Origin of the sequence: Pantoea ananatis PA13, from assembly GCF_000233595.1 — a bacterium.
In the GTDB taxonomy this organism is placed as follows: Bacteria; Pseudomonadota; Gammaproteobacteria; order Enterobacterales; family Enterobacteriaceae; genus Pantoea; species Pantoea ananatis.
On the sequence record NC_017554.1, the window covers coordinates 1 to 115,343 of the forward strand.

Below are 115,343 nucleotides of genomic sequence, written 5' to 3' on the forward strand. Positions count from 1 at the left end.
GATAGCGGTCGCAGGCGCTTTCTTTCGTCTGTGTCAAAATGAACGTTTCTTAGATTAGCACCTACTTTTCTTATCGAATTTGTACGAGTGGAGTCCGCCGTGTCACTTACGCTTTGGCAACAGTGTCTTGCCCGTTTGCAGGATGAGCTTCCTGCCACCGAATTCAGCATGTGGATCCGTCCACTTCAGGCTGAATTAAACGACAATACGCTTGCCTTATATGCTCCTAACCGCTTCGTACTCGACTGGGTTCGGGATAAATACCTCAACAGCATCAATGCACTACTGAATGAGTTCTGCGGTGCGAATGTACCTCTGTTGCGTTTTGAGGTGGGCACGCGCCCGGTTCAACAAGCCGCAGCGGTCAGTCAGCCAGCGATGGCCAGCGTCAGCGCGCCGGCTGCACCGGTTCAAAACCGTCCGGCACCGGCACAAATTGTCCGCCCAAGCTGGGACAACGTCCCTGCGCCTGCGGATGTCACTTATCGCTCTAACGTTAATAATCGTCATAACTTCGATAACTTTGTTGAAGGTAAATCGAACCAGCTGGCACGCGCGGCGGCACGTCAGGTGGCTGATAACCCTGGCGGCGCCTACAACCCACTGTTTCTTTATGGCGGTACGGGCCTGGGGAAAACCCACCTGTTGCATGCAGTCGGCAACGGCATTATTGCGCGTAAACCCAATGCCAAAGTGGTTTATATGCACTCTGAGCGCTTTGTGCAGGACATGGTTAAAGCGCTGCAAAATAATGCTATCGAAGAGTTTAAGCGCTATTACCGTTCGGTTGACGCCCTGCTGATCGATGACATTCAGTTCTTTGCCAACAAAGAGCGTTCTCAGGAAGAGTTTTTCCACACCTTTAATGCGCTGTTAGAAGGCAATCAGCAGATCATCCTGACCTCGGATCGTTATCCAAAAGAGATCAACGGTGTTGAAGATCGTCTGAAGTCGCGATTTGGCTGGGGCTTAACGGTGGCGATCGAGCCGCCGGAACTGGAAACACGCGTTGCGATCCTGATGAAAAAGGCGGATGAAAACGATATCCGCCTGCCGGGCGAAGTGGCTTTCTTTATTGCCAAGCGTTTACGCTCTAACGTCCGTGAGCTGGAAGGGGCATTGAACAGGGTTATCGCCAACGCCAACTTTACCGGCCGGGCGATTACCATCGACTTCGTTCGTGAAGCACTGCGGGATCTGCTGGCCCTGCAGGAGAAGCTGGTCACTATTGATAATATTCAGAAGACCGTTGCTGAGTACTACAAAATTAAAGTCGCTGACCTGCTTTCTAAGCGCCGCTCGCGCTCGGTAGCGCGTCCGCGTCAAATGGCGATGGCGATGGCTAAAGAGCTGACTAACCACAGTTTGCCGGAGATCGGCGACGCTTTTGGTGGTCGCGACCATACCACGGTACTTCACGCTTGCCGTAAGATTGAGCAACTGCGTGAAGAAAGCCACGACATCAAAGAAGATTTCTCAAATCTCATCAGAACATTATCTTCGTGACGCTATGAAATTTATTGTTGAACGTGAACAGTTGCTAAAGCCGCTGCAGCAAGTCAGCGGTCCGCTAGGCGGTCGCCCGACGTTGCCTATCCTCGGCAATCTGCTGATGCAGGTTAATGAAGGATCGTTGTTACTGACCGGCACCGATTTGGAAATGGAAATGGTTGCACGGGTTGCCTTAACCCAGCCGCACGAGACGGGTGCGACGACCGTTCCGGCACGCAAATTCCTGGATATTTGCCGTGGCCTGCCGGAAGGGGCGGAGATAAACGTGACGCTGGAAGGCGAGCGCATGTTAGTGCGTTCCGGCCGTAGCCGTTTTTCGCTCTCTACCCTGCCCGCCAGCGACTTCCCAAATCTGGATGACTGGCAGAACGAGGTGGAATTCACGCTGCCTCAGGCCACGCTAAAACGCCTGATCGAAGCCACGCAGTTCTCTATGGCCCATCAGGACGTACGCTACTACCTGAACGGCATGATGTTTGAGACGGAAGGCGAAGAGCTGCGTACGGTCGCCACCGACGGTCACCGTCTGGCGGTCTGCTCCATGCCCATTGGCCAGGCGCTTCCCAGCCATTCAGTCATTGTGCCGCGTAAAGGGGTTATCGAGCTGTTACGCCTGCTGGACGGCGGTGATACACCGCTTCAGGTGCAGATTGGCAGCAGCAACATCCGCGCGCACGTTGGCGACTATATTTTTACCTCTAAGCTGGTGGATGGTCGCTTCCCGGATTATCGTCGGGTGCTGCCAAAAAATCCGGATAAAGCGCTGGAAGCAGGCTGCGATCTGCTCAAGCAGGCTTTTGCCCGTGCGGCGATCCTCTCTAATGAGAAATTCCGCGGCGTTCGTCTCCATATCACCGAAAATCAGCTAAAAATTACCGCTAATAATCCTGAGCAGGAAGAAGCGGAAGAGATGCTGGATGTCAGCTATACCGGCAGCGAGCTGGAAATCGGCTTCAACGTCAGTTACGTACTGGATGTGCTGAATGCACTTAAGTGCGAGAATGTCCGCCTGCTGCTGACGGATTCCGTTTCGAGCGTGCAGATTGAAGATGTGGTGAGTCCGGCAGCGGCCTATGTCGTCATGCCGATGCGTCTGTAGCACACGGGCTTTATTCGGGCAGTGCGCCTGGCACGTACGCTGTATGCGTCAGGCTCACTGCCCGTGCGAAAAGGTGCGGTGCCGTTGACGTCCTTACTCACTGAGATTCGATAAACCTCATTTGCCCTTCACGCTGGATTTATTCATGGCTTTAACCCGCCTGCTGATAAAAGATTTTCGTAATATTGAACAGGCCGACTTAGCGTTAGCGCCAGGATTTAACTTTCTGGTAGGGGCGAATGGTAGCGGTAAAACCAGCGTGCTGGAGGCGATTTACACGCTGGGTCACGGCCGTGCTTTCCGCAGTTTGCAGGCCGGCCGGGTAATTCGTCACGATCAGGCAGCATTTGTGCTGCACGGCAGGCTAGAAGGCCAGGAACGTGAGTTTTCGGTCGGGCTCAGTAAAAATCGCGCTGGCGAAAGCAAAGTGCGTATTGATGGCAGCGATGGCCACAAAGTCGCTGAGCTGGCACAGTTGCTGCCAATGCAGTTGATCACGCCGGAAGGTTTTACCTTACTCAACGGCGGTCCCAAATATCGTAGAGCCTATGTCGACTGGGGCTGCTTTCATAACACACCCGGTTTTTTTAATGCCTGGAGCAATCTGCGACGCCTGCTTAAGCAACGCAATGCGGCGCTGCGCCAGGTAACGCGCTACAGCCAGATTCGTCCCTGGGATCAGGAGCTGGTGCCGCTGGCGGAGCAAATCAGCCAGTGGCGCGCCGACTACAGCGCAGCCATCTCGGCCGAAATTGTCACTACCTGTGCACAGTTCCTGCCCGAATGTGATCTGCGTTTTTCGTTCCAGCGCGGCTGGGACAAAGAAAGCGATTATGCCGAGTTGCTTGAGCGCAACTTCGAACGCGATCGCGCCCTGACTTATACCGCCAGCGGCCCGCACAAAGCGGATTTTCGTATTCGTGCCGAGGGCACGCCGGTGGAAGATTTACTCTCACGCGGTCAGCTTAAACTGCTGATGTGCGCATTGCGTCTGGCACAGGGCGAGTTCCTGACCCGCCAGAGCGGACGCCGCTGTGTTTACCTCATTGATGACTTTGCTTCTGAACTGGATGACAGCCGTCGCCGCCTGCTGGCGGAACGACTTAAAGCAACCCAGGCACAGGTTTTTGTCAGCGCCATCTCGTCAGAGCATGTAATCGACATGACTGACGAAAAGGGCAAGATGTTCCGCGTGGAACAGGGTAAAATAGCGGTTCAACCTAAAGATTAAATGAGCGAGAAACGTTGATGTCGAATTCTTATGACTCTTCAAGTATCAAAGTCCTGAAAGGGCTTGATGCGGTACGCAAACGCCCGGGCATGTACATCGGCGATACCGATGACGGAACCGGTCTGCATCACATGGTATTCGAGGTCGTGGATAACGCAATCGACGAAGCGCTCGCCGGTCACTGTAAAGATATTGTCGTGACAATCCATGCCGATAATTCGGTTTCCGTTCAGGATGACGGACGCGGAATTCCTACCGGTATCCACGAAGAAGAAGGTGTGTCGGCGGCTGAAGTTATCATGACCGTGCTGCACGCTGGCGGTAAGTTTGACGACAACTCCTATAAAGTGTCTGGCGGCCTGCACGGCGTAGGTGTTTCCGTTGTGAACGCCCTGTCCCAGAAACTGGAACTGACCATTCGTCGTGAAGGCAAAGTGCACCAGCAGATTTATCTGCATGGCGTACCTGAAGCGCCGCTGGCGGTTACGGGAGATACCGATGCAACCGGTACCCGCATTCGTTTCTGGCCAAGCCATGACACCTTCACCAACGTTACCGATTTCGAATACGACATTCTGGCCAAACGCCTGCGCGAACTGTCCTTCCTGAACTCTGGCGTATCGATTCGTCTGGAAGACAAGCGTGATGCAAGAAACGACCACTTTCACTACGAAGGTGGTATCCGCGCCTTTGTTGAGTACCTGAATAAAAACAAAACGCCTATTCACCCAACCGTATTCTATTTCTCAACCGAGAAAGACGGCATTGGCGTGGAAGTCGCACTGCAGTGGAATGACGGCTTCCAGGAGAACATCTACTGCTTCACGAACAATATTCCACAGCGCGACGGCGGTACACACCTTGCGGGTTTCCGCGCCGCGATGACGCGTACGCTGAATGCCTACATGGATAAAGAAGGCTACAGCAAAAAAGCCAAAGTCAGCGCGACCGGTGACGATGCCCGTGAAGGTCTGATTGCGGTCGTGTCGGTCAAAGTGCCGGACCCGAAATTCTCTTCACAGACCAAAGACAAACTGGTTTCTTCAGAAGTGAAATCGGCCGTTGAGCAGCAAATGAATGAACTGCTGGCTGAATATCTGCTGGAAAATCCGGGCGATGCAAAAATCGTTGTGGGCAAAATTATTGACGCCGCACGCGCTCGTGAAGCCGCACGCCGTGCCCGTGAGATGACCCGCCGTAAAGGCGCGCTGGATCTTGCTGGCCTGCCAGGCAAACTGGCGGACTGCCAGGAACGCGACCCGGCGCTGTCAGAAATTTACCTGGTGGAGGGTGACTCTGCGGGCGGTTCTGCCAAGCAAGGCCGGAACCGTAAGAATCAGGCCATTCTGCCGCTGAAAGGTAAGATCCTGAACGTTGAGAAGGCGCGTTTCGATAAGATGCTGGCTTCTCAGGAAGTCGCCACGTTGATTACCGCGCTGGGCTGTGGCATCGGCCGCGATGAATACAATCCGGATAAACTGCGTTACCACAGCATCATCATCATGACCGATGCGGACGTCGACGGCTCCCACATTCGTACACTGCTGTTGACCTTCTTCTATCGTCAGATGCCAGAGATTATCGAGCGTGGTCACGTGTATATCGCGCAGCCGCCGCTGTATAAGGTGAAAAAAGGTAAGCAGGAGCAATACATCAAGGATGACGAGGCCATGCTGCAGTACCAGATTGCTATCGCCCTTGACGGTACCTCGCTGCATACCACCGCCAGCGCACCCGCGCTAGGCGGCGAACCGCTGGAAACACTGGTCGCTGAATTCAACAGCACTCAGAAGATGATCAAACGCATGGAGCGTCGTTATCCGATGGCCATGCTGCGTGCGCTGATTTATCACGACACACTGAGCGATATCAGCAACGAAGCGCAGGTGACCAGTTGGATCAACGGTCTGGTTAGCTACCTGACAGCACGCGAGGCGCACGGCAGTACCTATCTGGCCCAGGTGCGTGAGAACCGTGAGCAGAATGTCTTTGAGCCGGTTTTACGCGTTCGTACACATGGAGTGGACACGGATTATCCTCTGGATGCCGAGTTCCTGCAGGGTGGCGAATACCGCAAGATCTGTGCACTGGGCGGCAAGCTTCGCGGTCTGCTTGAAGAAGATGCCTATATCGAACGTGGCGAACGTCGTCAGCCTGTCAGCAGTTTTGAACAGGCGATTGACTGGCTGGAGAAAGAGTCGCGTCGCGGTCTGTCAGTGCAGCGATATAAAGGTCTGGGCGAAATGAACCCAGAGCAGCTGTGGGAAACCACCATGGATCCGGACAGCCGCCGTATGTTACGCGTGACCATCAAAGATGCGATTGCCGCCGATCAGCTGTTCACCACGTTGATGGGTGACGCGGTTGAACCGCGCCGCGCGTTCATTGAAGAGAATGCGCTGAAAGCCGCAAATATTGATATCTAATCGCCCTGCGACAGACAAAACCCTTCCCACCGGAAGGGTTTTTTTTTGCCCGATACGTCTGCCTGCCCTGCGCGGGCAGAACCCGCTGCAACACGATAATGGTTTACGCGTGCTGTAAAGCGTCGACAAACTGGTCAATGTGAGCTGAATCGCGCTAGCATTGCAGTAAACCCGACACAACGAGGATGCTATGGCTATAAAACTGATCGCAATTGATATGGACGGCACGCTGCTTAATCCGCAGCATGAGATCACACCTGCGGTAAAAACCGCCCTGAACCGCGCCCGGGAAAAAGGGGTGTCCATTGTGTTAGCGACCGGCAGGCCTTTCGTTGGCATTGAGCGTTATCTGAAGGAGCTTGATCTGCAGGCTCACGGACAGTACTGCATCAGCAATAATGGCGCACTGGTTCACCAGGCCGAAGATGGCGAGGTCGTGGCGGATGTGACGCTGGGCTTTGACGATTATTTGTATGTCGAGAAGCTGGCGCGAGAACTGGGCGTACATTTTCAGGCCTTTGATAAATCCCACCTCTATACGCCAAACAAAGACATCAGCGAATTCACTATTCACGAAGCCAGCCTGACCGGTATTCCGGTACGTTATCGCGCAGTAGAAGAGATGGATCCCGCCACGCGTTTCCCGAAACTGATGATGATTGATAAACCCGGCCTGCTTGATGCGGCGATTGCAAAACTGCCTGAGCAGGCGCATCAGACTTACACCATCCTGAAAAGTGCGCCTTACTACCTGGAGATTCTCGATCGCCGGGTGAACAAAGGCTATGGCGTAAAAATGCTGGCAGAAAAACTGGGCCTGAAAGCGGAAGACGTCATGGCGATAGGCGATCAGGAAAACGATCTGGCCATGATTGACTACGCGGGCACTGGCGTGGCGATGGGCAATGCAATTGAGTCGGTGAAGAAAATTGCCCAGTTTATTACCAAAACCAACAGGGAAGATGGCGTCGCGCACGCGATTGAAAAATGGGTACTTTAATTCTTTCCTGACGCAGGATGAAACGGCGAGTGAAAGCACCTGACGCGGCCGTTTCATCGGTAAATACGCGCGTAACTTGTCTGAATATTACCGCTCACTGGATTTTGTCATGTCTGAAAAACAGATCACATTTGCATCACGCCATCATCAGTTGACTAACATCAACGTCTGGACAGCCGACAGCCAGTGGCTGGCATTTGATGTGCGTCCCTCCGGTGCCTCTTTTACCAGCCAGACCATTGAGCGGGTCAATGTCAACACCGGCGACGTGGAGGTGTTATATCAGGCAAGGGATGGCGCGCACGTTGGGGTTGTCACCGTGAGTCCGACATTGCCCCCACGTTACGTTTGTATTCATGGGCCTGAACATCCCGATGACAACTGGCAGTACGATTTTCATCATCGCCGTGGCGTGATCGTTGAAAAGGGTCAGGCAGAAAATCTGGATGCATGTGACATTACTCCGCCCTTTACTGCCGGAGCCTTGCGGGGCGGCTCCCACGTACATGTTTTTAGCCCGGATGGGACACGTCTCAGTTTCACCTATAACGATCATGTGATGCACGAACGGGATCGGCGCCTCGACCTGCGTAACGTTGGCGTCGCCGTTCCCCTGCGGGCGGTTACGCCAGAAAAGCAGCACCCACGAGAATATGACGGTAGCCATTTTTGTGTGTTGGTCAGTGAAACCCACGTCAATCCGCAGCCGGGCAGCGATCAGATCAGTCGGGCATATGAAGAGGGATGGATTGGTAACCAAGGCTATCAAAAACCTGACGGTAGCTGGCAGCGCTGGGCCATCGCCTTTACAGGCGATACCCTTTCCGCTTCAGGCGAAAAGTGTCCTGAGGTGTTCGTGGTCGATCTGCCAGAAAAGCTGGAAGACTTCGCAAAACCCGGCTTTTTCCCACTGGAAGGTAGCAGCGATCGTTTACCGGCTCCACCCGCTGGCGTCCGGCAACGTCGAATAACGACTACCCGGGGCCTGGCATCACAGCCTCGTCACTGGTTGCGCAGCTCGCCAGACGGCAGCAAAATTGCGTTTTTGATGGCGGATAACCACCAGGTCATCCAGCTCTGGGTCGTGTCGCCCAATGGCGGCGAACCACATCAGGTGACCCGGCTTACCCACAGTATTCAGTCGGCGTTTAGCTGGCAGCCTCGCGGCGAAGCCATTGCCTTTATCAGCGACAACAGCGTTATGCGCTGCCATGTGGTAACGGGCGAGTGTGAGCGTTTAACGGTGCGAAGCAGTGAAGCACCGTCTGGTGATGCGGTCGTCTGGTCACCAGACGGGAAGCAGATTGCCTTCATGCGTGAGATTGAGGGCTGGCGACAGTTGTTTACCGTTGCGGTTGCATAGTGGGCATGGGCTGGGCATGCGCCAGATTTTCTTCAGTGTGCGCCAGCTTTTCGCTCTGCAGCACCCGAGCGCGCGGAGAATCCAGGCTTTGGTCGCTGTCACTGCGATAGTAGTCCCATGGCAATAACAGCGTATCCATGACCGCAGAAAACGGCAGGTCAACCAGGGCCAGCGGCTTAAGCGCCCAACTGGTGTTACTGTCGGTCAGAATATCCGCGCTGGCGCGCGTGCCCGGATAATAGCCCTGGCTTGCTCCGGTATGCGACATCACGCTCGAACAGCCGCTTGAAACGACTGCGCAGCACATAACGCCAGCCAGCGGTAACCTTTTCATCATTTTCATATCGTCATCCCTTCAGTCCTGGTCACACCTGGCTGAGTTGGCTCGCCAGCGTACCTTCCCACCTGATAGTGAAGTCCGTTCTGGTCCGGCAATCTACCCCTGAGTGTATGTCATTTCACCGATTTGGCGAAAAAATTACGCACAGGCCCTTGAAAGGATGTTGTCCGCACCCATTTTTATAGCAGGCCGTTAAGGTTGCCGCCGTAAGGGGCAATGCGGTACGACACAACCTGTCCAATGGTGGAAGGTTGCCAAAACTTGCTGACATTCAGGAGTATTTTTATGCGTAACTTTGATCTGTCTCCACTTTATCGCTCTGCTATCGGTTTTGATCGCCTGTTCAACCTGCTTGAGTCCAATCAAAATCAGAGCAATGGCGGTTATCCTCCTTATAATGTCGAACTGGTTGATGAAAACCATTATCGCATTACCATTGCGGTGGCTGGCTTTGCCCAGAGTGAACTTGATATTACTGCCCACGACAACGTGCTGATCGTGCGCGGTGCCCACCCAGAAGAGCAGACTGAACGTAAGTATCTCTACCAGGGCATCGCCGAGCGTAATTTCGAGCGCAAGTTCCAGCTGGCTGACCATATCGTCGTACGCGATGCGCGTCTGGAAAATGGTCTGTTAAGCATCGATCTCGAGCGCCTGGTGCCTGAAGAAGCGAAACCTCGCCGGATTGAAATTCTGAAATAAAGCGGCCGTAATGGCTACGTCATTTTGAAAACGGCCACAGCATACGTGCTGTGGCCGTTTTTTTTGGATACGATGGCGATAACGCGTCACTTAGAAGCGCTGCGGTCAGGGAAACTGACTGAAAAAAGGAGAACGCGCTAAATAAGGCAGGAATACAACCGCCCTGAACGACCAACTGCACAGAAATCAGTGTTGAATCTGCGCCAGTTCTTCCTCGCTCAGGCCTGTCATTTTCATTATGGTGTAAAGATCGAGACCATTCTGTAGCATGGTTCGCGCGACTTCACGTTTCCCTTCATCGCGGCCTCTCTGAATACCTTGCTCAAGGCCTTTCTGAATCCCTTTTTGTTCAAGCTGCTGTGCAATGGTCATTAGCGCGTCTCCATGTTGCGGCACCCGCAGGGCGAGTTCCTGAATGAAAGCCTCGACGGCCGGGGTTTCCCCCGCCTGCATGATATAATGTACCAATGATACGACCTGTGATGATGAAAGATAACCTGACAGCAGCACAGGAACAAGCCTGTCCATCAGATCGGCGAGATCGCGCTGATGGATATGCTTTTGTAACAGCGTCAGCGCAGCCATACTGCGATGGCCCGCTATTTCGTCATCCGATATTACCGTGACATCAACCAGCGGAAAGCGGGTGCTGTACAATTTACCGGCCAGCGCGGGATGGGTAAATTCATCCAGCCAACAGGTGGAATAAGGATATGGCCTGCGTCTCCCCATATAAAACAGTACGGGTATCACCAGCGGCAAGGCTTTATGGCCAGCTTCGAGATGGCGCTGCATTGCCGCTACCGCGTAGCGCAGGAGCCTGAACGCCATATGTTTATCGGGTGAAGACTGATGCTCGATCAACACATGAACATAACCCTCACCGCCTGCGGTTTTCAGGCTGTAAAGCACATCGCTAAAATATTGACGAAGATCCGCTTCGACAAAAGAACCTGACTCCAGCTTTAACGTATTGAGATCACAAACAGCGCGCAGCTCTTCAGGGAGATGAATATCCATAAAATCGCGGGCAATTTCGGGCTGGGTTAAAAATTGCCGGAAAGTCGCATCGTGCGGTGTTGGCGTAGTGTTTTTTTTCATCACATCCGGCCTGTGAATGATAATAAGCACAGCTCCCCGGCCCGGAAGTAACGTTTGAGGCTGAGGAAATCGTGCAATTTTTTTGGTCTTTCATTGCCTTGGTGGATTGATACTTTCATCTCCCCGGCGGGCTGTCCAGGCTAATTATTTTTTCTGAGGAGTGCGTTCCATATTTATGCCTGCTGACCCGTCGTTAATAAATATAATGCCGCGCCGACTTCTATATTTAAACGCCCTACCAATGAAAATAATGACCACTCATGTGTGATAACCAATCGTTTTATATGCATCACGTAAAAACATGCATGCAATAACATCCCCTTCAACCCTGGCCATTCTCATCACTTATTTTCCTTAAAAATTTTTCTATAACATTTCATCACCTATACACTCACACAGGATTAAATTTATTTTTATAAATCATGCTGACCAAAAACGCTTAGCGATAAACTTAACCGTAACGACAGATTAGAATATAACGTTACACGACGATACATTAAATACTCTTTCCAACATGTAAGGAGTCTCTTAATGGCTATAACCCGACGCTTTATATTACAGGCCGGCGGTGCGCTGAGTGCGCTAACGGTTTTTAACGCCCTCAGCAGCACACCTTTTAGCTCAGGAGAAAAACAACCTGTATTGGACGTTCCCGAAGGCAGCGTGGACTGCCATATGCACCTTTATAACGATAAATACCCTGCTGCGCCCGGTGCCAGCTTACGGCCCGCCAATGCCTCTCTTGCCGACTACCACCAGTTACAAACCCGGCTGGGACTTCGCCGCATGGTCATTGTCACACCTTCGACCTACGGCACAGATAACCGGCTTTTAATTGACGGTCTCAGGCAGAGTGGTGGACAGGCAAGGGGCGTGGCCGTTGTCGACGATTCGGTGAGTGATGCAGAGCTACAAGAAATGGACCGGCAGGGCGTGCGTGGTATCCGTTTTAATTTGAGCAGAGGGGGAACCTCTCTGGACAGTCTGGAGCCTCTTGCTTCTCGAATCGCACCACTGGGATGGCATATTCAGGTTGTTGCGCCCGGTGAAAAACTGGCTGAGCTGGCATCGCGCCTGAGAGCATTGCCGACAAAGCTGGTTATCGATCACATGGGACATGTTCCGCAACCCGAGGGAACAAAAGCGCCGTGTTTCCAGACATTAACCCGTCTTCTTGACGCGGGTAATACCTGGATAAAACTGTCTGGACCCTATATCAAGTCGCGCATCGGACCACCGGGTTATGAGGATGTCGGCCAGGTCGCTGCGGAACTGGTAAGGCGCCGGCCAGACCGCCTGTTATGGGGAAGTGACTGGCCCCATCCGACAAAAGCAGAAAATGATAAGCCCGATGATGCCGCTATGCTCGATTTACTGGCGCACTGGGCACCTTCGTCTGCGGACAGGTTGTTGATTTTGCGCGATAATCCATCAGAGCTCTATGGCTTTGATCATCACGCCCACGGATAAACAATCAGAAAATGAGGTTGTATGCTCGTCAGAGGCCTGCAACCTCAGCCTGATACTTTAGATCTGCGGGCGCATAAACCACCGCTGCCTGATCATGCCACCAAACATATTCACCAGCAGGCCGACAATAATGATCGCAGCGCCGACAACCTGCTGGAGTGACAGCGTTTCGTTCAACAACAAGGCTGCACTGACGATTCCAACAACCGGAACCAGCAGAGAAAGCGGTGCCACGCGCCAGGTTTCATAACGGCTAAGCAGCGTACTCCAGATGCCATAGCCCAAAATAGTCGCGATAAAGGCCAGATAAACGAGCGCCAGTACCGTCTGCAGGTTAATCTGCGCCAGGCTACTGACTATCGCGGCTTTACCGTCGAACAGCAGCGAACAGCCAATAAAGGGGATAACCGGGACCAGTGCGCTCCAGACCACCAGCGACATCACCGGCACCGGATAGTGACGCGTAATGATCTTATTCGTGATGTTCCCCAGCCCCCAGGAGAATGCCGCTGCCAGCATAAGCATCATCGTGGTGAGCGTAATACCAGCCGCACTCTGGCCCACCATTCCTGAGGTCGCTAACAAAAAAATGCCCAGCGTGGCGATAATAATGCCCGCGATATGGTTCCAGCGGAGTTTCTCTGCCAGGAACAGCGCGCCGAGTAGCAACGTAAAGAACGCCTGGGCCTGTAGCACCAGCGAGGCCAGACCTGCGGGCATGCCCAGCTTGATCGCCAAAAACAGAAACGCAAACTGTCCAAAGCTGATGGTCATCCCGTAGAGTAAAATCCAGCGCAGTGGCACGGCAGGACGACGCACCAGCAAAATGGCAGGAAAGGCGACCAGGGCAAAACGCAGCCCGGCCAGCAGGAAGGGCGGCATATTCTGCAGGCCCAGTTTGATCACCACAAAGTTCACGCCCCAGGCAACCACCACGCAAAGGGCCAACAGCATATCTTTTCCCGACACAGCACACTCCTTTTGCCCGTCTCAGGCCACAATAGCGCTGAGCTCAATCGCATCTATCGATAATGCAAAAACAGGCCTCGGCAGCCCCTCAATATCAGGTTGAGGCAGCGTGGCGTATAACCAGGTAACCTCACATAGGGCTGTCCGTGTTCAGACCGGGAGCAGGTCTAACTGTCCCGCCAGGCGTGCTCCACTTCCTCTGCAAGAATCTGTACGGCTCGTTCAATATTTTCCGCATCCGGCACGTAGTTCATACGCATGCACTGATGCGTGTGCGGCCAGTCATGTTCCAGCCCCGGGAAGAAAAAGTGCCCGGGCACCATCAGTACGCCTCGCGCCTTAAGCCGTTGATACAGCAGCTCCGTGCTGATCGGCAAATCGCGGAACCATAACCACAGGAAAATCGCCCCTTCGGGTTTATGTATCAGACAACGTTCTGCGGGCAAATAACGACGAATAATGTTAATCGTCTCCATGACCTTGCGCTGGTAGAAGGGTTTGATCACCCCTTCAGACAGCCGCAACAGATCGCCACGCTGGATCATTTCACAGGCGATAGCGGGCCCAATACTGCCCGGTGCCAGGCTGATAATGCCGTTCATGTTACTAATCGCCGTGATGGTACTTTCATCAGCGATGATAATTCCGCAGCGCGCGCCAGGCAGGCCGAGTTTGGACAGGCTCATGCAGAGAATGATATTGGGGTTCCACAAAGGCCGGACATCGCTGAAAATAATGCCCGGAAAGGGGACGCCATAGGCATTGTCGATCAGCAGCGGAACCTCATGCTGCTGCGCCAGCACATCCAGCTTCAGCAGTTCGTCATCGGTAATCACGTTACCGGTTGGATTCGTCGGGCGTGATACACAAATCAGGCCGACGTCATCATTCATGGGCAAATGTTCAAAATCGACGTGGTACTTAAACTGCCCTTCCGGCAGTAACTCAATATTCGGCTTGGCCGAAATAAACAGATCGTCATCCAGACCCGCATCGGCATAGCCCAGATATTCGGGGGCCAGAGGGAACAGCACGCGTTTTTTGCTGCCGTCACTGCGGCGCCCTGCAAACAGGTTAAACAGATAGAAAAACGCGCTCTGGCTGCCGTTGGTCAGGGCAATATTCTGTGCAGTAATAGACCAGCCCAGTTGCTCTCGCAACATCGTCGCCAGCGCATCCAACAGCACCGCCTTGCCGCGAGGGCCATCGTAATTACACAAGGCCTCACTCAGTTTGCCTTCATCGTGCATATGCTGCAGCAACTGCTGAAAATAGTCGTTCATCTCCGGAATCTGCGCGGGATTGCCACCGCCAAGCATGATAGTGCCTGGCGTGCGTAAGCCTGCACCCATGTCTTCCATCAGACGTGAGATGCCGGAATGCTGAGTAAATTTGTCGCCGAACTGAGAAAAGGCCATAGCGGTTAAAAATTTGTAATGAATAATGGGAGAACCACCATAACGCCCGCTCCCGGCGGGCGCAATGGAAAGCCGTGGGGATTACGTCAGGACATGCGGATTAACGCAGTTTTTCTCTACATTGCCGTTAAGGGCTGCAATCAGGTTTTCAACCGCATCCTGCATCATTCCGTATCGGGTTTCGTGGGTCGCTGAACCAATGTGCGGCAGCGTCACGACATTCGGTAACGACAGCAGCGGCGAGTCAGTGGGTAAAGGCTCTTTTTCGAAGACATCCAGCCCGGCGGCGTGAATAGTGCCCTCCTGCAGGGCGGCAATCAGGGCGTTTTCATCCACCACTGGCCCACGGCCGGCATTGATCAGTACCGCACTGGACTTCATCAGTTTCAGCTGTTCCGCGCCGATCAAATGGTAAGTCTCTTCAGTCAGCGGCAGGCTGATGCATACAAAGTCGCTCTGTTTCAATAGCGTTTCCAGTTCACACCGTTCTGCGGCGAACTGTGACTCGGCCTGCGCGTGCTGGCGGCGAGCCTGATAAATAATTTTCATGCCAAAACCGAAATGCGCCCGCTGGGCCAGCGCCATGCCTATGCGGCCCATCCCCAGAATGCCCAACGTTTTGTGGTGTACATCAATACCAAAATGCGCCGGTCCGATGCTTTTTTGCCAGTTGCCAGCCTTGACCCAGGCATCCAGCTCCGGAATGCGGCGCGCGCTGCTGAGCACCAGCGCCATGATGGTGTCGGCGACCGTTTCAGTCAGCACCGTCGGCGTGTGCATCAGCACCACGCCTCGTTGATTTAACGCATCCACATCAAAGTTGTCATAGCCCACAGACACGCTTGAGCAGGCCCGCAGTCTGGGCATTTTTGCCAACAGATCGCGATTAACTTTGCCGCCCGAGCCCAGTAATCCTTCTGCCTCCTGCAGCGCTTTTTCATGCTGCTGCTGGCTTTCTGGCGACAGATCCTTGATTTCAGTCACCGTGGCATGTTCAGCAAGACGCGCACGCAGATCGTCAGGCAATTTTTTGTATAGAATGACGGCGGGTTTCATCAGATAGCTTCCTGTAAATAGATGACGGGCAACGCTAAGGTCGCCCGGAGAAGAGGCTAACGCTTACGCTTTCAGGCCGGTTTCGCCCCATGAAGCGACGGCGCCTTATTTTGTGCAGGTTTGACGATAAGCGTCAGTACCACTGACAGCAGTAACGCCCCTCCCATAAAGATATAGGAGGCAGAAGGACTCCCGGTCGCGCCATTCAGATAACCCACAATCCATGAGCCGATAAAGGAACCCAGCGCACCCATACTGTTGATCAGGGCCATTGCGCCACCTGAAACATTACGTGGCAACATTTCCGGGATAATGGCAAAGAAGGGGCCATATGGCGCGTACATCGCAGCCCCGGCGATCACTAACAACGTATAGGATAGCCAGAAATTGCCCGATCCTACCAGGTAGGAGCCGAGGAAGGCCAGCGCCCCAATCAGCAATAAAGGCCAGACGAATAACTTACGGTTTTGGGTTTTGTCTGACGCCCAGGACACCAGCACCATTGCAATGGTCGCCGCCAGATAAGGCACTGCCGATAACCAGCCCGCCTCCACCATGCCCATTTGCGTACCGTTACGCAAAATTGAAGGTAGCCACAGCACGAAACCGTAAACGCCAATGCTCCAGGCAAAATATTGCATACACAGAATGATCACATTGCGGTTACGGAAGGCTTCCCCATAGTTACGCACGGCCTTGATACTTTCCTGCTCTTTTTGCAACTCGGCCTGCAGCGCGGCTTTTTCGACCTCACTCATCCAGCGTGCCTGTGAGGGTTTGTCCTGCACCACAAACCACCAGGCTACGGCCCAGATAACCGCAGGAATGCCTTCAAAAATAAACATTTCCCGCCAGCCAAAGGCCTCAATCAGATAACCGGAGACCACTGACATCCACAATACCGTGACCGGATTGCCCAGGATCAGAAAGGTATTAGCCCGCGAGCGTTCAGATTTAGTAAACCAGTTACTGATATAAATCAGCATCGCAGGCATTACGGCCGCTTCAACCACGCCGAGGATAAAGCGAATGGCCGCCAGCATGGGAATATTACTGACTACGCCGGTCAGTGAGGCGCAGCCGCCCCACAGAATCAGGCACCAGAAGATCAGTTTTTTTACGCTGCGGCGTTCGGCATAAATCGCGCCGGGTATCTGAAAAAAGAAATATCCCAGAAAGAACAAGGCGCCCAGTAATGACGACATGCCTTTCGTGATGCCCAAATCGTCGTTAATGCCCGCTGCTGAGGCAAAACTAAAATTGGCACGGTCAAGGTAGGCAAGGCTGTAAGTAATAAACACGATGGGCATGATGAACCACCAGCGTTTTGGCGCGATCGTCTGCGTTTTCATCGGGAACTCCTCTGTCTGTGTTTGAGGGCTGGGCTATGCATCGCCTAACTGCTGACGCGTCGGCAACCCTTCGCTGTCGCCAATAACCTGAATCGCCAGTGAACCTATTTTGTTACCCCGGCGGATCGCCTGCACCAGTGGCTTCCCTTCCAGCAACGCACTAATCACACCCACGGCAAAGCCATCCCCTGCCCCTACAGTATCGACGACGTTATCCACTCTCATCGCCTCAACCTGGCCCTGTTCACCGCTGGCCGTCTTGTACCAGGCACCCTCACAGCCGGTTTTAATGATCACCGCCTTTACGCCCTTATCAAGATAAAAGTCAGCGATATCCTGCGGCTGGCGATAGCCAGTTAAGATATAGCCCTCTTTTTCGCCAGGCAGTACCCAGTCTGCGTATTCTGCTAACAGATTGAGCTGCTTGCGCATTTCGCCTTCGCTGCGCCACAGTACTGGACGCAGATTGGGGTCAAACGAAAGCGTTTTGCCTCGCGCCCGCATCTCTTTCGCAGCATGCTTTGTCAGCTCAAGTGAGCTGTCTGAAATCGCTGCTGCAACCCCGCTGAGGTGCAGATGACGTGCAGCGCCAAAATAGTCGTGATCAAAATCTGTTGGCGACAGATGACTGGCGGCGGAGCCCTTACGAAAGTACTCCACCAGCGGATCTGAACCGTCGTCGACTTTGGATTTCAGCTGGAAGCCGGTCGGATAGCGCGGGTCAACGGTCACCTGACGATGATCGATGTTTTCCTTATCCAGCACCTGACAGATGAAGCGACCAAAGGCGTCCTGCCCCACGCGGCTCACCCAGCCCACTTTCAGCCCCAGTCGCGCCAGACCAATAGCGACGTTCAGCTCTGCGCCAGCGGCGCGCTTCACAAAGGTGTCTACTGCGGCCAAATCGCCCGTTTCACGGGCGACAAACATGGCCATGGCCTCACCGATGGTGATTACATCAAGCGTGCCGTTTGGATGGGTAGTCATATGTACTCCTCAGACGTTACGCAGCAGCGTCACATAATGGCGCGTCACCGCAATCAAATCGTCGCCTTCCAGCGGAAACTCAATGCCGCGAGGCACTGCTGCTGGCAACCGGTGTAACAGGCTTTGCCAGCCAGGGCCGGCATCATCCAGCGCGATGGCGCGGTAGCTTGTCCCCTGCGGCACCGCCGCTTTGACATGCACGTAACCCACATGCTCAGCCAGCAGACCAGCCGCCTGGATCGGGTCTTCACCTGTCCAGCACCAGTTACCCATGTCAAATGTCATGGTAATCGGCAGCGCCGCCTCACCGGCGGCCTTAAAGAACCCTACCATCGGTTGCTGTTTGCCGAAGCGGGTTTGATCGTTTTCCACAGTCAGGGGCACGCCATATTCTGTCATCAAGCCACGTAGCTTTTCGCTGTACAGCGCGCCCGTAAAGTTACCCAGCGCCACTTTCAGCCGCTGTGCATTCAACTGACGTGCTTCGGAAAAGTAACCGTCCAGTAAGGGGTTAAGTTTGCCGTCCTCACAGAACAAGGTGTCGGGTACCGAATAACTGATGCGCAGCTGGTGCACCTGCGCTGCCTGCGCCAGCGCGGGTAAATGGGCTAACGTGGTCTCATCAAACAGTTCACGGCGGATTTCCACACCGTCGGCGCCCGCCTGCTGGATAAGGGGCAATAGCGCGGCCTGCCCGCCCAGCTCAGCAATCTGTTGATGACCATACGCGGCGGCCACGACGATGATTTCGGGCTTCATTACGACTCCTGATGTGAAAATCTGCATTAACGTTATAAAAACGTTAAATGGAACCGGTTCCAAAGCAAAGTAGCAAAATGCGGAAGTATGATCGTGCTCACGAAGCGAGCACGTAATCGAAGGGAAGAGTCTGAAAATCAGCCGAGGCGTTGGCTGGAACCGCGCACGATGAGTTCGCCTGAAAAAACCTGTTCACAAGGTGGATGGTCGTGCCCCTCAATACGGGATATAAGACGTTCGAGCGCGCGATAACCGATTTGCCAGGTGGGCTGCTTTAAGGTGGTAATACCGACGCCAGCCAACGCAGCCCATTCGAGCTCGTCAAACCCTAACAGGCCAATATCTCTACCCCAGCGTAGGGCAAGACGCTGCAGAGAATGAGCCACCTGCAAGGTCAGCGCGCCATTGGCTACCATTACCGCACAGCGTTTTCCCGCGTGCCGCTGATGAAAGTCGCGCAGAATCTTATCCATTATCCCGGGCTGGTGCAGCGCGACTTCCGCATTCTCATGGGCGATTGCGGGATGTGCAGCAAGACGTTGCCGAAACGCCTGCAGTCGCTCCCGGCGCGTATTCACGCTGCCTAAGGGTTCGCTGAGAAACAGCAGCGACTCATAACCGTTGTCAATAAGATGGGCGGTGGCCGTTTCTGCCGCTTCGGCATTATTCAACCCGACCACATCGCAGGGGAAATCAGGGATTTTTCGGTCGATCAGCACCATGGGCAGTAAAGACTGTTGTAGTCGGCTCAGTACCGCTTCATGCATGCCAACGGCGTTAACGACAATGCCCTCAACCTGATAGCTGCTCAGCAATTGCAGGTAATGTTGCTCCAGATCGACTTCGTTATTGGTATTACACATCAGTAACGTAAAGCCACATTCACGGCAGGCCGCTTCAATGCCACACATGACGTCTACAGAATAGGGATTGGTGATATCGGCGATGATCAGGCCAATGAGTCGGGTACGCCCCCGTTTCAGGCCACGTGCCATCTGGCTTGGCCGATAGTTAAGATCGCTAATCGCCTGCTCGATGCGCATTTTTAAATCGGCAGAAAGCAGATGTTGCTCGCCGTTTAAATAGCGCGAGACGCTGGTTTTACCGGTTTTTGCCGCATGAGCAACATCGCTGATAGTGGCGCGAGGCGGCCTGATTTTCATAAAGTATTCCGCAAATTAAGCATCCCGCGAGACTACCACAGCCATACAACATGGCAAAAACGTTCGCGTTACTGAGGAAATTGCAGCCAGGGTTGCCACAGTACTTGTAACTCCGCCAGCGGTGCTCCTTCCAGCAGCCGCATCACCATCATCGCAACCTGCTCGCCTCTCTGCTGCTCGCTGGCCTGCCGAATGGCGATAACCGGATGATCGATAATGGCGTCGACCGGTAGCCCATCCCATGCCACTAAGGCAACAGCAGTATCACCCTCCAGGCGGCCCGCCTGCTGTAAGGCCACGAGCGCGCCTTCCGCCAGGGCGCTGCAATCGGTGATAATGGCCTGAGGTTGCAGCCCCTGTGCCAGCCAGTCTGTGGTTTGCTGATAGCCCGCCCGGCGCGACGGCGCAACCACCGCCGTGGCATAGGGCGGTACGGAATCCATTGCGTTGAGGTAGCCCTGGCGACGATCGCGCACAAAGGTGCAGGTTGTATTGCCTCCGAGCCAGGCGATGCGTTGCATACCCAGCGCCAGGCAGTGTTTTACCGCCAGTGCCGAACCTGCGGCGTTATCAACGTCGAACCAGGCATGATTCTGCTCTGAATCACTGCGTCCCAGCGTAAGAAAACTCACGCCTTTCTGCTGCAGGCTGAGCAGGCGCGCGTCATGAGGTGACGTGTGCGTAACAACAATGGCATCCACTGCCCGGCTGCGCAGCATGCGAATCAGTGAACGCTGCCCGTCATGCGGTTTATCTGTTAACAACACGAGATCGATATCGTGTTTGGAAAGACGCTGATCGAGCGCCAGTAATATCTTGTTAAAGTGCGTATCGTTGAAAGCGGGTGTGGTCATTGGATAAACCAGGCCAACCGCATTGGCACGGCCGGTTTTCAACCGTCGCGCTGCAACGTTGGGACGGTAGCCGCGCCGCTGCGCTTCTTCTTTCACGCGCTGCCGCGTTTGCTTTGCCACATCATCATAGCCGTTGAGTGCCCGGCTCACTGTGGTAACGGAGAGACCCAGTACTGACGCAATGGCTTTAAGTGACATGATGCGTTATCCATTGTTCAATTTGAACCATTCTGGCATAAAGCGTTGACAGGCACCGTGCGCAGGTTCCCAACTGGAAACCTTACCCATTTTATTACCAAAAGCCGTCGAAAAAAGGACAGCGAGTCTGACTTTGCCCCCGACAACGGGGGCGAGATGATCAATTTAACGGACTGAGCGTGATTTCAACGCGGCGGTTCTGCGCCTTACCGGCTTCAGTGCTGTTGGTAGCAATTGGACTGTCTGGACCTGCCCCCTGGGTATGCAAGCGGCTGCCGGCTACACCCTGAACGATCAGCGCGCTGGCCACACTCTCTGCACGCTGCTGCGACAGACGCATATTTAAAGCACGCGAGCCGGTGCTGTCCGTGTGTCCCACGACATTCACGGCGGTTTTAGGATACTCTTTTAGCACCATAGCGACGCCGGTCAGCGTGTTAGCGCCCGCCGGTTTCAGGCTGCTGCTACTGGAATCAAAGGTTACATTGTTCGGCATATTCAGCACGATGTTATCGCCCTGACGCGTAACGCTAACGCCGGTTCCCTTCATTTTGTCACGCAGCTTCGCTTCCTGAACATCCATGTAATAGCCCACGCCGCCGCCTAACGCCGCGCCGCTTGCTGCACCGATTAACGCACCTTTGCCCCGATCTTTCTTCGAAGAGGAAAGCACGCCAACGCCAGCACCCACTAATGCACCCAAACCTGCGCCTACACCGGATTTTCCCGCCTGAGACTCACCGGTATAAGGATTAGTTGTACAACCTGATACCACCAAACTACCGCTCAACAGCAGGGTGAGAGCAATTAACTTTTTCTGCATTATTTGTCCCTTAGATTCATCACAACGAGGCACCTTGTCCCCGGTTGGCATTGATTATGCCGCGCAAAAGTGAGGAAAATCCTTAGACAATGTCTTATTTTGTAAAGGATCGACGTTAAATGTTGTCAGGATGACAAAAGCAGTTGGTTTGATGATCGTTTATCAGGCCGCAGGCCTGCATAAATGAATAACAAATTGTCGGGCCGATGAATTTAAAACCACGCGTCTTTAGCGCTTTTGAAAGCGCGATAGCCTGCGCAGAGGTGGTGGGACTTTGTTTGTAATCGGCAACATGATTGACGACAGGCTGATTATCAACGAACTGCCATACAAAGTGGGCAAAATCCTCCCCTTTTGCTTCCATTGCCAGCATCGCCCGGGCATTAGCAATAATGGCCGCAATTTTTCCGGGATGACGAATAATGCCGCTGTTTTGCATCAGTTGGGCGATATCCTGATCGTCCATCTGCGCAATGGCTTGCGGTTCAAACTGGTGAAACGCGGCGCGGTAATTTTGGCGTTTTTTCAGTACGGTAATCCAGGATAGCCCAGCCTGCTGGCCTTCCAGACAAAGCATTTCAAACAGCGCCTGCTTATCCCTCTGCGGTCTGCCCCACTCGTCGTCGTGATACGCCAGATAGACAGGATCTTGCGTTACCCAGCCACATCGTTGCATCGTGTTTTTCCTTTTATGCCAGGCCATGTTTATTGCCTCGATAGTAGAGGGAATCCTCCAACATTTGAACCCGAGTCACAGTAAATTGCGAGGCCGCTTCGGTTATCCGCTGCAGTCATGCATTTAGCTGAACCGATCACGCATAAAAAGCGAAGGCAGCGATAACGAATGTAAATACAATGATAACGATAGTCATTTTCAGGTAACTCCATGCGTAACAATGTCATCCTTATTGGGCGTGAGCTCACCGTATTTCTTTTTGCTTCTCTGTTTATCACCTTCATGATCGGCCCCATCTATATCGATGTGGTCTGGATGAATAATGCGCTGCACGAAGCGTCTTTTACTGAAACCGCGCAGGAACTGTTGTTATTCAGTCTTGCCGCACTGTTTTTTATTGCCGCCCGTCATCGGCCTGCACAACGCGGTGGATTAACCCTAATTGCCGGTTTTTACAGTTGCATGCTTATTCGTGAACTGGATTTTTTCTTCGATCTCATCCGTCATGGTAGCTGGGTGTGGTTTGCGCTGGCGATCGCGCTGGGCAGTTTAGCGGTGGCCATGCGTACCCCAAAGCAGACCCTGAGCGCGCTGGCCGATCTCCTCAGGCACAACCGCTGGCCCGTTATGGCTGCCGGATTGATGATCGTGCTGGTTTTTTCCCGACTGTTTGGGATGAACACGCTGTGGGCTCACCTGATGCCCGATCACTACAATCGTGGCGTAAAAAACATGGCCGAAGAAGGCGTGGAATTACTGGGCTACAGCCTGTGCTGGCTGGCCGGGCTCCGCTATCTGTGGCAAACCCGTCGCTAAAAGCGTAAGACAGCTTACGCCACGTCCGCCCAACCATTGTGCAAACGCATCCGGTTGGGTGGAAAACCTCAACGCTTTTTCAGCGATCCCGCGCGTTAAAAAAGGTACAATATCCGCTTCTGCACTGGAAATTTTATCCGGTGTTCGGTGTAAGTTAACCGCAGGTCTTTTCATGTCAGTCAAAATCTTAACGTCAACGCTTATTGGTCTTGAGGCTTTCCGTCAGGATCCGCTCAGCGCCTTGCAGCAGGCTGAAGACGGCACGCTGGCGGTGCTGGAAAATTATACGCCCGTAATGTATGCCATTACGCCAGCGCGCCTCGCGCGGCTACTGGCACTTGAGGCCGCCGCCCAGCAACCCAGTGATGTGGCGCTGGACGACAGCCTGTATGACGATGTTTCTGCTACGCTGCATACGCCGGTGGGTAAATTCGCCATGTATGATGGCTGGCAGCCGGACGCTGACTTTACGCGACAGGCGGCCATCTGGGGCGTTGCACTAAGCGAACCGGTGACGCCAGCTGAACTGGCTGCCTTTGTGGCCTACTGGCAGGCGGAAGGGCGTTTGTTTCATCATGTGCAGTGGCAGCAGAAGCTGGCACGCAGCCTGCAAATGAATCGGGCGGCCAATGGCGGACAACCCAGACGTGACATTACACAGTTGCCAAATCCTGACAGCACAATTCCTGATGGTTTCCGGGGTGAATAATGAAAACGCCGAACGATCTGTTTAACCGTCTGAAACGAATGATGCCCGCGGGTACCCGACCCAAGTTCACAAACGGTGAAGAATTACTGGCCTGGAATCAGGAACAGGGCCGTCTGCGATCAGAATCTATCGTGCGCGAAAATCGTGCGATGAAAATGCAGCGCATCATGGGCCGTTCCGGCATTCGCGAGCTACACATCAACTGCTCGTTCGATAACTATCGGGTTGAAAACGAAGGCCAACGCAAAGCGCTGGAACTGGCTCGCCAGTATGCGGCCGAATTTGATAGCAGTATTGCCAGCTTTGTTTTTTCTGGCCGTCCAGGCACTGGCAAAAACCACCTGGCAGCCGCCATTGGTAACGATCTGATTTTACGTGGCAAGAGCGTGCTAATCGTCACGGTGGCAGATCTGATGTCGAGCATGAAGGGCACCTTCAGCGGCAGCAGCAATATTACGGAAGAACGGCTGATTCAGGATCTCAGCAGCGTTGATTTGCTGGTGATCGATGAGATCGGTATGCAGAGTGAATCGCGCTACGAGAAAGTGATTATTAACCAGATTGTGGACCGCCGTTCCTCCTCGAAACGCCCGACGGGCATGCTGTCTAACCTCGATCACGCCGGGATGAATGCGCTGCTGGGTGAACGCGTTATGGATCGCATGCGGCTGGGCAATAGCCTGTGGGTTCGCTTTGACTGGGAAAGCTACCGTAGCCGCGTTCGCGGTGATGAATACTGATTTGGCTGCCCGCGAACGCGGGCCAGCTCTTTACCTTACCGTTATACAATCCTGTGGCCTGGCACCCATTTCTGACTTAATTCTCTCGCCCTGAGGCCGTCGCCGTTTGGCAGGCTTATCTGCACGATGCTAAGTTTTGATTAGACATCAAACTAATAAGACTTCATCGTTGGTGGCAAATCTGCTGCCGATTTCCACACCTGGGGTAATCCGCCATGAAAGTGACTGGCAAAGGGCCTGCATTAATGCGGCTGAATAATCAAAAGCGGGTCATGGCGCAACTGCGCCAGCGCCGTATCACGTCGCGGCAGGACCTCGCGCACATCCTGGCAATCAGTAAAAATACCGTGTCGCAGATTATTGATGATCTGCTGGAACAGGATCTCGTGCAGGAGCTGGGAAAAGCCAGTGTCTCTGCGGCAGGTCGCCCTAAAATCCAGATTACCCTGCGTCCGGAAAAGCTGGTCAGCGCCGGCATAATGGTGGAAAAGAACCTGATCCACTGGCAGGTTTGCGATTATTTCTCTCAACCCCTGGCGGAACAAACCCTGCGGACAGATACCAGCCGACCGGGGCCACTGTTAGCGGAGGTGACCGCCTTATGTGAAAAACTCACCGAATCCTGGCCGGGCCTGCTGGGCATCGGGCTGGGCTTTCCTGGCGTCGTCGATCCCAGACGGGGCTGGATGCATTTATCTACCCATCTGGGCTGGCAGGACGTTGATCTGGCGAGCAACCTGCGTAAGCAGATCAGATTACCGATTCGCATTATGAATAACGTTAAAGCCGCTGCGCTGCTGTCTGTGCAACAACTCAACTTGCCCGCCGAAAGCGGGCATTTTTATTTACGAATTGCCGAAGGAATTGGCGGCGCACTGGTACAGCACGGTGTCGTTTTTACCGGCAACAGCTGGACGGCGGGCGAAGCCGGCCACCTCACTGTCCAGCCGAACGGGCCTCGCTGTAGCTGCAACCGTCAGGGTTGTCTGGAAGCCATGATCAGTAAACCTGCCATTAATCAACAGCTGGCCCAGCGTCAGCCGGGGCTGACCTGGCACAACCGCGACAGCGCGCCTAACGTGGTAAACGAAGTGATGCAACTGGCGGGAAACTATCTGGGTATCGCGCTCAGCCAGATCATGCTGTTGCTCAATCCGGCCAACATCATCATTGATTGCCCCTGGAGCGTCAGCCCAACATTTTGTCAGGCCGTACTTAATCAAACCCAGGCCAACAAGCTGGCATTCATTGCCGCTCACACTCAGGTACATTTTCTGACGTCGCACCTTGCACCGGCAACGGGACTGGCGCTGGCGATTATTGAACAACAAGAGCAGCGAACGGACTAAGGGCGCTCAGCGCTGGCGAAAGTCAGGGATAATCAGGTCACCCCGCATGACATAGGAGTCCAGTACGCTACGCGTCTGTTCAGTCAGTGCCTTAACGATGCGCGCTGCCATCGCGTCCATCGAGTACTCAATCGCCGGAATAGTCGGAATGCCGGGCAAGTTCAACGAGCCCGCCAGACTGAAGACCATAATGTCGTCGGGAACCTTTTTGTTGAACGCCTGCAACTGGGGAATGACTTTCTGCGCCTGTTGTTCATCCGCCACCAGCAATGCGCTGAAATTCAGCGTGGACGCGTTATTCAGCAACTCCTGAAGTGCTACCGAGGAGGATGTGGCGTCCATAAACACAAGGTTGCGGTTAAACGGCAGAAAGTTTTTTTCCAGCGCGTGTTTATAACCCAACAGAACCCGATCGGAAAATCCCATTCTGTCAGGATGAATCAGAGCAATCTGTCGGCGATTTTGGCTTATCAGGTAGTTGCAGGCGGTTTCGGCGGCAAAGGCGTGATCGAACTGAATGCAGTTAACGTCGTCCCCGGCTTCCAGACAATCCACCAGGATAACGTTTTTTTGATTCAGGTTCAGCGGGAAGCGCGCGCCGATAATCAACACATCGTCACACAACCCACAGGTCAGCTCATCAAGACAGGTCATCACTTCCATCCTGCTGTTCGCGAAACGGAGCAAGAGGTGTTTTTGGTGCTGGCTGAGGTGTTTTTCAAGCGCATAGAGGTAACCGGTGGTCTGGTTAATGTTGTCCTGTGCGCAAATTACGCCAATACAGCCGGTGGTTTGACTGAGTAATGACTGAGCGATCACGTTTGGACGATAACTGAGTTCATCCACCGCTTTTAATACCGCAACGCGGCTGGCTTCTTTTACACCGCGTGACCCACTCAACACGCGCGACACCGTGGCTTTTGACACACCCGCGAGACGCGATACATCGTTGATAGTAGACATTATTTTCCCCTGAAAACCCCGCTGAATCCCTGAAAAACGCCCTAATCCTGCGGCTCAAATAATCATCACCGGCAGTATAGCTTTTTCGTTTTTTCATGGAAACCGATTTTCCATTTCTTCTCAATTATCGACAATAACTTGAAATTACGTGATCTGAATCGTAAGAAAAATGTTTATTTAACGGGGATCATGATGCCTGTCACACTTCCGTTTGCATCAAATGGAAACCGGTTTCCGTATCATATCAAATCACGTCTGTAACACGTTTTATACGCAAAGGAGGGTTACTCATGATCAGGATTATGTTGTGTTGTTCAGCAGGAATGTCCACGAGTCTTTTAGTCCGCAAGATGGTCGACGTTGCGAACCAGCGCGGGCTGAGTGTGCAGATCGATGCCTGGGGCGTTTCCGAATTTGATGCGCAGTTTCCAAACTATCAGGTCGTTCTGCTCGGTCCGCAAGTGAAGTACATGTTAACCACGCTCTCAGAAAAAGCTGCCACCCACGGCATTCCTGTCCAGGCCATCAATATGACGGACTACGGCATGCAACGCGGTGACAAGGTGCTGGATTACGCTCTGTCGCTTATTGAAGCGGCACACTAGAAAGGTGTCATTATGAGTTCGTTATATCAGTCGATGGTGACGGTAATTGAACAGTCCATTACGCCACTCGCCGGAAAGTTAGGTCAGCAAAAGTATGTGATAGCGATTCGTGACGGCTTTACGGCGGCGCTACCGTTTATGATTATTGGATCGTTTATGTTGGTATTTATCTTCCCGCCGTTTTCAGCGGACACCACCAACAGCGTTGCCCGTGCCTGGCTGGACTTTTCCATCACTTATCGCCAACAGCTGATGCTGCCGTTTAATCTCAGCATGGGCGTTATGACCTTTTTTATCTCGGTCGGGATTGGTGCCAGCCTGGGCCGCCAGTTTAATCTGGACCCCATCATGTCGGGTTTGCTGGCATTTATGGCGTTTTTACTGGTGGCCGCGCCTTATGCGGATGAAAAGATCTCTACCCAGTATCTTTCCGGTCAGGGAATTTTTACTGCCTTGATTACCGCCATTTACGCCACCCGGGTTTATGCCTGGCTAAAACAAAATAATGTCACGATCCGCCTGCCGAAAGAAGTGCCTACCGGCGTGGCACGCTCCTTCGAGATTCTGATCCCGGTACTGGTGATTATCGCAACGTTACATCCGCTCAACCTGTTTATCGAAGCGCAAACCGGCATGATTATGCCACAGGCGATCATGCATTTGCTGGAGCCGCTGGTTTCGGCTTCGGACTCTTTGCCCGCCATTTTGCTTTCCGTCCTGCTGTGTCAGATTTTCTGGTTTGCCGGTATTCATGGTGCACTGATCGTCACCGGCATTATGAATCCCTTCTGGATGGCTAACCTCTCTGCTAACCAGGCCGCCCTGGCGGCGGGAGCCGCGCTGCCGCATGTCTATCTACAGGGGTTCTGGGATCACTACCTGCTGATTGGCGGAGTGGGCTCCACCTTACCGCTGGCCTTCTTACTGCTGCGTAGCCGAGTGCTACATTTACGCACCATTGGCAAAATGGGCGTGGTGCCCAGCTTTTTTAATATCAATGAGCCCATCCTGTTTGGTGCGCCGGTCATCATGAACCCGCTGCTGTTTATCCCCTTCGTCTGCGTTCCAATGATTAATGCCGTGCTGGCTTATACCGCCACGAAACTCGGCTGGATCGCCCAGGTGGTTTCGCTTACGCCATGGACCACGCCCGCCCCGATCGGGGCCTCCTGGGCCGCTAACTGGGCGCTAAGCCCGCTGGTGATGTGCCTGATTTGTATGCTGATGTCGGCGCTGATGTACTTACCCTTCCTGCGTGCCTATGAACGCAGCCTGATTAAAGCAGAAGAGAAAAAAATCAAGGATGCGCCCCCTGCAGGCCAACCCGTGCCCGGTCATCCACAGGCTTAAGGAGCCCATAAAATGAACTACCGTTTTCCTGAAAATTTCTGGTGGGGCAGCGCCAGCTCGGCGTTACAAGCCGAAGGGGACAGCCTGAATGGCGGTAAAAGCCCTACCACCTGGGATCGCTGGTTTGCGCAACAGCCTCACCGTTTCCATCAAGGCATTGGCCCACAAGACACCTCGGGCTTTTATCAGCACTGGCAGCACGATATCGCATTACTAAAGCAGTTAGGGCACAACAGCTTTCGCACGTCGCTGAGCTGGGCGCGCCTGATGCCAGACGGCACTGACGCCGTGAATCCTGACGCCGTGGCTTTTTATAACAAGGTCATCGATGCATTACTGGCGCAGGGCATTACACCGTTTATCACCCTGTTTCATTTCGATATGCCTCTGGCTATGCAGGACAAAGGCGGCTGGGAGAACCGTGAGGTTGTGGAGGCATTTGGCCGCTATGCCCAGCGCTGTTTCGCGCTGTTTGGCCATAAGGTGAAACACTGGTTTACCTTCAATGAACCGATTGTGCCGGTCGAAGGTGGCTATCTGTACGATTTTCATTATCCCAACGTCGTGGACTTCAGACGAGCGGCTAACGTGGCCTTGCACACAGTCCTGGCACACGCGCTGGCAGTACGCGCCTGGCGTAACGGCAGCTACGACGGTGACATTGGTGTGGTGCTGAACCTCACGCCGTCCTATTCACGATCGGCGAATCCGGCCGATGTGCAAGCCGCACATCATGCTGACCTGTTGTTTAACCGTAGCTTTCTGGATCCGGTTCTGAAGGGAGAATATCCCGTGGATCTGCTGAGCTTACTGAGTCAGTACCACCAGCTTCCGCGCTGCCAGCCTGGCGACGCTGCGTTGATTGCCGACGGCATTATCGACCTTCTGGGCGTGAACTATTATCAGCCGCGCCGGGTGAAGTGTCGGGACAGCGCCGTCAATGCTGAAGCGCCCTTTATGCCGGAGTGGTTATTCGACCACTATGAAATGCCAGGCCGTCAGATGAATCCGTATCGTGGATGGGAAATTTACGCGCCCGGTATTTACGATATTCTGACTAACCTGCGGGTTAATTATGGAAACCCGCGCTGTTTTATTTCTGAAAATGGTATGGGCGTTGAGAATGAACAGCGATTTATTCAGAACGGTGAAATTCTGGATGATTATCGTATCGAATTTGTTTCCGAACATCTTAAATGGCTGCATAAAGGGATTCGCGAAGGCTGTCATTGTCTGGGTTATCATATGTGGACATTTATTGATAACTGGTCATGGCTAAACGGTTATAAAAATCGTTACGGTTTTGTGCAGTTAGATTTAGCCACGCAAAAACGTACGATTAAAAAGAGTGGCAAATGGTTTGCTGAGGTTGCCGAAAATAACGGTTTTAATTGAGAGCGACGATCATGATTGAACTTGAAGACGCGGTAATGACGATTATTGTCAATGCCGGGCATGCCCGCAGCCTTTGCTTTGAAGCCCTTCAGGCAGCACGAAAGGGTGACGTTGATGAGGCAAAAGCCCGGCTAAAGGAGGCCGACGACTATTCCCGCACCGCGCATCAAATGCAAACCCGATTAATAGAGCAGGACGCAGGTGAAGCCCGCCAGCCAATGACCTTAATTATGGTCCATGCTCAGGATCATTTAATGACCTCAATGCTGGCTCGTGAACTGGCAGAAGAAATTGTTTATCTCTACCAGCGTTAATAAAAAAACATGACAGGAGATCGGCTGAAAAACAAAAAACCTCTGGAAATAACATAATATAAAAATCAACTTGCCCTGGTCATCAATAAACCCGCGCAGGATGGTTATTGTCTGATCATTAACACACGTCGTTATTCGGGTTGAACATCATCAACCCGAAGGACGCTGTGCAAACGAGATAGCCATGAATATTATTCCAAAACTTCCATTACCTCTGGCGGTGATCGCCGCGCTGTGCCCTGCCGTCGCCGTTGCACAGGAGTTTACGCAGGAACAGATCGACGCCATCGTCGCCAAAGCCGTTGATAAAGCCCTGGCCGAACGTCAGGCGAAGATGGATGCAGCCGTAGCGAAAAAAACGGACGTGGTGACCGACCCGCAAAGCCCGGCCCAGTCACCGGATATGGCAATCCCCTTTGGCGTCACGTTCAGCGGCTATGCGCGCTACGGTGCGCACTATCAAAGCGGCGATCAGAAATATGTAGCCGTGGACGGTTCTTATAACGGTGCCTCCGGTATTGGCCGTCTGGGCAACGAAGGCAACGGTGGCGAATTCCAGCTCTCCAAGGCGTTTAAAAGCCAAAGTGGTGCTATCTGGGATGTCAATGTGATGATCGATCACTGGGGCGACGAGGTGAATCTGAAAAAGGCCTATGCCGGCGTGACGAATGTGCTGGCATCAAATCCTGATGCCTACCTCTGGGCCGGACGGGACTTTCATCAGCGCCCGCAGCAGAACATCAATGATTATTTCTGGATGAACCATGATGGCCAGGGCGCGGGCGTGAAGAACTTCGATGTGGGCGGGATAAAATTTGACGTGGCCGCCGTCGCTGCCGTGGAATCCTGTAGCCCTGAAGTGCTCAACGATGAGTCTAATCCCTCGCGCATCACCTGTACGGGAGGTTCAGGTACCGGGGATAAAGGCAACTACGCTGCCACCTCTAAAATTCACGGCATCAAGCTGGGCGCACTCGATCTGGAGCTGTACGCTAATTACGGTTTCGACTCTAAAGCCGTAGAGAGTGAAGACCGCCTGAAAGCCTGGCAGGGTGCGTTTGTACTGAGCCACACTAACGACCATGGCGTGAATAAAGTGATTGCCCGCTATTCTGACAATTCGGATAACAGCGTTTACAGCAAAACCGAGGGCCTCAGCACTGTGTATACCAGCTTTGAGGGTAAGCATCTGTTTAGCCCGCAGGCACAGGTCGAGTATTTGTTGGGTTATCACGACTACGATAACAGTCGGCTGAAAAGCGATAACCGGAAGAACTACGCCGCGATTGTCCGCCCAATGTATTTCTGGAATGACGTCCATTCCACCTGGCTGGAAGCCGGTTATCAGCGCGTTAACTACGATGAAGGCGGCAGTAACCATGGTTGGAAGCTGACTCTGTCGCAAAATATCGCCATTGCCATGGGGCCGGAGTTTCGTCCTATGCTGCGCTTCTATGTCACCGGGGGCAAAGTGGACAATGCGCGCACCGCTCGCGTGAACGGCAGGGAGAACGAAATACTGGACGACTTTAATCTGGGCGCGATGTGGGAAGCCTGGTTTTAGGCATAACCCGAACAGTGATCTCATCCTGCGGATGACAGACGCGCATTCTGTCTCCAACAACGATAACCCATTGCCGATCGGAGGTTCCCGTATAGGGCCGATCGGCAATGGCCCTTTGCAAACGGCATGTTGTCATCCCCTGTCGTCTGGCGGTCTCAGGTAAGGGCGGGAGATCAGGTCCACGGGCTGCGAGTTTAACCCCTGCCAGGCCAGCGCCCGGCACGCCCGATAAAACCTGACAATCGCGTTACGCTGCACGCTCGCCCTCAAAAACCCGTATGAACCTTGTCACAAAACACGCATTCCGTTTTTCCGTGTTTACCGGTGACCGTTTATCCCGCCATGTTGTTAAAGGCTTGTTACACATAGCCTCAGGTAATGGCTTAGGGTTATTGATGCACAGTACGCATTAGTCGATGAGTTTATTGCGCTTATTTACTTTATTTTCCTGATCCAGTCTTCAGCAACAGACGCGGCAAAAAGCGTCAATGATAAACTGGAGATACCGATGCATTCCTCGACTTCACCTATGACCACCCGCGCCCGAACCGGCGCCATATTACGTGTTACCTCAGGCAACTTTCTGGAGCAGTTCGACTTTTTCCTGTTCGGCTTTTATGCCACCTATATTGCTCACACCTTCTTTCCTGCGAGCAGTGAATTTGCCTCGCTGATGATGACCTTTGCCGTGTTCGGCGCGGGCTTCCTGATGCGCCCTATTGGTGCTGTGGTGCTGGGCGCATACATTGATAAGGTCGGCCGACGTAAAGGTCTGATTGTTACCCTGTCAATTATGGCGGCGGGCACCTTCCTGATCGTCCTGATTCCGTCTTACCAAAGCATTGGGCTTTGGGCACCGATGCTGGTGTTAACCGGCCGCCTGTTACAGGGTTTCTCTGCCGGAGCCGAACTGGGCGGCGTTTCCGTTTATCTGGCTGAGATCGCCACGCCGGGCCGTAAAGGCTTTTACACCAGCTGGCAGTCCGGTAGCCAGCAGGTTGCCATTATGGTTGCCGCCGCGATGGGTTTTGCCCTGAATGCCGTACTGGAAGAGAGCGCGATTCGCGAGTGGGGCTGGCGCATTCCGTTCCTGTTTGGCTGCATGATTGTGCCTTTCATTTTCTTTCTGCGCCGCAAGCTCGAAGAAACCCAGGAATTTAACGCCCGTCGTCATCACCTGGCGATGCGCGACGTGTTTAAAACCCTTCTGGCCAACTGGCAGGTTGTGATTGCCGGCATGCTGATGGTGGCGATGACCACCACCGCGTTCTATCTGATCACCGTTTATGCGCCTACTTTCGGCAAGAAAGTGCTGATGCTCAGCGCCTCGGACAGCCTGCTGGTTACGCTGCTGGTCGCCATTTCTAACTTTTTGTGGCTGCCGGTTGGCGGAGCGCTGTCTGACCGTTTTGGACGTAAACCCGTCCTGGTCAGCATGACGCTGATCGCGCTGGCGACCGCGTATCCTGCCCTGACGATGCTGGCTGCTGCCCCCAGCTTCTCCATGATGCTCACTGTCCTGCTGTGGCTGTCATTTATTTATGGCCTGTACAACGGCGCGATGATTCCGGCACTTACCGAGATCATGCCAGCTGAGGTGCGAGTAGCAGGCTTTTCACTGGCTTACAGCCTCGCGACCGCCATCTTTGGCGGATTCACGCCGGTGATTTCAACAGCGTTAATTGAGTACACCGGCGATAAAGCCTCTCCGGGTTACTGGATGAGCTTCGCTGCCGTCTGCGCCTTACTGGCAACGCTGTACCTGTACCGTCGCAGCACGGTCAATCTGCAAACCGCCGTTAAACATTAAGTCAGGGCTTACATAATGAAAATAATTTACCGTTCACTCCTTGCCACGTTGGTTCTTTCGTCGGTCAGCACCGCGGTGCTGGCAAAAGATGTGACCGTGATGATTTCTGGCGGCTTCAAAGCCGCGCTGGAAAAACTGACGCCTCAGTTTGAAGCGAAAAGTGGCGATAAAATTATTCTGGTGTCCGGGCCTTCCATGGGCAAAACCCCGCAGGCGATCCCCAACCGACTGGCGCGCGGGGAAAAAGCCGACGTGGTGATTATGGTGGGCGATGCGCTCAGTCAGCTGGAAAAAGACCAGTGGATCAAACCAGGTTCACGCGTTGAGCTGGCCGACTCGCCGATCGGCATTGTGGTGAAGAAGGGAGATGCCAAACCCGATATCAAAACGGATGACACACTGCGTAAAACCCTGCTGAATGCTAAATCCATTGCCTATTCCGACAGCGCCAGCGGTCAATACGTTAGCAATCAGTTGTTTAAAAAGTTAGGCATTGAAGACAAGGTCAAAGGCAAAGCCCACGAGGTGGAGCGCATTCCGGTGGCGTCTGAAGTGGCAAAAGGCCACTATGCGCTGGGCTTCCAGCAGGTGAGTGAGCTCCTGCCGGTGCCGGGCGTGACCTTTGTAGGCGAACTGCCTGACGACGTGCAGTACATCACCCGATTTGCCGGCGCCGTGCCAGCCAAAGCTGAGCATCCAGAGGAAGGCAAAGCGCTACTTGATTTCCTGGCGTCAGCTCCGGCTCAGGAAGTGGTCCATGCCACGGGCCTGCACTCGGTCAAAGCGCAGCAGCCTGCTAAGCAGAGTGATACCGTTCAGTAATTAGCTTTTCCAGTTCAGCGGCAATGTAGGACTGAATGCGTCCGCTGCGCCGGATCAGGCCAACGGTGCGTTTCACTACCGGATCGGTAAGCGGCAGATGAACCAGCACCGAATGGCCTGATGACGGCATCGACATCGCGGGAACGGCAGCAATGCCGATTCCCGCTTCGACCATCCCTAACATGGTTGTGACATGCCGGGTTTCGCAGATACTCGGACGCGCGGGAACGACATGGCCCAGCGCGGAATCAAGTAGGTTACGATTGCCTGAGGTTTTATCCAGCCCCACGTAATCCTGCTGATAAAACTCTTGCCACGTCAGACTTTTACGGCTGGCAAGAGGATGATCGTGCCGACAGGCAACCACGTAAACATCCTCAACCAGCGGTAAAAATTCGGTGTCAGGCGGCGGATTACCGGAGAAGCAAATGCCAAAATCTGCCTGACCGCTGGTGACGGCCTCTATGACGTTGCCTGCGCTACTGTCAATAATTTTGACACGCACTCTGGGATAGCGGGCCTGAAAGCGGCGGATCACATCCGGCATAAAGTAATAGGCAGCGGACGGCACTGTGGCCACCGTCACCAGGCCTGTTCTGTCCTGACTGACTTTACTGATATCCGCCATAACTTCTTCAAAGTTGATCAGAAGCTGCTCTGAACGTGCGGCAAACGTCTGACCATAAAGCGTCAGCGTGACCCGGCGAGTGGTTCTGTCAAACAGCCTGATTCCCAGTGCCGTTTCCAGCTTCTCGATCCTGCGGCTCAGCGCCGACTGAGACAGGCAGATGGATTCCGCTGCAATACGGAAATTGCCATATTCGACCAATGCGCGAAACGCATAGAGATCGTTAAGATCGAAATTAACGGGCATAGCGGCTGACGTTCCTTTCAACGATGGAGAAGCAAAGACAGAGGGAACTCATAGTGCCTTATAGAATGGCGGCAAACAAAGTGAAATGTTGACGGGACGGGTAACAGAAAACGGCAGGTCAAAAGGGGGATCGCCCGTGCAAACAGGCGATCCGGCATAACAAAAACTACGCGACACGCGGTGACGCTGAACGAGACACGTTTCTGACCGCTTCCTCGGCTCGCGCTGAATTACTCTGAATGCTGGCTATCACCTCTCCGGCCTGACGCATCAAATTAACGCCGCGAGCCGTGTTTTTCAGGTTATTTTCGATATCTTCCAGCACCTTTTTGGCCAGCTGATTATTGCTGGACACCACGCGCCCTATCTCTTCGGTCGCTTCATTAATTCGGGCCGCCAGGGTCCGGACTTCAGCTGCCACAATGGCGAAACTGCGTCCGGACGTGCCGGCCCTGGCCGCCTCAATTGCCGCATTCAGGGCGATGAAACGCGTCTGCTCGGCGATGTTTCGAATGGTATGTACCATATCAGCAATACGATCCGACTGTCCGTTTAAGCCAAAGACATCTGCGGATACGCTGTTCATCTCTTTCGCAATTTCGGCCATCGTTCTGACGCTGTCTTCAATCACATCCGCGCCCGTTACCGAGCTTTCGCGGGTTTGCTGCGCCATCTTCCACGCGTGTTGAGCCGCCTCATTTTCCTGCTGGTTCTGCAATACCTGCTCGGTGACGTCACTGGCGAATTTGACAATCTTGTACATCCGCCCCTCTGCATCAAAAACCGGATTATAGGTTGCGCGCAGCCAGATAGTTTCGCCATTACGATTGAGCCGCGGATACTGCCCAGAGAAAAATTCTCCCTGATTCAGACGCTGCCAAAACTGCTGATATTCCTGGCTGTTACGCAGATCCTCAGAGCAGAACATCCGGTGATGCCTGCCCAGTACCTCGTCTGCCTTGTAGCCCGTTGCTTTGAGGAAGTTTTCATTTACCTCCAGCACTTCACCGGCTTTATTAAACGCGATGACCGCCATTGAACGGCTGATGGCCTGCACCAGCGCATCCTGCTGCTGTGCCTCACTGATACGCTCGGAGATATCTGCTGCCAGCTTAATCACCTTGATGACGCGGCCATGTTTGTCTTTTACTGACACATAGCTGGCTTCCAGCCAGACCGGATGGCTGTCTTTGCCCAGGCGCAGGTATTTACCACTAAAGCTCTTGCCGCTGGCAAGGCGCAGCCAGAACTGGCGGTACTCGGCTGAGTTCACCATTGATGGCGGGCAAAACATACTGTGGTGACGACCCACAATCTCTTTCGCGTCGTAACCCATCTTGCTCAGAAACAGGGCATTTGCGCGAAGAATGATGCCATCTGGGGTAAATTCGATGATCGGAACCGCATCGTCCAGTGCTCTGAGCGAATCGGCGGCGTGTTTATGCTGGTGTTTAGGAAAAACAGAAAATAGTTTTTTTAATATTGTCATTTTTATACTGCCATATTGAGTGGTCTGGATGAGTTATCGGCAGGATAAAGAACGGGCTTGAGACAATGGCGAATAAACAAGCAACAGATTGTGACAAGGTTAATAACTTCGATACAGGGCTGAATACCGGACGCAGCGCTGCCTGATGACCGCGTTAAAAGGGGAAAACTGTCATTGTGCTGAGAAACATGTGCACTTCAGGTCAATCGCGCTATCGGCGAAAGAAGACGTTCTCATCGTCAGCGATAAAAGCCCAAAAAAAAAGCTGCCATCAGGCAGCTCTTTCGCTTTGCTCAACATAACGCTGTTATTTATACAGCTCAGCAGTCATGTGAACACGATCGTTGGTATTGGCTTCGATGATTTTATACTGTGCGCCCTGCTGCTCAGCCTGGGCAGCAATTTTCGCTTCTGTGCCATCGAGCGTTGAACCGGTGGCGGTAACGGTTTGTGCAAAAGCGGAAGCTGACATCAGTGAGAGCGCAGCAACGGCGGCAAGTGAAAGTGTTTTCATGGTTTTCATAATCCTGTTCCTTATCTTGTAAGCGGGAAAGCGGTTCGCTTTCGATGGGGATAATGATAACCACTGTTATTAATACATAGTTAACAATAAGTGCCGTTATTGTGATCATGCTATCTATTGCACTGATAGCGCTTTGCTGCTTTTAGTTCTGCCGGATTGACTGAAGAACATGGGTAATGGTTGCCGTAAAGCAGGTTTTAGAAAGCGGATGAGGGATGAGTTGCTTGTCATGGAGGCGTTTGAGAAGGCGGTTGGCCGGGCACAATCAACGCAAAACAATTGATTGCGTGGTGCATTTAAAACGGGCGACACAACAAAAGCCGCCCGGGGGATCCGTCAGGCGGTGGTGTTGATATTGCGCCCTACCGCCGGGTTAGCAGGAAGCGCGGTGACGCCTTCAACCAATGTCGTGATGGTATCTGCCTGTTGGTTCAGGGTTTTCTTTAACAGCGTCGCATTGGCTTCACCACGTGCCTGCCATTGCTCCAACCCTGCAGACAGCGTTGTGAGTTGCTGAATATCCATGCAGTTGCTCCTTATGTTGACTGAGCCCCGAATGGGGGTCACATAATACCGGCGACGGATTTCGCCAGTTGCGCATAAAGTATCGGCTTGAGGCGCTAATACTTTAAGGTGTCTGCCGGATCGGAGTGTAAAGGGGAAAGGCAGCACGAGGTATCTCCCGTACACTATTGAGTAAACTCACATGACTACTGAGTTCAATATTTCCATGCATACCGAAGCTGAGCATTTACTCACAGGTTAATCCTCTGAATTAAGATAAGAAATAATTTTTTATTTCAATCACCATAGCCATGCTAAAAATACACTTATTTTAAGACATTTGATAATGTGTAAATTCAACAAAAAAAACCTCTCTATAGATAAGTTCAAACGCCAGAAACCTATCATTAGAGGAGAATCAATAGATCTCTCCCCACATCTGTTTAACCCCCGTTTATCTTTTATTATGTCATGGTGCCAACGATGATAACCGCTATCGTCAACAATCGTAATGAGACCAATGACTCTCAAAGCAGATTTTAGTGAGTAATCACTTAATAAAGTCGCTTACATTCGCCGACTTAATCAAGTCAATAAGGATAACATGACCTGGTGTAATCTGGTGCTTATGGCGACAGTCGTTACTGCACATTTACGTGCGCTGCGCCTATGAGGAGGACCGATGAGGAATGCATATATTAAACAATTGGGTATAGATCTTTTCCAGGCAACGGAAGCTTGTGAAGTTTATTTTCAAATCAATGAAGTAAAACTGAGATTACCGCAAATTAATTTACCAAAGAAAACTGCATTTCATGAGTAAATCTACAACCGGGCGCCTAATAAGATTCGCGGTCTTAGGGAAAAACGCCGACAATTAATCAGCGTATTTCTCTTTAGCCAGACCAGGATAGAATTGTAACACTCACACCCTTAACTCTTCATTCTGGACGTGAAATAACGAGCTAGTACAGATATTTTATCATGACTTACCTCATTTAGGCGGTATTAAATTCTACGAAGCTTCATAATTTTTTCACTTGTTTAATCAGATAATTCTATTTTATTCTGGAACTGATTTTCAGGGTTTTTTAATAAAAAAACAGGGTGATAAAAATGATAAAGAGTGTTTTTGCAGTGATGATGGCAGGGGTTGCAGTAGGTGTTCAGGCCGAAGAAACGTCATTTACACCTAATCTCTCCGCTGAGAGTCTTAGTGTATCTGCCTCAACAGGTATGCTGGGTGGAAAAGCTGGGGAGCTTGTTTACGACCCCGATACGGGTCGTAAAATCAGTCAACTGGACTGGAAGATCAAAAATGTGGCTATTTTGAAGGGCGACATTTCCTGGGATGCATACTCGTTCCTGACGCTTAATGCACGGGGATGGACTTCGCTTGCCACTGGTTCGGGTCGTCTGGACGATTACGACTGGCAAGACAGTAATCAAGGGAACTGGACCGATCATTCTTCACATCCTTATACGCGCATGAATCATGCTAATGAGTATGACCTCAATCTGAAAGGGTGGTTCCTACAGGGAGATAACTATCGAGTAGGCGCCGTAGCTGGCTATCAGGAGACCCGTTTCAGTTGGACTGCTATTGGCGGCTCATTTGATTACAACAATGGTACTCTGGTCGGTGATTTTCCACGCGATCAAACTGGCATCGGTTACAGTCAGCGCTTTTCAATGCCGTATGTAGGACTGACTGGGCGCTACAGAATAAATAACTTTGAATTCGGTACTCTGCTTAAATTCAGCGACTGGGTTAACGCCCATGATAATGACGAACATTATGTTCGCCAGTTAACGTTCCGTGAAAAAACATCAAGTTCGCGTTACTACGGTGCCTCCATTGACGCAGGTTATTACGTTACGCCGAATGCCAAAGTGTTTGCTGAATTTACCTACAGTAAATACGAAGAAGGCAAAGGGAGCACACAAATTTTTGATAACGTCAGCGGCCAGTCAGGGACTATTGACGGCGATGCGGCAGGTATTGCTAACCATAACTACACTGTGACAGCAGGCTTGCAGTATCGGTTCTGATCATGTTCGGACATTCACAGGCGAAGCGCTGTTTCGCCTGATTTTACCCTGTTCAGCTCCGGCCTTTATCAATTGCGAACTTCTTGTCCCATCCACCATTAAACAAACATCGGTTCAAAACTCACCGGAAAATTCAGTGAATTTGCGATAAAACAGGCTTCGTGGGCGTGATGATGCAGTGCTTCGGCTCGGGCTACATCATCTTTATAACGCAGCGCCACTCTGGGTTTTAGCGTAATGCGGGTAAAATGGCCACGATCCCCTTCGACCATGGTGCCTTCAGCTGAATCCTCATAAGCGTCAATAATAATGCCGGCATCGGCGCAAAGATGCAGATACCACAGCTTATGGCAGGCCGATACTGACGCCAGCAAGAGCTCCTCTGGATTCCAGCGCGCGGCATCACCACGAAATGCCGGATCGGCACTAAGTGCGACCGTGGCTTTACCTTCACCGGACAGTTCGCCGTTTCGGTCATACGCCGTGTAAGACTGCGTCCCGGCGCCGCGATTACCCGTCCAGCGCACGTTGACCTGATAATGATGCTCCCGTGTTGCCATTCGAGGCTCCTGTGAAAAGTGGTTATCGCTATTTGCGTTTATGGGCAACGGCCAGCATCGTGCGGCCCAGTTGGCGTTCGGCCTGGGCATAGTCGCGCTGTGCGACGACAACGAACAGCGCGTCCAGGATATTTAACTGCGCGATGCGCGCAGCCGCGTTTTCACCGGTCAGAGGCGAGCCCTGGGCGGTCGAGCAGATAACGGTATCGGCAAGGTTAGCCAGTGGTGAACCAATGGAATTCGTAATGGCAATGACCGGGACGCCTTGCAGCTGCGCGGCCTTCACCGCTTCGATAATGTCTTTAGTGCGGCCGGAATGTGAAATGGCGACAACCACATCCTGTTCGTTCAGTAACGCAGCCGACATCAACATCATATGCGGATCGTCGTAGGCGGCCGACCGCGTGCCGATGCGCAAAAACTTATGCACCGCATCCCGCGCGATTTGCGCCGAGCCGCCGAAGCCGTAGAAGTCTCGCTGGCGGGCGTTTGCCAGCAGCTCTGCGGCTTTTTCAAAGGCCGCCATATCCAGGATAGCCAGTGTTTCTTCAATAGCCTGAACAGAGGTGCGAAAGACCTTACTGACGATCTCACGCGTGGTATCGCTGGGAGAAAGCTCCTGATGCATTTCGGTGATGGGCAGGCGGTTATACAGGGCTGCTTTTATGCGTAACTCTTTGAAACCCTTGAAACCCAGCTTCTTTGCTGTCTTCACCACCATCGCCTCTGACATTTCGCAACGGCTGGCAATGGCTTTGATAGAGACATTCTCATCAAAATCGCTTGATAACACGGCGTGAACCAACCGGGCCTCAAGAGAAGTTAATGAGGCGATCATTAGTCGTAACCGGGGACCTATAGCACTGACATCATCAGCTCGATTACTCATGACATACCTTGTTGGATGATTATTTTTTAAATCTATCATGTCATGAGGTCCGATCGCCACGTCGCCCCATGGTCGGCATGGCGATGCATCAACAGGGTTTACAAAACTTACGCCTTTCGTGTGACAGCAGGCGCTTTATTGCGGAGCTTCCGCCGCTCAGAGAGCCACTCTTTAAGCACAACACCGCCCGATGCCACTATCAAAATCGCGCCCCACAACGCGAGCGTGATGAACTGGCTAAGATCGAGCAGAATCGAGGCGGTAGACACCAACTGCAGAATCAGCAGCGACAGAATCACGCCGCTGACCCGGCCAAATCCACCCAGCGGATCGACCCCGCCCAGTACCGCAGCCAGAATAGCGACCAGCAGGTAGCTTTCACCGTAGGCCGCATTCGCCGAATCGAAACGCGCCATCATGATAATGCCCGCGATACCGGCAAATAAGCCCGAGATCAGATAAACCCATACCAGGCTTTTGCGCGTGTTAATGCCGGAATAATGGGCCGCTCTTTCATTGGAGCCGATCATGGCAATCGATTTGCCCAGTGGGGTTTTATTGACGAAAATGCTTAACGGAATAATCGCCAGTGCAAAAATGATGAGTGCAAAAGGGATGCCAAACACCGTACCGTTGCCGATAAACACAATCGGCGCCGGAAAGCCGGAAATCACATCGCCATGGCTGAATCCGATGGCAATGCCCTTCACCGCCGTCATCGTGCCCAGCGTCGCCAGCATCGGCGGCACGCGCAGGTAGGCCACCAGCACGCCATTCAGCAAACCCACCAGCGCTGACAACACAAGGCCCAGCAGCAGTGCGCCAATTTGTAGCAGATCCCCTGATGCTCCCTGCATTTCAGGCATGAAGGTGGTCAAGGTGTAGGCGACCGTTAACGCGCACAAGTTGGCGGTGGCGATGATCGAAAGATCGATACCGCCGGAAAGCATAGGAATCATCATGGCGAGTGCAAGAAATCCCAGTTCCGGCAGCTGGAAGCCCATCGATCGCAAACCTGCCGCCGCAAACAGTTTGTCGCCTTCAAGCAGCCCAAGACCGATCACCATAACTATCAGAATAAACAGCAGCCGGACGTTGGTGGTTCCCAGCCGTTTTTCCACCTGCTCCAACACGTTGCCAGTCTGCTTCATGATATTGCTCCTTCATCGACGAGCTTGTTCTGTTTGCGGGTTTCTCTGGCCATCATGATCATAGCGGCGATGATCACCAGGCCGGTGCTGAACAACGACCAGTAAGATGAAACACCCAGCAGGATCAGGCCATTCTGCATCACTGCAATCAGCACCACGCCCAGTACGGTGCCCAGAACGGTTCCCTTACCGCCGGTCAGGCTGGCACCGCCGATGACCACCGCCGCTACCACGTCCAGTTCCCTGCCAACCAGTGCCGTCGGGGAAACCGACTGGGCAAGTTGTGCCTGAACCAGCGACGCCAGACCGGCCAGCGCCCCCATGTAGCCATAAACCAGCATATTCAGTTTGAACACGTTGAAGCCTACGCGTTGCGCGGCATCCGGGTTGCCACCGGTGGCATAGATTTGTCGGCCGGTGTTACTTCGGTTGAGCAGCAGCCACGTCAACACAAACGCCAGAACCAGAGCGATAATCTGGAAATTCAGCGCATAGGTAGCCCCTTGCGCATCGGTATAGAACACCAGTTCAAACCCGGCGTTAAACCAGTCCGGCAGCATGAAAATGTCCTGGCCGCTGGTCACCGTCAGCAGAATGCCGAAGAAAACGTTTAGCGTTGCAATGGTGATAATCAGCGCGGAGGTCCGCAGCACGTTAACCAGCACGCCATTGATAAAACCCAGTACGATGCCCAGGCCGATAGCTACGGCAAAAATGCCCACCCAGCCCAGCCCCATATTGTTCGCTAAGGTCAGGGCGACATACTGGGTAATGGAGGCAGTGGCCGCAAAAGAGAGATCGATGCCGCCGGTAATAATCACCACCAGCAGGCCCGCAGCCATGATGCCAATAAAGGCTGTTGCGCCTGAAACGTCCAGGAGGTTTTGTAAGGTTGCGAACTCCGTGGTGAATACGGTCAGGAACACAATCATCAGGGTCATTACCGCCAGCAGGCGGCATTCGTGGGTGTGAATAAAACGCGGGAGGAAATCACGCATTTACTGCCTCCTTTAATTCTTCTTCGCTGCAGCGGCCAGGGAAGTATTCCCCATTAAGCCTGCCGCCGCGCATCACTAACACCCGATCGCTGTGATAATAAATCTCGGGAATCTCATCGGAAATCATGATGATGGCGATACCGCTGGCGGCGAGTTTCCGCACGATGGCGTAAATACCGTCTTTGGCATGAATATCGACGCCCACGGTGGGGCTGTCCAGGATCAGCAGTTTGGGTTGCGTCGCCAGCCATTTTGCCAGCACCACCCGCTGCTGGTTGCCGCCTGACAGGGTTTTGACTTTGTTGTCGGGATTACCGGCTTTGATAGACAGGGAGGCAATCGCGTCGTTGACCGTTTGCTCATACAGGTCGTCACGAATGAGTCCGGCTTTGTTCACCAGCTTCTCCACTACAGAAAGCGTAATGTTAGCGCTAATGGACTGCTCCAGTACCAGGCCCAGTCCCAGACGATCTTCTGACAGATAGGCAATGCCGTGTTCAATAGCATCGCGGTTAGATCGCATTTGTACGGCATGACCGTGGAGTTTTATTTCGCCCTGATGTGGGCGCGTCAGACCAAACAGGCTCAGCGCTAATTCGGTGCGTCCCGACCCCAACAGGCCGGTGAGACCGAGAATTTCGCCACGCCGGATATCAAACGAAATATCCCGATACTCACCTTTACGGGACAAGTTGCTGACTTCGAGCACCGTTTCGGTTTGCGGTCTGTCTTTGGCAACGGATTCATAATGGAACTCTTTACCCGTCATCAGCGTGGCCAGTTTACGGTCTGACATCTCGCGGGCATCAAAGGTGCCCAGCTTCACGCCATCGCGCATCACGGTCACGCGATCGGCAATTTCCAGCACTTCATCCAGACGATGGCTGACAAAAACAATCGTGATGCCGCGCTGTTTAAGCTGCAGGGTGAGCTTCAGTAAGGCGTCCACTTCATGGCGCGTCAGGGAGGAGGTAGGTTCATCCATAATCACCAGCCGGGCATTCGCCGCCATCGCCCGGCAAATTGCCACCAGCTGACGCTGAGCAATAGAGATATCAGCCACTTTGTCATTCAGGTCGAGCGAAACGCCAATGCGCGCAACCGCTTCGGCCGCTATCTCATAAATCTTTTTCCAGTTAACCCGTTTAAAGCGGCCGGTATGCTGACCGATGGCAATGTTCTCCGCCACGGTTAAATTAGGGAACAGAGACAGGTCCTGATAGATCACCTGCACGCCCAGACGGGTGCTTTCTACTGGCGTTAGCGGCGAAACCTCATTTCCGCTAATCGTAATACGGCCACCCGGCTCGGGCTGATGTACGCCAGACATCACTTTGATCAACGTCGACTTACCGCAGCCATTCTGTCCGCACAGACAATGTACCTCGCCCTCTTCAAGCGTGAGGCTGACATCTGAAAGTGCATGCACGCCGCCGAATATTTTCGATATGCCATCGAGTTGTAAAAATGCAGGCATAGCACTATCCCTTACCTAATCAGAATACGGGGAACTGGCCGGGTTCTGTTGAACCTGGCCAGCATCAGCATTGATGGTGAGAATTACAGACCGAGTTTGACGAGATCGTTAACGTTGGCTTTGGTGATCTGAAGGATGCGGTCCACCATGATCACCTTGTTTTCGTTATCCACAGTGGCTTCCCCCAAACCCGGAATGGTCATGCCGGTTTTGAATTCCGCATTATCCAGCGCGAGGCGGGCCACATCCGTCATGGCCAGCCCGGCTTCTTTCGGACTCCAAAGGAAACCTTCACGAATCACACCAGACATAATGTATGCCCGCGCCTGGGAGGGAATAGTGGTCCCCACCAGGGCGATTTTTTTCTCCAGATGACGTTTTTTCAGCACGTTACCTGCACCGATCGGACCGTTCGAGCCCATCGACATAATGCCCGTCACGTTCGGATGTGCTTTCAGAATATCCTGCGTAACCCGTTCGGATTCATCGATAAAGTCCGCGCCAGGAAAGCGGTCGGCGGCCAGTTTCATATTCGGGTAGTGCTCTTTTTGGTAGGCGATAGCGGCATCGGCCCACTGATTGTGACCCGTGGTCGTCAATGTGCCGACCAGCACGACATATTCCCCTTTTTCACCCATCTCGCGCGCCAGGGCTTTCATCTGTGCTTCGCCGTAAGCTTTCGCGCTCATGAGCTCCACATCCCAGGTTTTGCCTTCCTGGTTTGGACCTTCCTGAGTGATCACCATGATGCCCGCATCACGCGCACGCTTCACGACCTGCGCGGTGACTTTGGTATCCAGCGGAACCAAACCAATCACATCAACTTTTTTGGCAATCAAATCTTCAATCAGCTTCACCTGCTGCGCAGGATCGGCTCGCGTAGGTCCCACCATTGAGGTTTTAAGATTGTTTTTTTCGCCGCCCTCTTTTAATCCCTGATTAAGGATATTGAACCAGGGCACACCGGCTTCTTTCACCACGGTCACCATGGTTTTGGTTTCGGAGGCCAGTGCGGACATGGGAAAGGCTAAACTTACTGAGACGGATAACAGCGTAGAGATGCTTAACAGTTTAATTATATTGCGGCGATTCATTTTGCTACCCCTGGTTATCATTAACATGATGAAATCTTCTCTTGTCAGAAATTGATATAAAGCGTCAGCTGCCATCAATGACGACAGCGAATAAATAATCAACCCTGAAAAGTGGGTATTCATAGTAATAAAAAGAGAAAATAAACCGTTCTACCGGTTAAGGGTTTTTCCCATTTTCCAAAACAAACCGCATAATTGTCCTGGCACACTCAAGAATTTACTTAAATGAAAAATAAAGTAAATTACCTACCACCAATAAAGATTCCTTCTTTGATAAAGCTCACACATTTCATTAACAAAATCGCGGCAGCGATCAAACTGAATCGTGGATCTGAGCTTCTTCATGCTGGCTTTCCTGCGCGTTAAGGTAACCGAGCGTGATGCTGAAGCAGGCCCGTTCCCCTCCGGCCAGTGACCGCACATTCCCGGCACGCTTTTCTGCCAGATAACCTTCAACGCCGCAGGTCGCCGGCATCGCGAAGGCGCACACCTTCTGCATGTTATTCGCCAGAATCCAGCGCGTCAGAAACGGAAAGTGTTCCGGGTTATAGTTCACCGTAAAGGCATCACCTTCCGGCCGCCTGAGCATGACATGGACCTGACCATCCTCGGCTTTACGCAGATTTTTGATGTAGAAAACCAGTTCAGGATCGGGCTGCAACTCAGCGTTAAGCACTTCTGTGCTGGCGGGATCGTGCCTGAGCTGCTCAAGCCTTGCCAGATAGGCATCATTCGCTTTCACGATGGCCGGTACTGACGAACGGATCACCGTGTCGGCCGCCGTAAAGGCCGCAGGCTGAATGATGCGAGCGCCTTCGACATAGGCAAAGTTAGCATGGCACATGTACATCAGATCCATGGGATTGCGCGACAGGTTCTCTACCTCCATGCACACTTCAAAGGTCGCGCTGTCCGGACGGATAACCACCCGCGGCTGGGCCAGATAATGGTCACCAAATCCCATCAGGTATTCACGCTCACTCACCAGCGCCAGCCACGGCCCCTGCGCATCCTCGCCCGTTTCAATACGTGCCCGCTGCATAGGTGCAACAGGCATTTCACCGTGCAGAGCGTGCGTGTCTTCCGCTGTGGGGTTACCGTTGCGCAGCAGCCCTGAGTGATACATAAAGCAGCCGTAGGTGCCGACAATATCGCTGGCAGGACGTGGCTCGGTAAAACGGCTTTGCATTGTCAGGTCAACGCCATCAAACATGGCCTGCCAGATCATCTGACCAAAATAAGGAAGCACCACCAGATGACCGCGGGCATTTTTCAGCCGCACGGCTTCGATTCCTGATTCATAGGTAAATAACGTCGCGCTGCACCCCGCTGCCTTGACGATCTCTACGGGTTGGGTACGGAAAAATGCTTTCTGGAGCTGGAAGGTGGTCGGTAACAGTGTGTGTTGCATAACTGGCCTCAAAATTTACTGATTATTGTTTTTTAGTAAACAAATTCATCTTGTGATCGCGCACAGTTTATTTCAATGGGAGATTTTCTATTTTCGGAATGTCAGCCGTTGGAGAAGCCTTCCTGCGCCGTTGAAAACAGAGGGAAAATGAATAAGGGTCGTAATGAATCTTAATACTATAATATTGAGATATTTATCACAGATTATTTTTATTATTGGCAGATGCCAATAATAAGGGGAGAGGGGTTATTAATCTCTGCCCTTATTATTTTAATAAGGGCAGTCTCCTGTGCGATTGGAAAGGTGCTGAGAGGTCGGTTTTCAGAATCTGATGTTGTAGCGAACAACATCATCAACCTGGGCTAGCTTGTCGTAGAGTTTACGTGCGGGGTTATTTTCATTTGTCACCCAGTACACCTTTGCCCAGCCCGCCTCACGGGCTTCATCGCAGACCCGCGTGATGAGCGCTTTTCCCGCTCCCACGCCACGCGCATTTTCTTCAACGAAGAGATCTTCCAGATAGCATACGGGCTGTGTAAACCATGTGCCTTCATGTATCACGCAGACCACGAAGCCCGTCACCTTGCCATCAAATTCGGCCAGCCAACACATTAACGCTGATTCGGGCGACTGTATTCTCTGCCAGGTAGATAACGTGACGGCATCGTCCAGGTTCTGTCCGTAAAAATGCAGATAACCTTTCCAGAGGGTTAGCCAGGCAGAGTAATCCTCTGGTATGGCTTTGCGGACCTTGAGCATTGGAAATTCCTTTTGGTTAAAACAACAACTAAGCGATGACAATGCGGGTGAGCTTTACCCGACTCTTGCAGGCACATTGGTGCACTATCAGTAATGATAACGACAGGTGCGATCAGCAGGGCATCTTCACTAAGAGCATCGTCAAGCCGATGCGCAGAAGTGAGACGGTGTGACCAAAAAACTAAGACGATATTTTCGCGCTGGCGGTTTTCCTGTCCTTTTGAAAGGGAGTCAGCTGGCACCCTTGGTGAGCGTTTTTTTACTGTGCCTTTGTCCGTTTCTTGCCATCCAGCTTCAGCAGAATACGCGAGTGTTGCTCGTGAAAAGGTCGAATGATGCGGTTAACCTTATTGCCTCATGCAGCGATCCAGGCAAGCGTTTAGCATCTACATCACCTCACCATTCTCCTGCCGGTACTCCTTCGGCGTGGTGGCATAGCTTTTTTTAAACACGGAGTAGAAATACTGGAGCGACGGGTAGCCGCACATCTGGGAGATCTCATTGATGCTCAGCGACGAGCCCGCCAGCAGCTCCCTAGCCTTCTCCAGCTTCTCACGGTGGATCATGGCATGAATCGTGTCGCCGGTTTCATCCCGGAAACGCTTCTCCAGGTTTGAGCGCGACATGCCAATCGCATCCAGCACCTGCTCTACCTTAATGCCCTTGCAGGCGTTGAAGCGGATAAAGTGCATCGCCTGGATCACGGCGGGATCGTGCAGTGAGCGAAAGTCCGTAGAGCGGCGGGCAATGACTTTTACCGGCGGTACTAAGATACGCTGCAGAGGCAGGGTTTGCTTATCCAGCAGGCGATGCAGCAGTTTGGCGGCCTGGTAACCCATCTGGCGCGAGCCCTGAACCACGGAGGACAGCGCTACCCGCGACAGGTAACGCGTCAGCTCTTCGTTATCAATACCAATCACGCACAGCTTCTCCGGCACCGGAATCTTCAGGTATTCGCAGGCCTGCAGCAGATGACGCGCGCGGGCGTCGGTGACGGCAATAATGCCGGTATGGGGAGGAAGCGTTTGCAGCCAGTCGGCCAGGCGGTTTTGTGCATGCTGCCAGTTCTCAGAGGCAGTCTCCATGCCCTGATAGACGACGCCCATGTAACGTTCGCGCATCACCATTTTACGAAACGCCAGTTCGCGCTCCTGCGCCCAGCGTTTGCCGCTGGAAGCCGGTAAACCGTAAAAGGCGAAACGGTTGATGCCGCGCGCTTTCAGGTGCAGAAAGGCACTTTCCACCAGCGCACTGTTGTCGGTGGCGATGTAGTGTACTGGCGGATAATCCTCTTCACGGTGATAAGAGCCGCCTACGCCGACAATCGGCACTGCCACGTCCGCCAGCGAACGCTCAATGGCACTGTCGTCATAATCTGCGATGACGCCGTCGCCCAGCCATTCATGGATATTCTCAATGCGGCAGCGGAAGTCCTCCTCAATGAAAATATCCCAGTTGGTCTGCGAAGCCTGTAAATACTCGCCAACGCCTTCTACCACCTGACGATCGTAAACCTTGTTGGCGTTAAACAGCAGGGTAATGCGGTATCGTTTTTCATGCATAGTGGCACATCCCTTTAACTCCCAGCGCATTGCATAGCACAGCCGGATGCACCACAGAAATGGTTTGCGCCACAGTGTGATCGTTCACACGATTACAGGCGGCGGCGCGTTGCAGTGTCCATCCACACGGCCAGCAGCAAAATCGCACCTTTAACGATGTACTGCCAGAAGGTCGGCACATCCATCATACTCATGCCGTTGTCCAGCGAGGCCATAATAAACGCGCCCATCACCGCGCCCGCGACGGAACCGACTCCGCCGGCCAGGCTGGTACCACCAATAACGCAGGCCGCGATCGCATCCAGCTCGGCGATATTCCCGGCGGAAGGCGAACCGGCCCCCAAGCGCGAACTGAGGATTAGCCCGGCAATCGCCACCATCAGGCCGTTGATGGCAAATACCGCCAGCTTGGTGCGCGCCACGTTAATGCCGGAGAGCCGCGCGGCATCAATGTTGCCGCCAATAGCATAGATACGCCGCCCGAAGGCGGTGCGGGTGGCCATAAACATCCCCACCAGCATGAGCAATGCCAGCAGCAGGACCGGTGTCGGTACGCCGCGATAATCATTCAGCAGCCAGATCGCACCCAGTACCAGAACGGCGGTAATGGCCTGCCGCGCTACGGTGCCGGTGGCGGCTGGCTGAGCCAGACCCAGTTGCTGACGGCGCAGCCGCAGCCGCCACTGCCACAGAATAAACAGCGCCAGGCCCGCAAAGCCAAAGCCAAAACCGATACCGCCGGGCAGATAGCTTTGACCGATCTGCGACATCGCCGGGCTTGTCGGTGCCACGGTAGTGCCATCGGTGATGCCCACCAGAATGCCGCGAAACGCCAGCATACCGGCCAGGGTAACGATAAATGAAGGGACCTTGCGATAAGCTATCCACCAACCGTTCCAGGTGCCGAGCAACAGCCCCAGCACCAGCGTGACCACGATAGTCAGCGGCAGCGGCCAGCCCAGCCAGACATCGAAGATTGCCGCCGCGCCGCCCAGCAGGCCCATCATGGATCCAACAGACAGATCGATCTCGGCGGAAATAATCACAAACACCATGCCCACGGCCAAAATGCCGGTGATCGCCGTCTGGCGCAGCAGGTTAGAGACGTTGCGCGGACTGAGCCAGGCGCCGTCGGTGGTCCAGGTAAAGAACAGGGCAATCAAGACAATCGCCCCCAGCATCACCAGCACCTGCAGGTTACGCAGGCCGAGCTTGCTGGATACGTGCTTGTTAGCCGGTGCCGCTACGGCAGGTTTACTCTCGCTGTTAAGCATAATGTTCACTCCGCAGGGCGGCTTCCATCACCTGCTCCTGAGTCAGATTGTCGTTAATCAGATCGGCTTTGATTTGCCCTTCATGCATAACCAGAATGCGATCGCTCAGGCCCAGCACTTCAGGCAGCTCAGACGAAATCACAATCACCGAGATGCCCTGCTTTACCAGGGCGTTGATCAGCACATAGATCTCCTGGCGCGCCCCAACATCAATGCCGCGCGTCGGCTCGTCCAGAATCAGGATTTTCGGGTTGAGCAGCAGGCACTTCGCCAGAATCGCTTTTTGCTGATTACCGCCGCTGAGGCGACCAATCGGCAGCTCAGGCGAAGAGGTTTTCACCCGCAGTCGTGCAATGGCGGCGTTGATGGCGCGCAGCTCTTCGGCCTCATCAAGGGTGGAAAGCCGATGACTGAACTGGTCCAGCGCGGCCAGCGTGATGTTTTTGCCTACGCCCATCAGCGGCACGATGCCGTCTTTTTTACGATCTTCCGGCACCATGGCAATGCCGTGCGCGATGGCGTGCTGGCAGTCGCGAATCGTAACTTTTTGGCCATTGATCGCGATGTCGCCCTGCCAGCGTCCCGGCCAGACGCCAAACAGGCACTGCACGGTTTCGGTTCTGCCTGCACCGACTAATCCGGCGATGCCGAGAATTTCGCCCTTTCGCAGGGTGAAGGAGACGTTATTCACCCGCTTCACGTGACGGTTAACCGGATGCCAGGCTGTCAGGTTATCGACCTGCAATACCGTGTCGCCAATGTCGTGAGGCGAATGAGGATAAAGCGCCGTGAGTTCGCGTCCGACCATCATGGTGATGATGTCATCTTCGCTCAGGCCTGCCGCTGGCCGGGTGGCGATGTGCTGACCATCGCGGATGACACAGATCGTGTCCGAGATAGCCTTCACTTCATTGAGCTTGTGCGAGATGTACACGCAGGCAATGCCGTGTTCGCGCAGGTTCTGGATGATGCTGAGCAGCACTGTCGTCTCCTGCTCGGTCAGCGATGAGGTGGGTTCATCCAGGATCAGTAAGCGCACCTGTTTGTTAAGGGCACGGGCAATCTCCACCAGCTGTTGTTGCCCCAGGCCAAGCTCACCCACGCGCGTATCCGGCGAGACGTTGAGTTTGACGCGCTCCAGCAGCTTCTGGCAGCGCAGCGTCATGGTTTCATCATCTACCATGCCGAAGCGCCCCAGCTCTGCGCCGAGAAAGATGTTCTCCATCACCGTGAGCTGCCGCACCAGCGCCAGCTCCTGATGGATGATGACAATGCCTTTGCGTTCGGTATCGCGGATGGTTTGCGCCTGAATATCCTCCCCGGCAAAGCGAATCTGCCCGTCGAAATCCCCGTGCGGATAGAGCCCGCACAGGATTTTCATCAGCGTCGATTTGCCAGAGCCGTTTTCACCGCACAGCGACAGCACTTCACCGGCATCCAGCTGCAGGCTGACGTTATCCAGCGCCTTCACCGCGCCAAAGCGCTTGGTGATGTTCTTCATTTCCAGCAACATCGTTTACTCTCCTTCGCGTAGCGCGATTAGAGTTCGCTTTTCTTGTGGAAACCGTCTTTCACCACGGTGCTGTCGATGTTGTCTTTGTTGACCTCAATCGGTGTCAACAGGCGCGCTGGCACGTCTTTCAGGCCGTTATTGAGCGTGGCGTTGCTGGCTGGCGTCTGACCGTTGCCCAGCTCGATGGCAATCTTCGCGGCTTCGGTAGCCAGCTCTTTGATGGGTTTGTACACGGTCATGGTCTGGGTGCCGTTCATAATGCGTTTGATGGCAGCCAAATCCGCATCCTGCCCGGAAATGGCCACTTTACCGGCCAGCCCCTGAGCGCTTAGCGCCTGAATGGCACCGCCCGCAGTGGCATCGTTAGAGGCGACAACTGCGTCAATATTGTTTTTATTGGCGGTCAGGGCATTTTCCATAATTTTCAGCGCGTTTTCCGGCAGCCAGGCATCCACCCACTGGTCGCCAACAATTTTAATGCTGCCCTTATCGATGTAAGGTTTTAACACCTTCATTTGTCCTGCGCGGAACAGGCGGGCGTTATTATCTACAGGTGAGCCGCCCATCAGGAAGTAATTTCCTTTTGGTACCTTTTTCACCAGGCTTTCCGCCTGCATTTCACCCACTTTTTCATTATCAAAGGAAATATAAAAATCGATGTCGGCGTTATTTATCATGCGGTCATAGGCAAGCACTTTAATCCCTTCACGTTTGGCTTCTGCCACTACGTTACTCAATACCTGACCGTTGTAGGGAATGATAACCAGCACATCAACGCCACGGTTGATCATATTTTCAATTTGCGACATCTGAGTTTCTTCGTTGCCATTGGCTGACTGCACGAAGACTTTTGCGCCCTGCGCCTCAGCCTGTTTGACAAAGATGTCACGGTCTTTTTGCCAGCGCTCCAGGCGCAAATCGTCGATTGCCATGCCAATTTTGACTTCTTTTGCCAGACTGGCCTGGCTGAACAGGGCCAGCGCTGCAAGGGCAGCGAGTAATGCAGGTTTCATTTTCATCATGGTCATCCTGTAGGGTACGGTTATTGTCGTTGTAAGGCTATGAACCAGGCGGATGAATTGTTCACCTTATTTTCTGCTGCCAGCAATTACTGATTTTTATCCCGCTATTACGTTTTTTGGTTTATTTCTGTATTTATGAGCGCGATCGAAAATTTTACATTTTCAGACTCACCGATTGCGAGATAAGACCTGTCGGGCGTCATAAAGCCTTCATATTTTTTTGCGAGCAAGTGCACAATAAATAATTATCTTACCGGCTGTGTGAAATATCGTAATTGAGCGCGCTGAGAGCGGGTACGCACAATAACGCTTCTGGGTAACCCATTCGGGGCCGATGCTAAGGAGCAAACCATGCACGCTTATTTTGACCAGCTTGATCGCGTTCGCTACGAAGGAACAAAAACCACCAATCCTCTGGCGTTCCGCCACTACAATCCGGATGAAGTGATCATGGGTAAAACCATGGCCGAACATCTGCGCTTCGCCGCCTGTTACTGGCATACGTTCTGCTGGAACGGTGCCGATATGTTTGGCGCGGGCGCGTTTGATCGTCCGTGGCAGAAAGCGGGCGAGGCGCTGGATCTGGCCAAACTCAAAGCGGACGTGGCGTTCGAGTTTTTTCACAAGCTGAACGTGCCCTATTACTGCTTCCACGATGTTGACGTGTCACCGGAAGGGGATTCGCTGAAAAGCTATCGCGAAAACCTGGCCGTCATGACCGATAAACTGCTGGAAAAGCAGCTGGAAACCGGGCTTAAGCTGCTGTGGGGCACAGCGAACTGCTTCACCCATCCGCGTTATGGTGCAGGCGCTGCAACCAGTCCCGATCCGGAGGTGTTTTCCTGGGCAGCCAGCCAGGTATGCAGTGCCATGAAAGCCACCCAGACGCTGGGCGGCGAAAACTATGTGCTGTGGGGCGGTCGCGAAGGTTATGAAACCCTGCTAAATACCGACCTGCGCCAGGAGCGCGAGCAGATCGGCCGCTTTATGCAAATGGTGGTGGAGCACAAGCACAAAATCGGCTTCCAGGGCACGCTGCTGATCGAACCTAAGCCGCAGGAACCCACCAAGCATCAGTATGATTATGATGTCGCCACGGTTTATGGCTTCCTGAAGCAGTTTGGTCTGGAAAAAGAGATTAAGGTGAACGTCGAAGCGAACCATGCAACGCTGGCTGGCCACGCTTTCCATCATGAAATTGCAACGGCCATTGCCCTTGGCGTGTTTGGTTCGGTGGATGCTAACCGTGGTGATCCGCAGTGCGGCTGGGATACGGACCAGTTCCCGGTCAGCGTGGAAGAAAACGCATTGGTGATGTACGAAATCATCAAAGCAGGCGGTTTCACGACCGGCGGCCTAAACTTTGATGCCAAAGTGCGCCGTCAGAGCACCGATAAGTATGACCTGTTCTATGGTCACATTGGCGCGATGGATACCATGGCACTGGCGTTGAAAGTCGCGGCGCGCATGCTGTCTGACGGTGAGCTGGATAAACGCGTTGCGCAGCGCTACAGCGGCTGGAACGGTGAGTTCGGTCAGCAGATTTTGAAAGGCGAGTTCTCTCTGGACGCGCTGGCGGCCCATGCGCATCAGCAGCAGTTTAACCCGCAGCACAACAGTGGACGTCAGGAGCAGCTGGAAAACCTGGTGAATCACTATCTCTATGACTTTTAATCCGTAAGGAGCGCGACATGGTAATCGGGATCGATATCGGCACATCCGGCGTTAAGGTTGTGCTGCTGGATGAGCAAGGCGTGGTTGTTGCGGTGGAAACCTCACCCTTGACGGTTTCCCGCCCGCAGCCGTTGTGGAGCGAACAAGATCCCGAAAGCTGGTGGCTGGCGACAGACCGCGCGATACAGGCACTGGCCCAGCAGCACGATCTGAGTGGGGTAAAAGCGATTGGCCTGACCGGGCAGATGCACGGCGCTACGCTGCTTGACGCACAGCATCAGGTGCTGCGCCCGGCCATTCTCTGGAATGACGGACGCAGCGGCGATCAGTGCCGTGAGCTGGAACAGCGGGTGCCTGAATCGCGTCAGATCACCGGAAACCTGATGATGCCGGGCTTCACCGCGCCAAAGCTGCTGTGGCTGAAAGAGCATGAGCCTGACGTTTTTGCTCAGGTCGCAAAAGTGCTGTTGCCCAAAGATTACCTGCGCTGGCGACTGAGCGGCGAATTTGCCAGCGATATGTCAGATGCGGCGGGCACAATGTGGCTGGATGTGGAAAAGCGTGACTGGAGTGATGTGATGCTGGCGACCTGCGGGCTGGCGCGTCACCACATGCCTGCGCTGTTTGAAGGTAATCAGATTACCGGTGCGCTGTCAGCGGATATCGCACAGCGCTGGAAACTGCCTCAGGTGCCGCTGGTGGCAGGTGGGGGCGATAACGCTGCCGGCGCAGTGGGTGTCGGTATGACAGCGCCGGGGCAAGGCATGTTGTCGCTGGGAACGTCCGGCGTCTATTTTGTGGTCAGCGACGGCTATCTCAGTAATCCGCAACGTGCCGTTCATAGCTTTTGTCATGCCCTGCCACAGCGCTGGCATCTGATGTCCGTGATGCTCAGTGCTGCGTCCTGCCTTGACTGGGCGGCTGCGCTGACCGGCTGCGACGATGTTCCTCATTTATTGTCAGAGGCGGAGCGGGCAAAACAGGATGCGCCGCCGCTGTGGTTTTTGCCTTATCTGTCGGGGGAACGCACCCCGCATAATAATCCGCACGCCTGTGGCAGCTTCTTTGGCTTTACCCACCAGCACGGACGACCAGAGCTGGCGCAAGCCGTGCTGGAAGGCGTTGGTTTTGCACTGGCCGAAGGCATGGATGTGGTACACGAATGTGGTGTGACGCCCAGCAGTATCATGCTGATTGGCGGCGGCGCCCGTAGCGGCTACTGGCGCCAGATGCTGGCGGATATCAGCGGACAGACGCTGGATTACTGCGAAGGTGGCGATGTCGGACCCGCGCTGGGCGCAGCCCGTCTGGCGCAAATGGCGCTGGATGAGAATCTGACCGTGCCTGCCTTGAAGCAGGTGCAGCGCCACCAGCCGGACCCGGCGCGTCATGCGCACTATCAGCCGAGACGTGAGACGTTCAGCCGGCTGTATCAGCAGCTGCTGCCGTTGATGCAGTAGTAATCCAACCCGAGGGCAACAATGTTGCCCTTTTATCTGAGCGATGTCTCTCATCATGCTCACAACAATCTGCCACCGTGGCACTGTCGGGCTATCTTGCCCTCATCATTTCCTCAGGGTTCATAAAGGTTGCAGCGGCAGAACCTGACCCTGCGCGACCAACGATGCAAATCGCGCGATTCATGCGAAAAATTAGCCTGAAATTTGAAATGGTAGAGGTGCATCTGATACTGCCCTGGCTCACCACGTAAACCGTCTTCTTTGTGAGGCCGGTTTACATTAGTCAGGTTACTTAGCCAATTGCCCCCAGCGCATCGTCCTGACTCTGCTTCTTCGGCAGCAGGAACAGCGTTGCCACAATATCCAGCAGGTAGATGAGCGCCAGTAAGGTAATGGCCGCCACGAAAGAAAACTTGCCTGCCAGCAGGCCGATCACCAGCGGGCCGAATCCACCGACGCCACGTCCCAGGTTAAACAACACATTTTGCGCGGTCGCGCGCACCTGCGGTGGGAAGGTATCCGAGATTAATGCACCGTATCCGCCGATCATGCCATTAACAAACAGCCCCATCAGGGCGCCCGTAAACAGCATAACGGTGGGATCGCGCAGTTGCGCATAAACCACAACCATCACGACTGCGCCGAACTGATAAAGCAGGAAAATTTTCCAACGTGCAAAGCGGTCCGCCAGCACGCCAAACAACCAGATGCCAAAAGTCATGCCGACCACGGTTACTGCCGTCCAGAGGCCGGATTTTGTCAGGCTGAAACCGAAGTTTGATGAGAGGTAGCTCGGCATCCAGATCATCAGGCCGTAATAACCAAAGTTCTGGACGGAGCAGAGAATAAAGATCCCCAGACTGGCCTTGCTGGTGGCGCGGTCTTTAACCAGCAATTTCAGTCGGGCGGGAAAAGACAGCGAGGGAACATGTTTGATCTGACGGGTAAAGCTCTCAGGTTCGCCCATGCTGCGGCGAATGATAAACGACACCAGCGCGGGCAGCAGCCCCACAAGGAACATCCCGCGCCAGCCAATAACACTCAGCAACGGCGGCGTGATAAACGCCGCCAGCAGAACCCCCAGTTGCCAGCCGATCCCGACCCACGCCGATGCGCGGTTGCGCTTCTCTGCCGGCCAGGCTTCCGCAATCAGCGCCATGCCGATACCAAACTCGCCGCCGAGCCCCATTCCAGCCAGCGTGCGGTACGCCAGCAGATCCCAGTAACCCTGAGCCACCGCGCACAGGCCGGTAAAAACGGAGAACATCAGTATCGTAATGGTTAAGACACGAATACGCCCGTAACGATCGCTGAGATGGCCAAACACGATGCCGCCAATCACGGCACCAATCAGCGTCCAGGTCACCAGCGAGCCCGCCTGTGAGGGATCAAGCGCCAGCGACAGGCTAATGGCGGGCAGCATAAATCCCAGAATCAGCAGGTCGAATCCATCCATGGCATAACCACTGACGGCAGCCAGCATCGCTTTGGCAGGCGTAACGCTCTGCTTAGAAGAGGAAGAAGAGGACATGAGTCAGCACCCGTTGGTTAAAAAACTGGCGCAAGTATAAAGAGCGATGCTGATGAGGTCTATGCAGAATAGCCGCAACCGTGCGCCTGAATAGCACACGGTTGTGCAGAATCAAGAAGGTTTATTACTGCCGTCGTCGCCGGATAAGAGCTCATCAAGCTTGTCTCCGCCGACGTGACGGAAATCCTGACCTTTGACGAAGTAGAAAATAATTTCGCAGATGTTCTGGCAGCGGTCACCAATACGCTCGATGGCGCGGGCGCAGAACAGTGCAGTTAACACGCTGGGAATCGTACGGGGATCTTCCATCATGTAAGTCATCAGCTGACGCACAATCCCTTCGTACTCTTTATCCACTTTTTTATCTTCGCGGTAGATCTGAACGGCTTCGTTAAGATCCATACGTGCAAACGCGTCCAGTACGTCATGCAGCATCTGTACGGTGTGGCGGCCCAGGGATTCCAGGCTGACCAGCAGAGGCAGATGTTGCTGACCAAACTTCTCCAGTGCGGTACGGCTGATTTTCTCGGCCACGTCGCCGATACGTTCCAGCTCGGAAATGGTCTTAATAATTGCCATAACCAGACGCAGGTCAATCGCAGTAGGCTGGCGTTTGGCAATGATGCGCACGCAAGCCTCATCAATCTCCACTTCCATCATGTTGACCTTCTGGTCGCCATCGATGACGCGCTGGGCCAGCTCACCGTCCAGGTTATGCATGGCGGTAATCGCATCGGTCAGCTGTTGCTCGACCAGCCCGCCCATAATCATCACCTGAGTGCGGATGTGCTCCAGTTCAGCGTTGAACTGACCGGAGATGTGTTTATTCAGATTTAAACTGTCCATGGCGATCTCCTGTCAAATCAGCCGTAGCGACCTGTGATGTAGTCTTCTGTTTGTTTCTGTGCCGGCTTGGTGAACAGCGTGTCGGTGTCGCTGAACTCAATCAGTTCGCCCAGATACATAAATGCCGTGTGGTCGGAACACCGTGCAGCCTGCTGCATGTTATGGGTCACGATCACAACCGTATAATCCTGCTTCAGTTCGGTAATTAATTCTTCGATACGGCCGGTGGAAATCGGATCCAGGGCTGAGCATGGCTCATCCAGCAGCAGCACTTCCGGACGGATAGCGATGCCGCGGGCAATGCATAAACGCTGCTGCTGTCCACCCGACAGGCTGTAGCCACTCTGGTGCAGCTTGTCTTTGGTTTCGTTCCACAGGGCCGCTTTGGTCAGGGCCCACTGCACGCGCTCATCCATGTCGGCACGAGACAGCTTCTCGAACAGGCGCACGCCGAAAGCGATGTTGTCATAAATCGACATTGGGAAAGGCGTTGGCTTCTGAAACACCATGCCAACGCGCGCCCGCAACAGCGCGATATCCTGATGCGACGCCAGAATATTGTCGCCATCCAGCAGAATATCACCTTCGGCACGCTGATCCGGATAGAGCGAATACATTTTGTTGAAAGTGCGCAGCAGGGTGGACTTACCACAGCCTGATGGCCCAATAAACGCCGTAACCTGGTTTTTAGCAATATCCAGATTAATGTTTTTCAGAGCGTGAAACTTGCCGTAATAGAAATTCAGGTTACGAACCTCGATTTTTCCGGCTGACGCAGTCGCAGTACTCATTGTTTTTCTCTCTTAATCGACACCGCACAGGGCAGTGTCGGTAGTTAACCGTGTTTACCCTTGGCGAAAACCACTCTTGCTACGATATTCAGCAGCAGCACGCACAGGGTAATAATCAATACGCCAGCCCAGGCCAGGCTCTGCCACTCGGCAAACGGGCTCATGGCGAATTTAAATATGGTGACCGGGAGGTTAGCCACGGGCTGCATCATGTCAGTGCTCCAGAACTGATTCGACAGCGCAGTAAACAGCAGCGGCGCGGTTTCACCGGCGATACGGGCAATCGCTAACAGGACACCGGTGATGATGCCGGAAACCGACGCCTTGAGCGTAATCGCCGAGATCATCTTCCATTTCGGCGTACCCAACGCATAGGCGGCTTCGCGCATGCTGTCGGGTACCAGTCGCAACATGTTTTCCGTGGTTCGAATCACTATCGGAACCTGCAGCAGCGCCAGCGCAATCACGCCGGCCCAGCCGGAGAAGTGGTGCATCTGCGCCACGACGATGGTGTAGACAAACAGGCCAACCACAATCGACGGAGCGGACAGCAGAATGTCATTAATAAAACGAATCACTTCTGCCAGTGCTGATTTGCGTCCGTACTCCGCCAGATAAACGCCGGCCATAATGCCCAACGGCGTACCGAAGAAGGTAGACCAGAAAATCAGTAAACCGCTTCCCGCCAGGGCATTGGCTAAGCCACCACCCGCGGTGTTTGGCGGCGGAGTGGACTCCGTAAACAGCGACCATGACAAACCATCAATGCCACGGCTTACCGTAGTAAACAGAATCCACACTAACCAGAACAGGCCAAAAGCCATGGTCAGTAACGACATCGTCAGCGCAATTTTGTTTTTGGTACTGCGCCACGACTGCATCTTACGACGTGACGCTTCCAGCTCAGCGCGAGCCTGCACTTCCATCGTTGTCATGATCGCGCTCCTTCACTTTTGGCCAGCCGCATAATCATTAACTTTGAAATCGCCAGCACGATAAAGGTAATCACAAACAGAATCAGGCCCAGTTCCATCAGGGCCGCAACGTGTACGCCTGATTCTGCTTCAGCGAATTCGTTCGCCAGCGCTGAGGTGATACTGTTGCCGGGCATAAACAGCGAGGCGCTGTCTAACTGGTAGGTATTACCGATAATAAAGGTCACGGCCATGGTTTCACCCAGTGCACGTCCCAGACCGAGCATGACACCGCCGATCACCCCATTTTTGGTGAAGGGCAGAACAATACGCCAAATCACTTCCCAGGTCGTACAGCCAATGCCGTAAGCCGACTCTTTCATCATCACCGGCGTCTGTTCGAACACGTCGCGCATTACCGAGGCAATGTAGGGGATGATCATGATGGCCAGGATAACGCCTGCGGCCAGGATACCGATACCAAATGCGGGGCCAGAAAACAGCTCGCCAATGATAGGAATGCCCGACATCACATCGCCAACCGGCGTCTGGAAGTACTGTGCGAACAGTGGCGCAAAAACAAATAAGCCCCACATGCCGTAAACAATGCTGGGGATCGCCGCTAACAGCTCAATGGCGGTCCCCAGTGGACGACGTAACCAGCCTGGTGCGAGTTCAGTAAGGAAAAGCGCAATACCGAAACTGACCGGTACCGCAATAATCAGGGCAATAATTGAGGTGACGAGCGTACCGTAAATCGGTACCAGCGCACCAAATTGTTCGTTAGGGGCGTCCCAGGTTTTGGTCCACAAAAAGGCGAAACCAAATTTCTGTATGCTCGGCCAGGAAGAGAAGATCAGGGAGACAATGATGCCGCCCATCAGTAACAAGACGATCAGCGCAGAGAGTTTTACCAGCGCACCGAAAACTCTGTCACCTTGCTTGCCTGGGGCTTTGAATGCCGACTTCGTTGCAGCCATAGAAGTCTCAGTCCTCAGAAGTTATCAGGGCGGCAGACGCCGCCCCTGAAGGCTGACCAGACTGATGTCCGGCCAGGGTCATTCACTTACTTGTAAAGCGCTTTACCTGAACTGTCTTTGATATTGGCTTTCCATGCGGCACGGATCTGCTGAACTACGCTCTCAGGCAGGGTGGCATAATCCAGGGCGTTAGCCGTTTTGCCGCCGTCTTTATAAGCCCAGTCGAAGAATTTCAGTACTTCGGCACCTTTCGCCGCATTAGCCTGGTCTTTGTAAATCAGGATAAAGGTGGTTGAGGTGATCGGCCATGCATCATTGCCTTTCTGGAAGGTCAGATCCTGGGCAAACGATTTGCTCCAGTCTGCGCCTTTTGCGGCATTAGAGAAGCTGATTTCGCTTGGCGCAACGGCCTTACCGTCTGCATCCATCAGCTTGGTGTAGGTCAGGTTATTCTGTTTGGCATACGCGTACTCAACGTAACCAATGGAGCCTGGCAGACGCTGAACGAACGCCGCAACGCCGTCGTTACCTTTACCGCCCAGACCGGTTGGCCAGTTAACGGTGTTTCCTTTACCAATTTTGCTGTTCCACTCTTCATTCACTTTCGCCAGGTAGCTGGTGAAAACGAAAGAGGTACCTGAACCATCCGCGCGGCGCACCACGTTGATGTTGGTGTCTGGCAGTTTCACGCCCGGGTTCAGTTTAACGATCGCTGGATCGTTCCACTTCTTGATATTGCCGAGATAGATATCACCTACGGTTTTTCCGTCCAGCGTCAGTTGGCCAGATTTTACGCCTGGCAGGTTAACCGCCAGCACCACACCACCGATCACGGTAGGGAACTGGAACAGCCCATTCTTCTGCAGATCTTCGTCTTTCATAGGCGCATCGGACGCACCGAAATCAACGGTTTTGGCGATAATTTGTTTTACACCGCCAGATGAACCAATGCCCTGATAGTTAATTTTGCTACCGGTGGCTTGCTGATACTCTGCTGCCCACTTGGCATAAACCGGCGCCGGGAATGTACCGCCAGCACCAGTCAGATCGGTGGCTGCAAAGGCAGAAACCGCACTAACGGCAAGAGAGGCGGCGAGGATTCGGGCTACGGTGCTACGCATCAGTGTCATGTTCCCTCCAGGGGAGAAAAGTCAGGCTAAGTGCCTTTTTAGTAAGAGTCAGTGATTGCTGCAGGAGGGAAAATAGGACAGTTTAGTGACAGAAAAATGTAGTTAATATTACAGTTATATGACAGACACAATTATTGCTAATTTTTACAAGCCCACTATTGAAAAGGACATGTTCGATGAAATTTATGAAGAAGCTTCTGGTAGGCAATATCGTCGTCCTCTGTACGCTGGCCAGCGCCCAGGCGTACGACGTACCGCAGATTCATTCGGATGAATCTTTTGCAATGACAGATAACAGAGGCACTCTGGCCACAATTGATAGTGGTGGCGCGGTCAGACAAGCTTCTGTCAATGCTGAGGATGTGAGTAAAACGAAGGAGAATGTAGAGAAATTATTAAAAACGCAAGAAAACCAGACTGATACCCTCAACCAGCTCACACAAAAGCTCAGTAAAAATGAAGATACGATCAATAACCTGCAACGCTCACTCGATGAGGCTAACCGTAAAATCAGCGATCAGCAGCGCGTAATTGAGCAAGTCAGCAGCAAAATCAAATAAATGGAACGCGTGAATCCCTGGTGGGATTCACGCGTGAGAGGCTTTACTCGACCGTGACCGATTTCGCCAGATTACGCGGCTGATCCACATCGGTGCCTTTAATCAGGGCGACATGATAGGAGAGTAGCTGGAGCGGCACGGTATAGAAGATAGGCGCAATGGCCTCTTCAACGTGCGGCAAGGGAATGATCTTCATTCCCTCGCTGTCACTGAAACCGGCATCCTGATCGGCAAACACGTACAGCAGACCGCCGCGCGCGCGCACCTCTTCGATATTCGATTTCAGCTTCTCTAACAGCTCGTTGTTCGGTGCCACCACGATGACCGGCATGTCAGCATCGATCAGTGCCAGCGGACCGTGCTTGAGTTCGCCCGCGGCATAAGCTTCCGCATGAATATACGAAATTTCCTTCAGCTTCAGCGCCCCTTCCATGGCGATCGGATATTGATCGCCACGACCCAGGAACAGCGCATGGTGCTTATCAGAGAAATCTTCAGCCAGGTTTTCAATCAGCTTATCCTGCGCCAGCATTTGCTCAATGCGGCTTGGCAACGCCTGCAGACCATGAACAATCTCATGCTCTTTTTCTGCGGACATGCCATTGAGGCGGCCGAGTTTTGCCACCAGCATCAGCAGCACGGTGAGTTGGGTGGTAAAGGCCTTTGTGGAGGCCACACCAATCTCAGTGCCCGCTTTGGTCATCAGCGCCAGATCGGATTCGCGCACCAGCGACGAACCCGCGACGTTACAAATGGCCAGCGATCCCAGATAACCCAGCTCTTTGGACAGGCGCAGCGCAGCCAGCGTATCAGCGGTTTCACCCGACTGAGAGAGGGTAATCAGCAGGCTGTTTTTACGCACAGCAGATTTGCGATAGCGGAATTCAGACGCGATTTCGACGTCGCAAGGGACGTTTGCCAGCGCCTCGAACCAGTAACGCGAAACCATACCGGAGTTATATGAGGTGCCGCAGGCAATGATCTGAACATGCTCAACCTTGCTGAGCAGGGCTTCTGCATTTGGCCCCAGTTCACTGAGATCCACTTCACCGTGGTTAAAACGCCCTGTTAAGGTGTTTTTAATCGCATTCGGTTGCTCATAGATCTCTTTCTGCATGTAGTGACGATACTGGCCTTTGTCGCCCGCATCATACTGCACGCTGGACTCGATCTCTTCACGACGGACGTTATTGCCGTTGCCATCAATGATGGTGACATCACGACGGCTAATTTCAGCGATATCGCCCTCTTCCAGATAAATGAAGCGGCGAGTGACCGGTAGCAGCGCCAGTTGGTCAGAAGCGATAAAGTTTTCACCCACACCACGGCCAATGACCAGCGGACTTCCGGAACGAGCCGCCACCAGCAGCGACGGATCGCGGCTGTCCATAATCACCATGCCATAGGCGCCGCGCAGCTGAGGGATCACGCGCTGTACAACTTCACGCAGCGAGCCGCCCTGTTTCTGTTCCAGATGGACCAGATGCGCCACCACTTCGGTATCGGTTTCTGAGGCGAAGTGATAACCCTTCGCCATCAGCGCTTCACGCAGGGGCTCATGGTTTTCAATAATGCCGTTATGGACGATAACGATGTGCTCAGAAACGTGCGGATGCGCGTTGGCTTCTGAGGGCTCGCCATGGGTTGCCCAGCGGGTGTGAGCAATGCCTGTTCCGCCAACAAGGGGCTGTTCTTCAGCGGCAGCAGCCAGCATCTGAACCTTTCCCAGACGACGCAGGCGCGTTACGTGCCCCTGCTGATCGACGACGGCAAGACCGGCTGAGTCATAACCGCGGTACTCCAGGCGGCGTAACCCTTCTAACAAAATTTCTGCGATATCACGTTGTGCTACTGCACCAACAATTCCACACATAGTTATTTCCTGACTTCATGGCTGTTCGCCATTGCGTTGTCATATGACCTGATAGTCCGGCTTTGCCGGTTCCCCGAGCCTTGTAGAGAGTGGGGATTATAGTTTTGGTACTGCAAGCGGCCCGTGTATCACGGGCCGTAAAATTATTTTTTCTTCTGCGGACGTTGCCAACCGGCTTTATGGTTCTGTTCTTTACGGTTATAGACCAGATCGGCTGCAGAGACATCTTTCATTACCGTGGTGCCCGCTGCGATAGTCGCGCCTGCCGCCACATTGACCGGCGCGACCAGCTGCGTGTCCGATCCTACAAAGACGTTATCGCCAATGATCGTTTTGAATTTATTCGCGCCATCGTAATTACAGGTGATCGTTCCCGCCCCAATATTCACATTGGCACCAATCTCGGCATCGCCCAGGTAAGAGAGGTGACCCGCTTTGGACCCTTTACCCAGTCGGGCTTTCTTCATCTCGACAAAATTACCTACGTGCGCGGCCTGAGCCAGCTCACTTCCCGGACGCAGACGCGCAAATGGCCCTACGGTACAGTCTGCAGCCAGATTTGCATCCTCGATCACCGAATAGGGGCTGATATCACAGTCATCCCCGATAACGCTGTTTTTGATGACGCAGCCAGCACCAATTTTGACCCGGTTGCCCAGCGTCACCTGGCCTTCAATGATAACGTTGGTGTCAATTTCAACATCACGGCCATGCTGCAGGGTGCCACGCAGATCGAAACGCGCAGGATCGCGGAGCATGACGCCTGCCAACAGCAGTTTTTCAGCCTGCTCGCTTTGGTAAGTCCGCTCAAGCGTGGCCAGTTGCAGGCGATTATTGACACCGTCAGTTTCGCTATTGCGGGCCGGATGCACTGCATTAATCACCCGACCTTCTTCATGCGCAAGGGCAATAATATCGGTAATGTAGAATTCGCCCTGAGCATTATTGTTATTCAACTGGGACAGCCAGCGCTTAAGATCGCCGCCATTGGCGATCAGGATACCGGTATTGATTTCGTTAATGGTCAGTTGAGAAGGCGTGGCATCTTTTTGTTCAACAATGCCTACGATGGTGTCATTCTCGCGTACGATGCGACCGTAACCGGTGGGATTATCCAGGACGACCGTTAATAAACCGATACCGCCCGCGGGTTTTGCTTCGCGCAGACGCTGTAAGGTAGCTTCAGAAATCAGCGGGACATCACCATAGAGCATCATGATGTCTTCGTCATCGGAGAAGTGAGGGGCCGCCTGCTGCATAGCGTGGCCTGTACCCAGCTGCTCTGCCTGTAGCACCCAGTTTACTGTGCTGTCGTTTAACGTTGCTTTGAGTTGGTCACCACCGTGCCCGTATACCAGGTGCACATGCTTTGCACCCAGGCCCTTTGCGGCATCAATGACGTGCTGAACCATCGGTTTTCCTGCCAGCATATGCAACACTTTCGGCAGATCGGAATACATACGGGTGCCCTTGCCAGCAGCAAGAATCACCACACTCATCGCACTGTTAGACATATCTATCCTGACTGATTGTAGACTGAAGAAAGTTAAACGATTTAGCACTGAGATTACTACATTTTTCTCGGCCCGAAATTAGCCAGCATCCTTTTGCTTTACCGTCACGCAAAAAAAATGCCAACCCAATGGGCTGGCATTTCGTGACGCACAAAGCCGGATTACATCGCTTTTTTGGTCAGCTCGATCACGCGCAGTTTCGCAATGGCTTTCGCCAGTTCCGCAGAAGCCTGAGCGTAGTCCACGTCGCCGTGGCTGCTGTTCATATGCTCTTCTGCTTTACGTTTTGCTTCCAGCGCACGCGCTTCGTCCAGATCGGTACCGCGAATCGCGGTATCGGCCAGAACGGTGGTGCTGCCAGGCTGCACTTCCAGCACGCCGCCAGAGAGGTAAATAAACTCCTCTTCGCCGTGCTGTTTCACGATACGGATCATTCCAGGCTTAATGGCAGTCAGCAACGGGGCATGGCCAGGGAAAATCCCCAGTTCACCTTCGCTACCTGACACCTGAATTTTCTGTACCAGACCAGAGAACAGTTGGCTCTCTGCGCTGACAACATCCAGGTGATAAGTCATAGCCATAATTTTCCTCCTGGGAAACCGTTATTACAGTTTCTTCGCTTTTTCGACCGCTTCTTCGATGGCGCCAACCATGTAGAAGGCCTGCTCTGGCAGGTGGTCAAATTCACCTTCCATGATGCCTTTAAAGCCACGGATGGTGTCTTTCAGCGTTACGTATTTACCTGGAGAACCGGTGAACACTTCTGCTACGAAGAACGGCTGAGACAGGAAGCGCTGAATCTTACGCGCACGTGCCACCAGCAGTTTGTCTTCTTCAGACAGCTCGTCCATACCCAGGATGGCGATGATGTCTTTCAGTTCCTGATAACGCTGCAGCAGTGACTGTACGCCACGTGCAACGTCGTAGTGCTCCTGACCCACAACCAGTGGATCCAGCTGACGGCTGGTGGAGTCCAGCGGGTCAACGGCCGGGTAGATACCCAGCGAGGCGATCTGACGGCTCAGGGTAACTGTTGAGTCTAAGTGAGCAAAGGTGGTTGCTGGTGACGGGTCAGTCAAGTCATCCGCTGGCACGTATACGGCCTGTACGGAGGTGATTGAACCTGTCTTGGTGGAGGTAATACGCTCCTGCAACACACCCATCTCTTCTGCCAGCGTTGGCTGATAACCTACCGCAGATGGCATACGACCCAGCAGCGCGGATACTTCCGTACCGGCCAGGGTATAACGGTAGATGTTGTCGATGAACAGCAGAACGTCGCGGCCTTCATCACGGAATTTCTCCGCCATGGTCAGACCGGTCAGTGCCACGCGCAGACGGTTACCCGGCGGCTCGTTCATCTGGCCATACACCAGCGCAACTTTATCGATAACGTTGGAGTCAGTCATTTCGTGGTAGAAGTCGTTACCCTCACGAGTACGCTCACCCACGCCGGCAAATACCGAGTAACCTGAGTGCTCAGCCGCAATGTTACGGATCAGCTCCATCATGTTTACGGTTTTACCTACACCCGCACCACCGAACAGACCGACTTTACCGCCCTTAGCGAACGGACACATCAGGTCGATAACCTTGATGCCGGTTTCCAGCAGTTCCTGCGAGTTAGACTGATCTTCATAAGAAGGCGCAGGGCGGTGAATAGAGGAAACCTCTACTGCGCTGCCGTCTTCTTCTGTCAGGTCGCCTTTCATGTCGATAGGCTCGCCCAGCACGTTCATGATACGGCCGAGGGTTGCTTTACCAACCGGTACCTGGATCGGTTTTTTCAGGTCGGTGACTTCCAGACCGCGCTTCAGGCCGTCAGAAGTACCCATGGCGATAGTACGAACCACGCCACCACCCAGCTGCTGCTGAACTTCCAGCACCAGACGAGCATCACCATTCTTAACCTCAAGAGCGCTGTACACTTGCGGTACTGCATCCTGAGGGAATTCGACGTCAACTACGGCGCCGATAATCTGGACAATCTTTCCAGCTGCCATCTTGAATCCTCTACCTAATTCCAAACCTGGTTAAACCGCGGAGGCTCCCGAGACGATCTCGGTAAGTTCCTGGGTGATGCTGGCCTGACGAGCTTTGTTGTAAACCAACTGCAGCTCTTTGATCAGATTTCCGCCGTTATCGGTTGCAGCTTTCATTGCCACCATACGTGCGGCCTGCTCACTGGCCAGGTTTTCCACCACACCCTGATAAACCTGCGATTCGACATAGCGACGCAGCAGCGTATCCAGCAGCGCTTTCGGATCGGGCTCGTACAGGTAATCCCAGGTCTTCGCCTTCATCTCTTCTTCACCTTCCGCTGGCGGTAACGGCAGCAGTTGGGTAATGGTCGGAGTCTGAGACATGGTGTTGTTGAACTTGTTGTTAACAATGTACAGCTTGTCGATGCGGCCTTCATCGTAGGCCTGCAACATCACTTTTACCGGGCCGATAAGATCAGACAGCGCAGGCTTATCGCCCATGCCAGTGACCTGTGCCACTACATTGCCACCAACAGCGCCGAAGAATGACACGCCTTTCGATCCCACAATGGCCAGATCGCTCTGTACGCCTTTGTCGGACCAGGCCTTCATCTCTGCCAGCAATTTTTTGAACAGGTTAACGTTCAAACCACCACAAAGCCCGCGGTCAGTCGAAACGACCAGGTAGCCGACGCGCTTAACGTCGCGCTCATCCAGGTAAGGGTGCTTGTATTCCAGATTCCCCAGTGCAAGGTGACCAATCACTTTGCGCATGGTATCTGCATACGGACGGCTGGCCGCCATGCGTTCCTGCGTTTTACGCATTTTGGAGGCGGCGACCATTTCCATCGCTTTGGTGATCTTCTGCGTATTTTTTACGCTTCCGATCTTGGTACGTATTTCTTTTGCGCCGGCCATTAGCTTCTCCTCAAAGCCTTGCGGCTTGCCCTTTCAGACAAGCCGCCAGACATTACCAGGACTGGGTTGCTTTAAACGTTTCGAGGAGGCCTTTCAGCTTCTCTTCGATATCGTTATTGAAGTTACCAGACTGGTTGATTTCAGCCATCAGCTCGGCGTGATCGCGATCTGCGAACGCCAGCAGAGCAGCTTCAAAGCTACCAATTTTTGCCAGCTCAACGTCGTTCAGATAGCCGCGTTCCGCTGCGAAAAGCACCAGACCCTGCTGCGCAACCGACATCGGCGCATACTGTTTCTGCTTCAGCAGCTCGGTCACTTTCTGACCGTGGCTCAGCTGTTTACGGGTTGCATCGTCCAGATCAGATGCAAACTGGGAGAAGGCCGCCAGTTCACGATACTGCGCCAGCGCGGTACGAATACCACCGGACAGTTTCTTGATGATCTTAGTCTGAGCAGCACCACCCACACGGGATACAGAGATACCCGGGTTAACAGCAGGACGGATACCGGAGTTGAACAGGTTAGATTCCAGGAAGATCTGACCATCAGTAATCGAGATTACGTTGGTCGGAACGAACGCAGAAACGTCACCCGCCTGAGTTTCGATGATTGGCAGCGCGGTCAAAGAACCGGTCTGGCCTTTCACTTCACCATTGGTGAAGCGCTCAACGTAGTCAGCGCTCACGCGTGATGCACGCTCCAGCAGACGAGAGTGGAGATAGAACACGTCGCCTGGGAATGCTTCACGGCCTGGTGGACGGCGCAGCAGCAGAGAAATCTGACGGTAAGCAACAGCCTGCTTAGACAGGTCATCGTAAACGATCAGCGCATCTTCACCGCGGTCACGGAAGTATTCGCCCATGGCGCAACCTGCATACGGAGCCAGATACTGCAGTGCAGCAGACTCAGACGCAGAGGCAACAACAACGATGGTGTTAGCCAGCGCGCCGTGCTCTTCCAGTTTACGTACCACGTTAGAAATGGTTGACGCTTTCTGACCAATCGCAACGTAGACACACTTGATGCCTGAATCGCGCTGGTTGATGATGGCGTCGATAGCCATTGCGGTTTTACCGGTCTGACGGTCACCTATGATCAGCTCACGCTGGCCACGGCCGATTGGAATCATCGCATCGACAGATTTGTAACCGGTCTGAACAGGCTGGTCTACGGACTGACGGTCGATAACACCTGGTGCAATCACTTCGACTGGCGAGAAGCCGTCGTTGTCGATCGCGCCTTTACCGTCGATAGGTGCACCCAGGGTGTTCACCACGCGGCCCAGCAGGCCACGGCCAACCGGTACTTCAAGAATACGGCCAGTACACTTGACCTTCATGCCTTCGGCCAGGTCAGCATACGGACCCATCACCACCGCACCTACAGAGTCACGCTCGAGGTTCAGGGCGATAGCGTAACGGTTTCCCGGCAGGGAAATCATCTCACCCTGCATAACATCGGCCAGGCCGTGTACGCGGATGATACCGTCACTTACAGAAACAATAGTACCTTCGTTGTGAGCTTCACTCACGACATTGAACTGAGCAATGCGCTGCTTGATCAGTTCGCTGATTTCGGTGGAATTCAGTTGCATATGCTCCAGTCCCCTTAAGACTGCAAGACGTCAGCCAGACGGTCAAGACGGCCGCGTACGCTGCCATCAATAACCAGATCACCCGAACGGATGATCACGCCTGCCATCACAGACTTATCAATTTTGCAATTCAGCTTAACTTTGCGTGACAGACGTTTTTCCATCGCGGCGCTGATTTTAGTCAGCTGGTCGTCACTCAGCGTGCTGGCAGAAATAACATCCACTTCGGCAGTCGCTTCATAAGCGTCTCGCAGTTGAATGAATTGCGCCAGTACAGCCGGAAGCGCTGTCAAACGTCCGTTTTCCGCCATCACCTTAATCAGGTTCTGTGCGGGTTCATCCAGTTGATCACCACAGACTGCATTAAACGAGGCAGCCAGCGCTTCGGGTGCTAATGCACCTGAAAGCAGGTCGGCCATCTGTTCATTGGCAGCCACTTCTGCGGCAAACGCCAGCATCTTTTGCCAGCGTTCAATACTTTGATGCTCAACAGCAAAGTCAAAAGCTGCTTTGGCGTAGGGGCGAGCTACAGTAATCAGATCAGACATCAGCCCCTCCCTCCTTACAGTTCAGCGACCAGTTTATCAACGATGTCGCTGTTAGCAGCTTCATCCACGGAACGTTCGATGATCTTCTCGGCGCCAGCCATTGCCAGCAACGCGACTTGCTTACGCAGTTCTTCACGTGCACGCTTGCGTTCGGCGTCAATTTCAGCCTGCGCTTGTGCAACAATGCGAGTACGTTCGTTATCAGCTTCAGTCTTGGCTTCGTCCAGAATCTGCGTGCGACGCTTGTTCGCCTGCTCGATAATGACCTGAGCTTCCTCTTTCGCTTTTTTCAGCTGGTCGGTCGCATTAGCCTGCGCGAGATCCAAATCTTTCTTCGCGCGTTCAGCAGAAGCAAGGCCTTCAGCAATTTCTTTCTGGCGCTTTTCGATGGCAGCCATAATCGGTGGCCATACGTACTTCATGCAGAACGCGACAAACAGGATGAACGCGATGGCCTGGCCGAGGATTGTTGCATTAATGTTCACAGCACAATGCCTCTAATTAAGTATTTAACTTTTCTGCCGCTATCAACGATAAACGGCAGAATCCGTTCACTCTCGCACCAGGTACGGAGTGAACACAGGGGCTTTAGGCGACAGCAAACATCACGTAGAGGCCCAGACCAACAGCGATCATTGGGATTGCATCCACCAGACCCATTACAACAAAGAACTGCGTACGCAGCAGAGGAATCAGGTCAGGCTGACGAGCAGCGCCTTCCAGGAATTTTCCTCCGAGGATGCCGATACCGATCGCAGCACCGATTGCCGCCAGGCCCATCATCACAGCGGCAGCCATGTACAGCAGATCCATATTCAGGTTTTCCATGACAGTCTCCAGTTTGTTTCAGTTAAACGCGTATTGTTGAGAAAAAAATCAATGTTCTTCAGATGCCATCGACAGATAGACAATCGTGAGGACCATGAAGATGAAAGCCTGTAGCGAAATGATCAGGATGTGGAAAATGGCCCAAGGCACATTCAGAATCCACTGTGACCACCACGGCAACAGACCGGCAATAAGGATAAAGATCAGTTCACCCGCATACATGTTACCGAACAGTCGCAGACCGAGTGAAACCGGTTTGGACAGCAGGCTAACACCTTCCAGAATAAGGTTGATGGGGATAAAGATCGGGTGATTAAAAGGCTGCAGCGTCAGCTCTTTCGTGAAGCCGCCAATGCCTTTCATTTTGATGCTGTAGAACAGAATCAAAATAAATACGCCCAACGCCATGGATAGCGTGATGTTCACGTCTGCAGAAGGTACCACGCGCAGCGCCGGTAACCCCAACCAGTGCTCACCAATATAGGGCAGCAAATCGATTGGCAGCAGATCCATGAAGTTCATCAAGAAGACCCAGACAAAAATCGTCAGAGCCAGCGGGGCGATAAGTTTGCTCTTACCGTGATACATGTCGCGCACGTTGCTATCAACGAAACCGACAACCAGTTCGATAGCCGCCTGCATTTTCCCTGGCACACCGCTGGTGACGCTTTTCGCCACGCTACGGAACAACACCAGGAAGATAACTCCCAGCACCAGAGAGAAAAACATGGAATCGATATTTAATACCCAGAACGTCGCGGGAGCGTCGTGAGCATTCACTAACTCGAAGGTACGCAGGTCCAACTGAAGATGAGTCAGGTGGTGACCAATGTACTCTTGCGGAGTAGAGATTTCTCCTGCAGCCATGATGCCTCTTACCCTTTGTTGTTAATTACCGCCGGTGCCAACATCTGAACGACCAGCACCGATAACCAGGTGATCCCGACCGGCCAGAAGACCGCATCGAATACACCCAACGCCACAATGAGCAAAATAATGGTCGCGAACACTTTGGCTATTTCCCCCAAAGCGAAGCTCCACGCGACGCGCCCCGAAGCCGGAGTTTGCCCTTGCAGGCGCCAGGCTATAAACAAGAACAACACGTTTGGCAGCCAGGCTGCCATTCCGCCAGCAAGAGCAGAGCCGCCCCAGGTGACATCTTTCAGGGCAAAGAGTGCACCGACGATGACGATGGTCACTAGCTGAATCACCAGCACCGTTCGGGCGTATTTCACACTGTAAAGAGACACTGACATGACGCTGATACTCTCCTGCCCCTTTAGGGGTATGTCGCGTGTCGTATAAGACTGCCTTTGTGCATTTGAGTCAAGTAGCAAAAGCCGTGCAAATTATACGGGCCGTACCTGTGATTTCAATCGTTAAGTAACGAAAAGGTGAACAATTATCTAAATTTCTTTCCGAATGACTATTTTTCAAAAGATACTGAGCAGCCCGTTTCGGATAAAGCCGTAAAAAGTTCCGCAGCAACTCAGTTTTAAAGCGTGCTTTAGATCACATAATAAGCATTCGCACCGCGTTATGTTTTATTAAGACCCAATTATCCGAACGCAAAATAAGGGATAAAAAACCTTATTATCAATCAGTTAAAAAGCAATATACCGTAACGTTTTTTTGTTCTCGATGAAAATGGTCTATTGACATCGAAGTCTCCTTCAGAATCGTAAAAAGCCTATTACTCTTGCCGAAAGGCGGGTGGCCTTAAATATGATTAATCGCGGTGCGCACCGGTAAAACGCCAAAAACTCGTGATTATTTTGATAAAACTTTGTGAAATAAAAGTTAAATGTGAAAAAGTTTTTCAGATAATTTCCGCGTCAGGATTTAACAACGTGAGCCGGAAAAGCAGAGTAGATGACCCAAAGACCATCGCATCTTTGGTTACATGGCACCGCGCGTTGATACGCTTTACGGTGCCTGAATGCGCTATGGCGTACTGTTCCTGGCAACGATAACCAGATGACGTTCGCCTTCCAGTTGGGGAACATGAAGTGAAATCACCTTGTCCAGCGCATAGCCCGCAGGCAGGCTGGCGATTTCCTCATCCGGCCGCACGCCTTTAAGCGCATAAAAACGGCCATTTTCCGCGGGTAAGTGATGACACCAGCTCACCATATCCTCCAGCGACGCAAAGGCGCGGCTGATCACCCCATCAAATGGCGGTTCGGAAGGAAAGGCTTCGACCCTGCTCTGGACCGGCTCGATATTTGTAAGTCTCAGTTCATGCTGCACCTGCCGTAAAAAACGTACGCGTTTACCCAAGCTGTCCAGCAAAGTGAAATGTGCCTCCGGCATCACAATGGCCAGCGGAATGCCAGGTAAACCGGGCCCGGTGCCGACATCAATAAAACGTGAACCCTGAAGATGTGGCGCCACCACGATGCTGTCAAGGATATGGCGAACCAGCATCTGCTGAGGATCGCGCACCGAAGTCAGGTTATAAGCTTTATTCCATTTATCCAGTAGCCCTACATAGGCCACCAGTTGCTGTTTTTGTTGATCGGAAAGGGAAATTTTGGCCGCTTGCAGCAGCGAAGTGAGTTTGTTGATCACAGCATCAGTCCAGTCAGCGGGGGCGGAAAATCCCGCCCCGGTTCAGATCAGGCGCTTTTGCGCAGCAGACCTTGTTTTTTCAGGTAAATCAGTAAAATTGAGATGGCCGCAGGCGTGACGCCTGAGATGCGTGATGCCTGGCCGATTGAAACCGGTTTATGATCGTTAAGCTTGGCGATAACTTCATTAGAAAGGCCACTGACCTGACGATAATCAAGCGTGGCTGGCAGCAGCGTATTCTCATTACGCAACTGACGATCGATCTCTTCCTGCTGACGCGCAATATAGCCTTCGTATTTTACCTGGATCTCAACCTGTTCAGCAGCCTGTTCATCCGCCAAAGCCGGGCCAAAAGCATCAAGTGCCATCAGCTTCAGATAGGTCATTTCAGGGCGGCGTAACAGATCTTCAGCACTGGCTTCCTTCGTTAATGGAGAGCTGGTGATGGTATTCACCGCCTCAACATGTTCGGACTTAGGGTGCACCCAGATATCGCGCAGTCGCTGGCGTTCCTGCTCGATCGCTTCAAGCTTCTGGTTGAAGCGCGCCCAGCGCGCATCATCCACCAGGCCGAGTTCACGCCCGGTTTCCGTTAAACGTAAATCTGCATTGTCTTCACGCAGCATCAGGCGATATTCGGCACGTGAGGTAAACATGCGGTAAGGTTCTTTAGTGCCGAGAGTGCAAAGATCGTCGACCAGTACCCCGAGGTAAGCCTGATCGCGACGCGGTGCCCAGCCCTCTTTGTCAGCAGACTGACGCGCGGCGTTAAGCCCCGCCAGCAATCCCTGTGCTGCCGCTTCTTCGTAGCCTGTGGTGCCGTTAATCTGCCCGGCAAAAAACAGGCCGTCGATAAATTTGCTTTCCAGCGTGAGTTTTAAATCGCGTGGATCAAAGAAGTCATACTCAATGGCATAACCCGGGCGCACGATCTTCGCATTTTCCATGCCCTGCATTGAACGAACGATCTGCATCTGTACGTCGAATGGCAGGCTGGTTGAGATACCGTTGGGGTAGATCTCATTGCTGGTCAGTCCTTCAGGCTCAAGGAAGATCTGATGCGAGTTGCGATCGGCGAAGCGCATGACTTTGTCTTCGATCGACGGACAATAACGTGGCCCGATCCCTTCGATGATCCCGGCATACATGGGGCTACGATCGAGGTTATTACGGATCACATCATGTGTTTTTTCATTGGTATAGGTCATCCAGCACGGCACCTGCTGTGGGTGCTGTCCGGCATTGCCCATGAAAGAGAACACCGGCATCGGGTTATCGCCATGCTGCGGGGCAAGTACGCTAAAATCGATGCTGCGTGCATCAATGCGTGGCGGTGTACCGGTTTTCAGGCGGTCAACGCGCAGTGGCAAAGCACGCAGGCGTTTTGCCAGAGGGATCGACGGCGGATCGCCTGCACGACCTCCGCTGTAGTTATCCAGCCCGATATGAATTTTTCCGTCGAGGAAGGTACCCACGGTAAGCACGACCGTTTTGGCACGGAATTTCAGGCCCATTTGGGTTACCGCACCGACAACGCGATCGTTCTCGACGATAAGATCGTCAACGGCCTGCTGGAAGATCATCAGGTTTGGCTGGTTCTCCAGCGCAGTACGTACCGCCTGACGATAGAGTACGCGGTCCGCCTGAGCACGGGTCGCCCTTACGGCAGGGCCTTTACTTGCGTTTAGTATCCTAAACTGAATACCCGCCCGATCGATTGCACCGGCCATCAAACCGCCTAAGGCATCCACTTCCTTTACCAAATGTCCCTTACCGATGCCACCGATGGCCGGGTTGCAGGACATTTGTCCCAGCGTATCGATGTTATGGGTCAGTAACAGGGTTTGCTGACCCATTCGGGCTGCTGCCATAGCAGCTTCCGTGCCCGCATGACCACCACCAATAACGATGACGTCAAAAGGATCTTGATAAAACATGAAGTGGTACCTCGTTGATGAATAGTCAGAGATCGTTCTCTCTGGGCCGTGGATTCTACTGAAATTATGGCTGAGGTGAAAGCAGCGGGATCGACAGGTATTAAAAGAAAAGATCTTAATTCTTTGTATGATCTTTCTGTTAGATCTCTTATTAGGATCGCCATCTCTTGTGGATATCTGCGAAAAGCACAGGATAAACAAGTGAGTAGAGAGGATCGTTACCTGTTAATGATCGGTGATCCTGATCCGTATAAGCTGGGATCAAAAGAGGACTTTATCCACAGCTCATAAAGTAAACTCCAGTTGTTCTTTGGATAACTACCGGTTATACGCAACTAAACAGGGTAGTTATCCACAAAATAAAAGACCAGATCCGGGGAAAAACAGTATCTTCTGCTGGGGATCGTCGTGATTTCCCGATCCCTGACCGGCTCAGATCGCGTCTTTCCAGGTCATCACCCACTCTTCAGCCGGATCTTCGGGGATCTCATGTTGCAGAATATCAATTTCCAGTCTTTCGCTGATGCGCTGTGCGCCACAGGTAATTAACAGAGCGTCAAGATTGCGTATCGCACCACAAAACAGATCGTATTCATGGTTGCCGATGCCGACTGCGCCAAAACGCACGGCTGACAGATCGGGACGGCTTTCCTCAATGGCGTCATAAAAAGGTTGCAGATTATCAGGCAACTCTCCGGCTCCGTGGGTAGAACTCACGACCAGCCAGATCCCCTGCAGGGGCACATCATGAAGCTCAGGACCATGTAGCATCTGCGTTGAGAAGCCCGCTTCCTGCAGTTTTTCTTCGAGATGTTCAGCAACATATTCGGCGCTGCCTAAGGTGCTGCCACTGATTAACGTAATGTCGGCCATCGTGCTCTCCTGAGATCAAGGTGAGCATTGTACGCTGTGATCAAGCGGTGATCCACCTGTGGAAAACAAGGTTATTAGTTTTGACAAGGGCGATACAGCCGTTGTCAGGCGGCCGATCGTTAAAGGATAAAATTGTGCACAAGCGGGTGGAAAGATCAGGGCTTGATGGTTCGCATGATGGGGTTCTGCAGGGAGATCAGGGTTTCTGTTGACTGGATTTCATCAATTGTCTGGATCTTGTTAATTAATACCTGCTGGAGAGCATCGATAGATCGACACATGACTTTAATAAAAATACTGTAATGCCCGGTGGTATACCAGGCTTCAACGACTTCATCCAGCGCGTCCAGTTTACTCAGCGCCGCCGGGTAATCACGGGCGCTTTTGAGAATAATGCCGATAAAACAACAGACATCAAAGCCCAACTGGCGGGGATCGATCTCAACCCGCGTTCCCAGAATAATGCCTGCCTGCTTCATTTTTTCGACACGGACATGAATGGTTCCCGGGCTGACGTTGAACTGTTTTGCCAGTTCGGCATACGCGGTGCGTGCATTTTCCAGTAGTGCATTCAGGATCCCCCGGTCAAGGTTATCCAGTTGCAGATGTTCGGGCATGATCGTCCTCGTTATCGTTTTTCTTCAATGAACTGAGGAGAATGTGCAGCAAAATAACGTAACTGGCAACACACCGGCAGCGGCATAAGCCGCTGCCGGTTGCCTTAACGTTTACGCCACAGAGTGACCTGCGCGAGCGTATGCTGGAATTTACGCGCCGTTTCACGGATGACGAATGGCATATCCTGTGGTGAACCTATTTGCTCAAAGTCGGCGGCCAGCAACCGTTGCAGTGCCTGCAGGGTGGTCAGGGCTTCTCCATTTTCACGTACGCCGCCCAGCCAGTTTTCCTTCGGGGTAAAGGCTTCAAGCCACGTGTAAGGTGACGACAGCACTAAGATCCCACCAGAACGCAACATGGGCGTGACGTCCTGAAGAAAACGTGCCGGCTGACGCAGGCGATCGATCAGGTTCGAGGCCAGGACCAGATCGTAACGTGCTGGCTGAGGTTTCATGTTACAGGCATCGCCCTGAACAAACTGAATGCGCTTCGCCTGCTCACTGGTGATAGCAAAGTCCTTAAGTCGTACCTGACGGTATTCCACCAGAGCGCCTTCTTCAGGCACCACGTAGCGGAAATCTTCGCCAGTGGTGAGCTGGAGCGCCACATCAATAAAACGGGCCGAATAATCCATGCCGGTGACATGCTCAAAGTGGCGGGCCAGTTCGAAGCTTGCCCGGCCCGTGGCGCAGCCAATATCCAGCGCCTCTCCCCGATTCTGGCTGTGCGACAGCGCCAGTTTGACCAGGGCTTCTGCATAGTTATCGACGCCGAAATAGCGAGGCCCATACTGGAAATCGAGGTACTGAGAAACCATGCTGTCGGTTTCATAGGGGTTTAAGGCCATGGTTTCCTGGTGGGAAGAAATCACATAGCGAAAACCCGCATGCTGGAAAAAGTGACGGCGGAAGGCATAACGCGATGATTTGATCGCCTCATTGCCGGTGGAAATCCAGCTTCCACCTTTTATAAGTGAGTGCTTACCGTCAAAAGTGGGCGTTGAGAAATCGTCATAGAGCGGATGGACTTTAAAGCCTTCAAAGCCATTGGTTGGGGTGGTTGTCCATTGCCAGACGTTGCCCACGATGTCGTAGAACTCGCCCTGCGGGAACCGATCGACCGGGCAGGAAGAGGCCCAGTAAGCCAGATTAATATTGCCTGGCGCCTGCTGCCAGTCTGGCTGATCGCCTTCGACCTGTTCGCGCAGTTGATACCATTCCGCCTCACAGGGTAGCTGGACTGACTTACCGGTTTCTTCCGCTTTCCAGCGACAGAAGGCCGCGGCCTCCAACTGATTGACCTCAGCAGGCCAGTCCCACGGCATGGGTACCTCTTCACACATCAGTCGGAGTTTCAGCTGATCGGGCATCGCAGCGTTACCCACCCAGAAGGTGGGCATTTCTGCCTGTGCAAACTGGCGCCAGCCCAGGCCTTCTTCATCCCACCAGCGGGATTCCTGATAGCCACCAGCCTGCACAAATTCATAAAACTCTGCGTTACTGACCAGCATTTTGCTGGCCTTGAAAGGCTTTAGCTCAACCTGCTGAGTACCGTACTCGTTGTCCCAGCCATAGGTATCATCGGTTTTACCAAGCGTGATGTGGCCACCGGGCAGGGAGACCAGTGCGTTGGTGGGCACCAACTGACGATCGCGGCGCGCTTCCGCGCAGGCTGGCCACTGCGGTTGAGGTTTCACCCATTCGACCGGCAGCTGACGGATCAGCACGCTGGAGGTTTCCAGGTGAATTCGCTCATGCTCAATCCCCATCAGGATCACCCAGGCCGGGCTGTCCCATGTGATGGGCAGTTCAAGCGGCATCTCCTGAATAAATTGTGTCACTAAGGCTTTTACGCTACCGCGATAGTCGCGAACGGCTTCTACAGAAGGCCAGTCGTAGTGGTTGTCGTTGAGATCATCCCAGCTCATTTCGTCCACGCCAATAGCCAGCATGGCTTCGATGCGATCGTCAATGCGGTCATCGATGTAACGTCCAGCCATTAACTTGTTAATGTAGAACGTGGCGGTGTGGCCAAAGTAGAAGATCAGCGGATGGCGCAGGGGAATCGCTTTCGTAAACCATGCGCGCTGATCGTTGAGGCAGGTAAAGAGATCTTCGTACAGCGCCCATGTCTGACTAAAGTAAGCCAGCAGCTCGGCACGTTTTTGTTCGACATTTTGGCCAGAGAGCATCAGCGTCCGGGTTGGCGCAGGTAAATCGCGATGGGGTTGAACGGTGTTCACAGGACACTCCTGATTGCTGAATAAGTAATTGCAGATATTTACTATAAAGCAAAATGGAATTTCTGCTGTCTCGCTTAGCGCCGCCAGTGACGTAATATGCGGCTTTTTAAGCCGGTATCGAAACGCCAGATATGATCGAAGATGCGCATTATGCCGGGTTTACCGTGCGTGGACATGGCGACGGCGTGGAAGCGCTGCTGCTGTTGCTGCTGGCGATGTTTAACGCTGCGTACCACCTCTTCCGGCAGGCGCTGCGCAATAAAGTCTGACACGATGACGGCATCGGCATCCTGCCACAACGGGCCTTCCATCCGTTTGACCACCGCGGAAAGACAGGCTGCGAGGTCGGTTCCGCCACGAAAACGTTGGCTGAGAAAACGGATGGCCTGCTCCAGCCCGTCATCGCCCGTTAATTCGTAACCAATTACGTCATGAGCGAATAACATGATGTAACAGCGACGGCGATCGGCCAGTGCCACTTTGAGAAGGGCCAGACAAAAGGCTTTTGCACAACGTTCATTGAACCCTCCCATTGACCCTGAGGTATCGACACAAACGATAAACGGGCCACGAGGCTGTTCTTCATGCTGCTGGTGGCTGACGGGACGTTGAGTGATTTTTTCATGCCAGGCATCGCCCTGAAGTTTGTAAGTAAGCAGTCGCTTCTCTACCAGCCTGCGGTAAAACTCAAGTTCAAGCTCGCTGACGCTCAATGCTGCCAGTTCAGGTGGCAGCAAACGTAATACGTCATCACTTTGATGAATACCGCTGACTTCTTCCGGTACGGCATCCGGTTCGCGCACCAGATGATGAAAGGCTTCCATCGGCGTATCCTGGGAGGGAACCGATTTTGCCTCACGACTCCGCCCCAGTTGCTGGGCCAGCTTCATTAATTCGGGCTGCTGTGCAAGGAACTCGCCGTATTGCAGCATCAACTGGTAATCGCCATGCTGAAGCGGCGCTTTGCCCATATCCCATAACCGTCCGGCTGCCGCTTCGTCATCGTCTGCCAGCACAGGTGCCAGTTGCCCACTCAGGGCCATACGTTGCTGTAACTCCGCCATCAGACGTTCGCGCTGCTGCTCAAGAAGTTGCTCATTAAGCGTTAACGTTTGCAGCGTAAGGCTGAGCCGCCAGCGTTGCAGGAACAGCGTATGCTGGGCAGTGCTGAGATGGCCGGGATCGTTATGAAGAAGCAGTCGTTTTGCTTCTTCCTGGAAGGGGGATGTCAGGCGTTCAAGGTGAGAAAGGGTTTCATCAAGCTGCTGGCTGAATTCACGATCGCTGAGTAACTGAATACGCTGGAATAACTGAAACTCTTCCGCCAGTGCTTCCGGGACCGGCGTGGCTTTGAGTTCGGCATCAATTTCTGCCTTCCAGCGAGGAACATCCCGTAACAGCGCCTTTTTCATGCCGGGAAATTTTTCAAAGAACAGGGCCAGTTGTGGAGACGCGAGGAGTGCCAGAATTAACTCTTCAATCAGCTCGGTCTCGCCGATTGACAGCAGGGTACTCAGCGTCTCCAGTGAGATCATTTACGCGCCTGTTTAAGTTGTTCCGCAACGTCCTGCAGGCTGGTTTCGACGCGAGCCAGCCAGTCATCACTGATAAACAGGCAACGCTGTTGCTGACTGAACAGGTGGCGTTGTTGACGCAGCTGGTTGTCGAGTTCATCCAGCGCTTCACTGATTTCTTCCGGCAACGCCTCACTGCTGCTGCTGCCGGGCAGTGTCAGTCTTGCCGTTTGTAAGCTGACATCGCGAACCGCCAGGCAATGCTGCGCATCCACCAGCATATCCACCGTTTGAGCAAATCCAATACCGTTTAATTTGCCGCGAATATCGCCGCCTTTCTGTAACCAGTGGTTCAGTGCTTCACGCTCAATAACCAGATGCGTGACCTGCATATCATGCAGCGTGAGCGGCTTTTGCAGCATCAGCGTTAACTGCGCGTCGGTAAGGCTTTCGGGCATGTCGTAATGCGGTTTACGACTGAACATGCCGCTGTGCTTCTCAAGCGTAATGGCGGCAGCCACGCTTTGCTGCTGTTGCAGGGCCAGACGTCGGGCTTTCAGTTGCTGCAACCTGAGCAACATCGCCTGCTGTTGCCAGGCATGTTGAGTCATGAGCTGATCGATTTCACGATCCAGAAGCTGCATGGATGCAACGTCATGCCACAAACAGTCTTTCAATAAGATCAGATCCAGTGGCGCAATGGTGTTTCGCCCACTGTAAAAGGCGCTGGCCTGCAACAGATGTATGGCCTTTTTCCAGCGGCGATCGGAGATGTAAGGCGCCTCGGGTAGCTTTTCCAGCTGCTGGCGTAACTGATAGATCAGTTCAAACACGTTATCGGGCAGGGTGACCTGGCTGATGCCTTGCTGCCATCGCACATACTCTTCGTCGCTGATGCGCAGCGATTCGGCGACCGGGTTGTCATTTTCATCCTGATGATGGGTCAGCATGCTGCGGAAGTTCTGCTTTTCATGCACGTTATCCAGCCACAGGCGAATTAACATGCGGTCATACAGGGCTTCGAGCCCGCTATCGGCTTCCGGCAACTCATTGGAGGCCGTGACCAGCAGGCGCATCGGAATTTTTTCTTCGCTATCGCCATTTCGGAAACGGCGTTCGTTGATGGCGGTAAGCAGCGTGTTAAGGATTGCCGGGCCGGCTTTCCAGATCTCATCCAGAAAAACGATTTCGGCATCGGGGAGATAGCCTTTGGTCAGCCGCTGATAGCGTCCTTCATCTTTTAAAGCCTGAATAGACAGCGGACCAAAGACTTCTTCCGGAGTAGAAAAGCGGGTCATCAGATATTCGAAAGCGCGGGCATGCTGGAAGGCGCATTTCAGGCGACGGGCAATCAGGCTTTTTGCTATGCCTGGCGGACCCAGCAAAAATACGCTTTCGCCGCTGAGTGCGGCGAGCAGGCAAAGGCGAATGGCATGATGTCGCTCATACAAACCTTTTTCTAACGCATTGCTGAGACGAGAAATTCTTTCTGCCAAAAGATGGGGTTGAGCCATAATCACATCAATGTCCTTACGATCGTCGAGCCGCCGCGTTTTAGCGAACGCAATACTCTATAGGGTATGATGCGCGAAAGCGTTAATCGATGTCAGCTTTTTTGTTTCAGAAGGTTCGACAGCGCGACTTTAAATGTTAATGCAGCACCAAAAAACAGTGAATGACCATCGGTTACCCGGACGGCGGTGTAGGAATTTTTGTGAATACGTGCATACTGTGCGCTTTTTGATGGCTTGTGCGCCTCTCAGACTCCAACAAAAGATAATTTTATGAGCTCGGATAATAAGCACTCACTAGGCGGATTAACGCTGGCTGCCATTGGTGTCGTCTACGGGGATATCGGCACCAGCCCGCTTTATACCTTACGCGAATGTCTTTCGGGGCAGTTTGGCTTTGGCGTGGAGCGGGATGCGGTCTTTGGCTTTCTTTCGCTGATTTTCTGGCTGCTGGTGCTGGTGGTATCGCTGAAATATATCAGCTACGTCATGCGCGCAGACAATGCCGGAGAAGGCGGCATCTTGACGCTGATGTCCCTGGCGGGGCGACATACGGGCGGGCGAGCCACCGCAATTCTGGTGATTATGGGGCTGATTGGCGGCAGTTTTTTCTACGGCGAGGTGGTGATCACCCCGGCGGTTTCTGTCCTGTCGGCGATTGAAGGTCTGGAAATTGCGGCGCCAAGTCTCGATAGCTACATCGTGCCCATGGCCATCGCCGTCCTGACACTGTTGTTTGTCATTCAAAAACACGGGACCGGCATCGTGGGTAAACTCTTCGCGCCCGTCATGCTGTTGTGGTTTATTGTCCTGGCCGTGTTGGGTGCGCGCAGCATTCTCAATAATCCCGAAGTATTGCAGGCGCTCAATCCTTACTGGGCGCTGCACTTTTTTGTCGAATACAAGTCTGTCTCCTTCTTTGCGCTCGGCGCGGTGGTGCTCGCAATTACAGGCGTCGAAGCGCTGTATGCGGACATGGGGCACTTTGGTAAATTCCCTATCCGGCTGGCATGGTTTGTGGTGGTGCTGCCTTCGCTGGTGCTCAACTACTTTGGTCAGGGCGCGCTGTTACTGAAGCAGCCGGAAGCGATTAAAAACCCGTTCTTCCTGTTGGCCCCCGACTGGGCGCTGATCCCCATGCTGATTCTGGCGACCTTAGCCACCGTTATTGCTTCACAGGCGGTGATTTCCGGGGTCTTCTCATTAACCCGACAGGCGGTACGTCTGGGTTATTTGCCGCCAATGCGCATCGTCCATACATCGGAAAAAGAGTCGGGGCAGATCTACATCCCCGTGATTAACTGGCTGCTTTATTTCTCTGTCGTGATTGTCATCATCGGCTTTGAGCATTCGAGTAACCTGGCTGCGGCTTACGGGATTGCGGTCACGGGCACCATGGTGCTGACATCCATTCTGTGTGCGACCGTGGCGATACTGAACTGGCACTGGAATCGTTATCTGGTGGGGCTGATTTTAGTGGCGATGCTGTGCATTGATGTGTCGCTGTTCTCGGCCAACCTGATTAAAATTTTCTCCGGCGGCTGGCTGCCCCTGACGCTGGCGCTGATGATGTTTATTGTGATGACAACCTGGAAGAGTGAACGCTTTCGGTTGCTGCGCCGCATGCATGAGCACGGCAATTCCCTGGAAGCAATGATTGCTTCTCTGGAAAAGTCACCGCCTGTTCGCGTACCCGGCACTGCGGTTTACATGTCTCGCGCGCTGAACGTGATTCCTTTTGCCATGTTGCATAACCTTAAGCATAACAAGGTGCTGCATGAGCGCGTCGTGCTGTTAACGCTGCGTACCGAAGATGCGCCATACGTACACAACGTCAGGCGCGTCACCATTGAGCAGTTGTCGCCCACCTTCTGGCGCGTGGTAGCCAGTTACGGCTGGCGTGAAACGCCGAACGTTGAAGAGATTTTCCACCGCTGTGGCCTGGAAGGACTTAACTGCCGCATGATGGAGACCTCTTTCTTTATGTCCCATGAGTCGCTGATCATTGGAAAACGCCCCTGGTATTTGCGTCTGCGCGGCAAGCTGTTTATGACGTTACAACGCAATGCGCTGCGTGCGCCCGATCAGTTTGAGATCCCGCCGAATCGGGTTATCGAGCTGGGAACGCAGGTCGAGATTTAAACGGCTGTGCCTGCCTGTCAGGCACAGCGTTTCACCAGTGCAGCGTGACGCACAATCCGCCGCCGGGATGTTGACTGAAGTGCAGCGACATACCGTGCAACTGGGCAATATTGCGTACGATCGATAAACCCAGCCCACTGCCGCTTTTCTCCTGCCCCGGCGGACGCCAGAAACGTTCGCCTAAACGCTGCAACTCGGCTGCCGATAGACTGTTTCCGTTATCCTCCACCCGCAACGTATTCGGGCTGATCACGATGTCAACGCGGCTGCCCGGCGGTGTATAGCGGATAGCGTTATCCAACAGGTTTCTGATCAGCAGCGACAGCAGCAACGCGTGTCCCGAAATAACCGGATCGGCTTCAGCGTTAAGGCGCAACGTAATGTCAGCCTTATCTGCCAGTGGCAGCTGTGAAGCCAGCGTGTCCTGTGCCACCTTTTTTAACATGACGGGCTGGAACGTATTGCGAACATCCTCGGCTTCAATGCGGGAAAGGGTAAGCAGCTGATCAACCAGACGAGTGGCGCGGGTAATACCCGCATCCAGCTGTTGCAGCGCGTGAGTGCGCATCGCCTCGTCATCGGCGGCCAGTTGAATGACCTCGCTTTGCACTCGCAGTGCGGCGAGCGGGCTGCGTAATTCGTGTGCGGCATCCGACGTAAAACGGCGTTCCCGCTGCATCATGGTATGAATACGGCTGAACAGGCCGTTCAGGGCGTCAATTAACGGTCGTACCTCTTTGGGAACGCGATCGGCCTGCAAGGGCGCATCATCGTCAGGTGCCCGCCCGGCAAGCTGGTGGCTGAGTTTCTTCAGCGGACGAAGTTCATACCACACCAGGCCCGTTAACATCAGCAGCATAAAAGGTAATGAGATCAGCCAGGGCAACATGCTGGCATCGACCAGATCTTTTGCCATATCGTCACGGTATTCCCATTCCTGACCTACCACGACGCGGTAACGTTGATCGGGCGTAGTCAGCCAGACAAAGCGCCAGAGATCGTCATCCCCGTTAAGCTGGCCATCCTGGAAACCTTGATGATCCGCATTAAAGGGCAGATCTTTGCCATTATCGCCGTCGTTGAGGACCTGTTTTCCCTCCCGGTCAAATACCGCGAAAGCCAGCGCGTCATCGTCCTGTTCGCCACGGTTATGGTCCAGCAGCTTTTTCGTTTTGGGCAGCGACGTGCCGTTCAGCGTCGTGAAGTCCAGGGTCAGCAGGCGCTTAGCAAGCAGCATCTGTTGCGTATCAAACAGCTCGTTAACGGTGTCACGTGTTTTATACCAGGCGCTGAGCGTGGCCGTTCCCCAACAAATGCCCAGTATCAGCACCAGGCCAATGCCAAGGCGTAAAAACAAACTCATCGATCGCATTCGCTTTCCCCCAGCGTATAGCCCACGCCGTGGATGGTGCGGATAAAGCGGTTACCGAGTTTTTTACGCAGATGATGGATATGCACTTCTACCGCATTGCTCGACACTTCGGTATCCCAGGTATAGAGCTTTTCTTCGAGCTGGCTTCGCGTCAGTACCCGATCCGGATTTCGCATAAACAGCTCAAGCAGGGCCAGCTCACGGCTTTTTAACGCGATATTTTCGCCGTTTCTTTCCACGCTGAGATTACCGGGAATCAACACTACATCGCCATGACGCAGTTCGGGCTGGAGTTGCCCGTGACGGCGGCGAATCAGTGCCTGTAAGCGTGCGGCAACTTCTGTAAGGGCAAAGGGTTTGCACAGGTAATCGTCAGCCCCCATCTGTAATCCTTCAACGCGTTGATCAAGCGCATCGCGGGCGGTAAGGATAAGAACCGGGACGTCGTGCCCCTGCTGACGCCATTGACGCAATATGTCCAGCCCGTCACGCTCAGGCAGTGATAAATCGAGTACGACCGCATCCCACGGCGCCGCCGTTAATGCCTGAAAACCGGCCTCGCCAGAGACAAACCAGTCAACGCTGAATCCCAGCTTACTGAGTCCCGCTTTAATGCCGTCTCCAATCAGGCGGTCGTCTTCAATCAGTAAAATTCGCATCGCTTCTCCCTTTTAGTAAGCGATTTATACGAAGGCGAATGGGGGTTGTACAGTGAGTTTGGCTAAAAACTGCGTTTATTTTTGCCTTAAGATCCTGTTAAGAACTCTATGTTTTACTACAGTCACTACCCTAACTGCTTCATGGACAAGAGGTGACAAAATGAAAAAGTATGCTGCACTATTAGCCGTAACCATGCTGGCTTCCGCGCCGGTCTTTGCTGCACAACAAGGCGGATTTGTTGATCCAAATGCGCCAGCGCCGGCCGCACATCAGCAGCAGGGCGGTTTCAAAGCCGATCAAAGCAGTGTTGTAACGGTGAAACAGGCTGAAGAGATGAAAGATGACAGCTGGATTACCGTTCGTGGCCAGCTTGAAAAGCAGATTGGTGACGAAGACTACGTGTTCCGTGATCAGACCGGCACGATGAAAGTAGAAATCGATCATAAGCGCTGGAATGGGCTGACTGTTTCACCCAAAGACCGTGTTGAACTGACCGGGGAACTGGACAAAGATTTCAACAGCATCGAGCTGGACGTCAAACAGGTCAAAAAGTTGCCCTGATTCAGCCCCAATGGACCGCTCAGGCGGTCCATTTTTCCCTTCTGACTGCCCCCTAACTCAAATTCTGGTCTGCAACAGCGAAACGTTTCGATAGCGATCACAAATTTCTTATTCAGTGGTTGAATTGTAACCTTCATTTTATACACTCCTGAAAGCGAAACGTTTCGCTCTGGAGTGGAAAAATGAAAAAAGGTCGCCTGTTAAACGCTGAACTCTCTTACGTCATCGCCCGCCTGGGCCATACGGATACATTGACGATCGCCGATGCGGGGTTGCCGATTCCGGCAGAAACGCAGCGTATCGATCTGGCACTGATACCGGGTACGCCAGGATTTATGCAGGTGGTTGAAGCGGTAACGCATGAGATGCAGGTGGAAAGCGCCTTTATCGCGGAAGAAATTAAGCAGCATAATCCGCAGCTCCACAGCGAACTGATCGCCGTGCTCGACGCATTGCAACAGCACCAGGGAAATACCATTAGTATCCACTACATCAGTCACGAACAGTTCAAACAACAAACACAGCGTAGTCAGGCGGTCGTTCGCAGCGGAGAGTGTTCTCCGTTTGCGAATGTCATCCTGAGTGCAGGTGTGACCTTCTGAGGCCATTATGCAACCGTTACTGCAGCTTAAAGGCATCGAAAAATCATTTCCGGGCGTCAAAGCACTGAATGGCGCATCGTTGTCAGTCTGGCCGGGACGCGTTATGGCGCTGGTGGGGGAAAACGGCGCGGGCAAATCGACCATGATGAAAGTGCTTACCGGCATTTACAGTCGTGATGCCGGTTCACTGTTGTGGCTGGGTGAAGAAACGACGTTTAGCGGCCCCAAGGCTTCTCAGGAAGCGGGCATTGGTATTATCCATCAGGAACTTAACCTGATCCCCCAGTTAACCGTCGCGGAAAACATTTTTCTTGGCCGCGAATTCGTTAATGGCCTGGGCTGCATCAACTGGAAACGGATGTATGCCGAAGCTGACGCGCTGCTAAAGCGCCTGAATTTACGTTTTAACAGCCACAAACTGGTGGGCGATTTATCCATCGGCGATCAGCAAATGGTCGAGATCGCTAAAGTGCTGAGCTTTGAGTCGAAAGTCATCATTATGGATGAGCCGACCGACGCGCTGACCGATACCGAAACCCTGTCGTTATTCCGCGTTATCAACGAGCTGAAAGCACAGGGATGCGGCATCGTCTATATCTCCCATCGCATGAAAGAGATTTTTGAGATTTGCGATGATGTCACGGTGTTCCGTGATGGTCAGTTTATTGCTGAGCGTGCCGTCAGCGATCTGAGCGAAGAAAGCCTCATTGAGATGATGGTGGGCCGTAAGCTGGAAGATCAATATCCCCATCTGGACGAGGCGCCTGGCGACGTGCGCCTTAAAGTCGAAAACCTCAGCGGGCCTGGCGTCGATAACGTCTCGTTTACCCTGCGCAAAGGTGAAATTCTTGGCGTGTCTGGCCTGATGGGCGCTGGGCGCACCGAACTGATGAAAATCCTCTACGGTGCTGCGCCCCGCAGCGCCGGGCAGATCTGGCTGAGTGGACGTGAAGTGGTGACCCGCTCACCGCAGGATGGCCTTGCCAATGGCATCGTGTATATCTCGGAAGACCGTAAGCGCGATGGCCTGGTGCTGGGCATGTCAGTCAAAGAGAACATGTCTTTGACCGCACTGCGCTACTTCAGTCACCTGGGCGGCAGGCTCAGGCACGCTGAAGAGCAGCTCGCCGTCAGCGATTTTATCCGTCTGTTTAACGTTAAAACCCCGTCAATGGAGCAGCCGATTGGCCTGCTATCCGGCGGTAATCAACAGAAAGTCGCGATTGCCCGCGGATTAATGACGCGCCCCAACGTGTTGATTCTCGATGAACCGACGCGCGGTGTTGACGTGGGGGCAAAAAAAGAGATCTATCAGCTCATTAACCAGTTTAAGGCAGAAGGGCTGAGCATTATTTTGGTGTCGTCGGAAATGCCAGAAGTTCTGGGCATGAGTGACCGTATTGTCGTGATGCATGAAGGCCGTTTAAGCGGCGAATTTACCCGTGAAGACGCTACCCAGGAAAGCCTGATGGCCGCAGCCGTTGGTAAGCAACACAGTGAGGATTTAGTTGTATGACCACCCAAACCGTTCCGTCTAACCGTCGCTGGTTCAGCAAAGCCTGGCTGCTTGAGCAAAAGTCGCTGATTGCGCTGATTGTGTTGATTGCCGTGGTCGCCAGCCAGAGCCCTAATTTCTTTACCGTGGCAAACCTGTTCAACATTTTGCAGCAGACATCGGTCAACGCCATTATGGCGGTGGGCATGACGCTGGTTATTCTGACGTCAGGTATCGATCTCTCTGTGGGATCGCTACTGGCGCTCACCGGTGCGGTGGCGGCATCGCTGGTGGGAATGGAGGTGAATGCCTTTGTTGCGGTTGCGGCCTCGCTGGCGCTGGGCGCAGCCATTGGCGCGGTGACCGGTACCATTGTCGCGCGCGGTAAGGTGCAGGCTTTTATCGCCACGCTGGTGATGATGCTGTTACTGCGCGGTGTCACCATGGTTTATACCAACGGCAGCCCTGTGAATACCGGCTTTAATGACAATGCCGATCTGTTCGGCTGGTTTGGTATTGGTCGTCCGTTGGGGATTCCTACACCCGTATGGCTGATGGTGCTGGTGTTCGTGGCGGCCTGGTACATGCTGCACCACACGCGGTTGGGCCGCTACATCTATGCACTGGGGGGGAATGAAGCCGCAACACGTCTCTCCGGTATCAACGTCAATCGGGTCAAAGTCATTGTTTATTCACTGTCTGGCATGCTGGCGGCGCTGGCGGGTTCTATCGAAGTCGCCCGTCTTTCGTCCGCGCAGCCGACAGCCGGAACAGGCTATGAACTGGATGCGATTGCCGCCGTTGTATTAGGCGGTACCAGCCTGGCCGGAGGTAAGGGCCGGATTGTTGGCACCTTAATTGGCGCATTAATCCTTGGCTTTTTGAACAATGGTTTAAATCTGATGGGTGTATCGTCGTATTACCAGATGATCGTAAAAGCGGTAGTCATTCTGCTGGCGGTGCTGGTGGACAATAAAAGCAGCAAATAACTCAGACCTTAATACAGGATAAAATGATGAAAAAGTTAACTGCATTAGCTGTGATCCTTGGTGCAACGCTCAGCGCCAGCGCAATGGCTAAAGATACCATTGCCTTAGTTATCTCTACGCTGAACAACCCGTTCTTCGTTTCACTGAAAGACGGCGCACAGAAAGAAGCCGATAAACTGGGCTACAACCTGGTCGTGCTGGATTCACAGAACAACCCGGCAAAAGAACTGGCTAACGTTCAGGACTTAACCGTGCGCGGGACGAAAGTGCTGTTGATTAACCCGACCGATTCTGACGCTGTCGGCAACGCCATCAAAATGGCTAACCAGGCGAAGATCCCGGTGATCACCCTGGACCGCGTAGCTGCACAGGGTACGGTAGTCAGTCACGTTGCATCTGACAACCGCTTTGGCGGCAAGATGGCGGGTGACTACATCGCACGTAAACTGGGTGATAACGCGAAAGTGATCGAGTTAGAAGGCATCGCAGGGACCTCTGCTGCGCGTGAACGTGGCGAAGGTTTTAAACAGGCTGCTGACGCACATAAATTCCAGATCCTGGCCAGCCAGCCGGCAGACTTTGATCGTACCAAGGGTTTGAACGTTATGCAGAACCTGCTGCAGGCGCACCCGGATGTTCAGGCGGTGTTTGCACAGAATGACGAAATGGCACTGGGCGCGCTGCGTGCACTGCAAACTGCAGGCAAAACCGATGTGATGGTCGTCGGTTTCGATGGCACACCTGATGGCGTGAAAGCCGTTGAAGGTGGCAAGCTGGCCGCAACCGTGGCTCAGATGCCAGAGAAAATTGGCATGATCGGCGTTCAGACTGCTGATAAAGTGCTGAAAGGTGAAAAAGTGCAGGCGGTCAATCCGGTCGATCTGAAACTGGTTACCAAATAAATCAAAGAAAAGCAGGGCATTGCGCCACCCGTCGGTGGCGCACTTATTTCGGACTCCTCCAATGAGCAAAAACGCAAAACTGGCCGTTCTCGGTAGCATTAATGCTGACCACATCCTTAATCTGGCTCATTTTCCCCGCCCTGGCGAAACGGTGATCGGGCAGAAATACCAGATTGCGTTTGGCGGTAAAGGCGCGAATCAGGCGGTTGCCGCGGGTCGTGCGGGTGCGAATATCGCTTTTATAGCCTGTGTTGGCGCTGATGACATTGGCGAACGTATTTGCCAGCAGCTCGCGCAGGACAATATTGATACGCATCCAGTAGAAGCCGTCGAGGGTGAATCTACGGGTGTGGCGATGATTTTCGTGAATGGCGAAGGCGAAAATAACATTGGCATCTATTCCGGCGCCAACGCGGCATTGACGCCGCAATATGTTGAACGTCACCAGCAGGTCATTGCCCAGGCGGATGCCTTACTGATGCAGTTGGAATCGCCCCTGGACAGCGTTTTGGCTGCGGCGACGTTGGCCAGACAGCATCAGACCCGCGTGATTTTAAATCCTGCTCCGGCAACGAAACTGTCTGATGATTTGTTAGCGCTTATCGACATCATTACGCCGAATGAAACTGAAGCTGAAATTCTGACCGGTATTGCGGTAAATAATGATGATGATGCAGCACGTGCCGCCGCCGCATTGCATGAAAAAGGTATTGCTACCGTTTTGATTACCCTGGGACGCCGTGGCGTCTGGCTCAGTGAAAATGGGAAGGGACAACGTATTGCCGGCTTTGAGGTCAACGCGGTCGACACCATTGCTGCTGGCGATACCTTTAACGGTGCGTTTATCACTGCGCGACTTGAAGGTAAGGCCATGCATGATGCCGTTCGTTTTGCCCATGCCGCCGCGGCAATTGCGGTAACCCGTTCAGGTGCGCAGCCTTCTGTACCGTGGCGTGCGGAAATCGACGACTTTTTACAGCAGCAGGGTTAAGCGCTTGGCTACGATGAAAGATGTCGCCCGACTGGCGGGTGTCTCAACTTCAACGGTTTCACACGTCATCAACAAGAACCGTTTTGTCAGTGACGGCGTGCGTGAAAAAATTGAACAGGCGATCCGCGAACTCAACTACGCGCCGTCGGCATTAGCGCGTAGCCTCAAGCTTAACCAAACCAATACCATCGGCATGCTGCTGACTGCCAGTAGCAACCCTTTTTATGCAGAAGTCGTGCGTGGGGTGGAAGACAGTTGCTATGAGCGGGGATACAGTCTGATTCTTTGTAATACCGCTGGCGACGAAGCGCGCATGAATCGTAGCCTGGAAACGCTGCTGCAAAAGCGCGTTGATGGCTTGCTTATCATGTGTACCGAGAGTCATCTGCCTTCGGCCGAAATCCTTAATCGTTATCCTTCTATCCCAACGGTGATGATGGACTGGGCACCTTTTGAAGGCCATGGCGATATTATTCAGGATAACGCGTTGTTAGGGGGAGAGCTGGCCACGCAGCACCTAATTGACAGTGGCTACTCGCGTATTGCCTGTATTTCTGGGCCGCTTGATAAAACACCTGCACGCATGCGACTGGAAGGTTATTACCAGGCGATGCAGAAAAGCGGTCTGCATGTTCCGCCAGAATATGTTGTCAGTGGCGACTTTGAGTTTTCAGGCGGCTACAACGCAATGTTTGAATTGCTGGCGCTGGAAACGCCGCCGCATGCTGTTTTTACCAGCAACGACGCGATGGCGGTTGGCGTTTATCACGCATTGCATCAGGCCGGACTGCAGATTCCACAGGATATGGCGGTGATGGGATATGACGATATTGAACTGGCTCGCTATATGTCACCGCCGCTGAGTACTATTCATCAACCTAAAGATGAACTGGGCGAACTGGCGATAGATACGCTGATTCACCGCCTGAGCAATCCCGACGTCAGCCAGCAAACGCTGGTACTGACGCCGGAGCTGGTACCGCGAGGCTCGGTTTAAGCCTTTTTCTTTTTATCGCGATTGCTGATCAGGTTACGTCCATCACCATTGCGCAACATCATAAATGTTAGCGCCGACAGCACGGTTACGATGCCCATCGTCAGGAAGGTGGAATGGAACTGTTCTACCGTCGTGCTATCAAACTCCTGATAAAAACGCAGTACAGCAGCGCTGACCGCTACACCGAAACTGATCGCCAGTTGTTGTGTCACGGCTAGCACGCTATTGCCGCCACTGGCGTTGTCGTCATCTAAATCAGCCAGCGTAATAGTATTCATCGCCGTAAACTGGGTGGACATCGCCATACCCAGCAGAAAGAGCGGTATCAATAATAATGCGATGCTTTCAGAAGGTGACTGCAGTGAAAAGCTGGCAATCATGAACCCGATAATCACCGTAATGCTGACCAGCAAGCGGCGATAACCAAACCAGCGCAGCAGCTGCGTCACGCTTTGTTTTGCCAGAATAGATCCTACGGCCGTGGGCGCCATCATGCATCCCGCCAGAATAGCCGAGTAACCGAAACCCACCTGAAGCATCAGCGGCATCAAAAACGGCACACAGCCTGTACCAAGCCGCGAGGCGATGTTGCCAATGATACCTACCGAGAAGGTGCGGGTCTTAAACATTGGCAGATTAATAAGGGGAGAGGGGTGACGTCGGGCGTGCGCAATATAAAGAAGCAATAACACAACACCGCCACACAATACCCCGGCCGCAATCCAGGGCGAGACGATACGCTCACCAAACAGCTCTATCCCGGTGGAGATCATCACCAACCCGATGCCGAAGAGTAAAAAGCCCAGAAAGTCGAAGCGGCGTTTAGGCGTAGTAAAGTCAGGCATATATTTACGCGCATAGAATATGCCCAGTATGCCAATAGGGATGTTAATCAGGAATATCCAGTGCCAGGTGGCATACGTCACCATTACACCGCCCAACAGCGGCCCCAGGATCGGCCCCACTAACCCCGGCATCGTCACAAAGTTAAGGATGGGTAAGAGTTCACTGCGCGGATAGGCGCGCAAGAGTGCCAGGCGCGCTACCGGCATCATCATGGCACCACCAACGCCCTGAATGACACGGGAGGTAACCAGAACAGATAAAGAAGGCGACAAGGCGCAGGCTAACGAGCCAAGGGTAAAGAGCGAAACGGCAATCATGAAGATTTTGCGTGTGCCGTAACGATCTGCAAGCCAGCCGCTGACGGGGATAAGCATGGCAACGGTTAAGGTGTAGCTGATGACGGCGGACTGCATGGCAAGCGGGGAACGGTCAAGACTGGTGGCGATCGCGGGCAGGGCTGTGTTCAATATCGTGGCATCCAGTGACTGCATAAAGAATGCCATAGCGGCAATCCATGGCAGACCGGCCATACTGCGCGCGGATTTAATCATTGAGCGTCCTTCGTAATGTTTTCAGCAAAGATAATGAAGAAGAATAGCATTGGCAGAAATGCACAATACGCCTCTTTCAAAGACTACGTGGTGATTTCCGTGCGTTGTTTAGGCAGGAAGTGGTGCTTTTTACCTCGTTCGTTTAAAAATAAACCGCTCAGACATTTTTTTATAATTAATGCTTGTCACTCAGAAAGAACTCCCTATAATGCGCCTCCACTGACACGGCACAACGGCTTACGTAACGCGGTGTTCAGCAGGAGGCTCCCAGGAGTTTCCGCCGGAGAAAAACTTCTGAAAAAGAGGTTGACTCTGAAGGAGGAAAGCGTAATATACGCCACCTCGCGACAGACGGTTAACCCGCTGTTCGCACTGCTCTTTAACAATTTATCAGACAATCTGTGTGGGCACTCGCAGGATTGATATCAGCGTCTCCGGACGTAAAAAATATCAAAGCCTCACGAGTGAACACATAATGAAATTCATTATGACGTTTTACAGATGAGCACCGCTTAACTTGTTTAAGCAAATCAAACTTTAAATTGAAGAGTTTGATCATGGCTCAGATTGAACGCTGGCGGCAGGCCTAACACATGCAAGTCGGACGGTAGCACAGAGAGCTTGCTCTCGGGTGACGAGTGGCGGACGGGTGAGTAATGTCTGGGGATCTGCCCGATAGAGGGGGATAACCACTGGAAACGGTGGCTAATACCGCATAACGTCGCAAGACCAAAGAGGGGGACCTTCGGGCCTCTCACTATCGGATGAACCCAGATGGGATTAGCTAGTAGGCGGGGTAACGGCCCACCTAGGCGACGATCCCTAGCTGGTCTGAGAGGATGACCAGCCACACTGGAACTGAGACACGGTCCAGACTCCTACGGGAGGCAGCAGTGGGGAATATTGCACAATGGGCGCAAGCCTGATGCAGCCATGCCGCGTGTATGAAGAAGGCCTTCGGGTTGTAAAGTACTTTCAGCGGGGAGGAAGGCGATGTGGTTAATAACCGCGTCGATTGACGTTACCCGCAGAAGAAGCACCGGCTAACTCCGTGCCAGCAGCCGCGGTAATACGGAGGGTGCAAGCGTTAATCGGAATTACTGGGCGTAAAGCGCACGCAGGCGGTCTGTTAAGTCAGATGTGAAATCCCCGGGCTTAACCTGGGAACTGCATTTGAAACTGGCAGGCTTGAGTCTCGTAGAGGGGGGTAGAATTCCAGGTGTAGCGGTGAAATGCGTAGAGATCTGGAGGAATACCGGTGGCGAAGGCGGCCCCCTGGACGAAGACTGACGCTCAGGTGCGAAAGCGTGGGGAGCAAACAGGATTAGATACCCTGGTAGTCCACGCCGTAAACGATGTCGACTTGGAGGTTGTTCCCTTGAGGAGTGGCTTCCGGAGCTAACGCGTTAAGTCGACCGCCTGGGGAGTACGGCCGCAAGGTTAAAACTCAAATGAATTGACGGGGGCCCGCACAAGCGGTGGAGCATGTGGTTTAATTCGATGCAACGCGAAGAACCTTACCTACTCTTGACATCCACGGAATTTGGCAGAGATGCCTTAGTGCCTTCGGGAACCGTGAGACAGGTGCTGCATGGCTGTCGTCAGCTCGTGTTGTGAAATGTTGGGTTAAGTCCCGCAACGAGCGCAACCCTTATCCTTTGTTGCCAGCGATTCGGTCGGGAACTCAAAGGAGACTGCCGGTGATAAACCGGAGGAAGGTGGGGATGACGTCAAGTCATCATGGCCCTTACGAGTAGGGCTACACACGTGCTACAATGGCGCATACAAAGAGAAGCGACCTCGCGAGAGCAAGCGGACCTCATAAAGTGCGTCGTAGTCCGGATCGGAGTCTGCAACTCGACTCCGTGAAGTCGGAATCGCTAGTAATCGTGGATCAGAATGCCACGGTGAATACGTTCCCGGGCCTTGTACACACCGCCCGTCACACCATGGGAGTGGGTTGCAAAAGAAGTAGGTAGCTTAACCTTCGGGAGGGCGCTTACCACTTTGTGATTCATGACTGGGGTGAAGTCGTAACAAGGTAACCGTAGGGGAACCTGCGGTTGGATCACCTCCTTACCTGAAGATACTTTCCCGCGAAGTGCTCACACAGATTGTCTGATAGAAAGTCACGAGCAGAAAAAACCTCTACAGGCTTGTAGCTCAGGTGGTTAGAGCGCACCCCTGATAAGGGTGAGGTCGGTGGTTCAAGTCCACTCAGGCCTACCAAATTTCTTCTTATGCTGCGTTATGCGCGCGGTCGTTTACAGACGTAAACGTCCCTTCCGCATGCCTTGCCTGAGACGAAATGGCATCCTTCTTGATGAAGGATGTTTACTCGGTTGAGTGGTAGTAGTGGTCTCTGCAGTAACTGTATGGGGCTATAGCTCAGCTGGGAGAGCGCCTGCCTTGCACGCAGGAGGTCAGCGGTTCGATCCCGCTTAGCTCCACCATACTCACTACTGTATTTTTTCTGAAAATACTTCAGAGCGTACCGGCAACGGTGTGCTGCGAAGTATTCTGCTCTTTAACAATCCGGAACAAGCTGAAAATTTGAAACGACGCATTGTCGTGTTCCTCCGTAATAAGGAACACAGTACAACGCGTTCGAGTCTCTCAAAAGCTTACAGCTTACAAGCTAACTGTGAAGCCGTTACGGTAAAACAGATAAACGCCTGTGGGTTGTGAGGTTAAGCGACTAAGCGTACACGGTGGATGCCCTGGCAGTCAGAGGCGATGAAGGGCGTGCTAATCTGCGATAAGCGCCGGTAAGGTGATATGAACCGCTACAACCGGCGATACCCGAATGGGGAAACCCAGTGTGTTCCGACACACTATCATGCAGTGAATACATAGCTGTATGAGGCGAACCGGGGGAACTGAAACATCTAAGTACCCCGAGGAAAAGAAATCAACCGAGATTCCCCCAGTAGCGGCGAGCGAACGGGGAGGAGCCCAGAACCATCACCAGCTTGTGCATCAGTGGAAGCGTCTGGAAAGTCGCAGGGTACAGGGTGATACTCCCGTACACAAAGGTGCACAGGCTGTGAGTTCGATGAGTAAGGCGGGACACGTGGTATCCTGTCTGAATATGGGGGGACCATCCTCCAAGGCTAAATACTCCTGACTGACCGATAGTGAACCAGTACCGTGAGGGAAAGGCGAAAAGAACCCCGGCGAGGGGAGTGAAACAGAACCTGAAACCGTGTACGTACAAGCAGTGGGAGCCTTCTTTATGGGGGTGACTGCGTACCTTTTGTATAATGGGTCAGCGACTTATATTCTGTAGCAAGGTTAACCGTATAGGGGAGCCGCAGGGAAACCGAGTCTTAACTGGGCGTTAAGTTGCAGGGTATAGACCCGAAACCCGGTGATCTAGCCATGGGCAGGTTGAAGGTTGGGTAACACTAACTGGAGGACCGAACCGACTAATGTTGAAAAATTAGCGGATGACCTGTGGCTGGGGGTGAAAGGCCAATCAAACCGGGAGATAGCTGGTTCTCCCCGAAAGCTATTTAGGTAGCGCCTCGTGAACTCATCTCCGGGGGTAGAGCACTGTTTCGGCTAGGGGGCCATCCCGGCTTACCAACCCGATGCAAACTGCGAATACCGGAGAATGTTATCACGGGAGACACACGGCGGGTGCTAACGTCCGTCGTGAAGAGGGAAACAACCCAGACCGCCAGCTAAGGTCCCAAAGTCATGGTTAAGTGGGAAACGATGTGGGAAGGCCCAGACAGCCAGGATGTTGGCTTAGAAGCAGCCATCATTTAAAGAAAGCGTAATAGCTCACTGGTCGAGTCGGCCTGCGCGGAAGATGTAACGGGGCTAAACCATGCACCGAAGCTGCGGCAGCGACACTATGTGTTGTTGGGTAGGGGAGCGTTCTGTAAGCCGTCGAAGGTGTGCTGTGAGGCATGCTGGAGGTATCAGAAGTGCGAATGCTGACATAAGTAACGATAAACAAGGTGAAAAACCTTGTCGCCGGAAGACCAAGGGTTCCTGTTCAACGTTAATCGGAGCAGGGTGAGTCGACCCCTAAGGCGAGGCCGAAAGGCGTAGTCGATGGGAAACAGGTTAATATTCCTGTACTTGGTGTTACTGCGAAGGGGGGACGGAGAAGGCTATATCAGCCGGGCGACGGTTGTCCCGGTTTAAGCGTGTAGGTGTGTGTTCCAGGCAAATCCGGTTCACTTTACACTGAGGCGTGACGACGAGGCACTACGGTGCTGAAGTGATAAATGCCCTGCTTCCAGGAAAAGCCTCTAAGCATCAGGTAACACAAAATCGTACCCCAAACCGACACAGGTGGTCAGGTAGAGAATACCAAGGCGCTTGAGAGAACTCGGGTGAAGGAACTAGGCAAAATGGTGCTGTAACTTCGGGAGAAGGCACGCTGGCGCGTAGGTGAAGGGACTTGCTCCCGGAGCTGAAGCCAGTCGAAGATACCAGCTGGCTGCAACTGTTTATTAAAAACACAGCACTGTGCAAACACGAAAGTGGACGTATACGGTGTGACGCCTGCCCGGTGCCGGAAGGTTAATTGATGGGGTTATCCGCAAGGAGAAGCTCTTGATCGAAGCCCCGGTAAACGGCGGCCGTAACTATAACGGTCCTAAGGTAGCGAAATTCCTTGTCGGGTAAGTTCCGACCTGCACGAATGGCGTAATGATGGCCAGGCTGTCTCCACCCGAGACTCAGTGAAATTGAAATCGCTGTGAAGATGCAGTGTACCCGCGGCAAGACGGAAAGACCCCGTGAACCTTTACTACAGCTTGACACTGAACACTGAGCCTTGATGTGTAGGATAGGTGGGAGGCTTTGAAGCGTGGACGCCAGTCTGCGTGGAGCCGGCCTTGAAATACCACCCTTTAATGTTTGGTGTTCTAACGTAGGCCCGTAATCCGGGCTGCGGACAGTGTCTGGTGGGTAGTTTGACTGGGGCGGTCTCCTCCCAAAGCGTAACGGAGGAGCACGAAGGTTGGCTAATCCTGGTCGGACATCAGGAGGTTAGTGCAATGGCATAAGCCAGCTTGACTGCGAGAGTGACGGCTCGAGCAGGTGCGAAAGCAGGTCATAGTGATCCGGTGGTTCTGAATGGAAGGGCCATCGCTCAACGGATAAAAGGTACTCCGGGGATAACAGGCTGATACCGCCCAAGAGTTCATATCGACGGCGGTGTTTGGCACCTCGATGTCGGCTCATCACATCCTGGGGCTGAAGTAGGTCCCAAGGGTACGGCTGTTCGCCGTTTAAAGTGGTACGCGAGCTGGGTTTAGAACGTCGTGAGACAGTTCGGTCCCTATCTGCCGTGGGCGCTGGAGAATTGAGGGGGGTTGCTCCTAGTACGAGAGGACCGGAGTGAACGCACCGCTGGTGTCCGGGTTGTCACGCCAGTGGCACTGCCCGGTAGCTAAGTGCGGAAAAGATAAGTGCTGAAAGCATCTAAGCACGAAACTTGCCCCGAGATGAGTTCTCCCTGAGCCTTTAAGGCTCCTGAAGGGACGTTGAAGACGACGACGTTGATAGGCCGGGTGTGTAAGCGCAGCGATGCGTTGAGCTTACCGGTACTAATGACCCGTGAGGCTTAACCTTACAACGCCAGAGGCGTTTTGGTTGAGAGACGATTTAAATTTTCAGCATTGTTTACCGGATAAAACCGTGCGGCCTGCGAGGGCGGTGCGGGAAACAGAATTTGCCTGGCGGCTGTAGCGCGGTGGTCCCACCTGACCCCATGCCGAACTCAGAAGTGAAACGCCGTAGCGCCGATGGTAGTGTGGGGTCTCCCCATGCGAGAGTAGGGAACTGCCAGGCATCAAACAAGTGAAGAAGCCCTGAACTGACGTTCAGGGCTTTTTTACGTCTGCGATCTGGCAGATAACCCCTCATCTCTGCGCCGTTCCGGACCGGACGCATCCCTTTACCGGCGTTTAGCGGGCAAGGGTGAACCTGCAGCAAGGCACGGGTGCAGTGGCGGAGCGACGTAAAACACAGGCACGTCATCTGGTACGCGGCAGACAGGCTCTAACGATGATGGTAATTACACCTTCTTTGCCGTTCGAAGACGGGAAAACCCTCTACTGAACGCTGCTGATCTGCATCATCCACTCGCTACCCATTGTGTTGTCAGCTATGCGCCTTTTTACCCAGCCATGTCAGGATAAATGCGGCCACTTCTTGTGGCTGGTTGATGTTCAAAACGGGCACATTCAGGTTTAAAGTCGTGTCGTCACAGGCGACAGCCACCACCTTCTCATCCAGCAGTGCTGCTAGCTCACCTTTAATACCCGAGCGCCAAAGCACAATTTTGGCGACTGGCTCATCTTTAAATCCTTCGACTAACACTACATCCAGCTGTTCGCTGTCCATTCGTCCCACTAACGCCATTAAGCTGACAGGCTGCTCAGGCGTTTCACACATGAGTGCCCAACGCCTGTCGCTGGCGACAATAACCTGATCGGCTCCGGCCTGGCGCAGTCGATAACTGTCCTTGCCTGGCGTATCTACGTCCATGTCATGGTGGGTATGCTTAATTAATCCTGCACGTATCTCCTGCGCCCTTAACAAGGGTATAACTTGCTCGAGTAGTGTGGTTTTACCGGTCCCACTCCAGGCGACAATGGCCAACAACGGAACACACATTATGATTTCTCCTGCTCCACAAGGTCGTCAGGCGTATTGATGTTGCTGAACGCTGACTCTGGATCGCTAAATAAAACCGGGTGCCCACCATGCTCACGCATAAACTGCATAAGCCTGCGCTCCCCCCGTAACAACCATGTCTCCAGATCGTCGGCAATCGCCTTATTCATCAAGGCCAGGGTTGGATGATCCCGCTGGGAGGATTTCACCCATACAGCAGGTGCGTTGTTACGCTGCTGCCAGAGGCGCGCAACAAAATCACCGGGGATCTGAGGTGTATCACAGGCACAAAATGCCACCCAATCAGTGGGGCTGTGCCGTAAACCGCTCAACATACCTGCAAGCGGTCCTGGGTAGTCCTTGATTGAATCGGTTACGACCTGATAACCACTTAGCTGATAACGATCAATGTTGCGGTTAGCGCTTATTAACACAATGTCTACCTGCGGCCTCAACCGCTGTAGAACGTGTTGGTATAGGGGTTTACTCTGCATCATGAGTAATCCTTTATCCTGCCCGCCCATACGGCTACCTTGTCCACCAGCAAGGATTACACCGGTAAATGCTGCCATCTTGTCTCCTTGTGTCATTCTGGACGTGAATCACCTGCATTGAGGAATCATTATGAAAACCCATCGGCTGACTGAACTGCTTGAACTCCTGCAACCGGCATGGGAGAAAGAGCCCGATCTTAACCTGTTGGCATTTTTACAAAAACTGGCCCACGAGTCTGGTTTCATTGGCCCATTAAGTGAATTAAGCGATGACGTATTGATTTATCATCTAAAAATGCGTGATTCAGCCAGCGACGATCAGATTCCAGGCTTGAAAAAAGATTATGAAGTCGATTTTAAAACCGCCCTGCTACGTGCACGTGGTGTCATCAAAAATGACGAGTAGTGTTATCCTTGGCCATTAACCGTAAAGATAAGCACAGGGATAACCATGAGTGATGCCGCCTTTAACTTCCAGACACTCAATCCTGATGTCCTGTTGGATGCGCTTTGGGAAACGGGCATACGGGTAGATTCCGGTTTAACCGCCCTGAACAGCTATGAAAATCGGGTTTATCAGTTTAGCGACGATGAAAAACGTCGCTATGTGGCCAAGTTTTATCGCCCTCAGCGCTGGAGTGCAGAACAGATCACCGAAGAGCATCGGTTTTCCCAGGATTTACTGGATGATGAGGTGCCGATTGCCGCGCCGTTAGTTTTGCAGGGCGATACGCTGCAACGTCATGCTGGCTTTTACTATGCGGTCTTTCCCAGCCTGGGTGGACGGCAGTATGAAACCGACAACGAAGATCAGATGGAATGGGTAGGCCGTTTCCTGGGACGTATTCATCAAACTGGCCGCAAAAGCCTGTTTCAGCAACGCCCATCCATAGGGCTGGAAGAATATCTGGAGCAGCCGCGAGAAGTCCTGGCAAAGGCTGAGCTCGTGCCTGCGTCACTCCGCCCAGCATTGCTGGAAGCTGTCGATAAACTTGGCATCACGCTGCGGCAGTGCTGGCATAGCGACTGGCAGCCGCTACGCTTACATGGTGATTGCCACCCGGGCAATATTCTGTGGCGCGATGGCCCGCTGTTTGTCGATCTTGATGATGCCCGCAATGGTCCCGCTATTCAGGATCTGTGGATGTTAATAAGTGGCGATAGGCAGGAACAGCGTATTCAGTGGGATATTCTGTTGGACGCATACAGCGAATTCAGCGACTTCGATATTAACGAATTGTCACTGATTGAGCCTTTACGTGCTATGCGCATGATTTATTATCTGGCCTGGGTCGTGCGCCGCTGGCAGGATCCCGCTTTTCCGCGCGCTTTCCCCTGGATGACGGATGAGGATTTCTGGCGCCGGCAAATTTTGCAGTTTATCGAGCAGGAAAAGGTGTTACGGGAACCTCCGTTGCAGCTGGCCCCGCAATTTTAATGAAAAGTCAGGAGAGTTTTCCCCAATGAAGAAAATATTTTTTGCACTGATGGGTTTGGTGCTGGCGTTCAGCGCATCTGCTGCACAATTCACTGAAGGTAAACAATACGTTAGCCTGCCTAAACCTGTTGCAGGTGAACCCCAGGTCATGGAGTTTTTCTCTTTTTTCTGCCCGCACTGCTACCAGTTTGAGCAAATTTACCATGTCGGTGATGCAGTTAAAAAGAATCTGCCAGCCGATACGAAGATGGTGAAGTACCACGTTGACTTCCTTGGCGGCGACTTAGGTCCCGTTGTCACCCATGCGTGGGCCGTCGCGATGGCGCTGGGCGTAGAAGATAAAGTGACTTCACCTATTTTTGATGGCATTCAGAAAAGCCAGACGATTACGGATGCAGCCAGCCTGAAAGACGTATTCATCAAAGCAGCGGGCATTTCTTCTGAGCAGTACGATGCGGCCTGGAACAGCTTTGCAGTAAAAGCCCTTGTTGCCCAGCAGCAAAAAGCGGCGTCTGACGTTGATCTGCGCGGCGTGCCAGCGATGTTTATTAACGGCAAATATATGGTTAATAACGGCGGTCTGGATACCAGCTCAATGGCGAACTTCGTGGCGGATTATGCCAACGTAGTGAAGTTCCTGGTTGAGAAAAAATAAGCGTTTTACGCTGAGTTTTTTGCAAAACGCCAGCATACGCTGGCGTTTTCATTTGTAATTTGTGCGCCCATCGCTGACCTGTTGAAGAAGCACAGTTTTTCTATCCACACAAGCAAACATGCCATTAAAAATCACGATCGCATCACGGATTTATATTAACTATATGATTTTATTATTTTTAATTTTGGCTTAATCTTTTTTATGACATAAATAAACTATTGATATAATTTTTACGCACAAAGTTATCCACAGAAAGATCGTTGCGATCCTCATTACAGAAGCACGAAAAACGTCACTCCCTGTTTGTCTTGATTAACCCTTTTCGCCAAGGTGTGGCATCCTTATAGGCCAATCCATGGCAACGAAGAATACACAGACATATGGCGCAAATAGCAGAAAACCCCCTGATTTTGGTTGATGGCTCATCCTATCTTTATCGCGCGTACCACGCTTTCCCGCCGCTAACCAACAGCGCAGGTGAGCCTACTGGTGCAATGTATGGCGTGCTCAACATGCTGAAAAGCCTGTTGGTACAGTACAGCCCTACACATGTTGCTGTGGTGTTTGATGCTAAAGGCAAAACCTTCAGGGATGAACTGTTTGAACATTACAAATCCCACCGCCCACCGATGCCTGATGATTTGCGGTCACAAATAGAGCCGCTGCACGAAATGGTGCGTGCGATGGGCTTGCCGCTGTTGGCTGTCAGCGGCGTTGAAGCGGACGATGTGATTGGTACGCTGGCGTTAGAGGCAGAGAAAAAAGGCCACGCTGTTCTGATTAGCACCGGCGATAAAGATATGGCGCAGCTTGTCACACCGGGCATTACGCTAATCAATACCATGACGAATACCATTCTTGGCCCAGAAGAGGTTGAGCAGAAGTATGGTGTGCCACCGTCGTTGATCATCGATTTTCTGGCGATGATGGGAGACAGCTCAGATAATATTCCCGGCGTACCCGGCGTGGGTGAAAAAACAGCCCAGGCGCTGCTGCAGGGGCTGGGCGGGATGCAGTCCATTTACGACAACCTTGATAAAGTCGCCGATCTCTCTTTTCGCGGTGCAAAAACCATGGCCGCGAAACTGGAGCAGAATCGCGATGTTGCTTTTCTTTCTTATCAACTTGCCACCATTAAAACAGACGTCGAGCTCGATCAACCCTGTGAAGCGCTTACGGTCAGCGAACCTGATGTTAACGCGCTGCAAGCGCTATTTAGCCGTTTCGAATTCAAGCGCTGGTTGACCGACCTGCAAGAGGGAAAATGGCTGCAGGGTACTAAAAGCAACCGGCAAGCCCAGCAGGTTCTTACCGATGAGCCGGTGGCGAGCGTTGAGGCCACCAGCCTGTTATCGGCTGACGGCTATATCACCATTCTGGATCAGCAAACCTTAGATGCCTGGGTGGAGAAGCTGAAAAACAGCGAGGTCTTTGCGTTCGATCTCGAAACCGATGGGCTGGATACGTTAACGGCTAATATCGTCGGCCTCAGTTTTGCGGTAGCGCCAGGTGAGGCGGCTTACCTGCCCGTGGCACATGATTACCTTGATGCGCCGGAGCAGCTCGACCGCGATGCCGTTCTTGCCCAACTCAAGCCGCTGCTCGAAGATCCTGACGCCAGTAAAGTGGGGCAAAATCTCAAATACGATCGTGGCGTGCTGAAAAACTACGATATTGAACTCGCCGGTATCAAATATGACACCATGCTGGAGTCATATATTCTGAACAGCGTAGTAGGCAAGCATGATATGGACAGCCTGTCTGCGCGGTGGCTGAATCATAAAACCATTACCTTTGAAGAGATCGCCGGTAAAGGGAAAAATCAGCTCACATTTAATCAAATCGCTTTAGAGCAGGCTGCACATTACGCAGCAGAAGATGCCGATGTCACTCTGCAACTGCATTTGAAAATGTGGCCTGAGCTTGAAAAAGAAGCCGGCCCTAAAAAGGTTTTTGAACAAATTGAAATGCCCCTGCTTAAGGTGATTTCACGTGTTGAGCGTAACGGCGTATTGATCGATCAAGCCATTCTGGCGCAGCACTCTAAAGAGCTGACATCGCGCCTGGCTGAGCTTGAGCTTAAAGCGCATGAGCTGGCGGGCGAGCCCTTTAATCTCTCATCGACCAAGCAGCTGCAGGTCATCCTGTTTGAAAAGCAGGGCATTAAGCCGACGAAGAAAACACCCGGAGGCGCGCCTTCTACCAGTGAAGAAGTCCTGGCTGAGCTGGCACTGGACTATCCGCTGCCAAAGGTCATTCTGGAGCACCGTGGGTTGTCGAAACTGAAGTCAACTTACACTGATAAACTGCCGCTGATGATCAATCCTGTCAGCGGTCGCGTGCACACGTCCTATCATCAGGCGGTAACGGCTACCGGTCGCCTGTCTTCAACCGATCCTAACCTGCAAAACATCCCGGTCCGTAACGATGAAGGACGCCGCATTCGTCAGGCCTTTGTTGCGGGCAAGGGGAACCGTATCGTGGCGGCGGACTATTCACAGATTGAACTGCGTATCATGGCGCATCTGTCACAGGATAAAGGGCTGCTTGATGCCTTTTCTCAGGGAGAAGATATTCACCGTGCCACTGCGTCAGAGGTCTTTGGCGTGCCGCTGTCTAAGGTCACGGGCGAACAACGTCGTAGCGCCAAGGCCATCAACTTTGGTCTTATCTACGGCATGAGCGCGTTTGGATTATCTCGCCAGCTGAACATTGGCGCAGGCGAAGCGAAAAAGTATATGGATTTGTACTTCGAGCGCTATCCTGGCGTGCTGCGCTATATGGAAAACACGCGGCAGCTTGCAGCCAGTAACGGGTATGTTGAAACGCTGGATGGACGCCGTTTGTGGTTGCCCGACATCAAGTCCAGTAATGCCATTCGTCGTAAAGCTGCTGAACGTGCGGCGATTAATGCCCCCATGCAGGGAACGGCCGCGGATATCATCAAACGCGCTATGATTGCGGTCGATGACTGGTTACAAAAGCAAACCGATGATGCGGTCAGGATGATCATGCAAGTGCACGATGAACTGGTGTTTGAAATCAAAGCTGAAGCCGTCGATGAAGCCAGCAAGCAGATTCGCGCGCTGATGGAGGGCAGTATGGCGCTGGATGTCCCCTTACTGGTCGAAGTCGGCGTAGGCGACAACTGGGATCAGGCGCATTAAGACTCTGGCTGGTGGCGTTTATGCGCCACCGCTGGCGCATTATCACGTGATCAGGCATGAAGCCGGCACACCGTGGTACCGGCGCTGCAAAACGATGCAGTAACTTATTATGGCCTAAGCACTTTTTTTGTAATTTAACTACATGCCATCCTCATTTTTGTGACGAGCATGGTAAAAAAAGTGACTAAAAATGAAAGAGAGCAACAAAAAAACCTTTGTTGCTCACAAAAAATCAGGTAAAGTTCGAGGCGTAGGGTACAGAGGTAAGATGTTCTATCTTTCAGACCTTTTACTTCACGTAATCGGATTTGGCTGAATTTAGCCGCCCCAGTCATTCTGTGACTGGGGCGTTTTTTATTGGGCTGACGCTAAAAAACGGCAGCCTGTGAGGTTTGTCAGGCTTCAGTGCCCTGATCTTCAACAGCAGGTTCGAGTTCACTAAACCAGCTATTCAGCTTATGGCGCACTTTGTCGACGCCGATTTTTTTCAGCGATGAGAAAACCTCAACCTGCACATCACCCATAAACGCCATTGAGGCTTCTTTCACCATATTGAGCTGGGCTTTACGTGCGCCGGAAGCGAGCTTGTCAGCTTTAGTCAGCAGCAGGAGTACAGGGATCTCGCTCTCAACCGCCCACTGAATCATTTGCTGATCCAGATCTTTAAGCGGGTGGCGGATATCCATCAGTATCACCAGGCCTTTAAGCGCCTGCCTTTTTTGCAGATATTCGCCCAATGCCCGTTGCCATTTGAGTTTCATCTCTTCTGGCACTTCAGCATAGCCGTAACCCGGTAAGTCTACGAGGCGCTTGCCTTCTGCAACTTCAAACAGGTTAATCAGCTGCGTACGACCGGGTGTTTTACTGGTTCGCGCCAGGCCTTTTTGATTGGTGAGCGTATTTAAGGCGCTGGATTTACCCGCGTTTGAACGACCAGCAAACGCAACTTCAATGCCGGTATCAGAGGGCAAATGGCGGATGTCCGGTGCGCTAAGAATGAAGCGGGTGACATGGTAATTCAGTTCAGACAAGGGAATACTCCAGAAACGCATTAGGGCAATGGCGCTGATTATACGCGTTATGGCGCGAAAGTGCTCAATACCATTGGTGAGGCGCCTTTGTAAGATATTTGCCATAAATTTTGCCCGTTATGTCTCTTTTTAGTTAAATAATTAAAAAAATAAACCATTAAAATTCAGTGAATTATACTTAAGTACAGGTTTTTTCGCCTAAAGACTGACATGTGTTACTTGAGCCTTTTACCATATGGTCTACATTATTCAGCAGTGCAGGATGCACTCATCAGGATGATGCGCTCAGGAATGTTGGGATAACGAAGAGCGGCTGGAATGGAAATGGCTATGGATGGGAGCCGGAAAAGGAAAGGGATACGCTCAGGAGTTGAGCAGGCGCAGGATTAACCGGGACGTTGTGAGCCGAAACGGATTTGAAACATGATTCCTTCTGCTGAAGGTATGAAATAAGGCGACAGCTTGAGCTGTCGCCTTTTTTCTTTGTCTGGTTTCTGCTAGATTTCGCCGCAATTCTATACTGAATAAAAAACACCGGGACCGAACATCATGAAGCAACCTGCAAGCGCTGCGAAAGGTAAGCCTGTCGCCAAAGCTAAACGTAAATCGCGTGAAGATATCAATAATGAAGCGCGCGATCGTAAACGCGATAAAAAGCATCGTGGCCATGCGTCAGGCAGCCGTGCTAACCCGCAAACGCAGAGTAACAACGGCAAGCAAAGCGCCGCCGCGAAAGATCCGCGTATTGGCAGCAAGAAGCCAGTGGCATTGATTGCTGACGAAAAGGCCGCACCGGCAAAAGCGAAAAACGTCGCGGCCAAACCGGCGAGGGAGAAAAAAGTGTCTCTCACGCCTGAAGAGGAGCTGGCGCAGCTGGAGAACAGTGAGCGCCTGGATGCGCTGCTCGATCGTCTTGAAAAGGGTGAGACGTTGTCATCAGAAGATCAGGGCTGGCTTGACGTGACGCTGGATCGCATTGATGAACTGATGGAACAGCTTGGTATTGAAATGGACGAAGAGGAAGACCAGGAGGCGGAAGAGGATATGTATCGCCTGCTAAAAGGTAACTAAGCTGTATTGATCGGCATGCGCGCATGCGCATGCCATGCTTAACAGGTAAACGACAATGTTTTGGCCTGGATCAATTTTCGTGTTGTTGATGACATGTTATCTGCTGTGGTTATTGTTTAAACTACGGCGACTGTCGCGTCTGAAGCAGCGTTTACGTCGGGTTTCCGCCCGCTCACCTCTCTTTCCTTCTGGATCGCGACCTTTACGACGGCAACGTAAGCGGAAGGAGTGAGCATGTCAGCAATGCAGATCAAGTGGGACCAGGCGTTAATTGAAAAATATAACTCTGCCGGTCCGCGTTACACGTCTTATCCCACCGCCTTAGCGTTCAACGATAAGTTTACCGATAACGACTTCAGACACGCCATTGAACGTTATCCGCAACGTGCCTTATCGCTGTATATCCACATCCCGTTCTGTCATCGCCTGTGCTACTTCTGTGGCTGCAATAAGATTGTCACGCGTCAGCTGCATAAAGCCGACCGTTATCTGAATGCGCTTGAGCAGGAGATCACTGCCCGCGCACCGCTGTTTAAGGGTCGTCAGGTTAGCCAGCTGCACTGGGGCGGCGGAACGCCCACGTTCCTTAATAAACAGCAAATCAGCCGGCTGGTGGCGCTGTTGAAGCAGTACTTTACCTTTATCGACGACGCAGAGATGTCGATCGAGGTCGATCCACGTGAAATTGAACTGGATATGATCGATCACCTGCGCGCGTGTGGTTTCAATCGCCTGAGCATGGGCGTGCAGGATTTCAATAAAGCCGTGCAGGAGCGGGTGAATCGGGTACAGGATGAAGCGGTCATTTTTGCCTTGATGGCGCGGGCGCGCGAGCAGGGATTTCGTTCAACCAGCATCGATTTGATTTACGGGTTGCCGCTGCAAACGCCTGAAAGCTTCGCTTATACCTTGCAGCGCGTTATCGCATTGGATCCTGATCGCCTCAGCGTCTTTAACTATGCCCATCTCCCCGCGCTGTTCGCCGCACAGCGTAAAATTAAAGAAGATGAGCTGCCCTCAGCACAGCAGAAGCTGGATATCCTCCAGCAGACCATTACCACGCTGACCCAACAGGGCTATCAGTTTATTGGTATGGATCACTTTGCTAAACCGCAGGACGAGCTGGCAGTTGCGCAACGTGAAGGAAAACTGCACCGCAACTTTCAGGGTTATACGACACAGGGCGACAGTGACTTGCTGGGGCTTGGCGTATCTGCGATTAGCATGATCGGCGACAGCTATGCGCAAAACCAGAAAGGGCTTAACGACTGGTACAGTCAGGTTGAAAAACAGGGCCATGGCCTGTGGCGCGGATTACTGCTCAGTGAAGACGACTGCTTACGTCGCGACGTGATTAAAAGGCTGATCTGCAATTTCTCACTTGATTTCAGCACGGTCGAAGCGCAGTGGAATATTCAGTTTGAACGCTATTTTGCTGAAGACATGGCGCTGTTAAAACCGCTGATTAGTGATGGGCTGGTGGAGCAGCATGCAACGGACCTGAGAGTGACGGGAGCCGGACGCTTGCTGATTCGAAATATCTGTATGTGTTTTGATGCGTATCTACGTCACAAGGCGCGGCAGCAGCAGTTTTCACGCGTCATATAAAAAAGCCGGAGCAGCCTGCGCTGTTCCGGCAGTGGATTTCTTATTCCATCCCCAGTTCTTTGAGCTTACGCGTCAGGGTATTTCTCCCCCAACCCAGCAAACGTGCCGCTTCCTGTTTGTGGCCCTGAGTATGACGGAGCGCCGTGGTCAGCAACGTACGCTCCATCTCCGGCTGGGCTTCAGACAGTAGATTTTGATGACCGGAACGCAAGGCGCGGTCAGCCCACTGCGCCAGCAGGGTTGCCCAGTTATCCGGCAACGACTGAGTAGGGCTTTCCGGGGTACTGGATTCAAACAGCTCTGGCGGAAGATCCTGGATCAGCACTTCCTGTCCCGCAGCCATAACGGTTAACCACCGACAGGTATTCTCCAACTGGCGCACGTTACCCGACCAGTGCAGACGTGTCAGCGCGGTTTCGGTTTCCGCGTGCAGAATCTTGGCCTCAACCCCCAGTTCCCGTGCCGCAACCTGGAGGAAATAACGGGCCAGACGCGGGATATCCTCACGGCGCTCACGCAACGGCGGCAGATGCACGCGGATGACGTTCAGACGATGGAATAAATCCTCACGGAACTTGCCTTCCTGCACCCGCAGTTCAAGGTTCTGATGCGTTGCGGCAATAATACGGACGTCAACTTTTACCGGCGCATAGCCGCCGACGCGGTAAAATTGCCCGTCAGCCAGAACGCGCAGCAGTCGTGTCTGAACATCCAGCGGCATATCGCCGATTTCGTCTAAAAACAGCGTGCCGCCATCAGCCTGTTCAAAACGGCCCTGACGGATCTGATTGGCACCGGTAAACGCCCCTTTTTCATGACCAAACAGTTCTGACTCGATCAAATCCTTGGGAATCGCGGCCATATTCAGGGCAATAAACGGGGCTTTGCTGCGAGGGCTGTGGCGATGCAGCGCATGCGCAACCAGTTCTTTACCCGTACCGGATTCCCCGTTGATCAGGACGCTGATCGACGAGCGAGAGAGACGGCCAATAATACGAAACACATCCTGCATGGCGGGTGCTTCGCCGATAATATCGGTGGTCGGGCCGCTGACAGGCTGATTACGTGGCTGCTGCTGTTCCTGATAGTGGCTGATGGCGCGCTCGACCAGCGCAACAGCCTCATCAATATCAAACGGCTTGGGCAGATAATCAAAGGCCCCTTGCTGATAGGCACTGACCGCGGCATCCAGATCGGAGTGCGCCGTCATGATGATGACCGGGAGCATGGGATGGCGCTGTTTAATCTGTTTTAGCAGCGTCAGCCCGTCCATTCCGGGCATACGAATGTCTGACAATAAAACGTCCGGCGTTTTTGTCGCTAATGCGTTCAGCACGTCGTTCGCACTGTCAAAGGTCGCACAGCTCAAACCGGCTCCAGTGAGCGCGCGTTCAAGCACCCAGCGGATGGAGCTATCGTCATCGACGATCCAGACTATCCCTCGTTGCATAGAAACCTCACTGGCGAATAGGCAGGTAAACCGAAAATTCGGTATGACCTGGCCAACTGTTAAACTCAATTTTTCCTGAATGCTGATCAATCAGGCTACGGGCAATAGAAAGACCTAAACCGGTTCCGCCTTCACGTCCGCTTACCATCGGATAAAACAGCGTATCCTGAAGCTGAGCCGGAATGCCGGGACCGTCATCTTCGATATCAATACGGGCGACCAGGCGATACCGCGTACCGTGCAGCGTCAGCTGAAAGGCGGTACGGGTGCGAATGACTATCGTGCCACCGTCCTCGCCCAGCGCCTGCAGCGCATTACGCACCACATTCAGCAGTACCTGTTCAATCTGGTCGGGATCGTGGGGCAACTCCGGCAGGCTGGGATCGTAATCGCGGACCAGAGACACATTTTCTGGCAGCTCCATTGAGACCAGGTTGACCACCCGTTCGGCGACCTGATGAATACTCTGGGTGATGTGCATCCCGGGCTGTTGCGGCCCTAATAAGCGATCCACCAGATTCCGCAGGCGATCGGCCTGTTCAATAATGACTTTGGTATATTCATTCAGCGCGGGATCGGGCAGGGCGCGAGACAGCAGCTGGGCCGCACCGCGCAGTCCGCCTAACGGATTTTTAATCTCATGAGCCAGCCCACGCACCAGATCGCGTGCCGCAACCTGCTGAGCATGCTGGAGTTGTTCCTGGCTCAGGCGACGTTGATTATCCATGGGCGCCATTTCCAGCAAAATCAGGCCATCAGGCAAGCGCTGCGCTGTCAGCGACATAATATGTGCCCGACCATCGACCACCAGGGTAACTTCACTGTCCGTAAAGCCCTGGCCCGCCTCAAGACTCTCGCGCATTACCTCGACATTCAGCGAAAAGTAGCCGGTCAGTTCAGGTAACGGCGTGCCGAATAATTTACGCGAGCTTTGCGCCAGTAATTGCTGTGCCGCGGGGTTGGCGTAGTGAATAACCAAATCGTTATCCACCAACAAAATACTGTTGATTAAGGTATTGAGAATCTGCCCGGCATCGGGCAGTGAGGCAGTTGCCATACAGCGTTCCTCTGCACTGATTTAGTGCATTGTAATCTTTAAGCCGGAATTAAAGCGAATGAACGATGAATTCGCGGAGAAAAAAGCCCATCCGAAGATGGGCTAAAGTTTCCACGGCAACAAAA

General features: G+C 53.0%; 99 protein-coding genes, 2 tRNA genes and 3 rRNA genes. 43 read left to right on the plus strand and 61 right to left on the minus strand.

Translation table 11 applies throughout. The features are described from left to right. The first annotated feature begins 99 nt into the window (after positions 1-99). From dnaA to PAGR_RS00030, 6 genes are all read left to right on the plus strand, one after another. Positions 100-1,506 carry a chromosomal replication initiator protein DnaA gene (gene dnaA, locus PAGR_RS00005; RefSeq protein ID WP_014332919.1) on the plus strand — a complete coding sequence of 469 codons (1,407 nt, stop codon included), beginning with the start codon at positions 100-102 and terminating at the stop codon, positions 1,504-1,506. 4 nt (positions 1,507-1,510) lie between these two features. Further along, positions 1,511-2,611, plus strand: a complete 1,101-nt coding sequence (gene dnaN, locus PAGR_RS00010; RefSeq protein ID WP_014332920.1) for a DNA polymerase III subunit beta — start codon at positions 1,511-1,513, stop codon at positions 2,609-2,611. A 145-nt stretch (positions 2,612-2,756) separates the two neighbouring features. Beyond that, positions 2,757-3,842, plus strand: a complete 1,086-nt coding sequence (gene recF, locus PAGR_RS00015; protein ID WP_014332921.1) for a DNA replication/repair protein RecF — start codon at positions 2,757-2,759, stop codon at positions 3,840-3,842. A gap of 17 nt (positions 3,843-3,859) precedes the next feature. After that, positions 3,860-6,268 (plus strand): DNA topoisomerase (ATP-hydrolyzing) subunit B, encoded by a 2,409-nt coding sequence (gyrB, locus tag PAGR_RS00020; RefSeq protein WP_014332922.1) that lies wholly within the window; start codon positions 3,860-3,862, stop codon positions 6,266-6,268. 190 nt (positions 6,269-6,458) lie between these two features. Further along, positions 6,459-7,268 (plus strand): sugar-phosphatase, encoded by an 810-nt coding sequence (gene yidA, locus PAGR_RS00025; protein WP_013023994.1) that lies wholly within the window; start codon positions 6,459-6,461, stop codon positions 7,266-7,268. Positions 7,269-7,377: 109 nt separating this feature from the next. Continuing rightward, positions 7,378-8,631, plus strand: a complete 1,254-nt coding sequence (locus tag PAGR_RS00030; protein WP_014604701.1) for a YidR family protein — start codon at positions 7,378-7,380, stop codon at positions 8,629-8,631. Here PAGR_RS00030 and PAGR_RS00035 read toward each other — a convergent pair. Continuing rightward, positions 8,612-8,974: a YceK/YidQ family lipoprotein gene (locus PAGR_RS00035; protein ID WP_013023991.1), complete on the minus strand. Its 363-nt coding sequence runs from the start codon at positions 8,972-8,974 to the stop codon at positions 8,612-8,614. The two genes, PAGR_RS00030 and PAGR_RS00035, sit on opposite strands and share 20 nt — an antisense overlap. Before the next feature lie 282 nt (positions 8,975-9,256). On the opposite strand from PAGR_RS00035, the gene ibpA reads away from it, so the two are divergent. Next, positions 9,257-9,673 carry a small heat shock chaperone IbpA gene (ibpA, locus tag PAGR_RS00040; RefSeq protein WP_014332924.1) on the plus strand — a complete coding sequence of 139 codons (417 nt, stop codon included), beginning with the start codon at positions 9,257-9,259 and terminating at the stop codon, positions 9,671-9,673. Between the two features lie 186 nt (positions 9,674-9,859). Here the strand turns inward: ibpA and PAGR_RS00045 are convergent, their stop codons facing one another. After that, on the minus strand, positions 9,860-10,774 hold the full coding sequence (locus PAGR_RS00045) for an Rpn family recombination-promoting nuclease/putative transposase (RefSeq protein ID WP_014604702.1): 915 nt from the start codon (positions 10,772-10,774) through the stop codon (positions 9,860-9,862). A gap of 531 nt (positions 10,775-11,305) precedes the next feature. Between PAGR_RS00045 and PAGR_RS00050 the strand changes: the two genes are divergently transcribed. Further along, positions 11,306-12,244, plus strand: a complete 939-nt coding sequence (locus PAGR_RS00050; RefSeq protein WP_014604703.1) for an amidohydrolase family protein — start codon at positions 11,306-11,308, stop codon at positions 12,242-12,244. A gap of 57 nt (positions 12,245-12,301) precedes the next feature. Here the strand turns inward: PAGR_RS00050 and PAGR_RS00055 are convergent, their stop codons facing one another. The 10 genes from PAGR_RS00055 to PAGR_RS00100 all read right to left on the minus strand — a co-directional run bounded on the left by PAGR_RS00055 (position 12,302) and on the right by PAGR_RS00100 (position 22,499). Further along, complete coding sequence (locus PAGR_RS00055; RefSeq protein ID WP_014604704.1) at positions 12,302-13,213, minus strand: O-acetylserine/cysteine exporter; 912 nt, start codon at positions 13,211-13,213, stop codon at positions 12,302-12,304. 167 nt (positions 13,214-13,380) lie between these two features. After that, entirely contained in the window at positions 13,381-14,631 is a 1,251-nt protein-coding gene (locus PAGR_RS00060) for a valine--pyruvate transaminase (protein ID WP_013023986.1), read from the minus strand. An 81-nt stretch (positions 14,632-14,712) separates the two neighbouring features. Beyond that, the gene (gene ghrB / locus PAGR_RS00065) at positions 14,713-15,687 is read right to left on the minus strand and encodes a glyoxylate/hydroxypyruvate reductase GhrB (RefSeq protein ID WP_014332929.1); all 975 of its coding nucleotides are present in this window, start codon (positions 15,685-15,687) and stop codon (positions 14,713-14,715) included. Between the two features lie 71 nt (positions 15,688-15,758). Further along, on the minus strand, positions 15,759-17,039 hold the full coding sequence (locus tag PAGR_RS00070) for an MFS transporter (RefSeq protein WP_014604705.1): 1,281 nt from the start codon (positions 17,037-17,039) through the stop codon (positions 15,759-15,761). Between the two features lie 33 nt (positions 17,040-17,072). Then, on the minus strand, positions 17,073-18,026 hold the full coding sequence (locus PAGR_RS00075) for a sugar kinase (protein ID WP_013023983.1): 954 nt from the start codon (positions 18,024-18,026) through the stop codon (positions 17,073-17,075). A gap of 9 nt (positions 18,027-18,035) precedes the next feature. After that, positions 18,036-18,785, minus strand: coding sequence for a sugar phosphate isomerase/epimerase family protein (locus PAGR_RS00080; RefSeq protein ID WP_014332930.1), 750 nt, complete (start codon positions 18,783-18,785; stop codon positions 18,036-18,038). 137 nt (positions 18,786-18,922) lie between these two features. Continuing rightward, on the minus strand, positions 18,923-19,948 hold the full coding sequence (locus PAGR_RS00085; protein WP_013023981.1) for a LacI family DNA-binding transcriptional regulator: 1,026 nt from the start codon (positions 19,946-19,948) through the stop codon (positions 18,923-18,925). A gap of 68 nt (positions 19,949-20,016) precedes the next feature. Continuing rightward, positions 20,017-21,000, minus strand: coding sequence for a LacI family DNA-binding transcriptional regulator (locus tag PAGR_RS00090; protein WP_014604706.1), 984 nt, complete (start codon positions 20,998-21,000; stop codon positions 20,017-20,019). A 160-nt stretch (positions 21,001-21,160) separates the two neighbouring features. Beyond that, a complete protein-coding gene (locus tag PAGR_RS00095; protein ID WP_014604707.1) occupies positions 21,161-21,823 on the minus strand; it encodes an OmpA family lipoprotein in 663 nt (220 codons plus the stop codon). A 115-nt stretch (positions 21,824-21,938) separates the two neighbouring features. Next, entirely contained in the window at positions 21,939-22,499 is a 561-nt protein-coding gene (locus tag PAGR_RS00100) for a DNA-3-methyladenine glycosylase I (protein ID WP_029570816.1), read from the minus strand. 210 nt (positions 22,500-22,709) lie between these two features. On the opposite strand from PAGR_RS00100, the gene PAGR_RS00105 reads away from it, so the two are divergent. From PAGR_RS00105 to PAGR_RS00120, 4 genes are all read left to right on the plus strand, one after another. Next, positions 22,710-23,315 carry a hypothetical protein gene (locus PAGR_RS00105; RefSeq protein ID WP_014594952.1) on the plus strand — a complete coding sequence of 202 codons (606 nt, stop codon included), beginning with the start codon at positions 22,710-22,712 and terminating at the stop codon, positions 23,313-23,315. Between the two features lie 172 nt (positions 23,316-23,487). After that, a complete protein-coding gene (dnaT, locus tag PAGR_RS00110; protein ID WP_014332936.1) occupies positions 23,488-24,024 on the plus strand; it encodes a primosomal protein DnaT in 537 nt (178 codons plus the stop codon). Continuing rightward, a complete protein-coding gene (gene dnaC / locus PAGR_RS00115; RefSeq protein ID WP_014604709.1) occupies positions 24,024-24,764 on the plus strand; it encodes a replicative helicase loader DnaC in 741 nt (246 codons plus the stop codon). Before dnaT ends, dnaC begins: the two co-directional genes overlap by 1 nt. 215 nt (positions 24,765-24,979) lie before the next feature. Continuing rightward, positions 24,980-26,113, plus strand: coding sequence for an ROK family transcriptional regulator (locus PAGR_RS00120; protein WP_013023974.1), 1,134 nt, complete (start codon positions 24,980-24,982; stop codon positions 26,111-26,113). Positions 26,114-26,119: 6 nt separating this feature from the next. Here PAGR_RS00120 and PAGR_RS00125 read toward each other — a convergent pair whose 3' ends face one another. Next, a complete protein-coding gene (locus PAGR_RS00125; RefSeq protein WP_014604710.1) occupies positions 26,120-27,076 on the minus strand; it encodes a LacI family DNA-binding transcriptional regulator in 957 nt (318 codons plus the stop codon). A gap of 290 nt (positions 27,077-27,366) precedes the next feature. On the opposite strand from PAGR_RS00125, the gene PAGR_RS00130 reads away from it, so the two are divergent. From PAGR_RS00130 to PAGR_RS00160, 7 genes are all read left to right on the plus strand, one after another. Further along, positions 27,367-27,681: a PTS sugar transporter subunit IIB gene (locus tag PAGR_RS00130; RefSeq protein ID WP_013023972.1), complete on the plus strand. Its 315-nt coding sequence runs from the start codon at positions 27,367-27,369 to the stop codon at positions 27,679-27,681. Between the two features lie 12 nt (positions 27,682-27,693). Beyond that, positions 27,694-29,031 carry a PTS cellobiose transporter subunit IIC gene (locus PAGR_RS00135; protein WP_013023971.1) on the plus strand — a complete coding sequence of 446 codons (1,338 nt, stop codon included), beginning with the start codon at positions 27,694-27,696 and terminating at the stop codon, positions 29,029-29,031. A 12-nt stretch (positions 29,032-29,043) separates the two neighbouring features. Continuing rightward, positions 29,044-30,426, plus strand: coding sequence for a 6-phospho-beta-glucosidase GmuD (gene gmuD / locus PAGR_RS00140; protein ID WP_014604711.1), 1,383 nt, complete (start codon positions 29,044-29,046; stop codon positions 30,424-30,426). Positions 30,427-30,437: 11 nt separating this feature from the next. After that, complete coding sequence (locus tag PAGR_RS00145) at positions 30,438-30,740, plus strand: PTS lactose/cellobiose transporter subunit IIA (RefSeq protein WP_014332939.1); 303 nt, start codon at positions 30,438-30,440, stop codon at positions 30,738-30,740. Between the two features lie 184 nt (positions 30,741-30,924). Further along, positions 30,925-32,304, plus strand: coding sequence for a carbohydrate porin (locus tag PAGR_RS00150; RefSeq protein ID WP_014604712.1), 1,380 nt, complete (start codon positions 30,925-30,927; stop codon positions 32,302-32,304). Between the two features lie 508 nt (positions 32,305-32,812). Next, positions 32,813-34,114, plus strand: a complete 1,302-nt coding sequence (locus PAGR_RS00155; protein ID WP_014594947.1) for an MFS transporter — start codon at positions 32,813-32,815, stop codon at positions 34,112-34,114. 15 nt (positions 34,115-34,129) lie between these two features. Further along, the gene (locus PAGR_RS00160; protein ID WP_014332943.1) at positions 34,130-34,936 is read left to right on the plus strand and encodes a substrate-binding domain-containing protein; all 807 of its coding nucleotides are present in this window, start codon (positions 34,130-34,132) and stop codon (positions 34,934-34,936) included. Here PAGR_RS00160 and psrA read toward each other — a convergent pair. The 4 genes from psrA to PAGR_RS00180 form a co-directional block, all read right to left on the minus strand. Next, a complete protein-coding gene (psrA, locus tag PAGR_RS00165) occupies positions 34,911-35,810 on the minus strand; it encodes an L-proline-binding transcription factor PsrA (protein ID WP_014332944.1) in 900 nt (299 codons plus the stop codon). The genes PAGR_RS00160 and psrA overlap by 26 nt on opposite strands. 166 nt (positions 35,811-35,976) lie before the next feature. Further along, entirely contained in the window at positions 35,977-37,299 is a 1,323-nt protein-coding gene (locus PAGR_RS00170; protein WP_014604713.1) for a methyl-accepting chemotaxis protein, read from the minus strand. A gap of 307 nt (positions 37,300-37,606) precedes the next feature. Further along, a complete protein-coding gene (locus PAGR_RS00175; RefSeq protein WP_013023962.1) occupies positions 37,607-37,822 on the minus strand; it encodes a YdgH/BhsA/McbA-like domain containing protein in 216 nt (71 codons plus the stop codon). A gap of 336 nt (positions 37,823-38,158) precedes the next feature. Continuing rightward, positions 38,159-38,347 (minus strand): YjfB family protein, encoded by a 189-nt coding sequence (locus PAGR_RS00180; RefSeq protein WP_014332946.1) that lies wholly within the window; start codon positions 38,345-38,347, stop codon positions 38,159-38,161. Between the two features lie 1,095 nt (positions 38,348-39,442). Here PAGR_RS00180 and PAGR_RS00185 point away from each other — a divergent pair. Then, on the plus strand, positions 39,443-40,378 hold the full coding sequence (locus tag PAGR_RS00185; RefSeq protein ID WP_014332947.1) for an omptin family outer membrane protease: 936 nt from the start codon (positions 39,443-39,445) through the stop codon (positions 40,376-40,378). 98 nt (positions 40,379-40,476) lie between these two features. Here PAGR_RS00185 and PAGR_RS00190 read toward each other — a convergent pair whose 3' ends face one another. The 12 genes from PAGR_RS00190 to xylF form a co-directional block, all read right to left on the minus strand. Further along, positions 40,477-40,938: an OsmC family protein gene (locus PAGR_RS00190; protein ID WP_014604714.1), complete on the minus strand. Its 462-nt coding sequence runs from the start codon at positions 40,936-40,938 to the stop codon at positions 40,477-40,479. A gap of 28 nt (positions 40,939-40,966) precedes the next feature. After that, a complete protein-coding gene (locus PAGR_RS00195; protein ID WP_014604715.1) occupies positions 40,967-41,866 on the minus strand; it encodes a MurR/RpiR family transcriptional regulator in 900 nt (299 codons plus the stop codon). Positions 41,867-41,934: 68 nt separating this feature from the next. Then, the gene (locus PAGR_RS00200) at positions 41,935-42,978 is read right to left on the minus strand and encodes an ABC transporter permease (protein WP_014594941.1); all 1,044 of its coding nucleotides are present in this window, start codon (positions 42,976-42,978) and stop codon (positions 41,935-41,937) included. Continuing rightward, on the minus strand, positions 42,975-43,976 hold the full coding sequence (locus PAGR_RS00205) for an ABC transporter permease (protein ID WP_014332951.1): 1,002 nt from the start codon (positions 43,974-43,976) through the stop codon (positions 42,975-42,977). The genes PAGR_RS00200 and PAGR_RS00205 overlap by 4 nt, the downstream gene beginning before the upstream one ends. Continuing rightward, positions 43,969-45,453: a sugar ABC transporter ATP-binding protein gene (locus tag PAGR_RS00210; RefSeq protein WP_014604716.1), complete on the minus strand. Its 1,485-nt coding sequence runs from the start codon at positions 45,451-45,453 to the stop codon at positions 43,969-43,971. Before PAGR_RS00210 ends, PAGR_RS00205 begins: the two co-directional genes overlap by 8 nt. A gap of 83 nt (positions 45,454-45,536) precedes the next feature. Continuing rightward, positions 45,537-46,547, minus strand: coding sequence for an autoinducer 2 ABC transporter substrate-binding protein (locus PAGR_RS00215; RefSeq protein WP_014332953.1), 1,011 nt, complete (start codon positions 46,545-46,547; stop codon positions 45,537-45,539). 313 nt (positions 46,548-46,860) lie between these two features. After that, positions 46,861-47,958, minus strand: coding sequence for an aldose 1-epimerase family protein (locus tag PAGR_RS00220; RefSeq protein WP_014604717.1), 1,098 nt, complete (start codon positions 47,956-47,958; stop codon positions 46,861-46,863). A 321-nt stretch (positions 47,959-48,279) separates the two neighbouring features. Beyond that, the gene (locus tag PAGR_RS00225) at positions 48,280-48,717 is read right to left on the minus strand and encodes a GNAT family N-acetyltransferase (RefSeq protein WP_014332955.1); all 438 of its coding nucleotides are present in this window, start codon (positions 48,715-48,717) and stop codon (positions 48,280-48,282) included. 386 nt (positions 48,718-49,103) lie between these two features. Beyond that, the gene (gene xylR, locus PAGR_RS00230; RefSeq protein ID WP_014332956.1) at positions 49,104-50,279 is read right to left on the minus strand and encodes a D-xylose utilization transcriptional activator XylR; all 1,176 of its coding nucleotides are present in this window, start codon (positions 50,277-50,279) and stop codon (positions 49,104-49,106) included. Positions 50,280-50,371: 92 nt separating this feature from the next. Next, on the minus strand, positions 50,372-51,553 hold the full coding sequence (gene xylH, locus PAGR_RS00235; protein WP_014332957.1) for a xylose ABC transporter permease XylH: 1,182 nt from the start codon (positions 51,551-51,553) through the stop codon (positions 50,372-50,374). Further along, positions 51,546-53,066 (minus strand): xylose ABC transporter ATP-binding protein, encoded by a 1,521-nt coding sequence (locus PAGR_RS00240; protein WP_014604719.1) that lies wholly within the window; start codon positions 53,064-53,066, stop codon positions 51,546-51,548. The genes xylH and PAGR_RS00240 overlap by 8 nt, the downstream gene beginning before the upstream one ends. A 26-nt stretch (positions 53,067-53,092) precedes the next feature. After that, complete coding sequence (xylF, locus tag PAGR_RS00245; protein WP_014604720.1) at positions 53,093-54,085, minus strand: D-xylose ABC transporter substrate-binding protein; 993 nt, start codon at positions 54,083-54,085, stop codon at positions 53,093-53,095. Positions 54,086-54,439: 354 nt separating this feature from the next. On the opposite strand from xylF, the gene xylA reads away from it, so the two are divergent. Next, complete coding sequence (gene xylA / locus PAGR_RS00250) at positions 54,440-55,762, plus strand: xylose isomerase (RefSeq protein WP_014604721.1); 1,323 nt, start codon at positions 54,440-54,442, stop codon at positions 55,760-55,762. A gap of 17 nt (positions 55,763-55,779) precedes the next feature. Next, positions 55,780-57,222 (plus strand): xylulokinase, encoded by a 1,443-nt coding sequence (gene xylB, locus PAGR_RS00255; RefSeq protein WP_014604722.1) that lies wholly within the window; start codon positions 55,780-55,782, stop codon positions 57,220-57,222. A 292-nt stretch (positions 57,223-57,514) separates the two neighbouring features. Here the strand turns inward: xylB and PAGR_RS00260 are convergent, their stop codons facing one another. From PAGR_RS00260 to pstS, 6 genes are all read right to left on the minus strand, one after another. Continuing rightward, a complete protein-coding gene (locus tag PAGR_RS00260) occupies positions 57,515-58,753 on the minus strand; it encodes an MFS transporter (protein ID WP_013023945.1) in 1,239 nt (412 codons plus the stop codon). A 111-nt stretch (positions 58,754-58,864) separates the two neighbouring features. Then, the gene (gene phoU / locus PAGR_RS00265; RefSeq protein ID WP_013023944.1) at positions 58,865-59,599 is read right to left on the minus strand and encodes a phosphate signaling complex protein PhoU; all 735 of its coding nucleotides are present in this window, start codon (positions 59,597-59,599) and stop codon (positions 58,865-58,867) included. A 17-nt stretch (positions 59,600-59,616) separates the two neighbouring features. Beyond that, a complete protein-coding gene (gene pstB, locus PAGR_RS00270) occupies positions 59,617-60,390 on the minus strand; it encodes a phosphate ABC transporter ATP-binding protein PstB (RefSeq protein ID WP_013023943.1) in 774 nt (257 codons plus the stop codon). Between the two features lie 44 nt (positions 60,391-60,434). Further along, on the minus strand, positions 60,435-61,325 hold the full coding sequence (gene pstA, locus PAGR_RS00275) for a phosphate ABC transporter permease PstA (RefSeq protein ID WP_013023942.1): 891 nt from the start codon (positions 61,323-61,325) through the stop codon (positions 60,435-60,437). Continuing rightward, on the minus strand, positions 61,322-62,284 hold the full coding sequence (gene pstC / locus PAGR_RS00280; protein ID WP_013023941.1) for a phosphate ABC transporter permease PstC: 963 nt from the start codon (positions 62,282-62,284) through the stop codon (positions 61,322-61,324). The genes pstA and pstC overlap by 4 nt, the downstream gene beginning before the upstream one ends. An 86-nt stretch (positions 62,285-62,370) precedes the next feature. Further along, positions 62,371-63,414, minus strand: coding sequence for a phosphate ABC transporter substrate-binding protein PstS (gene pstS, locus PAGR_RS00285; RefSeq protein WP_014332963.1), 1,044 nt, complete (start codon positions 63,412-63,414; stop codon positions 62,371-62,373). Between the two features lie 176 nt (positions 63,415-63,590). Here pstS and PAGR_RS00290 point away from each other — a divergent pair, with 176 nt between their 5' ends. Beyond that, entirely contained in the window at positions 63,591-63,974 is a 384-nt protein-coding gene (locus PAGR_RS00290; RefSeq protein ID WP_014332964.1) for a DUF4349 domain-containing protein, read from the plus strand. Positions 63,975-64,017: 43 nt separating this feature from the next. Here PAGR_RS00290 and glmS read toward each other — a convergent pair whose 3' ends face one another. The 18 genes from glmS to ravA all read right to left on the minus strand — a co-directional run bounded on the left by glmS (position 64,018) and on the right by ravA (position 84,500). Further along, positions 64,018-65,847: a glutamine--fructose-6-phosphate transaminase (isomerizing) gene (glmS, locus tag PAGR_RS00295; protein ID WP_013023938.1), complete on the minus strand. Its 1,830-nt coding sequence runs from the start codon at positions 65,845-65,847 to the stop codon at positions 64,018-64,020. Positions 65,848-65,990: 143 nt separating this feature from the next. Further along, on the minus strand, positions 65,991-67,361 hold the full coding sequence (gene glmU, locus PAGR_RS00300) for a bifunctional UDP-N-acetylglucosamine diphosphorylase/glucosamine-1-phosphate N-acetyltransferase GlmU (RefSeq protein ID WP_014604723.1): 1,371 nt from the start codon (positions 67,359-67,361) through the stop codon (positions 65,991-65,993). Positions 67,362-67,522: 161 nt separating this feature from the next. Next, entirely contained in the window at positions 67,523-67,942 is a 420-nt protein-coding gene (locus PAGR_RS00305) for a F0F1 ATP synthase subunit epsilon (protein WP_013023936.1), read from the minus strand. A gap of 24 nt (positions 67,943-67,966) precedes the next feature. Beyond that, the gene (atpD, locus tag PAGR_RS00310; RefSeq protein WP_014332967.1) at positions 67,967-69,364 is read right to left on the minus strand and encodes a F0F1 ATP synthase subunit beta; all 1,398 of its coding nucleotides are present in this window, start codon (positions 69,362-69,364) and stop codon (positions 67,967-67,969) included. Positions 69,365-69,394: 30 nt separating this feature from the next. Next, positions 69,395-70,261, minus strand: coding sequence for a F0F1 ATP synthase subunit gamma (atpG, locus tag PAGR_RS00315; RefSeq protein ID WP_006121201.1), 867 nt, complete (start codon positions 70,259-70,261; stop codon positions 69,395-69,397). A 52-nt stretch (positions 70,262-70,313) separates the two neighbouring features. Next, positions 70,314-71,855 (minus strand): F0F1 ATP synthase subunit alpha, encoded by a 1,542-nt coding sequence (gene atpA, locus PAGR_RS00320; RefSeq protein WP_013023934.1) that lies wholly within the window; start codon positions 71,853-71,855, stop codon positions 70,314-70,316. Between the two features lie 14 nt (positions 71,856-71,869). After that, on the minus strand, positions 71,870-72,403 hold the full coding sequence (gene atpH, locus PAGR_RS00325; RefSeq protein WP_006121199.1) for a F0F1 ATP synthase subunit delta: 534 nt from the start codon (positions 72,401-72,403) through the stop codon (positions 71,870-71,872). 14 nt (positions 72,404-72,417) lie between these two features. Beyond that, entirely contained in the window at positions 72,418-72,888 is a 471-nt protein-coding gene (gene atpF, locus PAGR_RS00330; RefSeq protein ID WP_013023933.1) for a F0F1 ATP synthase subunit B, read from the minus strand. A gap of 103 nt (positions 72,889-72,991) precedes the next feature. Beyond that, on the minus strand, positions 72,992-73,231 hold the full coding sequence (gene atpE, locus PAGR_RS00335) for a F0F1 ATP synthase subunit C (RefSeq protein ID WP_003849523.1): 240 nt from the start codon (positions 73,229-73,231) through the stop codon (positions 72,992-72,994). Between the two features lie 48 nt (positions 73,232-73,279). After that, complete coding sequence (atpB, locus tag PAGR_RS00340; RefSeq protein ID WP_013023932.1) at positions 73,280-74,098, minus strand: F0F1 ATP synthase subunit A; 819 nt, start codon at positions 74,096-74,098, stop codon at positions 73,280-73,282. Between the two features lie 8 nt (positions 74,099-74,106). Next, positions 74,107-74,487 carry a F0F1 ATP synthase subunit I gene (gene atpI, locus PAGR_RS00345; RefSeq protein ID WP_014332968.1) on the minus strand — a complete coding sequence of 127 codons (381 nt, stop codon included), beginning with the start codon at positions 74,485-74,487 and terminating at the stop codon, positions 74,107-74,109. Between the two features lie 688 nt (positions 74,488-75,175). Then, positions 75,176-75,802 (minus strand): 16S rRNA (guanine(527)-N(7))-methyltransferase RsmG, encoded by a 627-nt coding sequence (gene rsmG / locus PAGR_RS00350; protein ID WP_014604724.1) that lies wholly within the window; start codon positions 75,800-75,802, stop codon positions 75,176-75,178. A gap of 47 nt (positions 75,803-75,849) precedes the next feature. Continuing rightward, positions 75,850-77,739, minus strand: coding sequence for a tRNA uridine-5-carboxymethylaminomethyl(34) synthesis enzyme MnmG (gene mnmG, locus PAGR_RS00355; protein WP_014332971.1), 1,890 nt, complete (start codon positions 77,737-77,739; stop codon positions 75,850-75,852). A 432-nt stretch (positions 77,740-78,171) separates the two neighbouring features. Continuing rightward, the gene (mioC, locus tag PAGR_RS00360; protein WP_014604725.1) at positions 78,172-78,612 is read right to left on the minus strand and encodes an FMN-binding protein MioC; all 441 of its coding nucleotides are present in this window, start codon (positions 78,610-78,612) and stop codon (positions 78,172-78,174) included. 155 nt (positions 78,613-78,767) lie between these two features. Next, positions 78,768-79,229, minus strand: a complete 462-nt coding sequence (asnC, locus tag PAGR_RS00365; RefSeq protein WP_013023927.1) for a transcriptional regulator AsnC — start codon at positions 79,227-79,229, stop codon at positions 78,768-78,770. Positions 79,230-79,333: 104 nt separating this feature from the next. After that, entirely contained in the window at positions 79,334-81,472 is a 2,139-nt protein-coding gene (ovoA, locus tag PAGR_RS00370; RefSeq protein ID WP_014604726.1) for a 5-histidylcysteine sulfoxide synthase, read from the minus strand. A gap of 74 nt (positions 81,473-81,546) precedes the next feature. Next, positions 81,547-83,007, minus strand: a complete 1,461-nt coding sequence (viaA, locus tag PAGR_RS00375) for an ATPase RavA stimulator ViaA (protein WP_014332972.1) — start codon at positions 83,005-83,007, stop codon at positions 81,547-81,549. Then, entirely contained in the window at positions 83,004-84,500 is a 1,497-nt protein-coding gene (gene ravA, locus PAGR_RS00380) for an ATPase RavA (RefSeq protein WP_014332973.1), read from the minus strand. The genes viaA and ravA overlap by 4 nt, the downstream gene beginning before the upstream one ends. Before the next feature lie 270 nt (positions 84,501-84,770). Here ravA and kup point away from each other — a divergent pair, with 270 nt between their 5' ends. Further along, positions 84,771-86,639: a low affinity potassium transporter Kup gene (gene kup, locus PAGR_RS00385; protein ID WP_014332974.1), complete on the plus strand. Its 1,869-nt coding sequence runs from the start codon at positions 84,771-84,773 to the stop codon at positions 86,637-86,639. A gap of 31 nt (positions 86,640-86,670) precedes the next feature. On the opposite strand, the gene qseC is transcribed toward kup, so the two are convergent. Further along, positions 86,671-88,011: a quorum sensing histidine kinase QseC gene (gene qseC / locus PAGR_RS00390; RefSeq protein WP_014332975.1), complete on the minus strand. Its 1,341-nt coding sequence runs from the start codon at positions 88,009-88,011 to the stop codon at positions 86,671-86,673. Continuing rightward, positions 87,999-88,670, minus strand: coding sequence for a quorum sensing response regulator transcription factor QseB (gene qseB, locus PAGR_RS00395; protein ID WP_014332976.1), 672 nt, complete (start codon positions 88,668-88,670; stop codon positions 87,999-88,001). Before qseB ends, qseC begins: the two co-directional genes overlap by 13 nt. 160 nt (positions 88,671-88,830) lie before the next feature. Between qseB and PAGR_RS00400 the strand changes: the two genes are divergently transcribed. The 7 genes from PAGR_RS00400 to rbsR all read left to right on the plus strand — a co-directional run bounded on the left by PAGR_RS00400 (position 88,831) and on the right by rbsR (position 95,208). Further along, positions 88,831-89,232 carry a YgiW/YdeI family stress tolerance OB fold protein gene (locus tag PAGR_RS00400; RefSeq protein WP_014332977.1) on the plus strand — a complete coding sequence of 134 codons (402 nt, stop codon included), beginning with the start codon at positions 88,831-88,833 and terminating at the stop codon, positions 89,230-89,232. A 182-nt stretch (positions 89,233-89,414) separates the two neighbouring features. Further along, on the plus strand, positions 89,415-89,834 hold the full coding sequence (rbsD, locus tag PAGR_RS00405; protein ID WP_013023919.1) for a D-ribose pyranase: 420 nt from the start codon (positions 89,415-89,417) through the stop codon (positions 89,832-89,834). A gap of 7 nt (positions 89,835-89,841) precedes the next feature. Then, on the plus strand, positions 89,842-91,350 hold the full coding sequence (gene rbsA / locus PAGR_RS00410; protein WP_013023917.1) for a ribose ABC transporter ATP-binding protein RbsA: 1,509 nt from the start codon (positions 89,842-89,844) through the stop codon (positions 91,348-91,350). Next, on the plus strand, positions 91,347-92,318 hold the full coding sequence (rbsC, locus tag PAGR_RS00415) for a ribose ABC transporter permease (RefSeq protein ID WP_013023916.1): 972 nt from the start codon (positions 91,347-91,349) through the stop codon (positions 92,316-92,318). Before rbsA ends, rbsC begins: the two co-directional genes overlap by 4 nt. Positions 92,319-92,344: 26 nt before the next feature. After that, positions 92,345-93,220 carry a ribose ABC transporter substrate-binding protein RbsB gene (rbsB, locus tag PAGR_RS00420; RefSeq protein ID WP_026020887.1) on the plus strand — a complete coding sequence of 292 codons (876 nt, stop codon included), beginning with the start codon at positions 92,345-92,347 and terminating at the stop codon, positions 93,218-93,220. A 61-nt stretch (positions 93,221-93,281) separates the two neighbouring features. Beyond that, a complete protein-coding gene (gene rbsK, locus PAGR_RS00425; RefSeq protein ID WP_014594922.1) occupies positions 93,282-94,211 on the plus strand; it encodes a ribokinase in 930 nt (309 codons plus the stop codon). A gap of 13 nt (positions 94,212-94,224) precedes the next feature. Next, complete coding sequence (gene rbsR / locus PAGR_RS00430; RefSeq protein WP_014604728.1) at positions 94,225-95,208, plus strand: ribose operon transcriptional repressor RbsR; 984 nt, start codon at positions 94,225-94,227, stop codon at positions 95,206-95,208. Here rbsR and mdtD read toward each other — a convergent pair. Next, on the minus strand, positions 95,205-96,605 hold the full coding sequence (gene mdtD, locus PAGR_RS00435; RefSeq protein WP_013023912.1) for a multidrug transporter subunit MdtD: 1,401 nt from the start codon (positions 96,603-96,605) through the stop codon (positions 95,205-95,207). The genes rbsR and mdtD overlap by 4 nt on opposite strands. Before the next feature lie 539 nt (positions 96,606-97,144). Here mdtD and PAGR_RS00440 point away from each other — a divergent pair. The 5 genes from PAGR_RS00440 (at position 97,145) to rrf (ending at position 102,419) form a co-directional block, all read left to right on the plus strand. Next, a 16S ribosomal RNA gene (locus tag PAGR_RS00440) occupies positions 97,145-98,684 on the plus strand. A gap of 73 nt (positions 98,685-98,757) precedes the next feature. Continuing rightward, a tRNA-Ile gene (locus PAGR_RS00445) sits at positions 98,758-98,834 on the plus strand. A 148-nt stretch (positions 98,835-98,982) separates the two neighbouring features. Further along, positions 98,983-99,058: transfer RNA gene (locus tag PAGR_RS00450), tRNA-Ala, on the plus strand. Between the two features lie 235 nt (positions 99,059-99,293). Next, positions 99,294-102,200: ribosomal RNA gene (locus PAGR_RS00455) — 23S ribosomal RNA — on the plus strand. Between the two features lie 103 nt (positions 102,201-102,303). Then, positions 102,304-102,419, plus strand: a 5S ribosomal RNA gene (rrf, locus tag PAGR_RS00460). The 16S, 23S and 5S rRNA genes sit together here with 2 tRNA genes alongside, the layout of an rRNA operon. A gap of 312 nt (positions 102,420-102,731) precedes the next feature. Here rrf and mobB read toward each other — a convergent pair. Beyond that, positions 102,732-103,247 carry a molybdopterin-guanine dinucleotide biosynthesis protein MobB gene (mobB, locus tag PAGR_RS00465; protein ID WP_013027793.1) on the minus strand — a complete coding sequence of 172 codons (516 nt, stop codon included), beginning with the start codon at positions 103,245-103,247 and terminating at the stop codon, positions 102,732-102,734. Next, positions 103,247-103,819 carry a molybdenum cofactor guanylyltransferase MobA gene (gene mobA / locus PAGR_RS00470; protein WP_014604729.1) on the minus strand — a complete coding sequence of 191 codons (573 nt, stop codon included), beginning with the start codon at positions 103,817-103,819 and terminating at the stop codon, positions 103,247-103,249. Before mobA ends, mobB begins: the two co-directional genes overlap by 1 nt. A 52-nt stretch (positions 103,820-103,871) precedes the next feature. On the opposite strand from mobA, the gene PAGR_RS00475 reads away from it, so the two are divergent. The 5 genes from PAGR_RS00475 (at position 103,872) to spfP (ending at position 109,317) form a co-directional block, all read left to right on the plus strand. Continuing rightward, complete coding sequence (locus PAGR_RS00475; protein ID WP_013027791.1) at positions 103,872-104,147, plus strand: YihD family protein; 276 nt, start codon at positions 103,872-103,874, stop codon at positions 104,145-104,147. 45 nt (positions 104,148-104,192) lie between these two features. Beyond that, positions 104,193-105,179: a serine/threonine protein kinase gene (locus PAGR_RS00480; protein ID WP_013027790.1), complete on the plus strand. Its 987-nt coding sequence runs from the start codon at positions 104,193-104,195 to the stop codon at positions 105,177-105,179. A gap of 25 nt (positions 105,180-105,204) precedes the next feature. Further along, positions 105,205-105,834: a thiol:disulfide interchange protein DsbA gene (gene dsbA / locus PAGR_RS00485; RefSeq protein WP_013027789.1), complete on the plus strand. Its 630-nt coding sequence runs from the start codon at positions 105,205-105,207 to the stop codon at positions 105,832-105,834. Positions 105,835-106,214: 380 nt separating this feature from the next. Then, entirely contained in the window at positions 106,215-109,001 is a 2,787-nt protein-coding gene (polA, locus tag PAGR_RS00490; protein WP_014332985.1) for a DNA polymerase I, read from the plus strand. Between the two features lie 268 nt (positions 109,002-109,269). Next, positions 109,270-109,317 (plus strand): small protein SpfP, encoded by a 48-nt coding sequence (gene spfP / locus PAGR_RS24430; protein WP_071892919.1) that lies wholly within the window; start codon positions 109,270-109,272, stop codon positions 109,315-109,317. A gap of 79 nt (positions 109,318-109,396) precedes the next feature. Here the strand turns inward: spfP and yihA are convergent, their stop codons facing one another. Then, positions 109,397-110,032 carry a ribosome biogenesis GTP-binding protein YihA/YsxC gene (gene yihA / locus PAGR_RS00495; RefSeq protein WP_033766259.1) on the minus strand — a complete coding sequence of 212 codons (636 nt, stop codon included), beginning with the start codon at positions 110,030-110,032 and terminating at the stop codon, positions 109,397-109,399. A gap of 549 nt (positions 110,033-110,581) precedes the next feature. Between yihA and yihI the strand changes: the two genes are divergently transcribed. Both yihI and hemN read left to right on the plus strand, forming a co-directional pair. Beyond that, positions 110,582-111,103 (plus strand): Der GTPase-activating protein YihI, encoded by a 522-nt coding sequence (yihI, locus tag PAGR_RS00500; RefSeq protein WP_014604730.1) that lies wholly within the window; start codon positions 110,582-110,584, stop codon positions 111,101-111,103. Positions 111,104-111,337: 234 nt separating this feature from the next. Further along, on the plus strand, positions 111,338-112,711 hold the full coding sequence (hemN, locus tag PAGR_RS00505; protein ID WP_014604731.1) for an oxygen-independent coproporphyrinogen III oxidase: 1,374 nt from the start codon (positions 111,338-111,340) through the stop codon (positions 112,709-112,711). A 40-nt stretch (positions 112,712-112,751) separates the two neighbouring features. Here the strand turns inward: hemN and glnG are convergent, their stop codons facing one another. Further along, entirely contained in the window at positions 112,752-114,161 is a 1,410-nt protein-coding gene (glnG, locus tag PAGR_RS00510) for a nitrogen regulation protein NR(I) (protein ID WP_014332989.1), read from the minus strand. Between the two features lie 7 nt (positions 114,162-114,168). Next, positions 114,169-115,218 (minus strand): nitrogen regulation protein NR(II), encoded by a 1,050-nt coding sequence (gene glnL, locus PAGR_RS00515; RefSeq protein WP_014332990.1) that lies wholly within the window; start codon positions 115,216-115,218, stop codon positions 114,169-114,171. Positions 115,219-115,343: the final 125 nt, after the last annotated feature.

What these genes read in the sequence shown, in the direction of transcription:
- dnaN (WP_014332920.1), top strand. Translation starts at nt 1,511, where the DNA reads ATGAAATTTATTGTTGAACGTGAACAGTTGCTAAAGCCGCTGCAGCAA.
- recF (WP_014332921.1), top strand. Translation starts at nt 2,757, where the DNA reads ATGGCTTTAACCCGCCTGCTGATAAAAGATTTTCGTAATATTGAACAG.
- gyrB (WP_014332922.1), top strand. Translation starts at nt 3,860, where the DNA reads ATGTCGAATTCTTATGACTCTTCAAGTATCAAAGTCCTGAAAGGGCTT.
- yidA (WP_013023994.1), top strand. Translation starts at nt 6,459, where the DNA reads ATGGCTATAAAACTGATCGCAATTGATATGGACGGCACGCTGCTTAAT.
- PAGR_RS00030 (WP_014604701.1), top strand. Translation starts at nt 7,378, where the DNA reads ATGTCTGAAAAACAGATCACATTTGCATCACGCCATCATCAGTTGACT.
- PAGR_RS00035 (WP_013023991.1), bottom strand. Translation starts at nt 8,974, where the DNA reads ATGAAAATGATGAAAAGGTTACCGCTGGCTGGCGTTATGTGCTGCGCA.
- ibpA (WP_014332924.1), top strand. Translation starts at nt 9,257, where the DNA reads ATGCGTAACTTTGATCTGTCTCCACTTTATCGCTCTGCTATCGGTTTT.
- PAGR_RS00045 (WP_014604702.1), bottom strand. Translation starts at nt 10,774, where the DNA reads ATGAAAAAAAACACTACGCCAACACCGCACGATGCGACTTTCCGGCAA.
- PAGR_RS00050 (WP_014604703.1), top strand. Translation starts at nt 11,306, where the DNA reads ATGGCTATAACCCGACGCTTTATATTACAGGCCGGCGGTGCGCTGAGT.
- PAGR_RS00060 (WP_013023986.1), bottom strand. Translation starts at nt 14,631, where the DNA reads ATGGCCTTTTCTCAGTTCGGCGACAAATTTACTCAGCATTCCGGCATC.
- ghrB (WP_014332929.1), bottom strand. Translation starts at nt 15,687, where the DNA reads ATGAAACCCGCCGTCATTCTATACAAAAAATTGCCTGACGATCTGCGT.
- PAGR_RS00070 (WP_014604705.1), bottom strand. Translation starts at nt 17,039, where the DNA reads ATGAAAACGCAGACGATCGCGCCAAAACGCTGGTGGTTCATCATGCCC.
- PAGR_RS00075 (WP_013023983.1), bottom strand. Translation starts at nt 18,026, where the DNA reads ATGACTACCCATCCAAACGGCACGCTTGATGTAATCACCATCGGTGAG.
- PAGR_RS00080 (WP_014332930.1), bottom strand. Translation starts at nt 18,785, where the DNA reads ATGAAGCCCGAAATCATCGTCGTGGCCGCCGCGTATGGTCATCAACAG.
- PAGR_RS00085 (WP_013023981.1), bottom strand. Translation starts at nt 19,948, where the DNA reads ATGAAAATCAGGCCGCCTCGCGCCACTATCAGCGATGTTGCTCATGCG.
- PAGR_RS00090 (WP_014604706.1), bottom strand. Translation starts at nt 21,000, where the DNA reads ATGTCACTTAAAGCCATTGCGTCAGTACTGGGTCTCTCCGTTACCACA.
- PAGR_RS00095 (WP_014604707.1), bottom strand. Translation starts at nt 21,823, where the DNA reads ATGCAGAAAAAGTTAATTGCTCTCACCCTGCTGTTGAGCGGTAGTTTG.
- PAGR_RS00100 (WP_029570816.1), bottom strand. Translation starts at nt 22,499, where the DNA reads ATGCAACGATGTGGCTGGGTAACGCAAGATCCTGTCTATCTGGCGTAT.
- PAGR_RS00105 (WP_014594952.1), top strand. Translation starts at nt 22,710, where the DNA reads ATGCGTAACAATGTCATCCTTATTGGGCGTGAGCTCACCGTATTTCTT.
- dnaT (WP_014332936.1), top strand. Translation starts at nt 23,488, where the DNA reads ATGTCAGTCAAAATCTTAACGTCAACGCTTATTGGTCTTGAGGCTTTC.
- dnaC (WP_014604709.1), top strand. Translation starts at nt 24,024, where the DNA reads ATGAAAACGCCGAACGATCTGTTTAACCGTCTGAAACGAATGATGCCC.
- PAGR_RS00120 (WP_013023974.1), top strand. Translation starts at nt 24,980, where the DNA reads ATGAAAGTGACTGGCAAAGGGCCTGCATTAATGCGGCTGAATAATCAA.
- PAGR_RS00125 (WP_014604710.1), bottom strand. Translation starts at nt 27,076, where the DNA reads ATGTCTACTATCAACGATGTATCGCGTCTCGCGGGTGTGTCAAAAGCC.
- PAGR_RS00130 (WP_013023972.1), top strand. Translation starts at nt 27,367, where the DNA reads ATGATCAGGATTATGTTGTGTTGTTCAGCAGGAATGTCCACGAGTCTT.
- PAGR_RS00135 (WP_013023971.1), top strand. Translation starts at nt 27,694, where the DNA reads ATGAGTTCGTTATATCAGTCGATGGTGACGGTAATTGAACAGTCCATT.
- gmuD (WP_014604711.1), top strand. Translation starts at nt 29,044, where the DNA reads ATGAACTACCGTTTTCCTGAAAATTTCTGGTGGGGCAGCGCCAGCTCG.
- PAGR_RS00145 (WP_014332939.1), top strand. Translation starts at nt 30,438, where the DNA reads ATGATTGAACTTGAAGACGCGGTAATGACGATTATTGTCAATGCCGGG.
- PAGR_RS00150 (WP_014604712.1), top strand. Translation starts at nt 30,925, where the DNA reads ATGAATATTATTCCAAAACTTCCATTACCTCTGGCGGTGATCGCCGCG.
- PAGR_RS00155 (WP_014594947.1), top strand. Translation starts at nt 32,813, where the DNA reads ATGCATTCCTCGACTTCACCTATGACCACCCGCGCCCGAACCGGCGCC.
- PAGR_RS00160 (WP_014332943.1), top strand. Translation starts at nt 34,130, where the DNA reads ATGAAAATAATTTACCGTTCACTCCTTGCCACGTTGGTTCTTTCGTCG.
- psrA (WP_014332944.1), bottom strand. Translation starts at nt 35,810, where the DNA reads ATGCCCGTTAATTTCGATCTTAACGATCTCTATGCGTTTCGCGCATTG.
- PAGR_RS00170 (WP_014604713.1), bottom strand. Translation starts at nt 37,299, where the DNA reads ATGACAATATTAAAAAAACTATTTTCTGTTTTTCCTAAACACCAGCAT.
- PAGR_RS00175 (WP_013023962.1), bottom strand. Translation starts at nt 37,822, where the DNA reads ATGAAAACCATGAAAACACTTTCACTTGCCGCCGTTGCTGCGCTCTCA.
- PAGR_RS00180 (WP_014332946.1), bottom strand. Translation starts at nt 38,347, where the DNA reads ATGGATATTCAGCAACTCACAACGCTGTCTGCAGGGTTGGAGCAATGG.
- PAGR_RS00185 (WP_014332947.1), top strand. Translation starts at nt 39,443, where the DNA reads ATGATAAAGAGTGTTTTTGCAGTGATGATGGCAGGGGTTGCAGTAGGT.
- PAGR_RS00190 (WP_014604714.1), bottom strand. Translation starts at nt 40,938, where the DNA reads ATGGCAACACGGGAGCATCATTATCAGGTCAACGTGCGCTGGACGGGT.
- PAGR_RS00195 (WP_014604715.1), bottom strand. Translation starts at nt 41,866, where the DNA reads ATGATAGATTTAAAAAATAATCATCCAACAAGGTATGTCATGAGTAAT.
- PAGR_RS00200 (WP_014594941.1), bottom strand. Translation starts at nt 42,978, where the DNA reads ATGAAGCAGACTGGCAACGTGTTGGAGCAGGTGGAAAAACGGCTGGGA.
- PAGR_RS00205 (WP_014332951.1), bottom strand. Translation starts at nt 43,976, where the DNA reads ATGCGTGATTTCCTCCCGCGTTTTATTCACACCCACGAATGCCGCCTG.
- PAGR_RS00210 (WP_014604716.1), bottom strand. Translation starts at nt 45,453, where the DNA reads ATGCCTGCATTTTTACAACTCGATGGCATATCGAAAATATTCGGCGGC.
- PAGR_RS00215 (WP_014332953.1), bottom strand. Translation starts at nt 46,547, where the DNA reads ATGAATCGCCGCAATATAATTAAACTGTTAAGCATCTCTACGCTGTTA.
- PAGR_RS00220 (WP_014604717.1), bottom strand. Translation starts at nt 47,958, where the DNA reads ATGCAACACACACTGTTACCGACCACCTTCCAGCTCCAGAAAGCATTT.
- PAGR_RS00225 (WP_014332955.1), bottom strand. Translation starts at nt 48,717, where the DNA reads ATGCTCAAGGTCCGCAAAGCCATACCAGAGGATTACTCTGCCTGGCTA.
- xylR (WP_014332956.1), bottom strand. Translation starts at nt 50,279, where the DNA reads ATGCATGAAAAACGATACCGCATTACCCTGCTGTTTAACGCCAACAAG.
- xylH (WP_014332957.1), bottom strand. Translation starts at nt 51,553, where the DNA reads ATGCTTAACAGCGAGAGTAAACCTGCCGTAGCGGCACCGGCTAACAAG.
- PAGR_RS00240 (WP_014604719.1), bottom strand. Translation starts at nt 53,066, where the DNA reads ATGTTGCTGGAAATGAAGAACATCACCAAGCGCTTTGGCGCGGTGAAG.
- xylF (WP_014604720.1), bottom strand. Translation starts at nt 54,085, where the DNA reads ATGAAAATGAAACCTGCATTACTCGCTGCCCTTGCAGCGCTGGCCCTG.
- xylA (WP_014604721.1), top strand. Translation starts at nt 54,440, where the DNA reads ATGCACGCTTATTTTGACCAGCTTGATCGCGTTCGCTACGAAGGAACA.
- xylB (WP_014604722.1), top strand. Translation starts at nt 55,780, where the DNA reads ATGGTAATCGGGATCGATATCGGCACATCCGGCGTTAAGGTTGTGCTG.
- PAGR_RS00260 (WP_013023945.1), bottom strand. Translation starts at nt 58,753, where the DNA reads ATGTCCTCTTCTTCCTCTTCTAAGCAGAGCGTTACGCCTGCCAAAGCG.
- phoU (WP_013023944.1), bottom strand. Translation starts at nt 59,599, where the DNA reads ATGGACAGTTTAAATCTGAATAAACACATCTCCGGTCAGTTCAACGCT.
- pstB (WP_013023943.1), bottom strand. Translation starts at nt 60,390, where the DNA reads ATGAGTACTGCGACTGCGTCAGCCGGAAAAATCGAGGTTCGTAACCTG.
- pstA (WP_013023942.1), bottom strand. Translation starts at nt 61,325, where the DNA reads ATGACAACGATGGAAGTGCAGGCTCGCGCTGAGCTGGAAGCGTCACGT.
- pstC (WP_013023941.1), bottom strand. Translation starts at nt 62,284, where the DNA reads ATGGCTGCAACGAAGTCGGCATTCAAAGCCCCAGGCAAGCAAGGTGAC.
- pstS (WP_014332963.1), bottom strand. Translation starts at nt 63,414, where the DNA reads ATGACACTGATGCGTAGCACCGTAGCCCGAATCCTCGCCGCCTCTCTT.
- PAGR_RS00290 (WP_014332964.1), top strand. Translation starts at nt 63,591, where the DNA reads ATGAAATTTATGAAGAAGCTTCTGGTAGGCAATATCGTCGTCCTCTGT.
- glmS (WP_013023938.1), bottom strand. Translation starts at nt 65,847, where the DNA reads ATGTGTGGAATTGTTGGTGCAGTAGCACAACGTGATATCGCAGAAATT.
- glmU (WP_014604723.1), bottom strand. Translation starts at nt 67,361, where the DNA reads ATGTCTAACAGTGCGATGAGTGTGGTGATTCTTGCTGCTGGCAAGGGC.
- PAGR_RS00305 (WP_013023936.1), bottom strand. Translation starts at nt 67,942, where the DNA reads ATGGCTATGACTTATCACCTGGATGTTGTCAGCGCAGAGAGCCAACTG.
- atpD (WP_014332967.1), bottom strand. Translation starts at nt 69,364, where the DNA reads ATGGCAGCTGGAAAGATTGTCCAGATTATCGGCGCCGTAGTTGACGTC.
- atpG (WP_006121201.1), bottom strand. Translation starts at nt 70,261, where the DNA reads ATGGCCGGCGCAAAAGAAATACGTACCAAGATCGGAAGCGTAAAAAAT.
- atpA (WP_013023934.1), bottom strand. Translation starts at nt 71,855, where the DNA reads ATGCAACTGAATTCCACCGAAATCAGCGAACTGATCAAGCAGCGCATT.
- atpH (WP_006121199.1), bottom strand. Translation starts at nt 72,403, where the DNA reads ATGTCTGATCTGATTACTGTAGCTCGCCCCTACGCCAAAGCAGCTTTT.
- atpE (WP_003849523.1), bottom strand. Translation starts at nt 73,231, where the DNA reads ATGGAAAACCTGAATATGGATCTGCTGTACATGGCTGCCGCTGTGATG.
- atpB (WP_013023932.1), bottom strand. Translation starts at nt 74,098, where the DNA reads ATGGCTGCAGGAGAAATCTCTACTCCGCAAGAGTACATTGGTCACCAC.
- atpI (WP_014332968.1), bottom strand. Translation starts at nt 74,487, where the DNA reads ATGTCAGTGTCTCTTTACAGTGTGAAATACGCCCGAACGGTGCTGGTG.
- mnmG (WP_014332971.1), bottom strand. Translation starts at nt 77,739, where the DNA reads ATGTTTTATCAAGATCCTTTTGACGTCATCGTTATTGGTGGTGGTCAT.
- mioC (WP_014604725.1), bottom strand. Translation starts at nt 78,612, where the DNA reads ATGGCCGACATTACGTTAATCAGTGGCAGCACCTTAGGCAGCGCCGAA.
- asnC (WP_013023927.1), bottom strand. Translation starts at nt 79,229, where the DNA reads ATGCCCGAACATCTGCAACTGGATAACCTTGACCGGGGGATCCTGAAT.
- viaA (WP_014332972.1), bottom strand. Translation starts at nt 83,007, where the DNA reads ATGATCTCACTGGAGACGCTGAGTACCCTGCTGTCAATCGGCGAGACC.
- ravA (WP_014332973.1), bottom strand. Translation starts at nt 84,500, where the DNA reads ATGGCTCAACCCCATCTTTTGGCAGAAAGAATTTCTCGTCTCAGCAAT.
- kup (WP_014332974.1), top strand. Translation starts at nt 84,771, where the DNA reads ATGAGCTCGGATAATAAGCACTCACTAGGCGGATTAACGCTGGCTGCC.
- qseC (WP_014332975.1), bottom strand. Translation starts at nt 88,011, where the DNA reads ATGCGATCGATGAGTTTGTTTTTACGCCTTGGCATTGGCCTGGTGCTG.
- qseB (WP_014332976.1), bottom strand. Translation starts at nt 88,670, where the DNA reads ATGCGAATTTTACTGATTGAAGACGACCGCCTGATTGGAGACGGCATT.
- PAGR_RS00400 (WP_014332977.1), top strand. Translation starts at nt 88,831, where the DNA reads ATGAAAAAGTATGCTGCACTATTAGCCGTAACCATGCTGGCTTCCGCG.
- rbsD (WP_013023919.1), top strand. Translation starts at nt 89,415, where the DNA reads ATGAAAAAAGGTCGCCTGTTAAACGCTGAACTCTCTTACGTCATCGCC.
- rbsA (WP_013023917.1), top strand. Translation starts at nt 89,842, where the DNA reads ATGCAACCGTTACTGCAGCTTAAAGGCATCGAAAAATCATTTCCGGGC.
- rbsC (WP_013023916.1), top strand. Translation starts at nt 91,347, where the DNA reads ATGACCACCCAAACCGTTCCGTCTAACCGTCGCTGGTTCAGCAAAGCC.
- rbsB (WP_026020887.1), top strand. Translation starts at nt 92,345, where the DNA reads ATGAAAAAGTTAACTGCATTAGCTGTGATCCTTGGTGCAACGCTCAGC.
- rbsK (WP_014594922.1), top strand. Translation starts at nt 93,282, where the DNA reads ATGAGCAAAAACGCAAAACTGGCCGTTCTCGGTAGCATTAATGCTGAC.
- rbsR (WP_014604728.1), top strand. Translation starts at nt 94,225, where the DNA reads ATGAAAGATGTCGCCCGACTGGCGGGTGTCTCAACTTCAACGGTTTCA.
- mdtD (WP_013023912.1), bottom strand. Translation starts at nt 96,605, where the DNA reads ATGATTAAATCCGCGCGCAGTATGGCCGGTCTGCCATGGATTGCCGCT.
- mobB (WP_013027793.1), bottom strand. Translation starts at nt 103,247, where the DNA reads ATGTGTGTTCCGTTGTTGGCCATTGTCGCCTGGAGTGGGACCGGTAAA.
- mobA (WP_014604729.1), bottom strand. Translation starts at nt 103,819, where the DNA reads ATGGCAGCATTTACCGGTGTAATCCTTGCTGGTGGACAAGGTAGCCGT.
- PAGR_RS00475 (WP_013027791.1), top strand. Translation starts at nt 103,872, where the DNA reads ATGAAAACCCATCGGCTGACTGAACTGCTTGAACTCCTGCAACCGGCA.
- PAGR_RS00480 (WP_013027790.1), top strand. Translation starts at nt 104,193, where the DNA reads ATGAGTGATGCCGCCTTTAACTTCCAGACACTCAATCCTGATGTCCTG.
- dsbA (WP_013027789.1), top strand. Translation starts at nt 105,205, where the DNA reads ATGAAGAAAATATTTTTTGCACTGATGGGTTTGGTGCTGGCGTTCAGC.
- polA (WP_014332985.1), top strand. Translation starts at nt 106,215, where the DNA reads ATGGCGCAAATAGCAGAAAACCCCCTGATTTTGGTTGATGGCTCATCC.
- yihI (WP_014604730.1), top strand. Translation starts at nt 110,582, where the DNA reads ATGAAGCAACCTGCAAGCGCTGCGAAAGGTAAGCCTGTCGCCAAAGCT.
- hemN (WP_014604731.1), top strand. Translation starts at nt 111,338, where the DNA reads ATGTCAGCAATGCAGATCAAGTGGGACCAGGCGTTAATTGAAAAATAT.
- glnG (WP_014332989.1), bottom strand. Translation starts at nt 114,161, where the DNA reads ATGCAACGAGGGATAGTCTGGATCGTCGATGACGATAGCTCCATCCGC.
- glnL (WP_014332990.1), bottom strand. Translation starts at nt 115,218, where the DNA reads ATGGCAACTGCCTCACTGCCCGATGCCGGGCAGATTCTCAATACCTTA.